Annotated in this window: 86 protein-coding genes and 1 tRNA gene (1 of these 87 running past the window's edge); 44 read left to right on the forward strand and 43 right to left on the reverse strand. The window is 47.0% G+C overall.

Features of this window, described 5'->3' with window-relative positions:
* The 5 genes from JWH17_RS05900 to JWH17_RS05920 form a co-directional block, all read right to left on the reverse strand.
* Window positions 1-1,078: IS1634 family transposase (locus JWH17_RS05900; RefSeq protein ID WP_205221664.1), on the reverse strand; the 1,078-nt coding region annotated here is incomplete at its 3' end.
* Between the two features lie 98 nt (window positions 1,079-1,176).
* Window positions 1,177-1,683 carry a PAS domain-containing protein gene (locus tag JWH17_RS05905; RefSeq protein WP_205221665.1) on the reverse strand — a complete coding sequence of 169 codons (507 nt, stop codon included), beginning with the start codon at window positions 1,681-1,683 and terminating at the stop codon, window positions 1,177-1,179.
* A 166-nt stretch (window positions 1,684-1,849) separates the two neighbouring features.
* Window positions 1,850-5,044, reverse strand: coding sequence for a hypothetical protein (locus JWH17_RS05910; RefSeq protein WP_205221666.1), 3,195 nt, complete (start codon window positions 5,042-5,044; stop codon window positions 1,850-1,852).
* 127 nt (window positions 5,045-5,171) lie between these two features.
* Window positions 5,172-6,014 (reverse strand): HDOD domain-containing protein, encoded by an 843-nt coding sequence (locus JWH17_RS05915; protein WP_205221667.1) that lies wholly within the window; start codon window positions 6,012-6,014, stop codon window positions 5,172-5,174.
* A 425-nt stretch (window positions 6,015-6,439) separates the two neighbouring features.
* Entirely contained in the window at window positions 6,440-7,066 is a 627-nt protein-coding gene (locus tag JWH17_RS05920; RefSeq protein ID WP_205221668.1) for a DUF6398 domain-containing protein, read from the reverse strand.
* Window positions 7,067-7,406: 340 nt separating this feature from the next.
* On the opposite strand from JWH17_RS05920, the gene JWH17_RS05925 reads away from it, so the two are divergent.
* A complete protein-coding gene (locus JWH17_RS05925; RefSeq protein ID WP_205221669.1) occupies window positions 7,407-7,766 on the forward strand; it encodes a translation initiation factor Sui1 in 360 nt (119 codons plus the stop codon).
* Between the two features lie 181 nt (window positions 7,767-7,947).
* Here the strand turns inward: JWH17_RS05925 and JWH17_RS05930 are convergent, their stop codons facing one another.
* Together JWH17_RS05930 and JWH17_RS05935 are read right to left on the reverse strand one after the other, a co-directional pair.
* Complete coding sequence (locus tag JWH17_RS05930) at window positions 7,948-8,598, reverse strand: PA14 domain-containing protein (protein WP_205221670.1); 651 nt, start codon at window positions 8,596-8,598, stop codon at window positions 7,948-7,950.
* Window positions 8,595-11,066 (reverse strand): helix-turn-helix domain-containing protein, encoded by a 2,472-nt coding sequence (locus tag JWH17_RS05935; RefSeq protein ID WP_205221671.1) that lies wholly within the window; start codon window positions 11,064-11,066, stop codon window positions 8,595-8,597. The genes JWH17_RS05930 and JWH17_RS05935 overlap by 4 nt, the downstream gene beginning before the upstream one ends.
* Window positions 11,067-11,768: 702 nt before the next feature.
* Between JWH17_RS05935 and purL the strand changes: the two genes are divergently transcribed.
* A complete protein-coding gene (gene purL / locus JWH17_RS05940; protein WP_205221672.1) occupies window positions 11,769-15,581 on the forward strand; it encodes a phosphoribosylformylglycinamidine synthase in 3,813 nt (1,270 codons plus the stop codon).
* A 223-nt stretch (window positions 15,582-15,804) separates the two neighbouring features.
* Here the strand turns inward: purL and JWH17_RS05945 are convergent, their stop codons facing one another.
* The 6 genes from JWH17_RS05945 to JWH17_RS05970 form a co-directional block, all read right to left on the reverse strand.
* Window positions 15,805-16,761 carry a PA2778 family cysteine peptidase gene (locus JWH17_RS05945; protein ID WP_205221673.1) on the reverse strand — a complete coding sequence of 319 codons (957 nt, stop codon included), beginning with the start codon at window positions 16,759-16,761 and terminating at the stop codon, window positions 15,805-15,807.
* Between the two features lie 66 nt (window positions 16,762-16,827).
* Window positions 16,828-17,205, reverse strand: a complete 378-nt coding sequence (locus JWH17_RS05950; protein ID WP_205221674.1) for a PA2779 family protein — start codon at window positions 17,203-17,205, stop codon at window positions 16,828-16,830.
* Between the two features lie 466 nt (window positions 17,206-17,671).
* Window positions 17,672-17,989 (reverse strand): cupin domain-containing protein, encoded by a 318-nt coding sequence (locus JWH17_RS05955; RefSeq protein WP_205221675.1) that lies wholly within the window; start codon window positions 17,987-17,989, stop codon window positions 17,672-17,674.
* Between the two features lie 51 nt (window positions 17,990-18,040).
* Complete coding sequence (locus tag JWH17_RS05960) at window positions 18,041-19,078, reverse strand: AI-2E family transporter (protein ID WP_205221676.1); 1,038 nt, start codon at window positions 19,076-19,078, stop codon at window positions 18,041-18,043.
* 63 nt (window positions 19,079-19,141) lie between these two features.
* Window positions 19,142-20,014 (reverse strand): DMT family transporter, encoded by an 873-nt coding sequence (locus tag JWH17_RS05965; RefSeq protein ID WP_205221677.1) that lies wholly within the window; start codon window positions 20,012-20,014, stop codon window positions 19,142-19,144.
* A 16-nt stretch (window positions 20,015-20,030) separates the two neighbouring features.
* Window positions 20,031-20,945: a DMT family transporter gene (locus JWH17_RS05970; protein WP_205221678.1), complete on the reverse strand. Its 915-nt coding sequence runs from the start codon at window positions 20,943-20,945 to the stop codon at window positions 20,031-20,033.
* A 191-nt stretch (window positions 20,946-21,136) separates the two neighbouring features.
* On the opposite strand from JWH17_RS05970, the gene JWH17_RS05975 reads away from it, so the two are divergent.
* The gene (locus JWH17_RS05975; RefSeq protein WP_205221679.1) at window positions 21,137-21,628 is read left to right on the forward strand and encodes a hypothetical protein; all 492 of its coding nucleotides are present in this window, start codon (window positions 21,137-21,139) and stop codon (window positions 21,626-21,628) included.
* 857 nt (window positions 21,629-22,485) lie between these two features.
* On the opposite strand, the gene speB is transcribed toward JWH17_RS05975, so the two are convergent.
* The 12 genes from speB to JWH17_RS24560 form a co-directional block, all read right to left on the reverse strand.
* Window positions 22,486-23,373, reverse strand: a complete 888-nt coding sequence (gene speB, locus JWH17_RS05980) for an agmatinase (RefSeq protein WP_205221680.1) — start codon at window positions 23,371-23,373, stop codon at window positions 22,486-22,488.
* Window positions 23,370-24,548 (reverse strand): carboxynorspermidine decarboxylase, encoded by a 1,179-nt coding sequence (nspC, locus tag JWH17_RS05985; protein ID WP_205221681.1) that lies wholly within the window; start codon window positions 24,546-24,548, stop codon window positions 23,370-23,372. Before nspC ends, speB begins: the two co-directional genes overlap by 4 nt.
* A gap of 8 nt (window positions 24,549-24,556) precedes the next feature.
* Window positions 24,557-25,774: a saccharopine dehydrogenase family protein gene (locus JWH17_RS05990; RefSeq protein WP_205221682.1), complete on the reverse strand. Its 1,218-nt coding sequence runs from the start codon at window positions 25,772-25,774 to the stop codon at window positions 24,557-24,559.
* Between the two features lie 34 nt (window positions 25,775-25,808).
* A complete protein-coding gene (speA, locus tag JWH17_RS05995) occupies window positions 25,809-27,749 on the reverse strand; it encodes a biosynthetic arginine decarboxylase (RefSeq protein ID WP_205221683.1) in 1,941 nt (646 codons plus the stop codon).
* Window positions 27,742-29,106, reverse strand: a complete 1,365-nt coding sequence (locus JWH17_RS06000) for an MFS transporter (protein ID WP_205221684.1) — start codon at window positions 29,104-29,106, stop codon at window positions 27,742-27,744. The genes speA and JWH17_RS06000 overlap by 8 nt, the downstream gene beginning before the upstream one ends.
* 395 nt (window positions 29,107-29,501) lie before the next feature.
* Window positions 29,502-29,732, reverse strand: a complete 231-nt coding sequence (locus JWH17_RS06005) for a hypothetical protein (protein WP_205221685.1) — start codon at window positions 29,730-29,732, stop codon at window positions 29,502-29,504.
* 246 nt (window positions 29,733-29,978) lie between these two features.
* The gene (locus JWH17_RS06010; protein WP_205221686.1) at window positions 29,979-31,379 is read right to left on the reverse strand and encodes a sigma-54 interaction domain-containing protein; all 1,401 of its coding nucleotides are present in this window, start codon (window positions 31,377-31,379) and stop codon (window positions 29,979-29,981) included.
* Window positions 31,380-32,161: 782 nt separating this feature from the next.
* Window positions 32,162-32,392 carry a hypothetical protein gene (locus tag JWH17_RS06015; protein WP_205221687.1) on the reverse strand — a complete coding sequence of 77 codons (231 nt, stop codon included), beginning with the start codon at window positions 32,390-32,392 and terminating at the stop codon, window positions 32,162-32,164.
* 679 nt (window positions 32,393-33,071) lie between these two features.
* Complete coding sequence (locus JWH17_RS06020) at window positions 33,072-33,716, reverse strand: potassium channel family protein (protein ID WP_205221688.1); 645 nt, start codon at window positions 33,714-33,716, stop codon at window positions 33,072-33,074.
* On the reverse strand, window positions 33,713-35,182 hold the full coding sequence (locus JWH17_RS06025) for a TrkH family potassium uptake protein (RefSeq protein ID WP_332468375.1): 1,470 nt from the start codon (window positions 35,180-35,182) through the stop codon (window positions 33,713-33,715). The genes JWH17_RS06020 and JWH17_RS06025 overlap by 4 nt, the downstream gene beginning before the upstream one ends.
* A gap of 456 nt (window positions 35,183-35,638) precedes the next feature.
* A complete protein-coding gene (gene extKL, locus JWH17_RS06035) occupies window positions 35,639-36,982 on the reverse strand; it encodes a multiheme c-type cytochrome (seleno)protein ExtKL (protein WP_269755818.1) in 1,344 nt (447 codons plus the stop codon).
* A 161-nt stretch (window positions 36,983-37,143) separates the two neighbouring features.
* On the reverse strand, window positions 37,144-37,341 hold the full coding sequence (locus JWH17_RS24560) for a CGGC domain-containing protein (RefSeq protein WP_205221692.1): 198 nt from the start codon (window positions 37,339-37,341) through the stop codon (window positions 37,144-37,146).
* 226 nt (window positions 37,342-37,567) lie between these two features.
* Here JWH17_RS24560 and JWH17_RS06045 point away from each other — a divergent pair, with 226 nt between their 5' ends.
* Complete coding sequence (locus JWH17_RS06045; protein WP_205221693.1) at window positions 37,568-38,452, forward strand: LysR family transcriptional regulator; 885 nt, start codon at window positions 37,568-37,570, stop codon at window positions 38,450-38,452.
* Window positions 38,453-38,659: 207 nt separating this feature from the next.
* Here JWH17_RS06045 and cydB read toward each other — a convergent pair whose 3' ends face one another.
* The 4 genes from cydB to JWH17_RS06065 are packed head-to-tail and all read right to left on the reverse strand — an operon-like array spanning window position 38,660 to window position 42,123.
* A complete protein-coding gene (cydB, locus tag JWH17_RS06050) occupies window positions 38,660-39,811 on the reverse strand; it encodes a cytochrome d ubiquinol oxidase subunit II (RefSeq protein WP_205221694.1) in 1,152 nt (383 codons plus the stop codon).
* Between the two features lies 1 nt (window position 39,812).
* Window positions 39,813-41,348: a cytochrome ubiquinol oxidase subunit I gene (locus tag JWH17_RS06055; protein ID WP_205221695.1), complete on the reverse strand. Its 1,536-nt coding sequence runs from the start codon at window positions 41,346-41,348 to the stop codon at window positions 39,813-39,815.
* Window positions 41,345-41,617: a DUF4492 domain-containing protein gene (locus JWH17_RS06060; protein ID WP_205221696.1), complete on the reverse strand. Its 273-nt coding sequence runs from the start codon at window positions 41,615-41,617 to the stop codon at window positions 41,345-41,347. The genes JWH17_RS06055 and JWH17_RS06060 overlap by 4 nt, the downstream gene beginning before the upstream one ends.
* Window positions 41,618-41,631: 14 nt before the next feature.
* The gene (locus JWH17_RS06065) at window positions 41,632-42,123 is read right to left on the reverse strand and encodes an RrF2 family transcriptional regulator (protein WP_205221697.1); all 492 of its coding nucleotides are present in this window, start codon (window positions 42,121-42,123) and stop codon (window positions 41,632-41,634) included.
* A gap of 329 nt (window positions 42,124-42,452) precedes the next feature.
* On the opposite strand from JWH17_RS06065, the gene JWH17_RS06070 reads away from it, so the two are divergent.
* Window positions 42,453-42,653, forward strand: a complete 201-nt coding sequence (locus JWH17_RS06070) for a hypothetical protein (RefSeq protein ID WP_205221698.1) — start codon at window positions 42,453-42,455, stop codon at window positions 42,651-42,653.
* 39 nt (window positions 42,654-42,692) lie between these two features.
* Here the strand turns inward: JWH17_RS06070 and JWH17_RS06075 are convergent, their stop codons facing one another.
* Window positions 42,693-45,590, reverse strand: a complete 2,898-nt coding sequence (locus JWH17_RS06075; RefSeq protein ID WP_205221699.1) for an AMP-binding protein — start codon at window positions 45,588-45,590, stop codon at window positions 42,693-42,695.
* A 289-nt stretch (window positions 45,591-45,879) separates the two neighbouring features.
* Between JWH17_RS06075 and nhaA the strand changes: the two genes are divergently transcribed.
* Window positions 45,880-47,205, forward strand: coding sequence for a Na+/H+ antiporter NhaA (nhaA, locus tag JWH17_RS06080; RefSeq protein ID WP_205221700.1), 1,326 nt, complete (start codon window positions 45,880-45,882; stop codon window positions 47,203-47,205).
* Between the two features lie 383 nt (window positions 47,206-47,588).
* Here the strand turns inward: nhaA and mepK are convergent, their stop codons facing one another.
* Both mepK and amrS read right to left on the reverse strand, forming a co-directional pair.
* A complete protein-coding gene (gene mepK / locus JWH17_RS06085) occupies window positions 47,589-48,107 on the reverse strand; it encodes a peptidoglycan L,D-endopeptidase MepK (protein WP_232370936.1) in 519 nt (172 codons plus the stop codon).
* Window positions 48,108-48,295: 188 nt separating this feature from the next.
* Window positions 48,296-49,306: an AmmeMemoRadiSam system radical SAM enzyme gene (gene amrS, locus JWH17_RS06090; protein ID WP_205221702.1), complete on the reverse strand. Its 1,011-nt coding sequence runs from the start codon at window positions 49,304-49,306 to the stop codon at window positions 48,296-48,298.
* A 260-nt stretch (window positions 49,307-49,566) separates the two neighbouring features.
* Here amrS and JWH17_RS06095 point away from each other — a divergent pair, with 260 nt between their 5' ends.
* The 3 genes from JWH17_RS06095 to JWH17_RS06105 are packed head-to-tail and all read left to right on the forward strand — an operon-like array spanning window position 49,567 to window position 51,881.
* Window positions 49,567-50,049, forward strand: a complete 483-nt coding sequence (locus JWH17_RS06095; protein WP_205221703.1) for a rubredoxin-like domain-containing protein — start codon at window positions 49,567-49,569, stop codon at window positions 50,047-50,049.
* Window positions 50,049-50,501 (forward strand): putative molybdenum carrier protein, encoded by a 453-nt coding sequence (locus JWH17_RS06100; RefSeq protein ID WP_205221704.1) that lies wholly within the window; start codon window positions 50,049-50,051, stop codon window positions 50,499-50,501. The genes JWH17_RS06095 and JWH17_RS06100 overlap by 1 nt, the downstream gene beginning before the upstream one ends.
* A gap of 42 nt (window positions 50,502-50,543) precedes the next feature.
* Window positions 50,544-51,881: a M48 family metalloprotease gene (locus JWH17_RS06105; protein WP_205221705.1), complete on the forward strand. Its 1,338-nt coding sequence runs from the start codon at window positions 50,544-50,546 to the stop codon at window positions 51,879-51,881.
* Window positions 51,882-51,944: 63 nt separating this feature from the next.
* Here the strand turns inward: JWH17_RS06105 and JWH17_RS06110 are convergent, their stop codons facing one another.
* Window positions 51,945-54,791 (reverse strand): PAS domain S-box protein, encoded by a 2,847-nt coding sequence (locus JWH17_RS06110; RefSeq protein WP_205221706.1) that lies wholly within the window; start codon window positions 54,789-54,791, stop codon window positions 51,945-51,947.
* 428 nt (window positions 54,792-55,219) lie between these two features.
* On the opposite strand from JWH17_RS06110, the gene recC reads away from it, so the two are divergent.
* From recC to JWH17_RS06130, 4 genes are all read left to right on the forward strand, one after another.
* A complete protein-coding gene (recC, locus tag JWH17_RS06115; RefSeq protein ID WP_205221707.1) occupies window positions 55,220-58,411 on the forward strand; it encodes an exodeoxyribonuclease V subunit gamma in 3,192 nt (1,063 codons plus the stop codon).
* Window positions 58,395-61,913 (forward strand): exodeoxyribonuclease V subunit beta, encoded by a 3,519-nt coding sequence (gene recB / locus JWH17_RS06120; protein WP_205221708.1) that lies wholly within the window; start codon window positions 58,395-58,397, stop codon window positions 61,911-61,913. The genes recC and recB overlap by 17 nt, the downstream gene beginning before the upstream one ends.
* Window positions 61,914-61,915: 2 nt before the next feature.
* Window positions 61,916-63,724 carry an exodeoxyribonuclease V subunit alpha gene (gene recD, locus JWH17_RS06125; RefSeq protein WP_205221709.1) on the forward strand — a complete coding sequence of 603 codons (1,809 nt, stop codon included), beginning with the start codon at window positions 61,916-61,918 and terminating at the stop codon, window positions 63,722-63,724.
* A 342-nt stretch (window positions 63,725-64,066) separates the two neighbouring features.
* Window positions 64,067-64,984, forward strand: coding sequence for a selenium metabolism-associated LysR family transcriptional regulator (locus JWH17_RS06130; protein ID WP_205221710.1), 918 nt, complete (start codon window positions 64,067-64,069; stop codon window positions 64,982-64,984).
* Window positions 64,985-65,110: 126 nt separating this feature from the next.
* Here the strand turns inward: JWH17_RS06130 and JWH17_RS06135 are convergent, their stop codons facing one another.
* Window positions 65,111-66,829: a methyl-accepting chemotaxis protein gene (locus JWH17_RS06135; protein ID WP_205221711.1), complete on the reverse strand. Its 1,719-nt coding sequence runs from the start codon at window positions 66,827-66,829 to the stop codon at window positions 65,111-65,113.
* A gap of 210 nt (window positions 66,830-67,039) precedes the next feature.
* On the opposite strand from JWH17_RS06135, the gene JWH17_RS06140 reads away from it, so the two are divergent.
* From JWH17_RS06140 to lipA, 10 genes are all read left to right on the forward strand, one after another.
* Entirely contained in the window at window positions 67,040-67,951 is a 912-nt protein-coding gene (locus JWH17_RS06140) for an ADP-ribosylglycohydrolase family protein (RefSeq protein WP_205221712.1), read from the forward strand.
* Window positions 67,952-68,539: 588 nt separating this feature from the next.
* Window positions 68,540-69,115, forward strand: coding sequence for a rubrerythrin (rbr, locus tag JWH17_RS06145; protein ID WP_205221713.1), 576 nt, complete (start codon window positions 68,540-68,542; stop codon window positions 69,113-69,115).
* 635 nt (window positions 69,116-69,750) lie between these two features.
* Window positions 69,751-70,251, forward strand: a complete 501-nt coding sequence (gene tpx, locus JWH17_RS06150; RefSeq protein ID WP_205221714.1) for a thiol peroxidase — start codon at window positions 69,751-69,753, stop codon at window positions 70,249-70,251.
* Between the two features lie 502 nt (window positions 70,252-70,753).
* Window positions 70,754-71,197 carry an Lrp/AsnC family transcriptional regulator gene (locus tag JWH17_RS06155; protein WP_205221715.1) on the forward strand — a complete coding sequence of 148 codons (444 nt, stop codon included), beginning with the start codon at window positions 70,754-70,756 and terminating at the stop codon, window positions 71,195-71,197.
* Between the two features lie 51 nt (window positions 71,198-71,248).
* Window positions 71,249-72,532 carry an aminomethyl transferase family protein gene (locus JWH17_RS06160; RefSeq protein ID WP_205221716.1) on the forward strand — a complete coding sequence of 428 codons (1,284 nt, stop codon included), beginning with the start codon at window positions 71,249-71,251 and terminating at the stop codon, window positions 72,530-72,532.
* Between the two features lie 112 nt (window positions 72,533-72,644).
* A complete protein-coding gene (gene gcvH, locus JWH17_RS06165) occupies window positions 72,645-73,040 on the forward strand; it encodes a glycine cleavage system protein GcvH (RefSeq protein ID WP_205221717.1) in 396 nt (131 codons plus the stop codon).
* A 5-nt stretch (window positions 73,041-73,045) separates the two neighbouring features.
* Window positions 73,046-74,380 (forward strand): aminomethyl-transferring glycine dehydrogenase subunit GcvPA, encoded by a 1,335-nt coding sequence (gene gcvPA, locus JWH17_RS06170; RefSeq protein WP_205221718.1) that lies wholly within the window; start codon window positions 73,046-73,048, stop codon window positions 74,378-74,380.
* Window positions 74,377-75,855, forward strand: coding sequence for an aminomethyl-transferring glycine dehydrogenase subunit GcvPB (gene gcvPB / locus JWH17_RS06175; protein WP_205221719.1), 1,479 nt, complete (start codon window positions 74,377-74,379; stop codon window positions 75,853-75,855). Before gcvPA ends, gcvPB begins: the two co-directional genes overlap by 4 nt.
* A gap of 8 nt (window positions 75,856-75,863) precedes the next feature.
* On the forward strand, window positions 75,864-76,541 hold the full coding sequence (gene lipB / locus JWH17_RS06180; protein WP_205221720.1) for a lipoyl(octanoyl) transferase LipB: 678 nt from the start codon (window positions 75,864-75,866) through the stop codon (window positions 76,539-76,541).
* 3 nt (window positions 76,542-76,544) lie between these two features.
* Window positions 76,545-77,435 (forward strand): lipoyl synthase, encoded by an 891-nt coding sequence (gene lipA / locus JWH17_RS06185; RefSeq protein WP_205221721.1) that lies wholly within the window; start codon window positions 76,545-76,547, stop codon window positions 77,433-77,435.
* A gap of 45 nt (window positions 77,436-77,480) precedes the next feature.
* On the opposite strand, the gene JWH17_RS06190 is transcribed toward lipA, so the two are convergent.
* Entirely contained in the window at window positions 77,481-79,952 is a 2,472-nt protein-coding gene (locus JWH17_RS06190; RefSeq protein ID WP_205221722.1) for a bifunctional aconitate hydratase 2/2-methylisocitrate dehydratase, read from the reverse strand.
* A 239-nt stretch (window positions 79,953-80,191) separates the two neighbouring features.
* On the opposite strand from JWH17_RS06190, the gene JWH17_RS06195 reads away from it, so the two are divergent.
* From JWH17_RS06195 to dsrP, 14 genes are all read left to right on the forward strand, one after another.
* Window positions 80,192-81,394 (forward strand): MFS transporter, encoded by a 1,203-nt coding sequence (locus JWH17_RS06195; protein WP_205221723.1) that lies wholly within the window; start codon window positions 80,192-80,194, stop codon window positions 81,392-81,394.
* A 275-nt stretch (window positions 81,395-81,669) separates the two neighbouring features.
* Window positions 81,670-83,754, forward strand: coding sequence for an elongation factor G (gene fusA / locus JWH17_RS06200; RefSeq protein ID WP_205221724.1), 2,085 nt, complete (start codon window positions 81,670-81,672; stop codon window positions 83,752-83,754).
* 57 nt (window positions 83,755-83,811) lie between these two features.
* Window positions 83,812-84,507, forward strand: coding sequence for a hypothetical protein (locus JWH17_RS06205; RefSeq protein WP_205221725.1), 696 nt, complete (start codon window positions 83,812-83,814; stop codon window positions 84,505-84,507).
* A gap of 52 nt (window positions 84,508-84,559) precedes the next feature.
* Window positions 84,560-85,327, forward strand: a complete 768-nt coding sequence (gene hisA / locus JWH17_RS06210) for a phosphoribosylformimino-5-aminoimidazole carboxamide ribotide isomerase (protein ID WP_205221726.1) — start codon at window positions 84,560-84,562, stop codon at window positions 85,325-85,327.
* A gap of 325 nt (window positions 85,328-85,652) precedes the next feature.
* Window positions 85,653-86,510: an HDOD domain-containing protein gene (locus tag JWH17_RS06215; RefSeq protein WP_205221727.1), complete on the forward strand. Its 858-nt coding sequence runs from the start codon at window positions 85,653-85,655 to the stop codon at window positions 86,508-86,510.
* A gap of 32 nt (window positions 86,511-86,542) precedes the next feature.
* Entirely contained in the window at window positions 86,543-87,466 is a 924-nt protein-coding gene (locus tag JWH17_RS06220; protein ID WP_205221728.1) for an MBL fold metallo-hydrolase, read from the forward strand.
* A gap of 137 nt (window positions 87,467-87,603) precedes the next feature.
* Window positions 87,604-88,227: a sulfurtransferase-like selenium metabolism protein YedF gene (gene yedF / locus JWH17_RS06225; RefSeq protein WP_205221729.1), complete on the forward strand. Its 624-nt coding sequence runs from the start codon at window positions 87,604-87,606 to the stop codon at window positions 88,225-88,227.
* Window positions 88,228-88,567: 340 nt separating this feature from the next.
* On the forward strand, window positions 88,568-90,679 hold the full coding sequence (locus JWH17_RS06230) for a carboxy terminal-processing peptidase (RefSeq protein WP_205221730.1): 2,112 nt from the start codon (window positions 88,568-88,570) through the stop codon (window positions 90,677-90,679).
* 216 nt (window positions 90,680-90,895) lie between these two features.
* Complete coding sequence (locus JWH17_RS06235; protein ID WP_205221731.1) at window positions 90,896-91,426, forward strand: RsbRD N-terminal domain-containing protein; 531 nt, start codon at window positions 90,896-90,898, stop codon at window positions 91,424-91,426.
* Window positions 91,427-91,549: 123 nt separating this feature from the next.
* A complete protein-coding gene (gene dsrM / locus JWH17_RS06240) occupies window positions 91,550-92,590 on the forward strand; it encodes a sulfate reduction electron transfer complex DsrMKJOP subunit DsrM (protein WP_205221732.1) in 1,041 nt (346 codons plus the stop codon).
* A gap of 33 nt (window positions 92,591-92,623) precedes the next feature.
* Window positions 92,624-94,252: a sulfate reduction electron transfer complex DsrMKJOP subunit DsrK gene (dsrK, locus tag JWH17_RS06245; RefSeq protein WP_205221733.1), complete on the forward strand. Its 1,629-nt coding sequence runs from the start codon at window positions 92,624-92,626 to the stop codon at window positions 94,250-94,252.
* A gap of 27 nt (window positions 94,253-94,279) precedes the next feature.
* Window positions 94,280-94,651 carry a sulfate reduction electron transfer complex DsrMKJOP subunit DsrJ gene (dsrJ, locus tag JWH17_RS06250; RefSeq protein ID WP_205221734.1) on the forward strand — a complete coding sequence of 124 codons (372 nt, stop codon included), beginning with the start codon at window positions 94,280-94,282 and terminating at the stop codon, window positions 94,649-94,651.
* A 23-nt stretch (window positions 94,652-94,674) separates the two neighbouring features.
* The gene (gene dsrO / locus JWH17_RS06255) at window positions 94,675-95,502 is read left to right on the forward strand and encodes a sulfate reduction electron transfer complex DsrMKJOP subunit DsrO (RefSeq protein WP_205221735.1); all 828 of its coding nucleotides are present in this window, start codon (window positions 94,675-94,677) and stop codon (window positions 95,500-95,502) included.
* Window positions 95,503-95,509: 7 nt separating this feature from the next.
* A complete protein-coding gene (gene dsrP, locus JWH17_RS06260) occupies window positions 95,510-96,682 on the forward strand; it encodes a sulfate reduction electron transfer complex DsrMKJOP subunit DsrP (RefSeq protein WP_205221736.1) in 1,173 nt (390 codons plus the stop codon).
* Between the two features lie 321 nt (window positions 96,683-97,003).
* Here the strand turns inward: dsrP and JWH17_RS06265 are convergent, their stop codons facing one another.
* Window positions 97,004-97,774: a prepilin peptidase gene (locus JWH17_RS06265; protein ID WP_232370937.1), complete on the reverse strand. Its 771-nt coding sequence runs from the start codon at window positions 97,772-97,774 to the stop codon at window positions 97,004-97,006.
* A 174-nt stretch (window positions 97,775-97,948) separates the two neighbouring features.
* Here JWH17_RS06265 and JWH17_RS06270 point away from each other — a divergent pair, with 174 nt between their 5' ends.
* Genes JWH17_RS06270 through aroA form a run of 5 tightly spaced genes read left to right on the forward strand, consistent with a single transcriptional unit; the run spans window position 97,949 to window position 102,530 of the window.
* On the forward strand, window positions 97,949-98,734 hold the full coding sequence (locus tag JWH17_RS06270; protein WP_205221738.1) for a dihydroorotate dehydrogenase electron transfer subunit: 786 nt from the start codon (window positions 97,949-97,951) through the stop codon (window positions 98,732-98,734).
* Window positions 98,722-99,669 (forward strand): dihydroorotate dehydrogenase, encoded by a 948-nt coding sequence (locus JWH17_RS06275; protein ID WP_205221739.1) that lies wholly within the window; start codon window positions 98,722-98,724, stop codon window positions 99,667-99,669. The genes JWH17_RS06270 and JWH17_RS06275 overlap by 13 nt, the downstream gene beginning before the upstream one ends.
* Complete coding sequence (aroD, locus tag JWH17_RS06280) at window positions 99,666-100,370, forward strand: type I 3-dehydroquinate dehydratase (RefSeq protein WP_205221740.1); 705 nt, start codon at window positions 99,666-99,668, stop codon at window positions 100,368-100,370. The genes JWH17_RS06275 and aroD overlap by 4 nt, the downstream gene beginning before the upstream one ends.
* Window positions 100,360-101,196: a shikimate dehydrogenase gene (locus JWH17_RS06285; RefSeq protein ID WP_205221741.1), complete on the forward strand. Its 837-nt coding sequence runs from the start codon at window positions 100,360-100,362 to the stop codon at window positions 101,194-101,196. Before aroD ends, JWH17_RS06285 begins: the two co-directional genes overlap by 11 nt.
* Window positions 101,197-101,252: 56 nt before the next feature.
* Window positions 101,253-102,530 carry a 3-phosphoshikimate 1-carboxyvinyltransferase gene (aroA, locus tag JWH17_RS06290; RefSeq protein WP_205221742.1) on the forward strand — a complete coding sequence of 426 codons (1,278 nt, stop codon included), beginning with the start codon at window positions 101,253-101,255 and terminating at the stop codon, window positions 102,528-102,530.
* A gap of 42 nt (window positions 102,531-102,572) precedes the next feature.
* Here aroA and JWH17_RS06295 read toward each other — a convergent pair whose 3' ends face one another.
* From JWH17_RS06295 to JWH17_RS06310, 4 genes are all read right to left on the reverse strand, one after another.
* Window positions 102,573-103,376: an SAM hydrolase/SAM-dependent halogenase family protein gene (locus JWH17_RS06295; RefSeq protein WP_205221743.1), complete on the reverse strand. Its 804-nt coding sequence runs from the start codon at window positions 103,374-103,376 to the stop codon at window positions 102,573-102,575.
* Between the two features lie 6 nt (window positions 103,377-103,382).
* The gene (gene mltA, locus JWH17_RS06300; protein ID WP_205221744.1) at window positions 103,383-104,555 is read right to left on the reverse strand and encodes a murein transglycosylase A; all 1,173 of its coding nucleotides are present in this window, start codon (window positions 104,553-104,555) and stop codon (window positions 103,383-103,385) included.
* Between the two features lie 361 nt (window positions 104,556-104,916).
* Window positions 104,917-105,873, reverse strand: a complete 957-nt coding sequence (locus JWH17_RS06305; RefSeq protein ID WP_205221745.1) for an acetyltransferase — start codon at window positions 105,871-105,873, stop codon at window positions 104,917-104,919.
* Window positions 105,874-105,902: 29 nt separating this feature from the next.
* Window positions 105,903-108,257 carry an LPS-assembly protein LptD gene (locus tag JWH17_RS06310; RefSeq protein WP_205221746.1) on the reverse strand — a complete coding sequence of 785 codons (2,355 nt, stop codon included), beginning with the start codon at window positions 108,255-108,257 and terminating at the stop codon, window positions 105,903-105,905.
* Window positions 108,258-109,465: 1,208 nt separating this feature from the next.
* On the opposite strand from JWH17_RS06310, the gene JWH17_RS06315 reads away from it, so the two are divergent.
* Window positions 109,466-111,787: an Rne/Rng family ribonuclease gene (locus JWH17_RS06315; protein WP_205221747.1), complete on the forward strand. Its 2,322-nt coding sequence runs from the start codon at window positions 109,466-109,468 to the stop codon at window positions 111,785-111,787.
* 99 nt (window positions 111,788-111,886) lie between these two features.
* A tRNA-Arg gene (locus JWH17_RS06320) sits at window positions 111,887-111,963 on the forward strand.
* Between the two features lie 29 nt (window positions 111,964-111,992).
* Here the strand turns inward: JWH17_RS06320 and JWH17_RS06325 are convergent.
* From JWH17_RS06325 to JWH17_RS06335, 3 genes are all read right to left on the reverse strand, one after another.
* Window positions 111,993-113,072: a tyrosine-type recombinase/integrase gene (locus JWH17_RS06325; RefSeq protein ID WP_205221748.1), complete on the reverse strand. Its 1,080-nt coding sequence runs from the start codon at window positions 113,070-113,072 to the stop codon at window positions 111,993-111,995.
* 323 nt (window positions 113,073-113,395) lie between these two features.
* Window positions 113,396-114,865, reverse strand: coding sequence for an AICE element replication initiation protein (locus JWH17_RS06330; protein WP_205221749.1), 1,470 nt, complete (start codon window positions 114,863-114,865; stop codon window positions 113,396-113,398).
* A 171-nt stretch (window positions 114,866-115,036) separates the two neighbouring features.
* Window positions 115,037-115,343 carry the 3' end of a hypothetical protein gene (locus JWH17_RS06335; RefSeq protein ID WP_205221750.1) on the reverse strand. It continues 1,040 nt past the right edge of the window, so only the last 307 of its 1,347 coding nucleotides appear in the window; its start codon lies off the right edge, out of view; the stop codon is at window positions 115,037-115,039.

Here is a 115,343-nt window from a genome sequence, read left to right on the forward strand (position 1 = left end):
TTCTGGCAAGGATGTAAAGTTCGTCGTTTTGGTTAAGAAGCTTTACTTTCACTTCTGAGCGCACCTGCTCCCAGGATTTATCCAGAAATGATTTTTCTAGCTTGCTTAACCTGCCTTTGGGGGTGCCGACAAGATAGGACACCGGTTGTTCGGAGTCTCTCATGTCAGCAAGAACGTTTTCGGTAGGAATCCCTCGGTCCATCACCCATGTTCTGTTTGCCTTGCCATATTGTTTTTCGATTGCCGCAAGGAAATCAGGCAATGTCGTTTTATCACTGGTGTTTCCATCCATGACTTCATAGGCCAGGGGAAAACCATCAGGTGTCACAATAAGGGCAATGACCACCTGAACACAATCTGGTCGCTTATCACGGCTGTACCCGAATTTTCTTTTTCCGCTCCCTGGCGGGTCGCACTCGAAATAAGTGCTGGTAAGGTCATACAGTAAAACATCGAATTTGATGTTGAACATTTCGTGCCAACGATTGGTGAGGAAGCTGAAAAAATCACGTTTGTGGTCAACAAGTTTATCCAGACATCGGTACAGCTTATCTTTTTGCACAAGCGCATCATCTTCTCCTAACAGATCGGCCATGGCGCTGTTGCGGAACCATTCACGGTGCAGGCGCCACTCACTGCCCGGAGATATAAGACGGTAGGTAACAAGAGTTTTTAAAACGTTGAGCCATTTTGTTCCTTTGCGGCTTACAGGTAGGCATTCAGACCAGAAAGAATCCAGCTGTAATTGATCCCATAACGAAATTCCCAGCCAGCAGCTTCCCCATTGCCTTGGCCTGTGCAGGGAAAGATCGCTCAAGCGAAGCTGAATTGTCTCACAGGCCAGTTCCGGGGCCTCACGATCATCGGGAAACAGAGCCAGTTGCGTGGCACGATTATGCTGATCGTCAAGGACATCTATAGCTTTACACCAGCCGACCTTTTGGCTGTCGTTGATCTCGCCAAGGTAAAGGACCTGCCGCTGACTGACTTTACCACTTGGCAATCTGCGATTTTCTACTATGGACCAATAGCGATGCTCTTTGCCATCCTTGAAACGTTTTTTTGCTCGTAAAAACATATCCTACTCTTGCCCAATATTATCAGCAAAGCAAGGGGGTAGGTCGGCACTACAAGCCTTTTTTGCATCCTGCTAACGCAACTTCAAGAGGTTACGCTTCAAAACAGGGCGAAAATAGTGAAATCGGAGGTCGAACTGCGAAAGTCGGGATAGCAGGGGGCAAGTTCGTTTTCCTCAAGTGAACGATTGGCAAGACCGGTGAGATTATAGTAAAAGGCAAGATAGTCGATCTTGTCTTCTGCCTGTTTAAGCTCAGTAATATCCTGGACAATACCGATGAGCAACGGTTCGGACTGTTGATCAGTATGAACAACCTCTCCCAGATTAAAAATAATCCGCTCACAACCATCCGGTAATACAATCCGATAATTTATACTGAAAGGCTGCTGCGTGGCACAGGCACTATCTAGTGTAAGCTTAACCCTGCTTCTCTCTTCATCTACTATACAATCAAAAAGCATCGCATAGGTACAAGGGTAACTGAGCCCAAAAATTTCCGGTGAAGGGCTGGTAAACTGAAAAGCCACTGAACCTATATTTTTTTCCCAATGGCCAAGGCGAGCAATGCCTTGGGCTTTAAACAGATTTTCCTGATTTTTTTTCAAATAGCTGTCAGGATGGATCGTTGACGAAAAGGTAAGCGCAGACTCCGTGGGGAGTTGGAGAACAATAACGCTGCTTTTTCAGGTTGTTAAAACCCGTTTATGCACGTTATTTTTCAAGTAGAGACCAGGGGACCCGGTTGTACAACTGAACCACTCCAATTTACATCTAAAAAACGAAATTATGACCCCATCTGCATTTGCTTTGTATTTGCCTGGGCTTTTTGCCTATTTTCTCCATATCCGAGAGGTATTCCTCAGACCTATCCAGATAAAAGGATAATGCTTTGGCAAAATTCTTACCGACCAGCCCGTCCACAAACACCTGGCTAATTTCTTTCTGTCGTTTCAGAATCAGTTGCGATCTATAGAAAATCAACCACTCCTCTGCAGACATAGTATCATAAATAATGCTCAACGCCTTGTGTGCTCGAGGCTGATACATCCAAAAATACATCAGGTCCAGCGCATTGACAATAATCAGCCTTTCCTGATCCCTTGCCTCGTAGCTCAGTGTCTGTATCATCATCTTTGGAGATTGCAGTATTTCCAGCACATCTTCTTCTGGAAACTGGAGGTCAAGCCGAGAAAACACGCTGAAAAGTTGCAGTATCTTTGTTTGATAAGCTGCAAGACGTGCTCGAATATTGGTCTGCCTGTCTGCCAAGCCTTCAATAACTGCCGCTACACAATCGGAAGCAAATTTAGAGATGATTGCAGCCCATTTCTGCAACGCTCCGGTCACATCCGGGACACCAGCTGCCTGAAGAAATATCGCGATACAGGTATTCAGCAAGACCGCAACTGGGATGGCTAAAATAGAGCGAAAAAAATTACCTATAGTGGCAGACTTGGGTAGCCCGCGCAGAGCATTGTGGCTGGAAATATAAATACCGTTAGCCAATCCCATCACCGCATAGAGCATAATGGGACTGGTCGCTGTGGTTATGCCAAACCCCTTATCAAGGAGCAGATTTTTGACAAGATAGTCGAGGAGCGGGACCGAAAAACCAGTGTAGAGCAGCGAGTCGGATATCCGACTCCAGCTGATAAGAGAATTCCAGGGAAGGAGAGGGGAGCGTCGCAGGCCACCTCCTCCGAGAACAGATTGTATGATATTGCGTGCCCCGGTGATACCAAACCAGATAAAAGCGCCAAAGTAAGCAAGCAGCCACCAGTCCTTGGTGAGGCTGAAGGTTAAAAAAGCAGGAATAAACCCAAGGAGCACTTTGAGGGTATTTTTTACGTTTGTATTTAAATATTTCCAGGGATTTTCCAGCCGCTCCTGCTTGGTGTTTGCTGCATTCAGCTCAAATTCATCCTCCGTTGTCCTGCCAAGGCCGCCAAGGGTAACAATATTCCCTGTCCGACCGGTGTGAACCTGAAACCCATCAAGCGTCCAATCGTCCCATTGTTGGCGATTTTTGCTGGTGAAAACCTGCAAGAGCCTGCTCAAACGAGTTTCTCTAGAAGCAAAGGAGTTACGGCTGTGCTTATTATGAGTTAACAGTGCACTGACGGGGATGTACCGCCGGTGTTGCCCTGCCACTGTAGCCATAGCCGCCTTCTTCCCCTTGGCTGGTAAGGTATCGATTACAACCAGCCCCATCCCGTATTGGTGTTCCCCTTGCCCTGTAGAGCCTGAACCGATTCGAGAGCCGAGTGTCCGCAGCTTATAATAGGAATGAAACTTTTCCAGATTGTAAAGAATATCGAGGAGCTCCTGCTTCCGCTGCTGCATCGAGTGAAGCTCTGGCGACTGCGTATCTGTTGCGGTCTTCTCTTCCTGAAAAATTTCCGCAGCTGCGTTCGCGCGTAACAATTCCTCTTCGTAATCCCAGATAATGCTACGTACCGCTCGCTTGAGCGCAATGACATTGTCGTCATTAAGTGCTCTTTGCAGTTCACCGGTGAGCTTATAGTAGTGCTCCGGACTTTTCAGATCAACCGCTTCCCCTTCGCTTTTACTCTGATCAGGAGGCTTACCCGACATCATGCCGTAGGTAGCATTTTTCAGATTATAGGCTTCAATATGGGTAATCATCCCAGCCCCGGCATAGAGCAATTCAAGGGTATCTTGCAGTGATAGATTGTTGATGTTTAATGTAAACTTTGAACTTGAATGCAATGATGCCAATTGGCTGAGCAGTGCATGGGGACCGAGTCGTAGTTGCTCAGGAAGATCCGGACAATCCTCTGGGTGTGCCGGGTCATGAATCGTCGGGTTACGTGAAGGAAGAAGATATTTATCGGTAATTGTCTGAACGTGGACCTCTCGAAATTTTTTGAGACGAGCCTTTAATCCTCTTTTTTCTTCTTCACCGAGATCTGGAGTGTTGAGCCTGTCTGATATTTCCACAAATGCCGGCTGTATCTGCTGCGCAAGCGTATTGTGGATAAATCGCGCCAGGTGCAACAACGACGGTTGCCCTGCCCCCACAAATGCCAGGAAATCTTCTTTTTTGCATGGCCTCAGTGACAATGACAGCTCAGCATTGAGATCATGCCGATGACGGGTGTTAAATGCTTCAAGAACCTCAAAAACATACTTTTGCTGATAAAGAGAGACTTGGCGCCCTTTTTCCATTAGCTGTTTTACGGCATCATCTTCAAGAAACTTCAACAGCGCACTGTTGTCCTGAAAGCCGTGGGGTTCCCACGTAAATCGAACATATTTGTCCCGAAACCGGGCAGACATCTCAATCCCAACCTGGACATTGAGGTCAAGGATTGCACTGGCCTCGATTAACTCCTCAACCACTTCAGAACGGACGTAGTTGTAATACACAACGGTGAGATAACGGATTCCTTTTATCCAGGCATCCATTACCAGATGGGTGGGTGATTTTCGCCCCTTGGTGTTGGCATCATGAACATGATCATCAAAAGCAAGCTGATTCCATTCTTCCGGCATTTCAAGGAGGTGGTACTTGGCGAGTTCAGCGCGAACTTTTCTTGGATTTCCCATTGAAACCATTCGGAAATCATGCGCCAATTTCAGCTGGTAGAGTTCATTGTTGTTGCTGCGCAGCAGTTCCTTCATTATTTGCAGCAGCACTCTGGCAGTGTTTTTATGGAAAAAGGTCGTAGAGGTGAGGGAAACTTCATCCCGGAGGGAGCGCAAGGCTATAAGACGATCACTTGCTTTCCCGGACTCGAATGAGCCGAGCAGGCCCGCAATGGCATAAGCAATGCGCAAACCTCTTGCAGCAGCCATTTCCTTTATTCCATGCGGATGCATGTGCTTGCCCAACAGTGAACGGAAAGCCTGCGATTGAGGGCCTCGTTCAAGCACATCTCTGACGATTTGCAGGAGTTGATAGTCGTTCTTATCAAAAAAAACTGCTGAAGGTCTCTTTTGCATAGTGAGCTGTACACATCCCCTGTTTATTGAACCGGGCAGTTCGGGTATTGATTGCACATTAAAAAGCAGCGCTTACATAAACATTTGCAATCGAAAAAAGACATTGTCAACTTTGCACGCAGTATGCTTATAAAAAAATGAGTTCCATTGCCACTCGAACATCTTTTTCAATCTCTTTATAAAGGTCTGAGCAGTCTTCGGCAGTTAATCCGGTGCGCTCCCATGCCGATGGATCGACACTCAACCCTGCCTCGTTAAACACCCCCTCCCCGTCTCCGGCCCTGGTCATCAGGAAACCAATGTGAACAAGAGCCGTTTCAAGTGGATACTGCTCTGCTTTGCCTGGATGGACATGTAGTTTGGTCGTTTCCTTAAGGCTTTCGGAAAGGTTCCATTGCTCCAGAAGGAGAGCACCCACTTGGGCGTAATCAAAACCAAGCAGCTCCTGCTCCATGTCGACAATAGTTTTTTCCGAATGTTTCAACTCCTGCGCCATCTTCCAATAAATATCAGGAATAGCCTGATAAATGAGGAGGTGCCCTATATCGCAGAGAAGTCCAGCCACAAACAGCCTTTCCTTGTCGCAGGATCCCTGTTGTCGGGCTAAGTGCCTGCAGGTAACAGCACAGTAAACACTGCGTCTCCAAAATTTCCCCACATCCATCACATCTTTAGAGATCCCTCTAAAGGCCTGCGCTATCGACGTCGCCAAGACGATATCATGCACCTGCTGTGAACCGAGCAAAATGATGGCACGACTAACAGTGTCCACCTGTTTATTAAGGCCATAGAGAGAGCTGTTGACAATACGCAGCAAGCGGAGCGTCATCGCAGGATCAAGGCTAATTACCGCCGCGACTTCCCCCATTGCATAATCCGGGTCGTCGAGAAGAGATTTCAGGCGCAAATAAACGTCAGGCAAAGAGAAAAGCTGTGCCGTTTTTATAACATCCTTCAATGCTGTATTCATTTTTCCCCCGTGACATTTCTTTACTGAAATTTCCCGCTTTTTTAGTAGCAGTAGTTTTCGATCAGACTCCGGCAAGGAAAGGTTGCTCGCAATATACTGATATTACCACACATTTTTTTCAACGTTTTTTTATCAAAACACAGCTCTTTCTCTACAAAACTAAAGGGTAACTCACGGGGTTAATAACTCTTTAATTTACTATACCTAAAACCCGCAACTGCTTACAGGAGTCTCCCTGTTTCCTGATATCCCAGATGCTGTCTGGGATTTGTCATCTGGTTGTAACAATTTCGCACAAGGTATCAGGATAATCTGAGGAGCAAGGGCTTATAAGACCCTACACAGCTTCTTGTTTATTCTTGAGATTCAAGGCACAGCTACTAATTTCGACGATTTAGCGCTTATGTAAACCAAACCAACGTGCATCACCAAAGCTTCAGTTGCCGTTCATTGATTTTTGCCTGTTTCTCTTCCTTCTTCTTTCGCTTCTTTTCCGCAATTTCACGGTTTATTTCGGCTCGCCGCTCTTTTCTGAGCCGCTCTTTGTCTTCCTGTTCCTGCTGCTTCCGGGCCATGAACTCTTCAATTTCCCGGGACTCCTCCTCGTCACCGATTTCTATAACAATTTCCCTGGAAACAGCATCGATCATTCTTTTAGGCAGCACAAACCCACCAGGTAACTCGACAAATGAACAGGTCTCTACTATCTCCTGGGTACAGCAATCCTTATCACCGATACTGATATTCAATGCTTTTTCAATGACAGTTGCCTTGTTCCCGGTCGTGGTCTTCTTGGTATTAAAAAAATCACAGATTATGTCTGATGTAAGGAAATCATCACTGGCCTTATCAAACAGGAAATTTGACCTGGCAATCACATACACGATGGCTGCGGCCCATATTTCTCTTTTGCCCCTGGTAATATCCAGCTTGCGGCTACGACCTAATTTATTGCATAACCTGAGAGCACACTCGGCTAATTCTTCGTTCAAGTACTCTGCACTGAACGACTCTACCAGGCCAATAATTTCCTTTAATTGTATCTTTTTCATAACGATTAACGGCTATTTTTTTCAAACTGGTTATTTTCTGCCTCTGCCAATGGTAAAATAAAGGTAATAACCAACACGATAGCACACTTACCATACAACGCCATTGACCAATGAGTTTTTTTACTCTCGCCTCAAAGGGGCTTACGACAGCGGAAGCGAGTAAATTTACTGAGAACCTCTAGCAACAGGTGGAGGTTGTGGTTTCAATATTGCTCATGCCGCGTAGCATTAGGTTATATCAGACTGCTTAAACTTGTCATAGATCGCAGGGCGTGTTTACTATTGCATCACGGTTACTATCTCCAAAAAAATATATTCGAACAAATCATCCTACCCCACCATGAAAAAAACAAAAAACTACGGATTGGTCTACTCCACCGACAAAGGGCGCATGTGCCCGCAATGCGGACATCCTGAAAAGCAATGCTGTTGCAGCAAGCAAAAAAGCTCACCGCCGGGCGACGGGCAAATTCGGGTGAGCAGGCAGACAAAGGGCCGCAAGGGTGCCGGAGTCAGCATCATCAGCGGTATTGCCTTGGATGATGCTGCTCTGAAAAAGCTGGCCAAACAACTCAAACAAAAATGCGGCTCCGGCGGCACTGCGAAAAACGGCATCATCGAAATCCAGGGAGACCACCGCCAGACACTGGTCGATGCGTTGAACAAACTCGGTTACAAGGCAAAACTGGCCGGCGGTTAAGCAAAGTACCCTACCTGCTCACGATCAGGCAGGAAAACAGGCTACGTAAGGTGGGATAAGCGTGGCACATCCACCAATGGCAGGCACCGGATTGAGCTGCATAGATGCATTGCACTTATCCACCCTGTCATAGCTATAAACCTGACACCGCCTGAACTAATGAGAAAACCGGGCTAAACAATTACATCCCTTTCTCAGGCGAACTGACATGCCCATATGCAGATGCAGGAATCGGCTCTACATCGGAGGAGCCAGGGGTTTTCCACAGTAACTGCAAGGTGGCGGTGCCTTTTCGTTGAAAATACTCAATCACCACCGGGTACCAACCGGGATGATTGATCAAAACCTGCGCCATCTCGGTCAATCGATCTGAGTGTTGTTTGGGATCGCTGAGCACCTGCACTCCGTCGAGTTGCATAATGATGCCATCGTTGGACATGGCCTGCAAGCTGTACTCCCCTGGCTCTGCAAACAACAGGTAGCCCTGCAAACGCATGCCGACTCCTTGTTTGGCACCGCTGGCAAAGACCTCTCCCCTGCCGAATGTATGATTAAGCTCAAGGATCGCTTCACCACGGAAAGAAGGATATTTTGCTGAAGACCCTTGCGGCAGTTTTTTCAGATCACGTTGAAAAAAATCCAGGTAATACAGAGGGAGCAGACCCGGCACGATTTTCTCTGCTACCTTTTGGTCGGGGGTTATGCCTGTGATCTTCACCAAGCTTTCTGCTGATGCTGCATTAGCAGCAAAACTGCTTTGAGTAAAAAACAGACACCAAACAATGAGCCAGATGCTCATCATGTTTTTTTTCTTGCATGCATCTACCATCATGTTTCCCCCTCTTCCACGGCATCCTGACTTTTCAAAAATGCCTGAACAATTTTAATTTCGCCATAGCTGACGTCATTGCCCAATGCTTCTTTCACTTCTCGAAACGTTCTCCCGCCTTCCAGCTGCAGTGCCTTTTCTATCTGCTCGCACTTATCCTCTGCAACCAATCTGTTGACCGCAATCTTTCCCTCTCCCACCCAAAAAGCCAGGTGCCCTTCTATGGTTGACCTAGTCAGGGAGCGTTTTTCGGCGATTTCCTTAATCGTTAACCCTTGCTCAAAAAGAGCCAGGGTCTGGTCTCTGGTCGTGCCCGACCGCTTCTCGGTTTTTATTGGCTCCGGCTTTGCAGGAAGAACAACCTCACTAATACCATGCTCCTTGCGATAGTCACTGATCAATGTGACCAGTTCTTCGCCGTATCGCTCTGCCAACTTGTTGCCAATCCCTTTGATTGCCTTCAAATCAGTGATGATAATCGGTAAGTGAACGGCAATCTGTACCAGGGTTTTTTGATGCAGAACCTGGTAGGCAGCTAATCCTTCTTCAGCTGCCTTCTGCGTCCGCCACTGCTTGAGTTTTTCGAACAACTCCGGATGTGCCACATCATTTTCCAAATAAAGCGATGCATCCTTCTGCTTTTTCCGGGGAGGAGCTTTTACAGCAGCCGTTGATATACTTCGCAGGTATTGCTGGGGAGAGAAACCATCCCGGCAGGACTGTACAGCCGCCAATTTTTCAGCCCCGATGCTGTCCAATTGTTTCAGGATCTTGGTTACGCTTTTCTGAATTTCCTTACTATCCGTCTCAATACTTACCTGCTGAAAAGGGGTAACAAGCAGGGTGACAAGTTTTTCGTCAAAATAGCCCGACGCTTTATTGAGTCTTTCCAGGATGACCGGATCCTGTTCAGGCAGGCAGCCTTCCTTAAAAAAGCCTTCCAACTGGCGTTGAAAATTATCGCCAACAGTACAGATTTCATCCCATATTGGCTGACACATTCCCAGCACGTCTTCCGCACCCTTCACGACAATGCTTGTTCGAAATTTACCTACCATACTGACAAAACGATGCAGTACGGAACGTAGAGGTCGAAAATTGAAACACTCCAACAGCAGCCGCTGTTGATACCTGTTTTTTTCAACTTCCAGCTGCTGTTGCGTAGGCTGCTCTTCCCTTGCCTGCCGGACAAAATGTAATACTGCAGCATCGGTCTGTATATTTTTGGCACCAAGGGGCGAGCTGAGAACCACACCTTCCAGGGTCCGACAACGGCTCAGCGCCACATAGACCTGGCCATGGGTAAAGGCGGCCTGAGCATCGATAATCGCTCTTTCAAAGGTAAGGCCCTGGCTCTTGTGGATGGTAATTGCCCAGGCAAGCCGCAGCGGATGCTGGCTGAAGGAGCCTTTCTTTTTTTCCCGGACCTCGCCCTCTTCCACATCCAGGGTATATTCGATATTTTCCCACACTGAAGGTTTAATAATAATCGGCTCCATATCGCCGGGGCACTGCACTGTTATTTCATCGTTATCCATCGCAACAATGCGACCGATCTTGCCGTTATAAAAACGTTTCTCAGGTGTTGGGTCGTTGCGGATAAACATCACCTGCGCATCCTTCTTTAAATCCAGGCTTGCAGCAGTGGGGAAGGAATGTTCTGGAAAATCCCCTTCGATTTCCGCAGTAAAAGAAGACGCTTTACCGGGTAATGTTTCCAGTCGAACTTCATTGATACGGTCAGCCTGTCGATTATGGGTACAGAGGGTAATATAGTCGTTGCCATCTGCTGTCTGGAAATCAGGCTGATACCGTTTATTCAACTCCTCCTGTGCTGCCGGATCGAGATTGTTGTCACGGACCTTATTCAGCAAATCAATAAAATGATCATCTGACTGGCGATATATTTTCTTCAATTCAATGGTGATAAATGCAGTGGAACGTAGGCTGTTACTGCTGAAAAAATAAGGTGATTCATAATATTGATCAAGAATGGTCCTATCGCTCTCCTTGACCACCGGAGCCAATTGCTGCAGATCGCCGATCGCCAGTAACTGTACCCCGCCAAATGGTGCTTCGTTACGACGGTAACGTCGCAATACAGAATCAACAGCATCCAGCATGTCAGCCCGCACCATGCTTATCTCATCGATAATCAACAGATCAAGACTCTTGATGATATTCTGTTTTTCTCGACTAAACCTATGCCTGCTGCTCTGGTTGTATCCTTCGCTGCCGGGCACGTACGGTCCAAAGGGGAGTTGAAAAAAAGAGTGAAGCGTGACCCCGCCGGCATTAATTGCCGCCACGCCTGTCGGTGCCGTAACGATCAGCCTTTTGGGGCAGGTTTGTTTAATATTTTTTAAAAAAGTCGTTTTACCTGTTCCAGCCTTACCGGTCAAAAAAAGGTTAGTCCCTGTAGACTGAACAAAGGCGTCGGCAAGCTCCAGCTCTAAATTACCACTTTTCATATTGTAAAATTATCTCCACTTGTACCACTATGGTTGTCAACCCGAATTTCTGATAAACATTTTATCATTTTTTGAAAAAAATAATAATTCCAGACTCAGCGTTCACTTTCCATGCATTGCGTGAGCCTTCGCCCCGGAAAGCCCCTTTCCCTTAAAGCCTACCCTACCAATATAACCTGTATTTTCACTTAACCATCTATGAGTGTGATGAACTTTTCACGGACTCATCACTTTTTAAACAGAAAAAATACTTTACTGCTCGGTTCACAATGAATAAATAGGGGATGAATCGTCAAAAAATCACATATTCCGATTAAGGAGTTGTCCGAAAACAAGTTGCACAGCTCCTAACCCGGAGTTCTCATCAATAAAGTTTTTCGCAGGGCAAGGCACAAGCCGCGCAGCAGGTAAGCGCAGACTCCGGTAGTAAACTACCGCAAGTGGTTTGTAACGTAGATCCTGCGGAAAAATCTATTGACCCGAAGGGTGAACTTTTTGATTGAAAACGAAAAACAGATTATTAATTGTTCAATTATTTTTTGAGAAATAATATCAAATAATTGAACTTGAAATCAAAAAGTTCATGAGAAATTCGGGCTAAGCAGGCACTGCCTACAATACACAACGTGCCGGACTTCACTTTACTCCATTTGCATTTAAACATAGTTAGTCGCTGACCGCGCTTGAAAAGGAAACCAGATCATGGGATCAGTCGTTACACAGCTTTACAGAAAAATAGATACCACCTTTGCCCACTGTTATAATGTGGAATCCACCCGGCCAATGTCAGATGACGAGTTGCACAAGCTACGCCTGATTCTCGCTGATGGCTTTCTCGTCAAAACAGTTTCCCTTGAGCCCGTGCTCAAAGGGGAGCGGGTTGTTGAAATCGGTCCCCGGCTTAACTTTGCTACTGCCTGGTCGTCAAATATGGTCTCCATATGTCAAGCGGTTGATCTTACCTGCGTTACCAGGGTCGAACGTTCCCGGCGATATGTGGTGCCCGAAGGAGAAGATCTGCAGCAATTTATTGATGCACACCATGACCGTATGACCGAGTGTGTTTATCCCGAGCCACTCAACACTTTTGAAACAGGCATCATGCCAGAGCCGGTGTATGAGATAGACCTGAAAAGTAAAGGCCCTGACGGACTGCTTGAAATACCAGGCATCTCCATGGATGAATGGGATCGTAACTTTTATTATGATTATTTTGTCACCAAGCATGACCGCAACCCGACCATTGTTGAAATAATGGACCTCAATAATGCCAACTCTGAGCATTCCCGGCACGGGTTTTTCAGGGGCAAACAAATTATTGACGGCGTTGAACAGGACAAGACACTCTTTGATATGGTCACCGACACCCTGGAAGCCAATCCCAAGGGCAGTATTATTGCGTTTAAGGATAACTCCAGTGTTATTACCGGTCATCCGGTTACAACGCTCCACCCACAGGTACCGGGAGAGCCATCACCCCTGACAGAGGTGAATGTTCGCTATCACCCGCTGCTCACCGCTGAAACCCATAATTTCCCCACCGGTGTGGCACCTTTTCCCGGCGCGGAAACCGGCACAGGAGGAAGGATTCGCGACGTTCAGGGGACAGGCAAAGGCGGCTTTGTCATGGCTGGAACTGCCGGCTACTGTGTAGCCAACCTCCATATCCCTGGCTACCCACTGGAGTGGGAACAGTCCTACCCCTGTCCGGACAACCTTGCCCCAGCCCTGGACATCGAAATAGAAGCCAGCAACGGGGCATCGGACTACGGAAATAAATTCGGAGAACCTCTCATCCAGGGATTCACCCGATCCTTTGACCTGCGGCTTGATGATGGTCAGCGCTGGGGTTTTCTGAAGCCGATCATGTTCACCGCCGGTGTTGGTCAGATCGATGACTGTCAGACAGAAAAAGATGAAGCCAGGCCGGGAATGCTGATCGTCCAGGTCGGCGGACCAGCCTACAGGGTCGGCTTTGGGGGCGGTGCGGCCTCGAGTATGCTCCAGGGAGAAAATGCCTCTGATCTGGATTTTGACGCTGTCCAGCGTGGTGATGCGGAAATGGAACAAAAGATGAACCGCGTGATCCGCGCCTGTAACGAGATGGGCGACAAAACCCTGATCGATGTTATTCACGATCAGGGAGCCGGCGGCCCGGCAAACGTGCTCAAGGAATTGGTTGAGCACTCCGGCGGCAAGGTCGATATTCGCAAAGTCCATGTTGGTGACCCCACCATGTCGGTGCTTGAAATCTATGTGGCCGAGTACCAGGAACGCACCGGTTTTTTGATCAGCCCGGAAAATATTGATCACTTTCAGCGGATTTGCGACCGGGAAAAGGTAGGTTGCGAAGTCCTGGGAGAAGTGACGGGAGATCTCCGCTTTGTTGTCCATGATTCACAAGACAACACGACCCCGGTGGACATTGAGCTCAACGAACTCCTGGGCAATATCCCACAAAAAGAGTTTACCGATTCCCGCTACCAGCCTGCGTTGCAGCCACTCACCTTTCCGGAATCACTCACGGTTCGCGATGCACTCCACAAGGTGCTCAGATTGGTATCCGTTGGTTCCAAGCGTTTTCTGACCAACAAGGTCGACCGTGCTGTTACCGGACTGATTGCCAGACAGCAGTGCTGCGGGCCTCTGCAGCTGCCTGTAAGTAATGTCGCGGTGGTTGCGCAAAGCCACTTTGGCCTGACCGGAATTGCCACTGCCATTGGCGAGCAGCCGATTAAGATGCTGGTTGATCCGGCTGCCGGAGCACGGATGGCGGTCGGTGAATCCTTAACCAACCTGGTGTGGGCACAGATCGATGACCCTGAGCAGATTAAATGCTCCGCCAACTGGATGTGGGCTCCCAAGCTTGAAGGAGAAGGTGCGGCCATGAATGATGCTGTCAAGGCCATGCGGGACGCCATGATAGCTGTCGGCATGGCGGTTGACGGCGGCAAGGACAGTCTTTCCATGGCAACCATGGTGGGTGACGAGATCGTTAAATCCCCGAGGGAACTGGTCATCTCTGCCTATGCTTCGATGAGCGATATCCGCCGAGTGATTACGCCGGACGTCAAACAGCCTGGAAGCACGTTGGTCCTGATTGATCTCTCCGGAAACCAGCAACGCCTTGGCGGCAGTTCGCTGGCCCAGGTCCTGGGTAGTGTTGGTAATGAAGTACCTGATATGGACGATCCGGCATTGGTCAAAAACGGGTTTGCGGCTATTCAGGAGTGCATTGACAAGGACCTCATTCTCTCCGGCCATGACCGGAGTGACGGCGGCTTGATTACCACAGTGCTGGAAATGGCCTTTGCCGGTAATTGCGGACTGCAGTTGGAACTGCCTGATACGACCTCGCCATTGGAACACCTTTTTAACGAAGAACTCGGTCTGGTGGTTGAATGCCCGGAGGCATCCCTGGCAAAGCTTATGGAGCTGTTAAACAAGAGAAATGTAGCGGCAACTGTCTTGGGGAAAACCACAGCAGACAAGACCATTACCATCTCTTGCAACAATGTAGCTGTCCTTGAGGAAAAAATGCAGCTGCTCCGGCAGTGGTGGGAGGAGACCAGTTATCAGTTGGAACGACTCCAGATTAATCCGGATTGTGCGGACCAGGAAAAAGAAAGCAGCTATGACCGAAAAGGTCCTGTCTATAACCTGCCCTTCTCCCCTGTTCCCACTCCTGATGCACTGCTCAGCAAGGCCAACAAACCCAAGGTGGCTATTCTCAGGGATGAGGGATCAAACTCTGACCGGGAGATGAGTTCCGCCTTCCATGCCGCAGGGTTTGAGCCGTGGGATATTTGCATGAATGATCTGCTTGAAGGTCGTGTCACGTTGGATGATTTTCGCGGCTTGGCAGCTGTCGGCGGTTTTTCCTATGCCGATGTGCCGGAAAGTGCCAAGGGATGGGCAGCAACCATTCTCTTTAACGAACAGATGAAGGAACAATTTCAGCAATTTTATGACCGCCCAGATACCTTTACCCTGGGGATCTGTAATGGTTGCCAGCTGTTTGCACTTCTGGGCTGGGTGCCCTTCCAGGGACTTGCCCCTGAAAATCAACCTCGTTTTATCCACAATACATCAGGCAGGTTTGAATCACGCTGGACAACGGTCAAGGTACTGCCAAGCAAGGCGATCATGCTCAAGGGCATGGAAGAGCTTGTCTTTGGTATTCATGTGGATCATGGTGAAGGGCGTCTCCACTTTCCGGACCAGCAGGTTCTGGACAACGTTAAACAAGACAACCTGATACCGGTGGTGTATGTCGATGATGCAGGGCAGGCAACCGAAGTGTATCCTTTCAATCCTAACGGGTCACCTGGTGGTTTTGGCGGCCTATGCTCCCCGGATGGCCGACACCTGGCAATGATGCCACACCCGGAACGAGTCTTTTTACCGTGGCAGGCCCATTGGCTGCCTGCGGAGATGAACGAGCTCCAGGTTTCTCCATGGCTACAGATGTTTCAAAATGCCTATGCCTGGTGCATGGAAGGCACCGACAAATAGAAAAACAAAGAGACTAAGGGCAGGCTGCTTGAAATGCCTGCCTTGCCTGTTCACTAAGGAGCTGTCCTGAAACAACTTGAACATCTCGAATCGCATCTTCAGGTCATCTTTGGCTGCTCTTCAATCACAAAGCCCTCAATGTAGCACAACTACACTAAGCCTGCGGCTTTGTTCAATTAGATCAACCAAATCTAACCTAAATATGAGCGCGATATCGTCCAACTTATTTACGGACAGCTCCAAGACGCTGCTGCAATTCGTTCCGGGTCGTGAGCAGCGTCTTCTCCCAAAACGGGCGCTGAGAAAGATCGGTGTGCTCTAGATACCTGTCCAACTCCTGCACACCTTGATCAACACGACCTGTTGCAGCAAGCGCCTCAGCCAGGTTGTTCATAGCGGCAGGGTTATCGTTATCACCCATGAGCAACTGCCGGTACAGTTTAATCGCCTCCAGGTAATGGTGCTGAGCCAACCGGACTGTTGCCAGACCAAAAAGGGCATCATCATAGGCAGGCCATCTGCTGAGCAGAGCCTGGTAACACTGAGCTGCAGGCTCGACTTTTCCGGCGCCCTCCAAACCGGCAGCTGCTGCCAGGTATTTTTCCCGATCAAGGGTCGCAGGCAATTGCCCCGGCTGCAACACCACCATGCCCCAGTACCCCGCCCTTTTCCATGTCCTTAAAAAGGTCGATTCGTTGATGAGCAACCGTTTTTCGTCAGCTGATCGGAGGATGAGCGTATGTTCCATGCCGCCAACCACCACGGCATAATGATACATTCTCAAACCTGCACGACCATAATCCTGCAGGACAAGAACAGGTCGCCCGGCTTCAAGCTCGGCAATAAGACCAGCTAACGTCCCCTGTATTACATAGGGCAGACGACCATACCCCCTTGTCGCTGCCATAAGCTCTGCCTGCAGGCTCCCCTTCCTTCCAGGCAGGTACACCTGGGAGGTAAGGGCATCGGGCGCCACGTCTATACGACTGGACTGAAGAACTGTGGCCAACGCAGCAGGGCCGCACTGGTATTTCTTTTGAGGGAAAAAAACGGTATCAACAAGCTCTATCGGCTTATTGAATAAAGGGGGGCCTATGCGAGAAGGATGGATCCCACATCCCGATACCACCAGGATGCAGATGAGACAAGCCCATTGCAACAGGCCCCGAAAAAGTATCATCTATATTTGTCACTATTCAGCAAAAATATTAAAACTATCACTCTACCTCAAACTGTAACTGGTTACCTATATTTTATTAAAAATATTGGTAACTCCAACCAGTTCCAGAATTAGCAGGACCAGAAAAACGGCACCGATAATCTCCAGCATACCACCGGCTGGAAGATCAGCAATATGCCGCTGTACCTGCAACAACTCTTCAGGAGTCATATGGGCAATCCTTGCGTCCACATCTGCCGGTTCCACACCCAGCTCAATGAACTGCGCACGAACGCTCTCCTGGTTCACGAATGCTTGAATCTGCTCACGTTCAGCACTATAGGACTGCCCGGCAAGGTAGCTCTCTGTGCCGATAATCTTTGCCTGGGCTGCAGGCAGCATGCTTGAACAGGTAATAAAAACGGCCAGGAAGGTATAAATAAAAAAGATGGTTGCTCTCTGCATATATGCTCCTTTTCCACTATTCCCTGCCTGGTGGAGAAATCATTTTCTTCCAGCCAGGGTAATTTTAGTAACAAACGCTCTCCACCCAATACGGGCAAATAGTCTCCAAATCTCAAGCGCATTACTATACATGGATGAGGCAAGGGAGCAAATATTTTCGTGCACTACAACTGAGGCTGCAACAAATGCCTGACGCCCAATAAGCAGCTTTATTACTCAGCCCGGATTTCTCATCAATAAAGTTTTTCGCAGGGCAAGGCACAAGCCGCGCAGCAGGTAAGCGCAGACTCCGATAGTAAACTACCGCAAGTGGTTTGTAACGTAGATCCTGCGGAAAAATCTATTGACCCGAAGGGGGATCTTTTTGATTGAAAACGAAAAACAGACTGTTAATTGCACAATTACTTTTTAGATAATAATATCAAACAATTGAGTTTAAAATCAAAAAGATCATGAGAAATTCTGGCTAGATTGGTGGTGCAATGGTAACCACTATACGCATATCAGTGATTGCCTTTACCCCGTGGGGTTCACTGATATCGCAAATCAACATATTTCCGGTTCTGGCCGGCATGGTCACATCACCATCAGCCAGAAATTCGCCTTCTCCTTCAATAACCATAATGCTGAGCTGCCCCTCAAGATCATGGGAGTGAATCGGAAAGAGTGCCCCTGCGACAAGATTAAAATTGAGAATCTTAAAGTGTTCCGAATCATGGAGCACTATGCTTTTCATGCCCATCGGGCTGAAGTCACGGGTGGTATCCAGATCGAGCTTTTTCATGGGAACGATCTCATGGTTGCATTGATGTAATTAAGTGCCATATGCAACAATTTATGCATTCTCATCGGAAGGTAAAGCAGCAAGTACCGCTGCGGCCTCACTATTGGAACCTAATAATAAGGCCAGACCCTTGGTGCTTTCATTGGCGGCCAAAGTAATTTTCAAGGCCATGGTCAGCGGCACGGACAGCAACATTCCAATGGGCCCAAGCACCCAGCCCCAGAATGCCATAGAGATAAAAATAACCAGGGTGGATAACCCGACCCCAGCACCCATAATGCGCGGCTCAAGCAGGTTACCAATCACCACATTGATAACCAGATACACGGAAGCTGTAGCCAGAGCCGGCCCGACACCGAGTTGTACCAAGGCGAGCAGGACCGGAGGTACAGCCGCAATAATGGATCCGATGGTCGGCACAAAATTAAGCAACAACGCAACCATGCCCCACATCACAGCAAAATCGACGCCAATGATCTGGAGGCTGACAGCGGCTAATATTCCAGTGCCAAGACTTGTCAAAGATTTAAGAAAGAGATAGCGGTTAACGCCTTTGCTGATGGCTCCATATTTTTCTAAAGCACCTTTACCGCCACCGGCAATGGCTTGAACCTTTGCCGGGATACCTGCTGCTTCCAACATGATGAACATGAAGGTGAGCAAAATCATAAAGGTATTTTTCATCATCCCGAGCAGATTGTTCAACATACCGCCGACAATCGCCATCAGTTTTCCAGGATTAAACTGGTCCATGATCATGTCATCGGTGATATCGATTCCAAACCCCTCCACCCAAACAATGCCCTCCCGGGCAATACTCTGCAGGCGGTCCTGATAATTGGGCAGTGCCTTGGAAAAATCTGCAAGCGATGAACCGATCAAGGTGGTCAGGCCCAGCTGGATGATGATCACCACCACAACAACCACAAATACCGACAGAGCGACAGGCACGTTTTTTTGTCGTAACCAAAAAAGAGGAGGACTACAGATGATGGCCAGAAAAATTGCCAGTAGAAAGGGAATTAAAAGCGATTTAGCCGACATGATGCCGGCGACAACAACCACAAAAGCTGCTAAATGAATGAGCATACGACCTCATTTTGTAAAAAATGAATGAACAAAACTCCTGCAGAATCTTTTCATCTCCTCCCACTATACCTTGCTTTGCTTCTGTCGACTACTAAGATAGGCCTGGATAATGCCGCTGAAGATGATCACAGCACAGCCTCCCATCTGCAGAGGAGAAAGTGTTTCGTTAAACAATACCCAACCAAAAATTACCACTGCCACAGGCTCTACATAGGCAAGGGTACCGAAAGTTGCCGCCGGCAGACGACTCAAGGCCATTACTGCGCAGAAAATAGCCAAAAAACCAGGGAGAAAGCCCGTGCCAATCATCCACAACCAATTAACGGGACTGATGGTAGGCGGATCCAACGCCAACAATGGCAACATAACTGCCGCTCCTGCCAGTAACTGGTAAAAGGTGCGCGTATAGACGTGGATATCCGTTTTGACAATTCTATTGAGTAAAATAAATGCCGCATAGGCAACCATGGAAACCAAACCGCATCCTATGCCAAGTAAGTGATCACTACCGCCTTGTATATCAATGGTGAACTCCATCATCATTGCAAACCCGAAAAGAGCGCTGCAGATAAGGAGCAGTCCACTCCAGCTTAATTTTTCCCCTAAAAACAGATGGGCAAAAAGAGAAGCTGCGACCGGAGCGAGATACACCAGCATGATCGCATTAGCCATGGTGGTAAAGTTCATGGCCTGGACATAGAAAATAATGAACCCGGCCAACATCCCGCCATTGATTAACACCAGCCAGGAGGGCCATTGGCGCAGACATTGTACACGACCGATACAGAGTAAAAAGAGCCCCATGAAACCTGCACCGAAAAAAAGCCTGCAAAATGTAACGGTTTCTGAAGAGAGACCGGTCAATTTGGAAAATATACCAATAGTGCCCATGAAAAGGGCGGAGAGAACGGCCGCAAGGATGCCCACTGTTTCCATTGCAATATACCTTTTATCAGCCCGGCAGAGCTGAAGTCTCTTTTTCCTGCTTAAACACTGTCCACAGCTGGGAAATCAGCATCCCGCCAAGCATGAGTATACAGCCGGTCAGTCCTCTGCCGGAAAGAAATTCATTGAGCAGCAACCACCCTCCCAAAGCGGCAAAAGGTGATTCCAGGCTCAAGATAATAGCGGCATTTGCGGGATGTGCTTTGCGTTGTACAACAACCTGCAGCGTATACCCTGCGCCCACAGAGATAACTCCGCCGTAAAATATTGGTACCCCTGCCTGAACAATGGAAGCAAGCGAAATGGTCTCTAGGGCGACAGCCACTCCAAGGCTCAGGAAACCGCAGACAAGAAACTGTACCATCGCCAACTTCACAGGCGAGGTTCGAGGAGAAAGATATCCCAACACCAGCACATGACATGCCCAGAACACAGCACCAATGGTTTCCAGAAGATCACCAAAGGCAATATGCAGGGTTCCCTGGATACTGAGCAGATAGAGCCCTGCCACCGCAAGCAAGGCACCGATCCAGGTTCCTGCGTTGGTCCGCTGTCCGAACAGGAGACCGATAATCGGAACAAAAACCACATACAAACCAGTAATAAACCCTGCTTTTCCGGCGGTTGTGTACTGGAGACCTACCTGCTGCAAGGTGGCTCCGGCAAATAAAAAGACACCGGCGATAAGCCCCGCCGTCCAGGCACTCATCTGCTGTTCCGTCAAAACCGGCTGCCTGCTTCTCCGCATTACAAGGGGCAACAGGCAACAAGCGCCAAGTATAAAGCGCAATCCATTAAAGGTATACGGGCCGACGTGGTCCATGCCCACGCGTTGAGCAACAAAGCCAAAGCCCCAAATCAGGGCGACCAGCAACAATAGCAGGTCTGCATACGGGCTGCTCTTTTCCCTAGGTTTAACCATTCTCTACTCTTTCAGCATTTTTTAATGAGTTACCGTTAATTAATGAGTTACCATGAATTCAAGGTAGCATTACGGCAGGTTCGGGTTTAATATATCAAAAAATATTTTTGGTCTCTTTTTGATAAGAGTTGAGACCCTATCTCTTTACGTATGAAAATGCAGTAAAAAATCAACTTCCTCGGAGTGTAACAATGATAAGGTTTATATCTACCCTTCTCCTGCCGACCATAGTGCTCCTCCTTTCCGGCTGTGGCGGAAAAGACGAAACTGCCTATTCAGGCAAAATCTATACTCCAACCGACAAAATTGCGACCGCTTTCCAGTATACGCAGGTTCCTCGTCCATGCAGGGTTTTTGCAGAAACCTTTGCCATGCTCCCTGCTAACCAGAGCGGCAAAGATATTCAAAATCTGGTTTTTAAGGAAGCCGGTGCAAAAGGAGCCGACCTGGTCCTCATTGGTCAAACCCGTAAGATGGAAGATGATGTGGAAAGCCAGTTTATTTATTACGGGCCGGAACAGGAATATCTCTGTGCGGAAAAATGGTGCGGCTGGAAATATGGGTACGATGAGTGGGAGGATCAGGGAGAGTGGGTTAATATCGGGCTCTCCGAATGGGGGAACAAAACCGTTTTCTTTGAAGATCCCCTTATGATGCAGGTCGCTTTTCTCCGCTGCCGATAACAGCCTACTTAGCGCGGGGCAGCATTTCCCGCGCGTCCAGTGCACCACAAGTGCCCTTTCAAGAAAACTGGACTTTATCGGGAACCGACCTCATAAAACCAGCAAGTTTCGATTCCAACGTGCAGTGCGTTACAGCAATAACTAGTTCAGATATACAGAATAGGATTCATTAACAGTTGCGTCCTGATTATAAGCCCGACAATAAATCATACTCTGAAGTTGAGCAATGCCTGATTAGTGGCCGAGCAAAACGCAATTGTTGATAAATCCTTGAGAACTGGACTGCGATAAGAGGGCAAGAACGTTTACGTTTGCGATGGGGATTGAATAAGGGGCGATGGAGACGGTGTAAGAAGAAAAATCAACCGTTTTTAGAATGATAAGCTGCATGCAAAACTACTGCCCCTTTTAGGCAATCTGGAAAGGAGGCAATATTTCCGATTTATTGTCGTCACCGCGAGGTTCCCTTTCTTTTGAGGGAAAATATGCCTCTAAAAGGGCGCACGTTCTCTGTGCAATTCGTATTAACTTTTCGAAAAACGTGAACCTATGGTGCCAGATACTCTCAGGAAGTATCTGAAAATGGTTCCGAAAACGCCTCAAGATAAACCATTTTTCCCTGTCCACATTCGGGGCCCCAAGAAAGGGCAACTCCCGTCAACCGTTGCATCATGTCCAGTACAGTTTCGGCTACCTGTTCAACATATACTGCATTGGGGGTTAGCAAGTGCCTGATTAAACTGACACATTCCTTCTCTCCATTTCTCCCTCGATCAGGCTGAGGGTGAAACGGGCGTTAAGAGAACCTTAGCAACTGAAGAGATGCGACTGATATTAAATCGTTTTCAGTTCCCAAGCTATTTTATATAGTACTTACTGTTGGTGCTGCTTAGGACGAGGTATCCCATCATGTTGTAGACAAGCTGGGCAACTGTGAACGAATAACCATGGAAACCTGGAATCGGGGAGTACTCAACGACATCGAAACCGATACATATTCTACTGTTCATAATCTGCTGTATCAGCCACATTGCCTGGTACCAGGTTAGGCCACCAGGAACGGGCGTACCTGTAGCCGGCATAAGTGAACTGTCCAACCCGTCGATGTCAAAAGTGATGAACACCTTTTTAGGAAAATCAACGGGAAGTGAAAGTTCATGGCCTTTTTTCCAGATATCCTCGCTATCCAGAAAAGGTATTGAATGAACGAGACGATATTCCTGTTCTTCGCTGGAGTAACTTCGAGTGCCGAGTTGATAGATGGGTATGTTTTGCTCATGGATTCGACGCATAACACAGGCATGGCTGTGGGGAGAGCCTTCGTAGGAATCTCGAAGGTCCGCGTGTGCATCAAACTGGATAACGCCGAAATCGTCAAAACGGTCCACAAGAGCTGAAATAACACCATGTGTGACAGTATGCTCCCCCCCTAGGACAACCGGAATTTTATCCACTTGCAGTGTCGCATCAACACACTTTCTTATACGATTCAATACGTCTTCCACAGGCCCACTGCAGTCCACGGGTGAAGTGGTGTGGAAACCATGTTCCGCAGGAATGCATCCCTTGGTGAGAAGTTCAAGCTGGCATGATGCTTCAAGGATTGCATCCGGTCCACCGGCTGTGCCTGCCCCATAGGAGACAGAACGTTCGAAAGGTACCGGTATGACATGGAAGAGTGCATTCTCCGGAGCAGATGGTGGAACATCCTCACCATGGAAATACAGAGGTTTGGACTTTTTCATGCTATGCGGCTCCGGTAATCATCATAAGTGAAACGGCGAATAAGGCGCAAGATGTTTTCCTTGCTGGAGCAGGTATAGATTGCGGGCAGTTCAACCCCGTTGAAGGTATTGTTCTTCACAAATGAGTAGAGAGCCATATCGGTGAGAACCAGCCGTTGCCCTGCATGAAGCGGCGTATCAAATGAATAGTCGCCGATAATATCACCGGCAAGACACGATATACCACCCAGGCGATAGGTGTGACCCAGCTCCTTCTCTTTTGCGCTGTTGACGATATGAGGACGGTATGGCATGGCAAGAACATCCGGCATGTGTGCCTCAGCTGAAGAGTCGAGAATCGCCATGTGCATGTCTTTATGGATAGTATCTATCACACTGGTAATGAAAACTCCGCTGTTGAGCACCACTGCTTCACCCGGCTCGAGATAGACGGAGATGTTGCCATATCTTTTGCGAAAGTCTGCAATGGTATTGCAAAGCAGTTCCAGATCATAGTCACTACGTGTAATGTGGTGCCCTCCGCCGAAATTGATCCAGCGCATCCTGTTTATATATTTGCCGAATCGTTTCTCAAAACTTGCAAGAACGCGGACAAGGACATCTGCATCCTGTTCGCACAGTGCATGAAAATGCAGGCCGGATATGCCCGTAAGGTCAACACCGTCCAGATCTTCAAGGTTTAAACCAAACCTAGACCCTGGCAGGCAAGGGTTATACAGATCCACTTCCACTTCTGCATGTCCGGGGTTGACGCGAAGGCCGACCTCTATAGGATGACTCGCTCTGGAGACAAGCTGTCTATGAGTACGCCACTGGCTGATGGAATTAAATATGATGTGATCCGAGTAGTGAACGACCCGCTCCATCTGGGCAGCAGTATAGGCTGGTGCGTAGGTATGAACCTCGCGGTTAAACTCCTCTCTTCCCAATTGAGCTTCGATCGGTCCACTTGCACAAACACCATGCAGGTATTCGCGAATAACCGGAAAAAGTGCCGGCAAAGCAAAGGCCTTCAGGGCAAGGAGAACCCTGGCTCCAGTCCGTTGTTGAACGTCAGCGAGAATGCGGCAGTTGCGCCGCACAGCATCCTCGCTGATGAGATAACATGGTGTTTCAACCTGTTTAATTATTTCTTGAGGAAAATCAAACAGCGTTTGTGAGTCAGAAATATTCATTGCTCAGATTAGTCAGGCAATTCGCCGTTGAAATCGACCGACTGCCAGGGCAAACCGTTTTTGTTCAGTTCGTCCATGAATGGATCGGGATCAAGTTGCTCCACATTGAACACGCCCTCACCCTGCCATATTTTTTTGAGCATCAGCATAGCGCCGATCATGGCTGGAACACCGGTAGTATACGATACCGCCTGGGAATGCACTTCGGCAAAGGCTTCTGCGTGGTCGCAAACATTGTAGGTATAACGTTGCTTTTTCTGCCCGTTCTTTTCCCCTTTGAACACACAGCCTATAACCGTCTTGCCTGTATAGTTGCTGCCAAGTGATCCAGGGTCTGGAAGCAGCGCCTTCAGGAAACGAATCGGAATGATTTTCCGCCCCTCAAATTCAACCTCGTCAATACGGGTCATCCCCACATTTTCAAGAACCTTCAGATGAGTAAGGTATGGCTGCCCGAAGGTCATCCAGAAACGGATGCGCTTGAGACCTTTGATGTGTTTGACCAGAGATTCCATCTCCTCATGATAAAGCAGGTAGCTTTCACGGGGACCTGCAACAGGGTAATCGAAGGTGAAATGTACACAGTCATCATCAAGAATTGGCGGGGTCTCAATCCATTCCCCCTCTTTCCAGTGCCGAACAACCTGGGTGACCTCTCGGATGTTGATTTCCGGGTTAAAATTGGTTGCAAAGGGATGACCGTGATCACCGGCATTGCAGTCAAGAATATCAATGGACTCTATGGTGTCGAACTCGTGCTTTTGAGCGTGGGCACAAAAAATGTTTGTAACGCCCGGATCAAACCCACAGCCGAGAAGAGCCATCAGCCCTTTCTCTTTGAATTTTTCCTTGTAGGCCCATTGCCAGCTGTATTCAAAATGAGCGGTATGTTCAGGTTCGTAGTTGGCAGTGTCAAGATAGTGGACGCCACATTCCAGGCAGGCATCCATTATAGTCAGGTCTTGATACGGCAGGGCAACGTTGATGATGAGTATAGGTTTAATTTTGCCGATAAGTTCTACCAGCTCTGGAACAGAATCGGCATCGACTTGTGCCGTATTTATCACAACTCCCGTTAACTGATTTACTTCCTCAGCAATAGCCTCACATTTAGCTACAGTTCGACTGGCAAGCCATATATCAGTGAAAATATCGCTGTGCATTGCACATTTTTTTGCTACTACATTGCCGACACCGCCGGCTCCAATGATAAGTATTCGGGACATGTTGTCCTCCTTTATAAAAAACGTATCTTTACCGCTAGATATCAGTGGTGCTTTGTTTCTCAAAATAGGTATACCCTCGCAATCCTTCTTCAAAGTTTGCCAGAATCGATTTTCGTTCATGAGGGGAGACTAATCCGTTCTGTATGGCATCTTCTGCCTGGGCTTTAAGCCTGGTCCTGATGGCACGAATATCATACCCTACATAAGAGAGCACATCGGCCACGGAGTCTCCCTCAAGCTCAAGGATGAATTTATAGCTGCCGTCATCGTTGACATGGATTGACACCACGTTGGTATCTCCGAAAAGGTTGTGCAGATCACCCAAGGTTTCCTGATATGCCCCAACGAGGAAAACGCCCATATAATACTCTTCATCAGGTTTAAGCGGGTGGAGCATAATATTGCTTTTTTTCTCGATGATACCGGGAAAGCTGTCTATCTTGCCATCACAGTCGCAGGTAATATCTGAGATAATGGCCTGCCGAGAGGGTTTTTCAAGATGGCGATGCAACGGCATTGTCGGCAAGATCTGGTCAATAGCCCATACATCAGGCAATGACTGAAAAAGGCTGAAGTTGCCATAGTAGATATCGTAGATTAACCGATTCATCGTCTGCACATCTTTAGGGATGTGTGTAAGCTCTCTCGAAAATTCGGATATTTTTATCAGGATATGCTGGACGAGATTTTCTGCCTGTGCCCTTTCACGGATGGTTATATGCCCGTGCTTAAAGAGCTGCCTGGCTTGGCTGCGGTAAAACAGGGCATCGTTGCAGCATTCTTGAATGTCCTTGGCCGAGACCATGTTGTAGGTGGTCATCAGGTTTTCGAGCAAGTCGCTGTCCACATCCGGTAATGTGGCTGGGATTGGATGCGGCTCAAATGAACTGACATCTAATATATTAAAAATAAGGACAGAGTAGTAGGCGACAATAGCCCTGCCCGATTCGGTGATGATAGTCGGGTGCGGTATGTCGTTTTTATCGAGTACGGTAATGATCGATTCGACAATATCGCTGCAATACTCCTCCAAAGAATAGTTGCGGCTCGAATGTGAATCTGTGTTAGAACCGTCGTAATCCACCGCAAGGCCACCGCCAAGATCAAGGTAGCCCATGGGGGCCCCTTCTTTCACCAGTTCTTCATAAAGTCTGCAGGCCTCCATGGCGCCGGCACGGATATCCCTAATGTTAGGAATCTGGGACCCGATGTGGTAGTGGAGGAGCTGCAGGCAGTCGAGCATCTCTTCTTGCTTGAGCCGATCTATGACATCGATAATGTGGCTCATGGTAAGACCGAAAACAGAGCTGTCTCCACCCGATTCCGCCCACTGGCCTTCTGCTTGTGTGGAAAGCTTGATGCGCAGGCCGAGTGTTGGGGTAATATTGTGGTATTTTGACCGCTCAATGATGAGGTCAACTTCTCCTGGGACTTCGATTACGAAAAACACCTGGTATCCCATTTTTACCGCAAACAAGCCGAGATCAATAAATTCTTCGTCTTTGTACCCATTGCAGATCAGGCAGGCGTTACGGTTTTTAAGCATGGAGATGGCAGCGATGAGCTCAGGTTTGCTGCCGGCTTCTAGACCGTGGTTGAAATTTTCCCCGAATTGACCAATCGCCTCAATGACCTGTTCCTGTTGGTTCACCTTGATTGGAAACACGCCCTTATAGACGCCGCGATAGTCATTTTCCCGAATAACCTTGCGAAAGGTTTCGTGAAGAAGCTTGATTTGGCTTCCGAGAATATTCTCGATTCGAAGCAGCACCGGCATGGACAGACCTCGCATTTCGATCTCTTGGGCGATCTCATACAAACTAATGCTTGGTCCGTTGTCGGCCCCACCCGGGGTGACCACAACATCTCCAGCTTCGTTGATTGAAAAATAATTGGCTCCCCACTTATCTATGCAGTAGTGCTTGGAAGCCTCTTGTGTTGACCAGCTCTTTGAGTGGAGAGTGTGGTTATTCATCTTGCAGTTCCTTGCTACTGTGAGAATTCTCTTCGGCGCCAGAGGAGTTATCATACTGGTTTTCAAGATCATTTACCAGTTCTTCGAAGCTAAATTGTATAGCTTCAGGATCCTCATCTGCTGCTGCTTCAATTTCAGATAGTTTGACATCAGGGTTTAATGATGCACTCAATGGACTGGCTGCCATTACGATAAATTCACCCTGTTCCTCCGGCTGAACATCTACCCTTTGGGTTGAACGCCAGAGTGCAAAAATTGCGACCGTGCTTAACATCACACCCAGACTTCCATAAAAAGCCTGCGGGCCAAATATCTCCATAAAAAAGGCGGTAACAGGAGAGCCTATTGTAGCTCCCAACGCACTCAACAGCACTAGAGTCCCACTGGCGGCAACCATTTGGGTAGGTGTCAGGTAATCATTGGTGTAAACGCAGCATAGGGAATACAAAGGCATGGCCAATCCTCCAACAGTGGCAATAATTACATAGAGCAAAATGCCTCCTCCTGTAAAAGTCATAGCGACAAAGGATACTGCAGCTCCCCCCGTACAACTGAAAATAATTACCTTGATTGGTCCACAATGATCCGAAAGCCAGCCCAGTGGGTACTGGAAAAAGAATCCGCCAAAAATGAGTGTACCCATAAAAAGAGAAACATCCTTTACTGACAAACCAATGTCGGTGGCATACACAGCCCCCATACCAAAAAAGGTACCTATCGTCATTCCTGTGATAAACATGCCAAATGCCCCAAGCGGCGAGACCTGGTAAAGTTTTAAAATACCGACATGTTCAAGAATGCCGAATTGGGGCACACGTGCCGTCGATAACAGAATCGGAATCACAGCTAAACTGATCAGAAATGAGACCAGAACGAATAACTCAAAACCGGAAGGATGGAAAAGGTTTAATAACATTTGCCCACCTGCCATCCCACCAAGGGAGACGAGCATGTAGAAACTTAGCAATTTTCCTCGTGTTCCATTCTCGGCTGCTTCGTTAATCCAACTTTCTGTAACTATATAAGTGCCGGAATAGGCAAACCCTGTAACGAGACGCATTGTCCACCATATCCAGGGATCAACAAAAACGGCCTGTACAAGGATTGAAGTGGATGCAAGTGATGCCAGAGCAGCAAACGTGCGAATATGACCAACCTGGCCAATGAATTTGGGTACTATATTGCATCCAGCAATAAGGCCAAGGAAATAGCCGGACATTACAAAACCAGTAATGGTTGTCCCAAAACCCTCCAAAGAAGCACGCACCCCTAGAAGGGTTGCCTGTAATCCATTTCCCAGCATGATTAGTCCCATGCCTAAAAACAGTGCCCAGCAGTTGGAAATAACACTCAGCATTTAATATTCTTACCCTTTGAAGGCGTTGTTGGTGTTTTTGTTGAGGCGGTCATTAGTTATGAAATTTAGTTATGAAATTAAATTTGAGTGATTACCGGATTCAAACTACCTAAGCCTGAATGATATCAGCATCCTTTCGAGGTGCGATGCTCCTCATCATTTCAAAGAAGAAATCAAATGCTCTACTGCCAGGCCTGACGTATACCCAATCGGTGTTGTGTCAGTAGCTATATTCTGTGGTGAATTGTAGTACTTGAAAGTTATTGCGGAATAATAGAAAAAGAGCAAGAAGCCGGAAGTAATTATAACCAGCTCATTGCCCTCTTTGATTTATTTACGTGTCTGTCTGACACTTAGTCGCTTTTTGAAGCAATCGAGGAAACACCTGTCATCGTTTAATAATCGTCAAAATGCATCTCCTCACAATAATCGTCTGTGTTGTACCTGTCTTCAATCATATCAAATCGTATGGGATCTATAGAGGAAATTGTATATTCCGTACCACACTCATAGCAGACGATTTCATCACCTACGTCGAAATAGTATTCAACTGGAATGTAATCTAAGCAGATCTGACATTTACCAAATCTCCCCCTGTCGCCCTGGCGTTCATTAAATTTCCCCATGCTATCCTCACATATTTGTTAACAGCGAACAACAAAGCTAATGCGGAGATGTATTTTCAAAGACTGTGCCTAACATTGAGTTTTCTTGTAATCGCTTGTAAATAATAGAGAAATTAAACTCCCAGAGTAAAACGACGAGGCAAGTGGATTGACGCAATAATTCCGATTAGTGGAGTAAAATGCAGAGAACAACCTGTAACATTTTGTTTTTTAAACAAATTATATTCTTTTTCCGAATTAAAATTTTTATTCCGATTTTTTAAAGTCCTCCTTTTTCAAGCCGTGTATTTTCATTTTATTGTACAATGCCCGTGGGGTTAATCCTGCAAGTTGTGCAGCCTCACCTATCCGTCCATCTTTGAAGTCAAGAAGCTCGACCAAATACTTTCTTTCTGCGGACTGTGATAGCAGTTTTTTGTACGATTTCAGGGTAGTCCCTGGGCGGAATGCATTATCAGTTAAGTTGGTTACATCAACTGAAGTGTCAGCAATGGGAATGCCTGGTATTTGAATGAGTTCTGCCTCTATCGTATGCTCAACAGTCAGCATTACGGCTCGTTCAATCACATTTTGCAGTTCTCTCACATTGCCGAACCATGGGACGGATAGGAGCAGGTTCATGGCCCTATTATCTAATCCTGTAACGTAGTCCCGTCCGTTTCTCTTCTTTTTATTTACAAAGTGCTGGACAAGGATTGGTATATCCTCCGGTCTGTCTCTCAGCGGTGGAATATGAATTTGAAAAACAGAGAGGCGGTAATAGAGGTCTGAACGAAGACTGCCTGAATGCAAAAGTTCTGTTGGATCAGTATTGGTTGCAGCAATAACCCTGAAATCGGTACAAATATCAACATTACTGCCTAGTCTTTGCAAGCTCCGTTCTTGAAGCACACGTAAGAGGCGGATTTGCATAGCCTGTGACATAGCTTCTACTTCGTCGAGGAATAAAGTACCTCCGGCAGCGTGCTCGATTTTACCGACACGACGGCCTGTCGCTCCGGTAAAAGCACCTTTTTCATATCCAAAAAGTTCTGATTCAAGGAGTGAGTCAGGTAGTGCTCCGCAATTAACCGCCATAAATGGGCCGGATTTCCTGCGCGATTCATTGTGGAAAATATTTGCCAACAACTCTTTGCCTGTACCGGTTTCACCAATTAAAAATACCGGAGATTCAGTTGGAGCAACATCTTTCACGAGGTCGACCAAATTCTCCATTAATGGACTTTTAGTTACAATTGTTTCAAGACCTGGTTGCTGGTGGATGTATCCGGCGAGATATCGTTCCTTGTTTTGTTCCTTTTTATTATTCATCAACTCAAGGAATAACGTTTTACATTCCATCAGATTATTTTTGCTCAGAAAATGAGTCTTCCCCGGCCAACGTGATGGTTGGTCTTGTAAATTGTCATGCTCACCCACCACTATTATTTGTGGCACAGAGTGGGCCGTGGCTAGTTCTTCAATAGACAGTTCGTGAAGATCTTGATGGATAGCGTCAATGATCCATGCATCAAATATCCGAGAGAATGCGGTAGAATAAAACTCATTGGCGGAGTTTATATTAAGAAGTCTGCAGTCGCTTGAAGTAAACACACGTTGTAGTTTTTCCAGAATATCAGTTAAACCAAATACCAGTATATTATGCATGGCAGTTGAACCTTAATTAAGTGAGAAGGACTTTTTCGGATACAATCGTTTTATTTTTCGCTATTCACTCGCAATTTCCCAGATACAAGTAAGTAGGTTTAAATTGACATGAATGTAACTGAAAACACCACTTTTATTGCACGGTTGCATAAAGCTGGCCAGGCAGCTTAGAGCAACAGAGAAAAAGATACTTAGGAAAATCTGTTCCATTGAGTATCAATGGGATAAAGATACCAATCTTTATCGTCTATCACATCCTATTATCTTATCCGATTCCCCACAATGCTCAGCCGCTTTTTTTATGAGCTTCCGGTAGGGAGGCCCGCACATAGGGGAACATGGGTATCATTTGCGCAGATCAACTCTTCGATTAAACTGATAGCATACAACAACGAGATATCGGGGAGTCTATCGGAATTAAACCAGCAGTGACAGGTCTTTTGCGTTTGGTGCGGAAGGAACGAGCATCTCTGAATTTACAACCGATAGTTCATTAAAGTGATGCTATGGGGCAAAGGGGATACGCGGCGAAGCGATCTCTGAGTATTTAATTGTGAAAAACACGTCCGGTACTGATGCACGAAACCACTCAGTCCATGTCGTAGCTTTGTGGACAAAAATAATTTATTCGGTGCAATCGGTGGCAATGCAAGGAACAAACGTAGAATGAAAATAAAGCAGTCATTTTTACTGAACTACATAAAATGAAAAGACCGAATGAACACGTCCGGTCTTTTTTATAAATAATTGCTACATGGGATGTAATACGCTGCTGTTGATGATCAATAATCATCAAAGTGCATTTCGCCGAAGTAGTCATCTTGTTCGTAATAATCTCCGGACATTTCCATTTTGACAGGGCTTTTGGATATGAGCGTATACTCTGTTCCACATTCATAGCAGATGATTTCATCACCTTTGTTGAAATAGTATTCAACTGGAATGTTGTTTAGGCAAATTTGACACTTGGCAAATCTTTCGGCATCCACAGTGTGGTGTTTCTTCTTAGTCATAATCTCTTCTCCTCATTTTATTATAATCTCAACCCTGAGTTGGTTGTGAAAATGGACAATCAAGGAGTGTGCCAAATAAGAATAAAACCTATAACACTTTGTAATATTGATAAAAAATCATTTTTCTTCGTTGGTTAGAGGGTATTTCTGCTGGAAGAAGGGCTTCCGAATTTAAAACAAAGAAAAGAAGGTTTGAATGGTAACTTACTGCAATTAAAAGAAATGTAAATTTTTCCGATTTGTGTTTATTTTTCCGATTTTTTAAATATAAAAAGGATTTTTCCGGCTCAAGCGCATTTTTGCCTTGACGGCCTGTTGGTTAAAAATTTACAGGGAACTTTTTTAGCAAAATAACTCGTTTTTTTACGATGAAAACCTCTTTACTCTCTTGGGAGTGCTAATAATCTTAACACAAATGCGAGTTGCGACTGATTCCCGTTGTCACACTCCAGTATAATTAGCTGACATCGCTGATATTATCTTGAATTATATTTTTCGACAATAACTTTGATAGTCATGGCATACAGGTGAAATATGGACTTTTAGAAATCAGATATAACAGAAAAAAGGTCATATCAAAGCCGGCGCTTAGCCGGTTAAGAGATTTACGAATAAGGTCTACCTAGCCCTGAGAACTGAAAGGCTGCCTCCTCAAAATTAAACTCTCTGGAAATTCAGTTTATGACTGCCAGCGTTCCTGTAAAACAAGCATGTTTTTGCTGTGGGTTAAAATCACAATCTCGTCATTTACACGAAATTTTGTATCATTATCGGCATGTGAAAATTCTCCATCACGATAATAGCAAATGACTCTTGCATCGAAAGGCAGGTGTAAATCTTTGACCGCAACAGCCTCTTCTTGTTTGGCTACAAAGGAAAATAGTCGAGCCTCTCCCTTGACAACCCTTGATAGTTCAACGCTTTCACCTACATCAACCATGTCCGCTAGATAACGGCTTATCGTCAGCAATGGAATGATGGTATCTTTGAGGCCAAGTTCATGACAGATACTCTCATATTGTTGATCACCAATGCTCGTAACGACGCGATTGAAACCAAGTGAACGTCCGACTAGGCTTGCGATAACGTTCACTTGGTCGCTGTTGGTCAGGCAAAACAAAAAGTCTGTTTGAGCTGGATTCACCTCGCTCAGAAGGTTTGGGTGGCTGCCATCACCATGCAGAAAGCTACAGTCCATATCTTTGGATAATTCATCTATTTTTAACTTGTTTCGCTCAACAATGATAACTTCGTGCCCTTTTTTTATGAGCACCCTAGCTGTTCCAATGCTAACTTTTCCGGCTCCAATAAATACTATTCTCATAGGCCCTCTATTCTTCTTCCAAACCAAGTACGTGGATACAGCAATACTAACCAGGCAATGATTTCAAGCCTCCCCAACAGCATGTCAACGCATAAAACCCATTTAAGCAGGGTGGGCAAGGCTGCACTCGTGATTCCTGTGGATAAGCCTACCGTCCCTAGTGCCGATGCCACCTCAAATAAAGAATCTATCGGATTGTACCCCATTGCTACAAAAGGGAGCCATGAAAAGGCTAAAATAGCGATGAACAATAAAATGAGTATCAAAGCTGTATGGATTTCTTCATCATGCAATTGATGGTTGGCGATCCTGTGTTCAATAACTGCATGTTTCGGCAGACAGGTCCGAAGGAGAAGCACGTGTACGAAGTTCATGGCTATCAGTAGCCGCAGAATTTTGAATCCGCCTGCAGTTGATTCCACACCACCACCCACTAGCATTGAAAAAGTAAGCAAAAGCTTTGACGTCACATCAAGCTCAGCAGGTGAGATTGAAGAAAATCCTGATGTTGTCTGTGCAGAAAAAGCAAGTAAAGGAGCATGGTGAAGTATTTGTGACCACGTCATGCTCCCATTTACTCTCATAGATGCACTCACAAATAACGACATCACCAAAGAAGCTACCAAGATAGCTTTGAGTTGAAATAATCCCACGTTATCGCGATGTTTTTTAGAGAACAATCGATAGTAAAAAGTCAACGGGACTGCAGCGCATATACACACTAATGTTATCCACACTTGTACCGGCCAATTGAAGTTTTCTAAACTTTTGGTATCTGGAGCAAAGCCTCCGGTCGAAACTGCCGAGAAAGAATAAAGGAGGGCGTCGAACAAATTAATTCCAACCAACAAGGATCCGAAGACGGCTACAACTGTGAGAATGCTATAAACTTTAAAAACTCGCCGGGCGTGTGCTCGTGTACCTCCGACTAAATCATCCTTTTCTGTTCCTGTGGCTGCTAAACTTTTTGTTACCAAACCAGGTTGCATAATGAACGCTAGAGAAAGTACGACGATACCAAGTCCACCATACCATTGCATCCAAGCACGTGTGAAAAGGAAGGTCATCGGTGCATCAACGAGCGTAGTCTTCGTGCTCAACCCTGTTGTCGTGACACCTGAGACAGCTTCAAAAAATGCGTCCAGAAAACTTAACTCAGAGCTCATCATAGGGTAGGCCATAACAAGCGGCGTGAAAAAAAACATGAGGACTACTAAAACCAACCCCTCATTGACTTGCATATTGGCAGGGGGTTTCATCCGAGCTGTCCCAATCCATAGACCAGTAAGACAGCATATTACAATAGTATATCTCAGAGCGGCAAGACTCTCCCCGGATATCAAAGACACAAGCAAAGGTGCTAATGTCAATATGGCAAGAATAAGGTTCATTTGACCGAAATACTTAAAGACTACATAAAGCCGTACGGCGTACCTGAGCCCGCTTGCTTGGTTGGCCAAAATCAAATCCTTTTATTTTATAAATGGGGAGAGCACCTATTCTGCACCTCTGAATACATTATACGGCAGTACGGTGTATTCGATAAAGTTTTTTGTTCAGTCGATGGTGTGTTGGTAATTTTTTCTTTATGGTCATTAAACCGGACGGCCGACGTATAATACTTGAAAATTTGCAGTCTTTTGGGATGTTGAAAATTTGGGTAGAAAATCTTCATTCCAAAATAATTCCAGAGCACCAATGAAGTGTCATTGAAAAATCGGCACTGCTGGAGCTAAATACTTTTCATTTTTGCATAAGCCACAATAGCTTGATCGTCATTCTCATTTAATGTGGCCCTGGTATCATTATTACTGCCTCTGCGGGTAATCGTTATTCCTCGCCCAAAAAAAAGCCCGCATGGGGTGACCATACGGGCTTAAGCAACTTAGACAAAGGTAATGGCTCGAATTACATACTCGAGACTACCTCCATATCCATTCTGTCTTCAAATCCAGCACCTTGGTTTCTTCAAAAAAAGTGACCTCATTGCCATCGAATTCGCCAAACGGCAGATACGACAAAACCACGGAAACCGTTATTTCATCATCGAGTAATTCCCTACGGGTGGAAGTACCTGCCACTTTATCTTCATAGGGAAATGTGATTTCAAACGTTTCGTGAACACGTGCCAATGGTGGAATACTTGTTTCTCTGAGAATACCGCTTTTTTCGTAAGGTCCTCTACCCATCTCCTTCCCGCGCCCGAGGCGTCCAGGAAAGGGCATATAAAATTTCTGTTTATTATAAATTACCGTATCATCCTTTGTTTTCGCAGTCACATCCAGGACCAGCCTATTTGGAGTAGGTCAGCCATCCGGTATACCGTGACCGGTTTTGTTGTAAATTTCAACGTTGATGATACCAATCGGCAGCACCCCTTCCTGCTTGTTTTTTCGCCAGAATAATGACTGTCCGTCCACGTTCACATCTACGGCCATGGCAATCATGTCTTCATCCCGATATGCCTGCATATCATGACCAAGACCGGATTCATCCATGTGGCACTCCTGACAGGTTTTGCTGCCGCCATGTGCTATATAGGCAAAAAGGTAACTGCCATATGCCGTTGCGCACTGGGAAGGGTGATCCAGTTCGAAATTGGGTCCCTGCCCATGGCACTGCCCACAAAAAATGGCTTCACCCAATGCCGGCGCTACTGCCATTTTGGGATACTCTTCATCTTCATGGTCTCCCTCGGTGGCACCATAGACGGTATCCGGTTGCGGATACCCATCGGCATACTTGTGAATAAGCGCCAGCTTATTGTGGCACACCATGCAGCCGATGTTCAAACTGGCTATGGTCTCTTCCAACTCCTCAGCTCGATCATAATTTCCGACTTTATATGCCTTTTGCCAGGCGCGGATGGTTGCCACAATTTCGCGGGCGACATCATCGGTGGCTTCGTCCAATTGAGGCAAATGGCACTTCATACACATCATCAGGCTTTCGACGGTGATATCTTCGTCTTTCTTTACCCCGGAATAGGGAAACAGCTTTAACCCCTTTTCAATGGCGGTGATGATCGTCGGTGCGGTGCGAGGCGTGCCCAAAATAGACATGGCATGAAGTGACTCCGACCATTGATCATGGGCATCTTCATGACATTCAAGACACCTGCTCGAATCATATCGCTCTGCAAGCTCAGCAATTGTCTTTGCCTTGGGCCGCGGTTCAGGCTTTGGCCCTCCAGCACCCACGGCACTGGTTACTGCCAACAAACAGGCAGTAATGCAGGCAATAAGGACTGCCCAGATAGTGTTCATTTTTCCTCCTTCACTCAATGGTTATCTCCAGTGTAACTTTACCAAACCGGCCAAGTTACGTTGTTCACTTCTTGTCCCCTTCACACGGCACGCAACCTCGCAGACCCTTTTCAGCACTGTTTGTTGTTAATGGGTATAGTCAAGTATCTCTCTGTCTGTTCTTATTTTTGCGGCAACAGCATCTTTGATTTGTTCAAATTGGGACAGGCCATACCAATCGGATTGCCTTTTGAAATACATGGTACAAAAGCTATATTTTCCGTACCTCTATCAACAATCAGCTGAGCCCTTGAGACAGCTCTTTTCCCCGGACATATACCTTCAACTTGCTGACAACGGATGACACCTACTGCTTCCATCCGCCTCTTCTTTCTTCTCTTTCACCGCGCACTCAACACGTTAGCATTTTTACAGATCCATCAGGACTCGTATGGTATTTAAAAGACAGCCTCATTGCAGGGATAGTCCAAACCACCCGAATTGACTTCTTAAATACAAGTCTGGTATGTAGTAATCGATCGTTAATTACGTGTCCAGCGAATCAAATTAGTAGTTATTATCGAAATATTCGATAGGAGAATCAAGGTGGAATTACGACAACTCAAGACCTTTCTGGTGGTAGCGGACTTATTAAGTTTCAGTCAGGCTGCCGACACGCTTAATTACGCACAATCAACTGTTTCTTCACGAATCAGAACCCTGGAGGAAGAACTCGGCGTTCCACTTTTCGACCGTCTGGGAAAAAGAGTAGCACTGACCGAAGCAGGAAGAATAATGGTTCGGTACGCAAAAAAATTAACAGACATGGAGGCGGAAACCTTTGCAGAGGTAGCGGGCTGGGAAGAACCGGAAGGTTCCATCTCTGTGCGGATTCCACAGAGCCTTGGAAATTATATCCTGCCACAAGTACTTAGCCGTTTCCAACAACAGTATCCAAGGGTCAACCTGGACATCAACAGTTGCGCCTTTTCCTCTTTGAAACGTGAATTACGGTCCGGCATCACAGATGTGGCCTTTCTCCTCATAGATGCCATTCACGAAGCTGACCTTAAAAGTGAGGTTTTGGGATTTACACACCTGCTCTTCGTTTGTTCCAATCACTGTGCGTTAACCAAAAAGGCGCATGTCAGCCTGAAAGATTTGGAAAATGAAACATTCCTTCTGCCGAAATACGATTGTCAATACAATACGATCTTTCTGCAAACACTGGATGAACTGAAGGTAAAGCCCGCTGCCACCATTGAGCTCAACTCCCTTCAAACAATCAAATCATGTGTGGAGCAACAGGTCGGAGTGACCATTCTGCCGGAGATAGCTGTTAAAGAGGAACTGGAGCAGGGACGTTTTGCTTCTTTTCAAGTAGGAAAAGAGACTATAGAGACAGCCATTTTAATGATTCAGCATAAAAATAAATGGCTCTCACAGTCCATGGAAGCATTTATCAGGGAAGTAAAAGCTTGTTTCCCATAATTCAGCAAACAAGGAGAGATGTCGAAAAAAAATAAGAAGACAAAAAAAAAGCCGTTCCTTAAATGGAACGGCTTTTCTTATGATAAGCAAAAATACTTAGAATAAATTCAGTTTTTTCAAAAATCGAATTGCCAAGTTAAAAGAGGCAACGATCACCACTACCCATGTGATCAAAAGAAATGTATTCATATACTTAACCTCCTATGGCTAGTAAGCAGCTCTATCGCCGGTGTCTTCAATTTTCATTTTCTTCCTATCCATTGCCCACCACACATAGATGATGTAGGCCAGGACAAAGGGAATAGTCAGGGCCACATACGTCATGACTTTTAAAGTATAAGGACTGGAAGAGGCATTATAGATAGTCAGGCTGGACTGCAAATCAAATTTTGATGGATAAAAAGCCGTATTATTATATGCGGGCAAGAGCAAAACAGTCAGCCCCACCAGCACCGTACCCAGACCGCCAAACCATATGCCGGCGGTACTTTTTGTTTTTGCGGTCCGCAGCGCCCCTAAGATAACCAGTACCAGACCACCTAACAGTAGCCCAAGCAGCCAGGGGTTAGCGAGCAAATTATGGAAGTATTTAAATTTCACATACTCAATGGTTCCCTGCTCATCAACGATACCAAAACCTTTCATCACCAGCAACGAGACGACAACGTAGAGGCAAAATGGCAAGGACAAGGTAAAATTCGTCCAACAGGCCTTTCTCAGCCTTTGTTCCATATCCGGTACTGCGGAGAGATCGATGTTGTTTACCAGATACATTGCCCCCAGGGTTCGTGCGTTAAAGACCAGGAAGAGGCCTAATGCGATGTTGAAGACACTGGAAAGAGAAAAACTAAGTGCAGCCTCCAGACCTCGCAACGGATGCATCCAGGTCACAAAGTTATACCCGCTGAGTTGAAAATTGGACCCGGTGAAAAAGGTGCCGACAGCAGCCCCTATGAGAAGGATTCCCACAGATCCGTTGATGAACAAAAAGAATTCATAGACCTTGCTCCCATATATGTTACGCGGTTTGGTACGGAATTCATAACTGACAGCCTGAATAATGAAGGTGAAAAGAATCAGTATCCAAACCCAATAGGCCCCGCCAAAGGAGGTTGAATAAAACTTTGGGAAAGAGGCAAACAGGGCACCACCAAAAAGAACCAAAGTGGTAAAGGTTAATTCCCACTTTCGACCAAGGGAATTAATAACCAGGCCCTTTTCGGTCTCTGTTTTTGCCACCTGCCATAACAGGCTCTGTCCACCTTGGACAAAGGTGAGAAAAAGAAAAAGCGAACCCACCACCGAACAGATCAGCCACCAAAGATGCTGCATGGTTGCATAGTCAAGATTTTCAATCATGTTAGTCCTCCTCCGGCCCGATGCTGACCTGTTTTGCCATAATGCTGATTTCCGCTAACAATAACAATGTAAACAAAATCAAAAACATATAAAAAGTCGTCTGTACCGTGCCTGTGGTCAGGTTGGTTCGTGCTACAGTTACCGGCAGCAAGCCCTGTATTGCCCAGGGCTGACGACCAACTTCAGCCACAACCCACCCAGCCTGAGAAGCAACCAAGCCCAGGATATAAAGCACTGTTCCTCCACCCAGCAACAGTTTCTTGTTCTCCAGGGTTCCTTTAAGGCTGAAATAGAGGTAAGCAAAAAACACCAGTGGAAAAAGAGACCCCAGGGCAACCATTATATGAAAGGCATTAAAGGACAACGCTACCGGAGGCACAGTGTCTTCAGGCTTTTCCAGAAAACCGTAGCCTAAAAATTCTTTGTGTTCATTAAAGGTTGCCAAGTGTATATCTGCTGTTGCCTGATCGCCACTCTTGAGCGCCTGTTTGTAGGCATCGAGATTAGAAATAGCAACCTTCCCCCTTTCCATTTTCTGGGCTGCGCCGACAATGTTGTATTCTTCATTACCGTAAACCAGATCTTTTATACCAGGGACAAAGGAACCAAACGAACGGTTGGCCATGAGAGACAGCAAACCCGGTATGCGGAATTCAAACTCAAAGGGCTCCTCCTCATTATCAACCCGCTTGTCCCGGTTAACAATCCCAAGAGCAACCAAGCCGGCACTATTTTCTCCATCCCAGAGACCTTCAAAAGCAGCAAGCTTCATCGGCTGTACTTCAGCTATCTGATAGGCTGACTCGTCGCCATTAAATACAACAAATATTGAGGCAACAAGGCCAAAAACAGACGCGACCACGATGGATCGTTTGGCCATAATGACGTGGCGGCCACGCAGCAGGAACCAGGAAGAGATGGAGAGAATAAATAGGGCTGCAACCAGCATGGAAGAACTGGTTGTATGGGTAAACTTGGACACGGCATAAGGAGAAAAGGCAACCTCGAAAAAATTCTGCATTTCAAATCGTGCAGTGTCAGGATTGAATGCCTGTCCAACAGGGTATTGCATCCAGGCGTTGGCAACAAGAATCCATACTGCTGACATGTTAGAACCCACAGCAACCATCCAGGTGGAAAACAGGTGAAATTTCTTAGATACCCTGTTCCAGCCAAAAAACATGACTGCGAAAAATGTTGCTTCCAGAAAAAAGGCAATAATCCCTTCGATGGCCAAAGGAGCACCGAAAATATCGCCCACCATCCAGGAGTAATTTGACCAGTTGGTCCCGAACTCAAACTCCATGATGATACCGGTTGCAACACCGATGGCAAAGTTCACGCCAAAGAGCTTCATCCAGAACTTAGTCAGCCGTTTCCACTCCTCACTGCCTGTTTTCACATAAATAGTGTGATAAAACGCAACGAGCCATGAAAGCCCAAGAGTCAACGGCACAAAAAGCCAATGATACATAGCTGTTAGAGCAAACTGTGCCCTGGCCCAGTTAACCATGGTCAGGTCAAAGTTTTCGATCATAACTGGTCTCCTTTTTCCAAAGTGTTTGTTACTTGAACCGACTGTGTGATTTGATCAATCACATAATCAGCTCTGTCTTTATCGGTTGTAAAATTAGTTGCTAGAAAATCGGGGAAGAAAAAAAGTTTCAAGACCCCAAATATGATCAGCAGTTTTATAAAAATAATTTTCCAAAGTGTCTTCCCCAAAGTCATCTGGCGAAAGCCATCCAGATAAAAACGGTAAATTCGTATGGGAAGAGACGGCTGTTTCACAATAATTTGCTCCATGGCTCCTCTTTCATTTAAACGCTGTTAGCTTCGGGAATATTCTCAGGATCACCATCAGTACCTTCCAAACCAGGGCAGGGGCCACGAGAGGGTGCAATACAAGACTCTTCTCTGACCAACTGCTCCAGGCTTACCTCGCTTAAGGTAGTGCGTAACTGATCCCTTGCCTTCATCCATACCTGATGAACAGCACAACTGTAGCTGACTCTACAAGTAGATGGTCTTGCAATGCAATCGTTAAGATAGATTTCTCCTATCATGATTTCAACAACTTCGAGCAGACTTATTGCAGCCGGCTCTTTGAGCAAAACAAACCCACCTTTTGCCCCCTGTCGGATTTCAATAAGACCTGCCCTGGCTAAGTCCTGGGCAATTTTTGCTAAAAAATGTCCGGGGATCTCTGCACGTTGGGCAATTTCCTGACGGCTGGTCAACAGACCTTTACCACGTTTTGCCAGATAAACCATGCACCGGATCGCATATTCAGCTGCTCTTGTCAATCGCATAAACAAAACCAAAAAGATATATAAGATAGATAAAGTCCGATATAGAAAATCACGCCTGTTCTGTCAACAATTAAATCAAGAACAATTCTTCTTCTCAGAAGCAAGGAGAGGTGGTATGTAAAGATATGCTAGGGTAGCTTCAAGTAGATGAAGAAACAGGTATGGCCTTTTCAACCACTATCAATGGTGCATAAACAACGTATCATAGGTGCAACGGATGAATCAGGCGCGAGCATTCGACACCCAAATCGGAGCTGCTGCTAAGTAGAAGCCTGACGCCTGCACCGGCATTGATGTCATAGCCATGACACACACGACAGGAAAAAATAATGACAACCACGATAAACAATGAACGATACTCAAGGGTGGTAAGGGAATACAAAAAACGTTTCGGTGAGTTGCCGCCAATGCTTTTCAATGCAGGGCCGGCTCTTGACCTTTGCCTGGACCTAATGGAGCAGGCGATTCAGGGAAAACGAGGCAAGGTAACCGACTCAGATTTCGGGTATCCTCCTGGAGCGGACGTGTAAAGCTTTCAAAACGGATATTCAATTGCGACCTTAATGCCTTTATTCCTTTTCCGGCCTTGCAATATCCATTTGCGCCAATGAACTAAACTCACCTGCCAGATCAGGTTCACCGACCTGGCTTAAAATTTTTCCTCGAACAGCGTTGCGCAAGCTAAGCGCAGCCTGCCAATCATCGCCCGTGGGCATGATCTTTGGAGAAAAGATCACTCGTACCGGCCCACGGCGTGGGAACCAGGAGTCGCAGCGTAGTTTATTGCGCGTTCCGCGAATGGTAATCGGAACAATACCTGTTTTATTTTCCACTGCAGCCACAAAGACGCCCATCTGAAAGGGAAGCAGACCGGACATGCGCTGCAACGTACCTTCAGCAAAAAACAAAATCCGCTGACCACTCCCAACCTGCTGAGAAATCCTCTTCGAATCCTCTTTGCCCTGTTCCGCATCAAACCTCTTTACAAAAATAGTTCCCAAATTGGTGAGTGGTCTTCGCAGCCATCTGTTTTCCCCCAACTCAGCTTTCGCGACAAAACTGCACCTCACCGGCATTGAGGCTGTCAGGATCAAGGCATCCATGTAACTCATGTGATTGGCAACCAGCAGTACATGCTCCTGCTTTTCGATATGCGCCCTCCCCTTGATATCGATTCTCGTTCCACTTAACCAGGCAAGCAGACGGGCACACCGATGGGCAAGAAGCCAGCTTTTGTCGGCAGATCTGATCATTGAAAGACCTGCAGTAAGAGGCACCACCAGCACTGCTAAAAGCAGCCAGCAGTATGCTGCATACCCATAGCTGCCGACCTTGCGGTACAACTGCCGGAGAACCGGCAGCACACTCACCAGCGACATATGTATAATTTGCAACCATACAGGTCGTTGTTTTTGGCCGATAATCCCTTTTTCATATAACTCCCTGGTGGCTGCACGGCGCACTTTTCCGCTGGATGTTTTGAGCACAGAGCCTGGCGAGGCAATTATGACATCATCGGGAGGCATACCGAGCAAGTTTACCCCGATACTGGTGATTTTCTCTCGCAATGCGGCCTGTCTATCTGGAGCAACTACCCTGGATTCAGCAAGAACCACCACCTTTTCAGTGCCGTCTTGCCTGTCGTGACTGCCAAAAACGGCAACACACCCCTTTCGAATACCATCAATATCTCCCACGGCCTCTTCGTACTCATGGGGATATACATTCCTACCGCCTCGAATGATAATGTCTTTGACCCGGCTGGTAATATACACATCGCCATCAGCAATATAGGCAAGATCGCCTGAATCAAGCCACTCATCAACAAAAAGCTCTTTGGTCTGTTTAGGATTACGCAGGTAGCCGCTTGTTGCAGAAGGCCCTTTAAAGTGAAGTCTTCCCTGCTGCCGGTCAGGGAGCTCTCGGCCGTCCGAATCAACAATTCTTACCTGATGCCCAGGTAAAGGCTGACCACATGCAACAAACTCAAGCGAGCTCTCCTGTTCTCCTGTCGGTGTCGCTTGTCCTGTACGTAAAAAAAGGTCACGCTTGATAACGTCCACCAAGGGCCCCCTGTTAAGAGGCGGAAAGGCCAACCCCACCGAGGATTCAGCCAGACCGTAAACCGGCGCATAACATTCTTTGCGAAATCCATATGCTGTAAAACGATTGATAAAACGAGTGATGGTCTGACTGCTAATCGATTCTGCACCATTAAAGGCAAGTCGCCAGGAACTCAAGTCCAGCCCTTCCAACGCAGCATCGTCTATGCGACGACAACAGACTTCGTAGCCGAAATTGGGAGAAGCGGAAAGAGTGCCTCGATATTTATGGATAGCCCAGAGCCATCGCTCGGGTCGAGCTAGAAAAGAAAGAGGCGGCATTACCACCAGCCTGCATCCAAAATAGAGGCTCCCCAGCCAGGCTCCAATCAACCCCATATCATGATACAATGGCAACCAGGAAACAAAGACGTCCTTTGACCCGGCCTTGGTCACCTGCCCCATGGCCCGAATATTGGCCAGCAGATTGGCATGGGTCAGAATAACGCCCTTTGGGTCGCCAGTACTCCCCGAGGTATATTGGAGAAACGCTATATCCCCTTCGTGACAAGGGATAGGGACAAAAGATTGCCTGTTTTCGCAAAGGTCTTCGACAGTGACGACTGCCCGTAGAGAGTCGATCTGAGTCTGAAGCAGCCTGCCTATCAAGCGAACCTGATCAATGGTTATCAGCACTCTTGCCTGGGCATTGTCCAATATTTTTGTGTGCCGACGAAGATGCTCCTCTATCTGCGACGGCCTGGTTGGTGGATAAAGAGGAACCGGGACACAACCAATGAGCAATACCGCCATAAAACTATAAAAGTACGCAGTACTTGTCGGCAGCATAATTGCAACCGTATCGCCCTGCTCCAAACCATATTGCTGAAGCCCACCTGCTACTTCTTGGGCACCCTTGTATAATTCAGCAAAACTTATATTTTTTTCGCCATTATTAAAATCATCAAGGGTAATATGGACGGTGTCGGAAAGGAACTCTGCGTGATGGGTTATTACTTCATTTAAAGTGAGCGGTTCATAGCGTGTGAGATCCACATCAGCCACCGGTTCAGTAACAACCCGCTCGTCAGGCGCTCTTTGTGTCCTCGCTCCTCTGCTTTTCTCCAGCGCACGAAGGATATCCCTGGGAGTCTCAGCGGTCGTCAACACTCTCTCTGCAAGGTGTACTTCCAGTTTTTTCTCCAACCTAACCAACAGTTCTATCCTGCCGAGACTGTCTAACCCCAGATCCTTATCAAGCAAACTATCCAACGACACGTGGGGCTGGACATGGAGCTCCGGATGAAGTTCTTTGATCAGTTTTTTAATTTCAGCAAAAACAAGCTGTCTTTTTTCTCCGTTCTTCATAGGCAAGCCGTACATTTGCATGGATTGAAAAGAGCCTGACTCCTCACTCAATGGCATAACTACTCAATATCTTGGGTACTATTCAGCTAAAATATAAAAGCTGTCAATCTAACCCGAACTGTAACTGTCTTAAAAAGAGTATACTAGATCAAAACTGAGGATAGGCACTTTTTCTTCTCTGCTTGATCAGTTCTTTCCTGCATCATCCAGCCCATCCCGCTTCAATCCTGCCTGCCGTCCAAACAAATATGCCCCTTGTTTTCAACAACAAAGCAAACTATACTTGCCATTTACAACATACTATCGAAATTCGCCGCTAGCCCGTACATTCACCAAGGAAGAGATAATGCCGCAGGAAATTACCCCTTCACAAACGTTGTTTGACAGATTCCTTCATTCCCAATCTTCAGGTTCCATCGCGCTGCTCCTGGCGACCATCATTGCGGTGGGATGGGCAAATTCGCCTTGGGCAGAGGTCTACCACACCCTTAGCCACCTGGATATAGGCACCCATTTTGCCGGTAAGCAGTACCATCTGACCCTCGATCATTGGATCAAGGATGGACTGATGGCTATCTTTTTCTTTGTCGTGGGATTAGAGATAAAAAGAGAAGTACTCATCGGGGAACTTTCTTCCTTTCGCAAGGCCATATTACCGGTGGCAGCAGCCTGTGGCGGTGCGGTCTTGCCGGCTCTGCTCTACTACGCATTCAACCAAAGCGGTCCCACCTCTGCTGGATGGGGGATTCCCATGGCAACCGATATTGCCTTTGCACTGGGTGTACTCGCTCTATTCGGCAATCGTGTCCCTATAAGCCTCAAGGTCTTCCTGACCGCCCTGGCCATTGTGGATGACTTGATGGCTGTGCTGGTTATTGCCTTTTTTTATACTGATTCCATTTCCATCGCCGCCCTGGTCTTGGCAATAGCGCTTTTGTTCCTGCTCTCCTACACCATTCGCATGGGGGTGAGAAGACCTGGGATCCATTTACTCCTGATTATCTCCATATGGCTCTGTGTATTTCTCTCTGGAATCCATGCTACCATCGCCGGCGTCATGATTGCCATGGCCTATCCGGTAAAAGCCAGCATTGATCCGCAGCATTTTTATGATGTAATAAAAAAGCGCATTGCGAAACTGGAGACAACGAAACTCACTCGAGCGAGTATGGTGGATGACAAGCAGCAACTCCAAGCCATCAATCAGATCTATCTGGCGGCCGAAGACATGATCCCGGCAGGTATCTACCTGGAACAAAACCTGCATAATGTGCAGGCATTTTTAATTCTCCCTCTTTTTGCTCTCTTTGCAGCAGGGGTTACCATTGATGTAGAAACATTCCAGGGCTTTCCAAGCTCTGTCAGTCTTGGCATTATCCTCGGTTTAATCCTCGGGAAACAGATAGGTATTTTCGGTTTCAGCTTTCTGGTAATCAAAAGCGGCTTGGCTGAACTTTCCGGAGGTATTACGTGGACCCAACTCTGGGGGGCCTCGCTCCTCAGCGGAATTGGCTTTACCATGTCCATTTTTATCAGTGAATTGGCCTTTGTTGATGAGACAATCATTGCCGATGCAAAAATCGCTATCTTCATAGCATCTATTCTTGCGGCGGCGGCAGGCTATATTGTCCTGCATAAGGCGCTGCCTACTGCCAAGGCAAACAATTCCTAACCCGAATTTCTTATGAGTTTTTTGATTTTCGACTTAAATTTTTGATATTTATAGAAAATACGGTAGCGCTAAAAAAACAGACTGTTTTTTCGTCGATAATCAAAAAACTCACCCTCCGGGTCAGCGGATTTTTCCGCAGACTCTTTGTTGCAGGCCATTTGCGGTAGCTTACTATCGGAGTCTACGCTTCCTGCTGCGTGTCCTTACCTGCTGCGTGTCCTGCGCCTCGATCTGCGAAAAACTTCACTGATGAGAAATCCGGGTTAAATACGTTGTCTGGTATTGTTTTTTTACACTTGAGAAAAAACGAGAAGGGGTGGAGGAACACACGTCCCCCTTTTTAGTTGATCAGGCAAAAACTGTTATATCCTGTAAAAAGGATTTTACCAGGTCCTGAAACGACCGGTATCGATATGGACGAAATCTGACTTAGGATAATAGCCGACACCACCACATTGCATGGCAATGGCGCATTGTTGAACATAACGTGTCGGAGCCTCTGAAAATCGAATATCTATTGCCCGCCCTTCCATATGCAGGCTTCTTTTGGCAACGCCGGAACTGTTTTGCCTCAACTTCTTGTTGGTTACAGGGGAGCGAAACCCGGAGATGACCTCAAACGTCCCCTTATACCCCATATCCTGCTGTATATCCCACAACACGTCCAGCAGTCTTCTATCAATGGTATGCACTTCACCAGTACGAAAATCGCGAAGATAATGGTTTATCTGACCAAGAGCAACAGGATCGTACATTCCATGATGGAAATAAGTGACACCAAGGGACTGCCTGGTATGGGTATGATAAAAAGAGAGCGTCTTCTTCTCGAGCCTTTTTGCTCCAGCCACTACAGGATTAGTTCCAGCTGCCAACGCAAGGCCCAGCTTAACTGTTTTTTTCATCAACTGTCTTCTTGAAGAAGTCTTTTCGCTAAAAAATGTCGCTCTCATTCCCTCAGGTTTGCTCTAATGACTTTATGTTATGATTCCATAACGATACGAATTATTTAACCAAATAATTCAAGCCAGTAAAATGCAACCTTTGAAAAAAGTCAAGAAGAATATTTAAAAAAACATGCAATTGCAATAAGTTACCTCCAAACGCCTCTTATTTCAGCCTGACACGCTTCACATTTCCCATCAATTAATTGCTTCTTTTGCAACAAAAAACCATTTCTCTCGATTATCTTTGCTCCACACTCCGGACAAAAAGTATCTTCACCTTCTCCCGGAATATTACCCTGATAAACATGGTGAAGCCCGGCTTCTTTTCCGATACGATACGCCTTACGCAACAGTTCCGGAGAAGTGCGAGGTCTGTCCATCATTTTGTAGGTAGGGTAAAAAGCACTCACATGCCATGGTAAAGCTGGGTCGATTTGATAAATGAAGGCGGCAATTTCCTTTAACTCCTCGTCCGAATCATTTAATCCTGGAATAATCAGGGTCGTCACCTCCACCCACACACCAAGTTCATGGAAAAGAAGAACATTATCAAGAACCGGCTGTAAACGTGCCTTGCATACTTTTTTATAAAAAGAATCAGTAAATGCTTTAATATCAATATTTATAGCATCAAGGAACGGAGCAATATCTCTGGCAGCCTCAGGGGTCATATACCCATTGCTGACATAGACGTTACAAATTTTTTTCTGCCTGGCGAGTTCAGCACACCGCCTACTATATTCAAAGAAGACAGTAGGTTCCACATAGGTATAGCTAATACTTGTGCATCCCTTTTGCTCGGCTAAGGCAACCACCTCCTCAGGCGTGGTTTGCTTACCGATAATTTCCTGGTCGTGCATATGAGGGTACTGAGAGATTTCGAAATTCTGACAATGAAGACAACGAAAATTGCATCCCACCGTGGAAATGGAATAGGTGCGGCTACCGGGTAAAAAATGAAACAAAGGCTTTTTTTCTATTGGGTCAATATGCTCAGCCACCAATAAACCATACACAAGACTGAACAGTCGTCCTTCCCTATTTTCCCTTACCCCGCAAAGACCTCTATGTCCTGGTTGAATGGTACAGCGATGACAGCAAAGCGAGCAGGTAACTGTATCGGATTTTCCTTGAGTATAGAACATCGCTTCATGCATGACTCACGACAGTGTTTCCCGGTTGACGGACAAACACTCCTCCCGTTATAATAGGTTGGATGTAAGCAAAGGAGGCAGCATCAACCGACTCATACATTTCAATGCCTCTCCTCTGCACGATACTGTATACTTCCTAAGTATTGTATCACATCATAGAGTCTGCAAAATATTTTTTTCCCTGGCTCACTAGAGAAGAGTACCGACAGCCTGGGCCTCACTACTCCAGTAACTCTACAAATCTGCGCACATTCATTAAAAATATGGAAGAACAACTCCTCAATCTTTATGCCCAGCTAATAAAAGAAGCAACCCGGCTGGAAGTTTATACAATAAGGGCTGAAAAGGATCAAAGACCGGAACTGGCCCAGATGTATAAAGCTCTTACTCTGTCTCACAGGGCACAGGCCCGTAGAATCCTGCTTCAGGTCCGAGGCTTTATCAGCCACAGTGATGAAAATCTTTCTCTGGTTATAGATGAGGAACTACCTGGATTCTTGACAAAATATGAAAGGTGCCATCAACTGGCAGTAGAAGCAAACAACAAGGCGGTTGCGACCGGTTGCGACCATGCATTGCGGATCACTCAAATTAACCTGCAGCTCGCAAAGCGTGCCCAGGAAGAGAGACAACTTCCAGACACCTTCTTTATCTGTGATTTTTGTGGTTTTATAGCCTCTGCCAAACTACCCGAAGCCTGCCCGATCTGTACAGCTGCAGCACGCCGGTTCAAAAAGGTTTGCTGATGAGAATTGTTTCCGGTGGACAATCGGGTGCCGATCTGGCAGCCCTTGATGCAGCCATTTCCCGAGGCGTTGAACATGGAGGCTGGCTCCCCAAGGGCCGAAAAACGGAAAACGGCCCCCTCCCTTCCAAATACAATCTCAAAGAGCTCAGTACCGGTCAATACCGCGTGCGAACCGAAAAAAATGTCATAGACAGCGATGGAACCCTGATATGCTCTTTTGGGCCCCTCAGTGGAGGGTCTGCTCTCACCGAAGCTCTTACCATCAAACATCATCGTCCCTGCCTGCATATCGATTTTGACCTCTTCCCCGGCAATAAATCGGTCCTTGCCGTTGAACGATGGCTGCAGGACAACCACATCCGGACACTGAATGTTGCAGGGCCTCGCGCTTCAAATGATTCACGCATATATAACGCGGTTTTCACCCTGATTCAGGAAATAAGATGGTAAAAAAAAACCTCCGCTGATTCCTTAACCGCTGGAGAAAAGATTATGTCCATTGCAAAAAAAATACTAACACGACGACAACTCCTCCGTTTCCTCGGCACAGGTACAGCCTCTTATCTTTCACTGCCTCTGCTTTCGGGATGTGCTGTCGATCCTGTCACAGGAAAAAATCAGTTTATGATCATGAGTGAAAGCGAAGAGATCAGCCTGGACAAAAAACAATCTCCCCTTCAATTTTCCACAGACTACGGCCCCCTGCAAGACCAGCAGCTCAACCAGTACATCACCCGCATTGGGCAGGAACTTGCGAGCAGGTCACATCGGCCACACATGCCGTTTACCTTTCGCGGCGTCAACGCTTCCTATATTAATGCTTATGCCTTTCCCGGCGGTTCCATTGCCGTTACCCGCGGCATCCTGGTCGAACTGGAAAATGAAGCTGAACTGGCAGCCCTTCTTGGTCATGAGATCGGTCATGTCTGCGCCAGGCACACTGCTGAACAGTCGGGAAAGGGGATGCTTGCCTCTCTATTGCTCACCGGTGCGTCAGTGGCTACCAGTGCTGCTGGGTATGGAGGTGCTGCCGATCTTGTGCAAAGCTTTGGTCAGCTTGGGGCAGGAGCTCTCCTTGCCCATTACAGCAGGGATAATGAACGAGAAGCCGATGCCCTTGGAATGGAATATATGACCAGAACCGGATATAACCCTTCCGGCATGATTGGCCTGATGGAGATACTCTTACAAAACAACAAGCACAAGCCAAGTGCGGTCGAGGTCATGTTCAGTACTCATCCCATGAGTGACGAACGCCTTGCATGGGCCAAGAAGGCTGCAGAAGAAAAATATAGTCAACTACACGCTGCCCCTGTGCATAGAGAACGATTCATGGACATGACCGCCTCTTTACGCAAAAACAAGGCGGCCATATCTCTTATGCAGAAAGGGGCCACCGACATGGCCAAAGGAAAATACGATTCTGCGGAACAGAAACTGCAGAAGGTACTGCAACAAGTGCCCGATGACTACGCAGCTTTAGTTATGATGGGTAAATGTCAATTTGCTCTTAAAAACACCAAAAAAGCGGCACACTATTCGCAGAGGGCAGCACAGATATATCCACAGGAAGCACAAGCTCATCTGATTATCGGGGTCAGTGAAATAGTCAACCAACGTTATGACCAAGCGTATCACCATCTCTCGACGTTTGACAATCTTCTGCCGGGCAATCCGGAGATAACTTTTTTTCAAGGGGTGGCAAAGGAGGGTATGGGATCCAGACAGGACGCGGCCAAATACTACATGGGATATATCCAGCGCATCAAACAGGGGGAAAAAGCACAATACGCCTATAATCGTTTAAAAACTTGGGGTTACACCAAGTAGACACAGAGAGACAAAGCCCCCTGTCTTCCCTTGTCCCTGTTTGTCCAGAAGGTGACCTGTTGCTCAAGAGGAGACAGAACTCTCCAGTGCGGAGCGAACCGAAGATGCAAGTTCCTGAAGATCCACGGGCTTCATCATAAGGGCGCATGCCCCCGCACCTATGGCAGCATCTAAGTTTAATTTATCAGAATAACCTGTACAGAGAATCACTGGCAGCTCAGGTCTTATTTCTGCTATCTTTTCAGTTAATTCAAGTCCTGTCATCACCGGCATTGTATGATCAGTGATGACCAAATCTACGCTGCAATCTTTATCCTGCAACAGGGACAGAACTTCTTTAGGATTGCTGGTTGTAGTGACGCTATATCCAAAATGATTAAGTATCATCTTGAAGGTTTCCCTGATATCTTTCTCGTCATCAATAACAAGAACATGCTCGGTACCGCTCGGCAAAGGTGCTTCACTGATCAACAGCTCCCCACTTCCGCTTTGGCCTGCAAGCGGCAAGTAGATACTGAAAGTCGTCCCTTTATCAACAACTGACTCTACCTGGACATCGCCTCCCAGGTCCTGGACAATACCAAGTACAACGCTCAATCCCATTCCAGTGCCTTCACCAGGTTCCTTTGTTGTGAAGAACGGATTAAAAATGCGCTGTAATGTTGCGTCCTCCATCCCAACCCCAGTGTCCTGGACAGTCAGACAGAGACAGGTATCGCCGAAACCGACGTCAAGATCACCACACTTGTCGCTTGAGGCCTGTTCCAGAATAATCGTCAATGTCCCCCCCTTTTCCCGCATAGAGTAAAAAGCGTTACTACATAGATTCATCATGATTTGTTGCAGCTGGACAGGTGCCGCCATGACCTTGCTGTCCTGATCAAGGATATGTCTTTCAATAGCAATGGTTGATGGAATGGAGGCACGGATAAGACGTAGACTCTCCTTGATCACCGGAGCAACGGTGACAGCTATCTTTTCCATGGTTGACTGTCTACTGAAAGTAAGGATCTGGTGCACAAGATCGGCAGCCCGTTTCCCTCCCTGACGAATATGGACCAGGTGATCATAGAGCTCGGAACTTTTTTCACTTTGCAAGAGTGCCATGTCGGTAAAGCCGATTATAGCACCCAGGATATTATTAAAATCATGGGCAATCCCACCGGCAAAGGTGCCGATTGCTTCCATTTTCTGTGCTTGCCGGAGACGGGATTCAATTTCGACCTCGTTGGTAATATCGCGCTGTACAGTTACCCAGTGAGTGACTCGCCCTACATGATTACGAACCGGTGAGACAGACGAAGCAACAATAAAGACTGTACTGTTCTTCCTTTTATTGATGATCCTTCCCCGCCATGTTTCCCCCCTGCTGACAACTTCCCCAATATGCTCAAACAGATGTTTGTCATTGTCACTGGAACACATCAGAAAGTATTCACTTCCCAAAGCCTCTTCCCGGCTGTAACCGGTCATTTTCCCAAAAGCCCCATTGACATACTCAATAATGCCTTCAGTGTCGGTGATCATCACTATCTCACTGACCTGTTCAACAGCTGTTGCCAGGCGACGCTGTGTTTCCTCTACTTTGAGCTCCTCAGTTATATCCTGAAGGATAACAATAGCGCACCGTTCACTGCCCAGAGTAAAAGGAGTTATTGAAACCTTGGCATCACGATTGGTTTTTCCAGTAGTCGTGACGGTGACAGAAGCGATTTCCCCGGCATTTCCAGGCTGTCGGTTCCTCAATTTATCAGCGATCTTTCCCTGATCATCCTGATGAATGAACTCTAAAAAAGGAGCATTGTAGAGTGTTTGCCGGGAATCGACTTCTATCATGTGGGATGCTGCTTTGTTGGCATACGTTACCGTACCCTTCCCATTAACAAGTAAAACGCCCATGGGAGCATGATCAAGCAAAATCACCAACTGCTCTTCGACCTCCCTTTGTTTTTTTTCCTCCCTTCTTCCGGCTATTACCAGGGTCAAGCCCATGCTGAGACAACCGACGGCTATGGTTGTAATGACGGTCACGATCAACCATTGTTTGCGAAAGGCAGCCATTGTATACAGGACTTCATTTTCCGGCGCGACAATCAAAATAGACCAAAAATTACCACCCGGTAAATTCACCGGCAGATACACTCCGTGGCGGTGAAGATCGCGCCTCTGCTCGGTGACAATAAAATCCTCGGTCAAGGTAAAAAAGCCTTTCTGCCCCCCTTCCATCTTTGCGTGCAGCTGCTGTAGTTCATTATGACGATAGCTGTTTATCGGCGTACCGACTAATTCCGGTTGTGGAGCATGGAGTGTTATACCATTGCGGCTAAACAGCATGACATAAGCCGCACGATCAAGCTTCACCGGATCAATGTATCTTTTGGCGACCTCTTTAAAAGAAATGAGAAAGGAAATATTCCCAAAATACATATCCGCTCTAAAAACAGGTTGCGTCATGACGACACAGCATTCTTTCTGATGAGCATCAATCGGTTCACTGACAGCCAGAGCTTTCTCCAACAGAACCTGTTTCAGAACCTGCTTATCTATCCCACTCCATGGGCTGTTCTCCCTTCCCGTGGTAGCAAAGACAACGTCCCCATTTTCATCACTACGAAAGACTGCCAAAAGCCGTGACTTATGAATAGCATAAAAATCTTCCATCAATAATTTTCCGCTGCTATCCAGTTCAAGAATAGAGTCTTGCTCGGCCAGGTACTCAAGTGCATGTTGGTAAGTGGAAAAATACCCTTGAACACCTTTAACGGCCTGGTCCAGCAACAAGGTTTGCTGTTCATGGAAGGTTTTTATCGTTTTGTTCCTCACGGAAAGATATGGTAGGTAAAACAATCCTGCCAAAGTAAGGGTCGCTGCCAGGGAAAGCAGCACATATGAGTAAGGAAATCGGCGCATGTAAATTAGCTGTTAATGAATAGCACTAGCTCATATTTCTCATCAGTTAAGGCGACACCGGATTCAAGTTTTCCGGCTGTAAATAGCCAAGCATAAAATCCGTTAATAGTCTATATTTATTACCAAAAACTCAGAACATGAAGCAGAATTAACGGATTAAAGGTGAACATTCTGCAGCTTTGCCGTTCCAATATGAAGAAATTGTGTACAATTGAGTCAATTAATACAATGTCCACGAGAAATCAGGGGTACATCGTGAGTTATTAAAATTATAGCAAAATGATATCTATTTCCAAAATTTATTTGCCCGATTATCATAGGACTGAACTATTGATGGATATCTAAAAGCCCATCACACTCGTTCACATACAAAACATTATTTTTATCCCTTCGGCATAATCGGGATCATTTTTACAGGTGAAACCCTCTTGTTTCTATACCAATCCAACAAGCTGAAAACACTAGTCCGGCAATTGAGCGATATCCTCTCATCCAACCCCTCTTCTCCTCTGGATACTGATATCATTGTTGTTCAGCACCATGGAATGGCACAATGGATTTCGCTACAACTCGCTGCAATCAACGGCATCGCAGCTCATCTTGAATTTCCGCTTCCCGGTCGTTTCCTGGGCGACATGCTCAACACATTTACCGGAACGACTGCAGATCTGTCAGGCTTTGAGCAACCGGTACTTTTATGGCGTATCTTTGACGCACTACCTCAACTGGCCACCCAAGACCAATTCAAGGAAGTACACCAATATATCCAAGGTAACACCCAGGCGATCAAATGTTATCAGCTGGCTGAAGCCATAAGTGATATTTTTGATAAATACCAGGTTTACCGTCCTGATATTATTTCACAATGGGATCAGGACAATGATCAATCCTGGCAAGCTGAGCTGTGGCGGCATGTAAGCCAGGGTGTCGTTCACAAGGCCGAGCTTTTCACCACCTTTCTCTCCCAGCACGGGAAAAAATCTTTCTGTCCCCCGGATCTCCCCCGCCGCTGCTTTCTGTTCGGCTTAAACTCCCTGCCGCCGGTCTACCTTGAGCTCCTGGTGCAAATGAGTACATGCTCTGAAATCCATCTTTTTCACCTCAGTCCCTGCCAGGAATACTGGGGAGACCTGCAATCAGAGAAAGAACAGGCTCGACAGAATAAAAAACGCGGCCACCCCCTCCAGGAGCAGCAAGATCTATATATCACAACCGGTAACCCTCTGCTTTCTTCATGGGGGGCGGTGGGCCGTGATTTCCTGCAACACTTACTGGAGTATGATATTGATGTAACTGATAAATACTGTAAAAACGCCGAACCGTCCATACTTGGCACCGTCCAGAACCAATTACTTACTCTTGAAGACGGCACGGATCCTCTTTATCAACAGTTGCACCCCTTCAACCACGACCACTCTCTTCAGTTTCACATCTGCCACTCGCCGTTAAGGGAGGTCCAGGTACTCCACAACCGTCTTCTTGATCTCTTTCAAGACAACCCTGAACTTACAGCAAGCGATATTCTCGTTACAGCGCCTGATATTGAAAAATATGCCGATGCCATACGCGGAGTGTTTAACAGCGCTGCTCCTGATAGGCGCATCCCCTTCTCCATTGCTGACAGCCCGCTGAGTAAAGAAGCGGTCACCGTTCAAGCTTTTTTAGACCTCCTTGCCCTGTTCAAGGGGCGATGCACAGCACCGGAGGTCATGGCTTTACTGGAGACGGATCCGCTGCTGGCACGTTTTGCATTACAACGAACCGACCTGCCGAAAATACGACAATGGGTCGACGAAGTCCGAATACGATGGGGGATTGACCACCAACACCGATGCAGCTTTGAAGGCGCTGCTTTTGATGAAAACAGTTGGCAATTCGGTCTGCAAAAACTCCTGCTTGGGTACTTCATGGTTGGCGATGATGCACATTTTCAAGGATTATACCCCTACCCAACCATGAGTGAAAGCTATGCCGAACTGCTGGGCGGGTTTGCATCTTTTATCTCTCAACTGCAGAACTGGCTCCCCAGATTACATAGAGCCGGAAACGCAGAACAATGGTCCCAGCTCCTGCTAGAGCTACTTCACACTTTTTTTGACCAGGAACGTGACCCGGTCGGTTTTACCATCGTATCAGAAGCCATTCTTCAATTTAGTCAAGATACTCACAATGCCGCACTGGATAGCCTGCTTGATCCTGACATTGTCATGCTCCATTTTAACAGGCAACTGCAACAGCCGGCATCCGGCCGGGTCTTCCTCACCGGGAGAGTCACTTTCTGCAACATGGTTCCCATGCGGGCTGTACCATTTCCAGTCATCTGTCTCTTGGGGATGAATGACGCTGCCTTTCCCCGTGTACAGCAGACATTCTCCTTTGACCTTACCGTCACAGAACCAAGACTGGGGGACCGGGATCGGCGGAAAGATGATCGCTATTTGTTCCTGGAAATACTACTCTCTGCCGAAAATACGCTTTATATTTCATGGACCGGGAGAGACCAGCGGGACAATGCGGAATCTCCTCCCTCAGCGGTTGTCTGTGAGCTACTGGATTATCTGGACAGCTCTTTTCCTCAAGAGCCAACACCGCCAAGCCAACAGGTAACCACTGTCCACCCGTTGCAACCTTTTAGCCCTAAATCCTTTGCCCAGGTAAAAAACCTACTCTCCAGTTACGCGCCTGAATGGCTCCCTTCTGTTCGTAAAAAGCCTGCCGGCCCCTTTGTGAAGGAGCTCAAGTTCGCTTCCGACTCAGTTAAGCACACGGTTGAAGCCCAGGAGCTTATCACTTTCTGGAAACACCCGGTCCGCTTTTTCCTTGAAAACCAGTTGGGAATTCGCCCAGAAGGGAGTTTAGTCAGCCTGGAGGAGGCAGAACCATTTTCCCTGGACGCTCTTGAGCAATTTTTCCTGCGGCAGGAGACGGTACAATCACTTATCAGCAACCAGCAAATAGATGCCATTGAACATCGCCTGCATACATCCGGCATCCTTCCCCAGGCAGGATTCGGGATTACCCTCATGGATGAAATGCGACAGAGCTCTTCTCTGCTGGCCACAAAAATAGGCGACCTAACCCTTGAGCAGTGTACTCCGATCGAAATTGACGCGTCGATTGGCCCGTGGCAGCTGAAAGGGTGGTTGCACAATCTGTACGGTACAGGAAGGGTTACCTGGCGTAGTGCGCATGTGAAAAGTGCAACCCTTTTAGAGATGTGGATTAATCACCTACTCCTTAACCTGGCTGCGCCACCAGGGGTTCCACCACGCTCCGTCCATTGTTCCAAGGAGCAGACGATGGTTTTTATGCCGGTTGCAGATCCGCAACAGCACCTCCACCAGCTCCTTACCCTCTTTTTTGCAGGAGCAACCCGACCGCTTCACTTCTTCCCGGAATCAAGTTTAGCCGCGGCAAAGGCAAAGCCAGGCAAACAAACGAAAGATGCTCTCCAAAAATGGCAGGGAAACTATTGGGTCCGGGGTGAGCGTGAACATCCTGCCTATCAATTGGTGTTCGGTACAGAGAGTATTGATCCGCTAGACCATGAATTTATCCAACTCAGCGAACTGTTTATGCCGCTGCTGGAACATATTGAGCCAGATGATGCAGCCACTTGACCCCTACCGCATGCCGCTCTCCGGCATCCGCCTGCTGGAAGCCAGTGCCGGAACAGGCAAGACCTTCACCCTGACGTTGCTTTACCTGCGCCTTATTGTTGAGCAGGGGATGTCTGTAGATGAAATATTGGTGGTGACCTTTACCCGTGCAGCAACCGATGAATTACGTACCCGGATCCGCTCCCGGCTCAGGGATGCCCTGGATTATTTCACCCATGGCAGACTGCAAGATCAACAAACTGCCGTATTTCTCAAGAATTTTCGACATGATACAGCATCACAAAGACTACGTGACGCGCTGGTCAGAATGGACGAGGCAGCCATATTCACCATTCACAGTTTCTGCCAGCGCATCCTGCTGGACAACGCCTTTGAGACAGGAGCACCATTCTCCCCAGAGTTCCTTGAAACAGAACAGCCTGTTCAACTCCAGATTATGGAAGATTTCTGGAGGAACCAATTTTATAGCGCAACCAGGGAAATGGCCGACTGGGTCAATCAAAACTGGTCCAGTCCCGGAGAATTGCTGGCAGAGCTGAAAAATTCATTGTCCCTCCCCCAGGCAGTGGTCATACCGCAAGTAACAGACGCAGAACTGACTGCGCTGGCAGCTGACAGCCAAACCCTGTGGAAGACTCTTTGTCGTCTGTGGTCTTCAAGTCAGGAAGAGGTTAGCCTCATCCTGGAGCAGGATCCCTGCCTGAAACGCAGCGAAAAGACCTATCGCCATGACAAGGTCGTGGAAATCATGGAGACCATGGAGGAACTGGCTCAAAACCAAATCCTTCCCTACCACTTGCCAAAACATCTTGCCCTGTTACAGCAGGCTAGCATTACACAACATATCAAGAAAAAATGTGAAAGCCCTCCTGCACACCTTTTTTTCAGCACGTTTGAAGAATTTTATCTCATCCATCACCAATATATACACAGCCTCAGGATCGCAATCATCCAAAAGGCCCGGGCATATCTCTTCACCGAACTTGCATCTCGAAAGGCTGAGCAATCCTGGCTTTTCTTTGATGATTTACTAACCTATCTCGCCAGGGCTCTGGAAAAGTCGGTTTCAGGCCCCTTGCTCGCCGCACGGATTGCGCAGATTTTTCCAGTGGCACTTGTCGATGAATTTCAAGACACGGATCCTCTCCAGTACAGCATTTTCAGCCATATTTACCAGGGCGATGCACCAGGTTCTCTGTTTATGATCGGTGATCCGAAGCAGGCTATCTATTCTTTCCGTGGAGCAGATATTTTTACCTATATCCATGCCCGGCGGCAAACACCCCCTGATTGCCGTTATACAATGGGAGTGAACTATCGTTCCTCAGCATCCATGATACGAGCGGTTAATACGTTGTTTCAACAACCAGACAGTTTTCTTTTTGAACCCGATATATCTTTTCATCCTGTCAGTCCGGCACCGAATGCGAAAGAGCAATCGCTTCTCCTCAACGGGAAACCAGCACTTCCCCTGACAGCACTCATACTCTCCAGCCAGTATCTGATTACCAGCTCACGCAGCAAATCCATCAACAAAGAAACGGCAGCACAAGCTTCAGCAGCCTACTGTGCCGACGAAATACTCCAGCTACTGGAGGCTGCAGGCAGAGGACGCGCATGTATTGAAACCACCCCGTTAACAGCGGGCGACATAGCTGTCTTGGTACGAACACATAACGAAGCAAAACTAATGCAGCAGGCACTCAATCGGCGAGGCATAACCAGTGTCTATTACAGTCGTGAGTCTGTTTTTTCCACAGCAGAGGCTGGCCAGCTCTACACACTCCTGACTGCCCTGCTTGACCTGACCGATACCGGAACCATATGTGCGGCCCTTGCTTCAGATTGTTTCGGATGTGACGGTAACACTCTTGCTGCACTGCGCACTCATCCCGATCAATGGGATCAGTACCTCAATCGACTCCAGCAGTATACGCAACTCTGGCAGGATCAGGGAGTGATGCCCATGCTGCAGCAATTATTTGCCACCGAGAAAGTGGTACACCGGCTGAGTGCGCTGCATGGCGGTGATCGAAAGTTAACCAATTATCTACACCTCATGGAACTGCTCCAGCAATCACCTGCCGGGAATCACGGCAGAGCGAGCCTGGTTCGTTGGTTTGCCAATCAAATAAACAAGCCCGAACAGGAGGCGGAAAACCAGCAGATCCGTCTTGAAAACGATGAAAACCTGGTAAGGATAGTCACCATTCATAAATCAAAAGGGCTGGAATACCCCATCGTATTTCTACCCTTTCTCTGGTCCGGTAGAGCTGCCAACAGCACCGGACCGCTCATTTTTCATGATCGGTCCACTTTTGATGCGGTGATTGATCTGGACAGTAGCAGCAAAGAGAACCAGCAGCTTGCGCAGCAGGAACAACAGGCAGAGGCAATGCGACTGCTGTATGTGGCACTGACCAGGGCACGCTGCTGCTGTTATTTTTGCTGGGGAACCATATCTTCCATGGAGACGTCTGCTCTTGCAGCCCTTGTTCATCCGGACTCCGGCGGCACACTCCTCAGCGAAGAAGCGATACTGCAGCAGTTGGAACAATTAAATATCCAAGAAAAGCTGATCGCAATAAAGCAATCGCCTCCTTCATTTCCAGATCATATTTTAGCGGCAGATGAGACCGTGGAACAGCTGCAGGTCGCACCATTTGAGGCCCGTATCCAATCCGGATGGCACATGACCAGTTATTCTCAGCTGACCGCAGACAATACAACTTTCAGCACTGCTTCTTCCGGTCACAAGTTACCGCCAATACCGATCGAACAGGAACCATTTCAAGACGCCTTTTCTTTTCCCCGAGGAGCAACTGCGGGAACATGTCTCCATACAATTTTTGAAAAAATCGATTTTACAGCCTCTCCTTCGACCTGGACAGAAACCATCACCAATGCAATCACTCAGGCAGGGATCGACAACCAGTGGCTGCCTTTCATTGAAAGATGGTACGCAGCCCTTCTCTCTGTGCAATTACCAGAGGCGTGCTCTCTGCAAGAGATAACGGCAAGTGAGAAAATTAACGAACTTTCTTTCCTGTTCCCACTGGCTCAAGTCGATGTAGCTGGGTTTAATCACCTCTTGTCGCAATGGAATTTTTCACCACTTTCTACCCAGCTTCATGAAATAAAAGGTATGATGAAGGGGTTTATTGACCTGGTTTTTATCCACAATAATCGTTTTTATATCGCAGACTATAAATCCAACTATCTTGGCTCCGCTGCATCCGACTACACTGCAGATATGCTCGAGCTCGCCATGGCCGAACACCGCTACGACATTCAATACCTCATTTACAGCCTTGCTCTGCATCGTTTCCTGGCAAGCCGAGTCAAAGGGTACACTTTTGACAGCCATTTCGGCGGCATCTATTACCTGTTTCTTCGAGGGATGCACCCTGATTACCAACAAAATAACGGTATCTTTTTCACCAAGCCGGCTCCAGAACTGATCTATCGTCTTGATGAATATTTCCGAGGAAAAATCGCCTGATCATGGACAAAATCCTGTACCAGCTGCAACACAACGGCACCTTTCGCGCAATCGATGTCCAGGCCGGACTTTTTTTACATCGACTCAGTGGCAAGGATACCCGAACTGTTCTCCCCCTTGCCACAGCCTTTGCCAGCAAGGCCGTTGCCGAAGGGCATGTCTGCCTGCCACTCAACCAGTTAACCCAATCAATCAATCGGTTGAAGCTCTTCCCTCAAACAACTCCAGCCAAAATCAAAGCAGCGCTGATGGCCACTGCAGTTGTCGGTACACCAGAGGCAGCAGCACCACTGATCCTGGATGGACATGGCAATCTGTACCTCCACCGCTATCTCTTGTATGAAAATACCATTACCCATCATCTGCAGCAGCGCTGTCATCTTGTTGACCAGATTGACCTGAACAAAGCACAGCAGACCATCCAAACACTTTTCCCCGCCACCCAACCGAATACAGCCCCTGACTGGCAGTGCGCTGCAGTAGCGCTTAGCCTGATCAAGCACCTGCTTGTAGTATCAGGAGGACCAGGCACAGGCAAAACATACACCGCAGCACGTATACTGGCCGCACAGGCAGCTCTGCATCCAGGCTCCACCCGGATAAGCCTGGCAGCACCAACCGGAAAAGCTGCAGCCAGATTGAAGGAATCACTCCTGCAGGCGAAAAAAAGTCTTCCTCAGCATCTTGCGGTAAACTTTCCAGAAGAAGCACTTACCCTGCACAGACTGCTCAAATACCATCATCACTCTGGCAGGTTTCGGCATAATAAACATAATCAGCTCCACCTGGATCTGCTGCTCATTGACGAGGCATCGATGATCGACATCCCCCTTATGGCAGCTGTACTTGATGCCCTTCCGCCTACCTGCAGACTAATCCTCTTCGGCGACAAGGATCAATTGGCTTCAGTGGAGGCAGGCAACCTGTTTGCCGATATATGTGGTCCGAAAACGCCCGCCTGGTCGGAAGAAATCAAACAACTCCTGGTGGCGATAACCGGTCAAAACCACAAGGCATCGTCCATGGCCACGCCCATGGACGACTGTCTGGTCCAGCTGCAGCAAAGTCATCGTTTCGATGCTTCCTCAGGAATCGGTACACTTGCATCCGCTATCAACAGACAGAATACAACCATAATCGATAGATGCTGTACCGCAGAGTATGGCGACCTGGACATACAGCTTGTTGAGCAGCAAGACTCAGATACTCAGGCTCCACATCTGCAACAGTTTGTCCTCCGTCACTTTTCCCCTCTGTTCACAGCAAAGACACCAGAGGATGCCCTGGCCCACTTTAATCACGCCCGAATTCTTTGTGCTCTCCATAAGGGAAAACAAGGGGTTGAGACGCTCAATTACGAGGTAGAATCGATTTTATATCAGCACAAATGTATTACGCCTGAGGGAGGCGATTATGCAGGCCGCCCGGTCATGATCCTCAAAAATGACTACGCCCTGGGGCTTTTCAATGGAGATACAGGTATACTCTGGCCGGATTCGACAGGCGAACTGTACGGCTGGTTTCCGCAGCCGGATGGAACATTACGTAATTTTTCGCGCTTACGGCTACCGCAACATCAAACAGGGTATGCCATTACTATTCATAAATCCCAAGGTTCTGAGTTTGACAATGTGCTGCTGGTGCTTCCAAACGTTGACACTCCACTCTTGACCAAAGAGATGCTCTATACCGGGATAACGCGCGCACGAAAAAGCCTCACCATCCAAACAAACCTGGAGCTCCTGAAAGTCGCTGTTCTTCGTCCTGCCATTCGTTTTTCAGGCCTGCACAAAAAACTACATCACCCCTGACTCTTCTTTTTCTTTTAACCCAAATTTCTCATGAGCATCTTGTCATTTTCAGAAAAAACTATTAATTTCAAACTGATGCTTTTAAAAACGAATCAGATATAAAATTAATCAAACTACTCACCAAAGGTCGGTCCAGGCGGTACCATCTTCTTCAGTATTTTGACAGTAAAAGGTAAACGTAGACTCCGGTGGCCCACTATGATTTACTACTAAAAACATTGAACCCGGCACCGCCTGAACTGATAAAAAATCCGGGTAGCATTGGTTTTTACTTCCAATTCGTCGTACTTTTATTTGCACTCATCACTTTCCATCAACCTCCTCTTCGCCGGTCAACAGAATATGGACATCAGAAAACTCGAAGTATTTTGCAAAGTCGTTGAGTATAAGAGTTTTACCAAGGCATCCCAATGGGCAATGATCTCCCAGCCCACTGTCAGCGAACATATTCGAAACCTTGAGGAACAATTGGGACAAAAACTCTTTGACCGGCTTGGCAGGCATGTCGAAGCAACACCAGTTGGTCAGTTATTTTACTCCTATGCACTGAAAATTATTCGCCTCCAGCAAGCATCATTAGAGGCCATCGAAGAGTTCAGCGGTCATCTCAAAGGACGCATCATTATTGGGGCCAGCACAATCCCCGGGACCTACATTCTTCCCTGCTCTCTTGCTGCTTTTCTCGCAACCTACAGTGAGGTGAAAGTGGATATCAATATTGCCAACTCAAAAAGCATTGCGCAAAAAGTTATCGAAGGCACGTATGATATAGGCATTATCGGCGCTGCCTGGAACGATAAAGCCCTTGACTGGCATGCACTCTATATGGACGAGCTGCTCATCATCGTCCCGGCCAATTCTCCACTTGCCCAGAAGAAAAACGTCCCAGTTGCAGAAATACTGCAGCATCCTTTTATTCACCGTGAACAAGGATCCGGGACCCGCAAAGTGGTGGCCAAGATTTTAGAAAATAAAGGGCTCAAGGAAAAAAATGTTTTCGAAATCGCGACTATCGGCTCAACGGCTGCTGTCAAAGAGGCTGTTAAGGCAGGGCTTGGCATATCCATTCTCTCCAAAAAAGCAGTAGCCGAAGAAATCAAGAATGGAACCCTTGTCGGGCTGACGCTTGATAACGAGCCCATGGAACGTCCCTTTTACCTGATTCAAAGAAAAAACAGAGAACTCACTCCCATAGCAGCGGCTTTCACTACCTTTTTAATAAAAAAATTACCCAAACAATCAAGTCGCCTAAAAGAGTAAAAGAAGCCTGACAACCTTTATCAGATTGCCAGGCATGTCATTGCAAACCCTATCACCCAACATATCAATCCGGATTTCTCCAGGTTAAATGGCAATGATACCCAATGCCCGCCCTTAATAAAAGGATCAGACCTTAAACTCGCTGATCATGGAGCGTAGTTCACTTGCCAGTTGCCCCAGGCGCGCTGCACGACGGTTCATCTCATTGCTTTGCTGCGCAACTTCACCGGAGTTGCTGCTTACCGTCTGAATATCCTTGGCCACCTCATCTGCAACCACAGAACTCTGACCAACATTTTCCGTGACCTCCTGAATGCCAAGGGTTGCCTGAGAAATATTTTCGGCAATTTCTACCGTTGTCTGGTTCTGTTCTTCAACAGCACTGACAATCACCTGGACCGTTTCATTAACTTCGTTAATAACGCTGGTGATTTGTCCAATTTGGCCGATGGTTTCCGATGTAGAGGTTTGAATATTATTTATCTGATTTCGAATTTCTTCGGTTGCTATAGCCGTTTGATGAGCCAGGTCTTTAATCTCATTGGCTACCACAGCAAATCCTTTGCCGGCCTCTCCTGCACGTGCAGCTTCTATGGTTGCATTAAGAGCGAGCAAGTTGGTTTGTTCCGATATCTCTGTGATGGTCTCCGTCACCTTGCCGATTGTTGAAGCTGCTCCCCCAAGCTCATTCACCTTGGCAGAGGCCGACTCGGCTTCCTTCACCGCAATGGTAGTAATCCGTTGCGCATTTTCTGTATTTTTTACAATATCGGCAAGTGTACGTGCCATCCCTTCTGTTGCTTCTGCTACAAGGCTGATATTGGTAGAGGCTTCTTCGGTTGCGGCTGCTACGGAATTCATATTTGCACTCATCTCTTCTGCCGCAGCGGCAACGCTCATGGAGCGCGATTTCATCTCATCGCTACCGCTTGATAAATCATCTGCAGCGTGATTGAGTTCCGACGAATTCTCTTCAAGATGATCTGCCGACTGTGAGATACCCTGCATTACCCCCTGCAGTTCTTTTTTCATCTCACCCAGTTCCCGGTTAATGGTGCCGAATTCATCCTTACTCATCACCTGCATGGAACCTGTCAAATCTTTACCTACCACTTTACTGATTTCACTGGAGGTTGATCGTAACGGTTTAAGTACGTGGCGATCAAGCAATAACCATGTTACCAGGGAACAAAAGAGAATAATCCCCAAAGTCCAGATTATGATAGAAACAGTCGTGCTTCTTACCTCCTTATTAACAGCATCCAAAGAACTGATAATTTCGAAAGCTCCATGAATTTCACCGACCTTCCACCCTTCCAAAGTACCTCCGGTGGGATCTTTGCTCCCCTTCGGGTCTCCATGGCAGAACAAACATTCCTTGGTGAGTTTAATCGGTTTGAAATAACGGATTTCATTGTCAGTGATAATGATCTTGTCTTTGAGATTTTTTGCCTTGATCTCTTCGAGGATAGCCAGTTCATAAGGAGTTGGCTCATTGTTTGAATTTCGGGGACTCACTTTGGGGACCCGAAAGGTATAGCCTGACTTTTCAGCATTAACCGCTGCTGCTTGGATAGCGGTCACCACCGGGACAGCCTGGATCACCTTGTTCGGTGGAATCTCTGCAAAAGGTTTGATGACGCCCATGTCGAGTTTTTTCGACATTTCGTTTCTCGTCGCCTCGGCCATAAGTACAATGGCCTTACTTTTGTCGACAACAGTACGTTCTGCACTGGATCGAATATCGGCTGTCCGTTGTGCAGCAAGGACTACAGCAATAAGTATGGGACCGGTAAGGGCCAGAACCAACATTTTCCACTTGATAGAGAGATCACGGAATTTCACAGGATTATCCTTAGCAAAAATATTGAAAAAAAATGGAACTGTTAGTTGAAGTAAATCACTTACACCAACCACAGGTCAAAAATAAAACGCTTCTTTCAAGAATACTCTTCCCCGTCATCCTCATATTTGACAATTCTTTAGAGCAGTCCTATTTGTTTCTCCATAGATCATATCTAATGACTGACACCGCATATGCCCATGGAGAACATTATGAATGAAAAAGCTGCTTCAATGGTACTGGCCTCTTTTACCGCTGACTCTCTTGCCCTGGGAGCTCACTGGATATATGATACCAATGAAATCACCAGCCAGTTCGGTTTGGTAGATAAGCTCATCGCTCCGCTGCCCACTTCTTATCACCAGCACAAGCAGCAAGGCGATTTTACCCATTACGGTGACCAGGCATTTACATTGCTCACCTCTCTTTCCCAACACAACGGATTTGACCTGCAGGCATTTTCTACTCTTTGGCAGCAGCTCTTTGCCGATTACAATGGTTATATAGATACGGCTACAAAAACCACCCTGGCAAATCTGCAAAAAAATGGTGTTCCTGAGTCATGTGGCTCCTCTTCCACGGATCTTGGCGGGGCAGCAAGGATCGCCCCCCTTGTTTTCTGGTATCAAAACGACCAAGAACATCTGGTAGAGGCAGCTACCCAGCAAACAAGTATGACCCACAATCATCCGGCAACTATTAGCGGTGCTGTTTTCATTGCCCGGTCGGCGTATAACATTCTTCACGGCTTATCGCCTGTGGCAGCCATGGAAGAAGCGCTTAACGAGGGAGTAAATGACCTTGATCTTGACAACCGTATTCGGTCCGCTCTGGATACCCAAGGGAAGGAAACGGAAAAAGTTATAAAGGATTTCGGCCAAGCCTGTACAATCGCCTCTGCCCTTCCCGGCGCAGTGCATCTCGTAGTAAAATATGAAAACGATCTACAGGCGGCACTTATCGCCAATGTCATGGCAGGAGGGGATTCTGCCGCACGTGGACTTACAGCAGGGATGCTCTTGGGCGCCTACTTGGGGAGTCAGGCCATCCCGAACGAATGGCTAACAGGTTTGAATAAACACCAACAGCTCTTATCGCTACTCAAGCAGGAAAAGAGGGGTTAACAGCCCTTTCTCCAACAGGCAAAAAATGATGCAAATAGGTTGAGGTATCCCCGCTTATCCACTATCTTAGTTTCGGCTTATATAATAAAATAGGGTGGCTTTTTATGCGTGGGGGGAAGTTTTATTTCAGCAGTCTGCGCATCTTGTTTCGTTGTTCAAAAAGGGCTGCTCATTACTATATTTTTCAACTCTTTTTCTCTATACCCATGAAGAATATCCAACACCTAATGACATGGTTTTGAAAAAAACGGCAGAACCGGTGGGCTGAAAGTGATCTACCAGCGTATGGAGCCCTCCGAAAACCACGCCCATTTTGCAGGTTCCGGTGATTAACATTGCCATTTCCAATGTGACACCATAAGAAGAGAGGAATACCGATTTTTTACCGGCAGACACTGAATGCCATGCACCTTCCGGACAATCGGAAAAACATTGGTCAGACTCATCGACAAAATCCAGCTATTCATGAGAACTGTTCGGTGGTCGTTCATATAAACAATCTAACAGCAAGGATCAGTTCTTGTTCAAACCACCTTGCTAAACACACTAGTAATCTTATTGCACTGCCCAACAACTAAGGAGAAAAACATGACAAAACTCAAAGGAACACAAACTGAAAAAAACATTCTCACTGCCTTTTGCGGCGAATCACAGGCAAGAAACCGTTATACCTACTTTGCTTCCGTGGCCAAAAAAGAAGGTTATGTTCAAATTTCATCTATTTTCGAAGAAACCGCCAACCAGGAAAAAGAACATGCCAAACGGCTGTTTAAACTCCTTGAGGGCGGAGAGGTCGAAATTAATGCGGCCTTCCCTGCTGGGGTAATCGGTACAACTGCAGAAAACCTGACTGAAGCGGCCCAAGGGGAGAACTACGAGCATACTGTTATGTATCCCGAATTCGCGGCAACGGCTAAAGAGGAGGGTTTCCCCGATATCGCATCCATTTTTATGGCAATTGCCGTTGCCGAAAAGCAGCATGAAAAAAGATACCAGGACCTGAGAGCCAATATAGACAATGGTATCGTCTTTTCACGGCAGGAAAAGGTCACCTGGCGCTGCCGCAACTGTGGATACCTTCATACCGGCAACGATGCTCCAGAGGTTTGTCCGGCCTGTGATCACCCACAGGCTCACTTTGAGCTGCTCGGAGAAAACTGGTAGTTTGTAAAAATACTATCTTTTGGTGGGTCTTTAACCCGGATTTCTCATCAATAAAGTTTTTCACAGGGTAAGGCACAAGCCGCGCAGCAGGTAAGGTAGACTCCGATGGTAAACTACCGCAAGTGGCTTGTAACGTAAATCCTGCGGAAAAATCTATTGACCCAAAGGGGGAACTTTTTGATTAAAAACAAAAAACACACTGTTAATAGTACAAATTGTATTTTATTTAACAATATCAATTAATTGAGCTTGAAACCAAAAAGTTCATGAGAAATTTGGGTTACCGCTGATCTCCGTCCAGGAGATCAGCGTGTGGTTATAAAACAAATAGCTTCGCCTTCATCTCTACCTGTCACTGTTCAGCAACGTTAAGCAAGGTGACTTTCATAGTCACCCTTTTCAGGGTTTGATCATATTTTACATTACATAGCGATGAGTTTTCTTTGCTCATAATTTTAAGGCGTTATCTTTTTTTAAAAAAATTACGCCAACACTTTACAGCTTAAAGAGAATGATTACTCTATGCAACAAATTATGATTCTCAACAAGAACATACTACTGTATACATCAGCAGTATATTGAGAACGTTTTTCTTGCTTTTTCATTTCATATAAACACAATCAAGGAGACCTATCATGGCCCAGATCACCTTACAGGGTAACGCTATTGAAACCGTCGGCAACCTTCCCGCACAGGGGGCTGCAGCACCGGCCTTTACTCTTGTAAAAACAGACCTGTCGGACGTTTCTCTCAGCGATTTCAGTGGCAAAAAGGTAGTACTCAACATCTTTCCAAGCATCGACACATCCGTCTGTGCCGCTTCTGTAAGACGCTTCAACGAGATTGCTTCTCAAAACGACAATACTGTTGTTCTCTGCGTATCTGCCGACCTTCCTTTTGCTCACCAAAGATTCTGTGAGGTTGACGGACTTGATAATGTCGTACCTGTTTCTGTTTTTCGTTCACCTGCTTTTGGCAACGATTACGGTGTTACCATTACAACCGGTCCCATTGCAGGTCTGCTCTCGCGGGCTGTTGTTGTAGTCGACGAAAAAGGCGATGTAGCATACTCGGAGCAAGTAGCTGAGATTACAGAAGAACCAAATTATGACGCTGCCCTTGCAGCACTTGGTTAATCAATACCGACCTTCCCTTTCCGGTCGGCCCGACAAGGGCCGACCGGAACGAGGCAAGTTGCCCTTTTTTGCAGGAACACTTTCTCATTCCTGCTCCCCCATCCCTTCCTCAGCTAGAGACCTCTTTCCAAGCACCTACAACCTGCAGACTGAGTAAATTTGTCATTCTCCCCGAACGTCGTTACCGATGACGAATTCTTTGCATATCCTATAGATAAAACAGGCCTGATCGCAAGTAACAGCCCTACCCCGAATCTCTCACGACCCTTTTCACTTTAAACCCAAATAATTGATATTATTTATTAAAAAGCAATCCTACAATTAACGGTCTGTTTTTCATTTTCAATCAAAAAGTTCCCCCCTTCGGACTACCTGTGCCCCTAAACTGTCATAGCACGGCCCCCAACCATCGAAATACTCATTTTTTGACATCTTCATTGACATATTCAGCAGTATTTCTTACTTATTATGCATTATAAAACTGTTTACTCAACCATTTTTCATGAAAATAGATCCGATCAATATAGCCATCATCAATCACCTGAAAGATGGCCGGGTGCCCTATAAAACCATTGCTGACAAACTCTCCCTTGCCGAAGGTACCGTACGAACACGCATCAGGAAACTCATTGAGGAAGGAATTCTGTCGATCAACGGTCTGGTCAATCCAGAGGCCCTTCCGGACCAACAGGTTGTGATGGTGGGGGTACAGGTAAAAGACATGGATCTGGTCAAAAAAGGAGAAGAATTCAGCAAGCTTAAGGGTGTCATCTCTGTCTGCGTTGTTACGGGTCGGTTTGACCTGATAGTAACCGTCATGCTAAGAAATGACTTCGGCCTCCTTGAATTTTTTACCGAGGAAGTTGCCACCATAAAAAACGTACGGTCTGTTGAGACTTTTGTTGTCTACAAGAGCTTTAATCTCAAAGTACCCTTACCCGGCTGAGCTACCCTTTGGATAGAACTGTTTGCCACCATTAATCATAAGGAGCTGCAAATGAAAACAACACCTCTTCACAGCTGGCACTGTTCTCAAGGTGCAAACATGGGAGAATTCGGCTCCTATGAGATGCCTCTCTGGTATCCTGCCGGGGCTAAAGCTGAACACCTTGCCGTAATCAATACTGCCGGGTTATTTGATACCAGCCACATGGCAGTCCTGACCATTAACGGTAAAGATGGAAGGACCCTCATCCAGCGTTGCTTTACCAAAGACATTGATGCCTGTATCGGCCAAAATAAAACACCTCTGGTCGCCGGCAGATGCGTCTATGGCATTTTTCTTAACCAGGAAGGCGGAGTAATTGATGATGCCATCGTCTATCAGTTCACCGACAACGACTACATGCTGGTTGTCAATGCAGCCATGGGGAAAACCATACAAACGCACCTTGCCGACCACGTGCTTCCAGATGAACAGGTAAATGTTCATGACCTTACCGACCAAGTAGGCAAGATGGATATCCAAGGACCTGCTTCCGGTCGAATCCTTGCCAAAATTATAAAAGACCCGGCAGTGTTGTTTGATAAAATGATCTACTTTTCCTTTAAAGGTTCCTTTGACCAAAACAAACTACCCTTCCTCCAGGCCGAACTACTCGACAACACCCCGCTCATGGTATCAAGAACAGGGTATACGGGTGAATTTGGCTTTGAACTCTTTGTTGCGCCACAACACATTACATCACTGTGGCAACAACTTCTTGAGGCCGGCAAAGAAGAAGGACTTATCCCTTGTGGTTTGGCTGCAAGAGATTCCCTCAGGTCAGGCGCAGGTCTACCGCTCTCCCATCAAGATATCGGCGACTGGCCCTTTGCCGATAATCCGTGGTTGTTCACTCTGCCTCGTGATCCGGATAGCAACAGCTTTACTAAAAATTTCGTGGGAAGAGAAATGCTGGAAAGCATGGCTTCATCCACTTGGACCCTTCCCTTTGCAGGGTATGATCTGAGAAAAATTCCGCTGGGCGAAAAAAGTAAAGTCACAGACCTTGATGGCAACATCCTCGGCATCCCCTTGACCTGTACAACCGACATGGCCATTGACCGTGTTAACCACGCGATCATCAGTCTGGCAAGCAGCGAAGAAGAGGGCAAACCTGAAAATTTTCAACCAAAAGGCCTCTGTTGCGGATTTGTTAAAATCAACACCAAGCTCGATGCCGGCACCCAGGTAATCTTGACAGACGGTAAGCGTAAGCTAAAGGTAGAGATAAGGGAGGATATTCGACCCGGTCGCACTGCACGCAGACCGGTGACCAAAATGATTCCTTCATTATAACGCTGTTTTTATCTACAATATTAGTACATTCATCAAACTAAGCCCTGTTTTACCCAGACAGGAACAACCGGCCTTGCTTCACCCTAATTAATACTGCCTGGAGGTAAACCCTATGAAAGAATTAAACGAATTAAATTTACCCGAGAACCTCGGTTATACAGAAGATCACGAATGGGCCCAAAAGACAGGGGAAACCATTAAAATCGGCGTAAGTGATTATGCCCAGGATCAGCTTGGAGACATTGTCTTTGCAGAACTTCCTACTGTCGGCGACACCTTCAACAAAGGTGATGAATTCGGCACGTTGGAGTCGGTGAAAGCTGTCTCCGAACTCTATATCCCCATGAGCGGAGAGGTTATTGCCATCAATGAGGAGCTGGACGATTCCCCCGAACTCGTTAATGAAGATCCTTACAATAGCTGGATGATCGAAATTAAACCAAGCACTCCAGAGGAATACGACCAACTGCTTTCTGCCTCTGCTTACATGGACCTTCTCAAAGGATAAGCACCATGCGATACCTCCCTCACACCCAGGAAGACATAACAGCAATGCTGCAGGTGACAGGCAACAAGAGTCTGGAGGATCTCTTTTCCGGCATCCCCGACTCCTGCCGCATGACCAATGAATGGCAGCTCCCCGAACCGAAAACGGAGTGGGAGTTGAACGATCATATGCAGGCAATTGCGCAAACCATGAAGGTTGACCAAAACTTCAAGGTCCTGATCGGAGCGGGTAGCAACCATCACCACATCCCGGAAACGGTCAAAGCCCTGATGAGTCGATCTGAGTTCTTGACTGCCTACACCCCTTATCAGCCGGAGATGGCCCAGGGAACACTGCAGGGTATCTTCGAGTACCAGACCCTTACCGCTCGCCTGTTGGGTATGGATGTTGTCAACGCCTCCATGTATGATGGCGCTTCCGCTTTTGCCGAGGCACTTTTAATGGGACTGAGGATAGGCAAAAAGAAAACCAAAGTAGCTGTTTCTGCAGCCATCCACCCGCACTACAGAGCAACCGCAGCGGCCTACCTGCACCCCACAGAATTTGAGTTGATCGAACTGCCTTACCTGGAAGACGGTCGTACTGATCTCAGTGGGCTTTCCGGCCTGCAAGATGTTGCAGCGGTTGCGCTCCAGTCCCCCAATTTTTTTGGCGTGATAGAGGATCTTGCCGGCGCTGCCCAGGCAATCCATGAGCAGCAGGCTCTGTTCATTACCTGTTTTTCGGAACCACTGGCGTATGGCCTGCTCAAAAACCCAGGAAAATGCGGGGCGGATATTGTCTGTGGTGAGGGGCAGAGCTTCGGCCTCGCCCGTTCCTTTGGCGGTCCGGGGCTGGGAATGTTCGGTTGCAGGCAACCCTTTACCAGGAACCTTCCCGGTCGCCTTGTAGGCGAAACTAAGGACCTGGACGGCAAGCGTGGTTATGTATTGACCCTGGCAACCAGGGAACAGCATATACGCAGGGAAAAGGCAACTTCCAATATTTGTTCCAACCAGGGCATTTGTGCTATGACCGCCGGTATGTATATGGCTTCGCTTGGCGGCACCGGCCTGCGTGAACTGTCCCGCCTCAACTATGATAAAGCCCAGTACTTGAAAAATGCTCTCATTGCTCGAGGCGCGCGCCTTTTTTTTGAAGCCCCGATTTTTAATGAATTTGTCGTTGAATTTCCTCACGACTTTCAACCCGCCCATCAACGTTTGCTTGAGCAAGGCATTGTCGCCGGTTTGGAACTTAGCAAGCTGTATCCAGAGCTTAAGGGACGATATCTCTTCGGAATAACAGAAACCACGTCCCGACAGGACATGGACAGAGTAGCAGACGAGGTGCAATCATGAAAAATGGCGTAGGAACCAGCGGCCTGATCCTGGACGAGCCACTGCTCTGGGAAAAAGGAAAAAAAGGCAGAAAAGGCATGTCCATTCCCCACAGTGATGTACCGCAAGCGCCTTTAGACGAGGAGCTGACAGGTACACCCGTAGATTTTCCCGACCTGAGTGAAGTTGATGTGGTACGGCATTACACCCGCCTCTCTCAATGGAATTTCGGAGTGGACAGCGGCATGTACCCACTGGGCTCATGCACGATGAAGTACAATCCAAAAATCAATGAAAAGCAAGCTGCCACACCACAACTTGCAGCAGCACACCCCATGCTTGACGACCAATACTCCCAAGGTGTTCTGCAAATCATGTATGAACTGCAAAACTATCTTGCCGACATAACCGGCCTGGACGCGGTCTCTCTTCAACCAGCTGCCGGTGCCCACGGTGAGCTGACAGGGATGTTGATTTTCAACGCCTATCACCAAAGCCACGATTCCAAACGAACCAAGATTCTCATCCCGGACACGGCTCACGGAACCAATCCTGCCTCTGCAGCACTTTGCGGCTACCGAGCCATTGCTCTCAAATCTAACGAAAACGGCATGCTGGATGCGGCTGATGTCCGTGAACTGATGGATGAAGAAACAGCCGGCATCATGCTGACCAACCCCAACACCCTGGGGCTGTTTGAAGGCCAAGTCAGGCAAATTGCCGACATCGTCCATGCCAAAGGCGGCCTTGTCTATGGTGATGGTGCTAACATGAATGCCGTCCTTGGGGTGGCAGACATGAAAAAGTGCGGGGTCGATGTCCTCCATCTCAATCTGCACAAAACTTTTTCCACACCCCATGGCGGAGGTGGCCCAGGAGCAGGCCCTGTGTGCGTCACCAAAGAACTGGAGCCCTTCTTACCAGTTCCCCGTGCCTGGAAAGACGGTGATATTTACCGCTTGGAACAAGACCGTAAAGATTCCATAGGAAGGGTACATGGTTTTCATGGCAATTTCGGAGTGCTGGTCCGCGCCTACAGCTACATCCTTTCCATGGGGGCGGAAGGATTACGTAAGGCCAGCCAGTTAGCAGTACTCAATGCCAATTATATCCGGGAGCAGCTCAAGGACACCTTCCACCTGCCGTATCCACAACCATGCATGCATGAATGTGTTTTCAGTGACCAACTCCAGAAAGACTATAAGGTAACGACGCTGGACATGGCCAAAAGACTCATCGATTACGGTTTTCATCCGCCGACAATTTATTTCCCTCTGATTGTCCATGGGGCGATAATGATCGAACCGACAGAGACTGAATGCAAAGAGGATATCGATCAATTCATTGCCACCATGAAGGAAATCGCCAGGGAAGCCAAAGAGGAACCAGACAAGCTGCGTAACGCCCCTCAAATCAGCAAGGTCAGGCGTCTGGATGAGGTACAAGCTGCCCGCTGTCCATGTCTTACCGGGCCAACCCTCCCTGCCGAACAATAAGGACGGTGATGCACTCTGCCTGGGTTGAGCTTGGCCTGATCGACTACCAGCAGGCGTACGCCCTCCAGACCAGGCTGGTCACGCTGTGCAGAGGACAAGCCGAGAAGGGCTATTTCCTCATACTGGAGCACCCATCGGTCTTTACGCTAGGCAAAAGAGGCGGTAAGCAACACCTTGGAGTCAGCAACGATTTCCTCAACCGGCAGGGTATCGACCTGGTCCATATCGAGCGTGGTGGTGACATCACCTATCACGCTCCGGGCCAACTTGTTCTCTACCCCATTTTCAGCTTACGCGACAAACGTATTTCGGTCAGCGAGTATGTTTCCCTGCTTGAAGAAGTGATGTTACGCAGTGCTGAGGATGCAGGCGTGAGTGCTTGCCGAAATGAACGGAACCATGGCATATGGGTCGACGATCGAAAAATGGGCAGCATCGGCATTGCCATTCGTCACGGCGTGACCTTCCATGGACTTGCCCTTAATGTGAACCTTGATCTGGAACCATTTTCCTGGATAAATCCGTGCGGTCTGACTGACACGAAAATGACCTCCTTGGCACAAGAAACAGGCACCCCCCTTGACCTGAAAACGGTGAAATTCCACCTCAAAAAACACCTTGCCACCTTGCTTGATCTTCAGTTTGAGGATACCCCCCTGACAGAACTGGTGGCAACCAACGCATAAGAAATGGAAGAAATAAAAAAAAGCGGGAAACCACCTTGGCTCAGGCGAAAACTGCCTTCAGGACCAAACTACGAAAAAATACGGCAACTGGTAAAGAAAAACCACCTGGCAACTGTCTGCCAGGAAGCCATGTGTCCCAATCAGTTTGAATGCTATGGCAAGGGAACAGCTACCTTCATGATTCTAGGCGATCATTGCACCAGAAATTGCAGGTTCTGTGCCGTCCAGCACGGTGCGCTGGGACCTCCTGAAAAAGATGAACCCACAAGAGTTGCCCAGGCTGTAAAAACCATGAAGCTACGCTATGCTGTGATCACCTCCGTGACCAGGGATGATATGCCTGACGGAGGTGCCCACCACTTTGCACAGACAATAGAAGCGATACGTGAATTGAGCCCGGATACGCTGATCGAAGTCCTTATCCCGGACCTGCAAGGTAACTGGGATGCTTTGGATGCCATTATCGAAGCCAAACCTGACGTACTTAACCATAACCTGGAAACCATCAAGCGCCTCTACCCAACCGTACGTCCACAGGCAGTCTATCACCGATCACTGGAACTGCTCCGAAAGGTGAAGGAAAAGCAGGTGACCATGATAACAAAATCGGGCATGATGGTCGGCCTTGGCGAAACTATAGAGGAACTGCAAACAGCCTTTACCGATCTTGCAGATGCTCGTTGCGACATCCTCACCCTGGGCCAGTACCTCCAACCGTCAAAAGATCACCTTGCTGTTGAACACTACCTGTCACCGGAAAAATTTGAACTGTTAAAACAACAGGCCCTGCATTTAGGATTTGCAGGCGTTGCAGCAGCCCCTTTTGTGCGTAGTTCCTATCAAGCGGAAGAACTCTACACTCTAGCCGCCAAAAAACCGGCTGCAGCTTCCTGAGCAAGCTGCAGTGCGCTTAGCAAAAAGGGACCACCACCAACCCGACTAGTCCACCAATCCTTTTTTCTTTAAAAAAGCAAAATACGCATCAACAGTCGGCAAGACACCTGTCAGTGCACTGATTGCCGTCACCTCCGCAGATCCAAGAAATACTTGAGCGCCATCACCCAATCTATTATTAAAATTACGGGTTGAAGTAGAGACAACCGTTGCCCCGGGCTTTACCCTTGCCTGGTTGCCCATGCACAGGCTGCAGCCTGGAATTTCAATCCTTGCCCCGACCTGTGCATACACATTCAGTCCGCCTTCCACCTGCAACTGATCCCGATCCATGCGGGTTGCCGGGGCTACCCAGGTCCTGCCGGCAGCATACGGTTCTCCGGCAAAAAGCTTGGTCGCAGTCCGGTGATGACCAAGATGTGTCATACAGGATCCGATAAAAGCCTCGTCAACAGCAGTTCCTGCCACTTCCTCAAGTTGGCGGACATCGTCTGGGTCATTGGGACAGGCAAGCAGGGGCTGGGTAATCTGTTCCAGGTCAATTTCAAGTACAGTTTTATATTCAGCATGCTTGTCGCGGGTTAAAAGATCCGGCTCTTCCAACCACCCTTCCAGCACTGCAATCCGACGTTCAATGGCTTCCTGCGATTGGTAACCGTCATTCACCAGCTGCTTCAAAAGCGCCACGTTCTCCTTAACATTCTTGACTACCGCCTCAAGAGGCATTGCCAGGGTACAGGCCGCGGCGCTCCTTTCTGCCGAGGCATCGGCCAGCTCAAATGCTTCCTCTACACTTAAATCATCAACGCCTTCAATCTCCAGAATCGTGCCCGCAAAGATATTCTTCTTTCCCTTTTTATCCACAGTCAACAATCCTTGCTGGATTGCTTGATACGGGATGGCATTGACCATATCGCGCACGGATATCCCCGGCAGTCTCTTACCGTGGAAGCGCACCAGCACAGACTCCGGCATTTCAAGGGGCATAAAACCAAGCGCCGCGGCAAAGGCAACCAGACCTGAACCGGCGGGAAAAGAGATACCCAAAGGGAATCGGGTATGGGAGTCGCCACCAGTGCCCACAGTATCGGGGACAAGCATCTTATTCAGCCAGCTATGGATCACACCATCACCTGGTTTAAGAGCCAGGCCCCCGCATTCAATGGTAGTCTCCGTCATCACTTGCCACCGTTCCACATCAGAGGCTTTGGGATAGGCAGCTGTATGACAGAAAGACTGCATGAACAAATCGGCTTTAAATTTCAAACAGGCTAATTCAGCTATTTCCTGCATGGTCATCGGACCGGTTGTATCCTGGGAACCCACTGTTGTCATAGCAGGTTCACAGACAGTTCCGGGAAGAACGCCCTCACAGCCGCATGCACGACCAATCATTTTTTGCCCCAGCGTATACCCCTGGCCTGGAACCGGTTGAGGATTTTCAACTTCCTTAAACAAAACAGGGGGGGTAACACCGAGCGCCTCACAGGCTGAGAGCATCAAATTACGGCCAATGATGAGATTCAAGCGACCTCCGGCGCGGTACTCATCAAGCAGGGTAGCTGGTGCGTCTTTCATAGCAACAACCTGCCCACCACTTGTCTGCATGGACCAGCTCTGCAGATTAATCACCACTTCATCTCCGGTCTTGAGCCCGGTGACATCACACTCAACCGGCAACATTCCTGCATCACGTGCGGTGGCGTAAAAAATTGGGGCAATGGCTCCGCCAAGGATGACACCACCGCTTTTTTTATTGGGGAGAAAAGGGATTGCCTCACCAATGTGCCAGGCCATGGAATTAATGGCCGACTTTCTGGAAGATCCAGTCCCAACCACATCGCCTGCAAAGCAGACCCGCTTTCCTTGAGCTCGAAACGACTGGATGGTTTCCACGCCGTCGGCAAATCTGGTTTTACCAAAATACGTCGCGTGCAAAGGGATATCAGCCCGTGACTGTGCCTGGTTGCCTGGTGAAAAATCATCTGTATTGATTTCTCCATCAACTTTATAGACGGTCAAGACGATTTTTCTGGGTAACTCGGGACGGCAGGTAAACCACTCCGCCGCAGCCCATGACTGTAAAAGCTCCCGGGCATGACTATTCTCTTTTGCAAGCGTTATTATTTCCTGCAAAGCATCATAAATTTTAATCAGCCCCCGTAAGGCAACGGCGGCCTTCGCACTCGTGTCATCAGCTTTAAGCAACCTGATGAGCGCAGCAACATTGTACCCCCCTTCCATGGAGGCCAACATCTCAATGGCAGCATCAGCTGACAGGTGACTGACAACAACCTCTCCCCGGACAACTCGCTCAAGCCAAGCAGCTTTGATCTCTGCTGCTTTACTGACGCCCGGCTCTACTCTTTGGGCAAGCAGCTCAAGGAGATAAAGACTTTCACCATGCTCCTCCATCAAAAGCTCTGTGACTGCCGCGACCTGCTCAGGTCTCAGAGGAAGCGGCGGCAACCCTTTTTGCAGCCGTCCTTCTTCAGCTATTTTATAACTTTCAAGCATTGATTGCTCACCTGTGTTGAATTTTTTCTTACGCACTACCCTTTCGTTGTACTCACTATCTATTAGAGATACCTTCTATTAGCGTTTTTTTCCATACCCCAGACTCCGAAAACAGATGCCTGACATTGCGTAGCCTCAACTTTTCGCACTGCAGCACACTATTTTTATTGCCCTTTTTCCTCATAGATATACGGTGAGCAAGAACTATTTTTCAACACCCCTTCACCCACAGGTTGACTATGCGCTCCCAAGACCAAAATCAAGAGATCTTAAACCAGCCGTTTCAGCTGGCAAAGGTACTCACCATTTCTGTTTGTCATTTTATCCATGATGCGTACTCCAGTTTCCTGGCTCCGCTCCTCCCTCTGTTAATTGAAAAACTCTCCATGTCGCTCACGCAGGCGGGCTTTCTCACAACCGTCACCCAAATACCTGCCCTTATGAACCCTTATCTCGGTATTCTGGCAGATAAGGTGTGCGTCCGTTATTTTATAATAGTTGCCCCCGGGCTGACGGCAATCACAATGAGCCTCATTGGCGTTGCCCCCGGATACGCAAGTCTGGTCGTCCTTTTATTTATAGCAGGCATCAGCGCCGCCCTTTTTCATGTTCCCGCGCCTGTCCTTATTTACCGTTTTGCCGGACAACGCAAAGGCCTTGGCATGAGTTTTTATATGACCGGAGGCGAACTGGCGCGTACGGTCGGGCCACTGGTAGCTATTGGTGCCGTTTCCCTGGTGGGGCTTGAACATATCTCCCCCCTTATGACCATCGGCATCGCGGCCTCATTGCTGCTTTACTTCCGACTCCGCAACATGCCCCTGCCGCCTCGTGCCGCGACCTCTCCCCCATCCATGAAAAGGGCATGGAAAGAATCACGTCATATCCTGAAGCCGCTTTCCGGCATTCTTATTTTTCGCGGCTTCATGCATGCTTCCGGGGCGACCTTTCTGCCAACCTTTGTCAATCAAGACACAGGCAACCTGTGGCTGGCTGGAATCAGCCTCACCGTTTATGAGGCTGCAGGAGTTATTGGCGCCCTCACCATCGGTCCGCTGAGTGATACATTCGGCCGCCGCAACATGTTGCTCTTTTCCCTGCTGTCAGCTCCACCGTTATTATTTTTGTTTATTATAATAACGCCCATCTGGCTCAAGTTCCTTACCCTTTTCGGATTGGGGTTCACCCTCCTCTCCACAACTCCGGTAATGTTAGCTATGGTTCAGGAACATGCGCATCAAAACCCGGCCACTGCCAACGGTTTTTTTATGATGATTTCCTTTTTATCACGTTCAGCAGTAGTTGTGGCGGTTGGCGCAATTGCAGACTTTATCGGCCTTGGCCAGACCTTTCTTCTCAGTGCGGGCCTGGGCCTAGGCGCCATTCCCTTCATCCTGACCCTGCCTCGCAAAGGCACGCAAGAGCCTAAATTGTCAATCTAGCGTTAAAAATAACATTTTACATTATTCTCTTTACAAACTTTTTTTTTACCACTATATTGAGCGATTTTTCTTGCAAAATACAACCAGAGTAACAACGGGCTTATTTATACCAACAGAGCCAGGTGTTACTTTTCAGGGTTTTCTCCTAACCCTGCAGACCTTTTTTAGGCGAACGAAACAAGGAGTTGCAGGCCCACTGTGACTCCTTTTTTATTTAACTGTTAATTTCATCAGAATGATCTGGCGGCCTGCAAGCAGCAACCGAGGACGGCGTAATGAAAAAAGATTTAAGCAAGGTACGTAACATAGGCATCAGTGCCCATATTGACTCAGGAAAAACCACCCTGACCGAGCGTGTACTGTTTTATACCCAGCGAATCCATGCTATTCATGAAGTACGTGGCAAGGATGGCGTCGGCGCCACCATGGACTCCATGGAGCTGGAAAAAGAGCGCGGTATCACCATTCAGTCTGCAGCTACTTACTGCAACTGGAAAGACCATGATATCAACATCATCGACACCCCTGGTCACGTTGATTTTACCATTGAGGTGGAAAGAGCCTTGCGGGTGCTTGACGGCGCAGTCCTCATTCTCTGTTCAGTTGGTGGCGTACAGTCTCAATCCATCACAGTCAACCGCCAGATGACCCGCTATAAAGTTCCACGCATTGCTTTTATCAACAAATGCGACCGTACCGGGGCAAATCCGTTCAGGGTTACCGGCCAGCTCCGAGACAAACTCGATTTAAACGCTGTCATGATGCAGTTGCCCATCGGTTTGGAAAACGATATGGAAGGGATAATCGACCTGGTAACCATGAAAGCCGTTTATTTTGACGGTGACCAGGGAGAAAATATTCGCATCGAAGAAATCCCTGACAACCTGAGAGATGATGCCGAAGAAAAACGTGAGGAACTGCTCGATGCGGTTTCCATGTTTTCCGATGACCTCATGGAAGCCATGCTTGAAGAGGAAGCGATCCCGGAAGAGATGATCCATGAAGCCATCCGCAAGGGCACACTGGCTCTTGAACTTACTCCGGTCCTTATCGGATCCGCCTACAAGAACAAAGGAGTGCAGCTACTCCTGGATGCAGTTAACGGATACCTTCCTTGTCCAACCGACATTGAGAACATCGCCCTTGATCTCGATAATGGAGAAGAGGAAATCGCGGTATCCAACGACCCTGATGACAAAATGGTAGCCTTGGCGTTCAAACTCGAAGATGGACGCTATGGGCAGCTCACCTATATTCGTACCTACCAGGGAACAATCAACAAAGGCGACACCATGATCAACAGCCGTACGGGCAAGAAGGTCAAAATCGGCCGCCTGGTACGTATGCACGCCGACGAGATGGAAGAGATCGAAAGCGCTGGTTCCGGTGACATTATTGCCCTGTTTGGTGTTGATTGCGCATCCGGCGACACCTTCTGCAGCGGTGGGCTCAATTGGTCGATGAGCTCCATGCACGTGCCTGCTCCAGTTATCTCTTTGGCAATCAATCCAGTGGACAATAAGGCTCAGGTCAACATGTCCAAAGCGCTTAACCGGTTCACAAAAGAAGACCCGACCTTTAAAACCTTCGTCGACCACGAAACCAACGAAACCATTATTTCCGGTATGGGCGAGCTTCATCTCGAGGTCTACATCGAACGTATGAAGCGTGAATACAAGGCTGAAGTAGAAGTAGGCGCTCCACAGGTAGCCTACCGGGAAACCATTCTCCAAAAAGCAGAATTCGACTACACCCACAAAAAACAAACCGGTGGTTCCGGTCAATTTGGTCGAGTTGCAGGATACCTCGAGCCTATCGAAGAAAGCGACTACGAATTCGTTGATAATATTGTCGGTGGTGTCATTCCTAGAGAATTTATCACCTCCTGTGATAAGGGCTTTCAAAAATCCCTCGCTAAGGGTACATTAACAGGGTCCCCGATCACTGGAATCAGAGCCGTTATAAATGACGGTAGTTTTCATGCTGTCGACTCTTCTGATGTTGCCTTCCAGATGGCTTCCATTGGCGGTTTCAAGCAGGGTTATGCAAAGGCTAACCCGGTTATCATGGAGCCTATCATGAAGGTGGCGGTTGAAGGTCCCTCAGAATTTCAGGGTGCAGTTATGGGTAGCCTTAACCAGCGCCGGGGTGTGATCATCGGTACTTTTGAGGAAGGGAACTACACTGTGGTCGAAGCAGAGATTCCGCTCTCTGAAATGTTCGGCTACTCAACCACTCTACGCTCTCTGACCCAGGGTAAGGCAGAATTCACAATGGAATTCTCGACCTATAAGCAGGTACCCAAGAGCATCAGTGATGACTTAATTAAAGCATTTCAAGAACAGAAAAAAGATTCGTAACCTTGATGGGTACTGTGATCTAATCATGCAATACTATAACCTTGGTGAGGTAAAATAATGGGATACGAACAACTGGCAAACCAAAATCCGCTGCATTCGCTCAGCATGGGCGAGGAACGAAATCAATTGGGCCTGGTAATGGCCCGTGCAGGCCTGGGCAAGACAGCACTTCTGGTCCAAATAGCACTGGATGCCATACTGCGTGGGGAAAATGTCCTCCATGTAAGTATCGGCGAAACTATCGACAAGACACGTCTCTGGTATGACGACATTTTAAAAGTTATCATCGAAGAGCAAAAGTTCGACAACGCGAGCGAACTCATTGAAATGGTCGCCAAAAACCGGATGATCATGACCTTCAACGAATCTGCATTCAGTAGACCCAAGCTCGAAGAGCGTGTCAACGATCTGGTTCTGCAAAATATTTTCAAACCAAACTGCCTGGTTATTGACGGCTTTGACTTTGTCAACACCGAACGACAGGTGCTCGAAGATATTAAGGACTTGTCTGAAAACATGAATCTGCAGGCATGGTTTTCCGCAATCAGCCATCGTAACGATGATCGTTTTTCACCCACGGGAGTACCTGCTCCATGTCATGAAATAGACGACATGTTCGACACCATCATTCTCCTCAAACCGGAGCCGGATGCAACTATATTGCTGGAAATTATCCGCAACAGCGGTGAAGTGGTTGAAACGGGTAAAGGATTACGCCTTGACCCAACAACCATGATGGTTAAAAAACTTTAATTTCCCTTCAAAGGCTGCCTTTCCAGGCAGCCTTTTTTCATATCCTTATCCGATGCGTTTTCGACCCTGTATCGACCTGCACCAAGGCAAGGTCAAACAAATTATCGGCTCCACGCTCAGTGATGGAGACAATGCCTCACTGACTGTCAATTTTGCATCCCCGCATCCACCCTCTTATTATGCCTCAATGTACCGACAAGACGGACTGGAAGGCGGACATGTTATCATGTTGGGCCCAGGCAGTGAATCGGCAGCAAAGGAAGCACTGCAAACCTGGTCTGGCGGTCTACAGATCGGCGGCGGTATTAATAGTGACAATGCCGGTCAATGGCTCGATTACGGTGCATCACACATCATTATCACCTCTTGGGTTTTCCATAACGGGATACTGGACCAAGAACGACTCGAGTTGCTCATTAAAAAAGTCGGCCGCAAGCGACTTGTCCTTGACCTCAGCTGCCGTTGGCTCAATGATGGTTATTACGTTGTAACTGATCGATGGCAGAACTATACAACTCTAAAAATTAGTCCTCAAATCCTGGAAAAATTGGCAGGATATTGTGACGAGTTCCTCATCCACGCTGTAGATGTGGAGGGAAAGAGTATGGGCATTGACAGAAGGCTGGTAGAAATCCTTGCCCAAAGCACTCCCGTTCCAACTACCTATGCAGGTGGTATTGCCACCATGGATGATATCAACCTGATTCGCTCAGCAGGGAAAGGCAGGATTGATGTAACAGTTGGGTCCGCATTGGACATCTTCGGCGGCACGGGAATAGGTTACAGAGAGCTTGTAAACCTTTTCAAACATGACAAATAGCGACCAAAGCACCTCTTCCGACCAAACTCTCAAGGAAATAAAACTCCTTGTCCCGGACCACCTCTACCGTGCCTTCCAGCGATGCGTGTGGATACTTGTTAACCAAACAGGACGCAGTCAAATCGAAATCATGGAAGAAGTAATTCATGATTTTTTGATCAAGCACGAATGTTGACGATTTCCCTTAAAACGCGTACTCTGCTTGACCAGGCATAACAGGTCACTTATTATAACAGTGTGTTTTAACTATCACTGGTTCCAGAAGAAAAACTGTTCCCCGAACACTAACGGTACCATTTACCCCTTTTCCATACATTGCACGCCCATGAATGACCGGGACAACAAACTAAAAAAAATACGCAATTTTGTCGACAAAATGCCAAGCCTGTCGACTACGGTGAGCAAAGTTCTGGAAATATGCAGTCGTCCAGACACTGCCCCCAATGACTTGAATAAAGTTATTTCATTGGATCCGGTCCTGACCGGGCAAGTTTTGAAGCTGATTAACTCGGCCTATTATTCACTGATGAATAAAGTTACGTCCCTCACCCGAGCCATTATTATGCTCGGTCTGAATACGGTAAAGAACCTCGCCTTATCAACAGCAATTATACGCAGTGTCGATCAAGCAAAAAAAACCAAATCACTGCCCATAAAACATTTCTGGGCTCACTCCATCGGGGTCGGAGTTCTTGCCAAAATGCTCGCAGCTGAGCGTGATGTCCCTTTGGGTGAGCGTGAGGAATACTTTGTTGCCGGCCTACTCCATGATCTGGGCAAAATCCCCTTTGGCGATGAATACAGCGAAGTCATCACCCAAACGCGCCGGCAACAGCGTACACTGGTACATGTTGAGAAAGAATTAATGGAGATCGACCATCAGGAAACCGGCGCCATGATCGCTGAAAAATGGAAATTAAACGAAGCTTTGAGCGATTCGATCTCTTATCACCACGCTCCACTGAATGCGGCTCCTGAAAATCAGGCTTTGGTTGCGACCATTGCCCTTGCAGATTTTTATGTCTGCTTGTTTGACATCGGTAATGCCGGCAACCGTTTTCCTGATCCGGAACAACTGCCGATCTTGCTGGAGCTAACCGGGCTTGATTGGCAAACCATTGCCAGCCTGTCGGAAAGCGTAGAACAGGAGATAAGCAAGGCGGAAATCTTTCTTCAGGTCTAAATGTACTTGAACTCTATTGATTGGGACACTACATGATTAAGGTAAAATTTTGGGGAGTCCGAGGCTCTATCCCCTGCCCAGGGCAAAGCACGATGAAATACGGAGGCAACACAGCCTGCATCGAACTTCGTTTTCCAGAAGTTAATCGCCATATCATCATCGATGCAGGATCTGGTATCCGTGAACTCGCCGGTTATATGCTGCAGCACGATCTTCCCAATGGCCCCATATCAACAGACATCTACCTCTCCCACACCCATTGGGACCACATAATGGGGTTCCCTTTTTTCGTCCCCCTTTATATCCCAGGTTCTTCGATTAAGGTTTACGGTCCTGTTACCTACGAAGATGAACCACTGGAAGCAGTGGTGGGCGGACAGATGAAATACCGCTATTTCCCCGTCAACATGGGTGAGCTTGCTGGTAACATCGAATACCTTCGTCTCAAGGAAGACCCCAATATAGACCTAGGCGACGGCATCACTCTTGCCACAACCATTATCAATCACCCCATCACTGCCTTAGGTTATCGATTCACTTACAAAGGTGCCGTTTTTTGCACCGCCTATGACACCGAGCCATTTCGAAATCTGTTCATCTCAGACCCAGATGATCCGAACTATGATGAGCTCATGGCTCATGAAGGTGAGCTTGCCGCCCAGGAGCAAAACAAAGTTCTGGAAGACTTTTTTTCCGGTGCAGACCTTCTTGTGCACGATGCGCAGTATACAAGAAAAGAATACGAAAACGGCAAAGTTGGCTGGGGCCACACCCCTATTGAAGACGCAATTGCTGCTGCAAAAAGAGCAGGTGTAAAAAAACTCGCTCTTTTCCATCATGACCCTGAACGAAGTGACACAGACCTCGACCACATGGCGGAACTTTACTGTACAGGTGAAAATTCGGAAAAAATGGACCTTTTCTTTGCCAAGGAAGGGCAGGAAATTATCCTCTAATATTGTACCACAATCAGTAATGATTATTGTAGCAGTAATTAGAGAGCAATTACCCACGCAGATTTTACATTTATTTACTATTGATGGACTCGTAAAAAGTCCATCACTCTTTACCAATTACTACTCTACAAAGCCACATGGAACCCATATCTCTTGACTGCATAGGACTTCCCTGCCCCAAACCGGTTCTCAAAACCAAAGAGGCACTTGAACAAGGACACACTCTCATCAGTGTCACTGTTGACAATGAGGCTTCAAAAAACAATGTTACCCGTTTTGGCAGGAACCAGGGGTGTGATGTCTCAGAGACCGTAATGGCAGACGGAAACTACCAGGTGCTTATCCAAAGCGATGGTTCCATCCAGGAATCGATTACAGTTGACAATGATGCTTATCAGTGCGATCTCCCTCACCAAGGTAAAGATTCACTTATTTACGTCATTGCTGCAGATACCATGGGCCGCGGAAGCGATGAACTCGGTTGGGCTCTGCTCCAGACCTTTATCCAAACAATTAAGGAAGTGACCCCTCCGCCAAGCAAAATTCTCTTTTATAACAGTGGAGTGAAACTTGTAGTAGAAGAGTCCGGCGCAATTGAAGCGCTAAAAGAGCTGCAGAACAATGGGGTAGAGATACTGGTCTGTGGAACCTGCCTTGATTTTTATGAACTCAAGTCAGCAATCAAGATCGGTCAGATATCAAATATGTATGATATCATGGACACAATGGTTGGCGCATCAAAGGTTGTCAGCCCGCTATAAATTGATGGACTCGTAGAAAGTCGATCACACACTAAAGATGGCCAAGTACAAACGTTCGATATACAAGGCGCAGCGTTTTTTTCGAGGCTTTGACTATGCATATGGTATGTCAAAGCCTCGGGAAAAACCTGCAACACCGTAGATCGGACTTTTTACGACGCCATCATAAATTAACAAGTAAGATAGATGTGACTTACAATGCTCCTTTACCTTGAGGAACCAAAGGCGAATATAGGTCCTCCCCTCATAATGTGGATTGTTGTCCCTTAAAAGCATCAATCAGGATTTATCTCATCATCACAACAGCACTACTCTCCTTCTTCTTTGCCAGAGGACAACTATGCGACGACTAACGCTCATCCTTTTCTTATTCTATACCACTCTTATTCCCATATCCTCTTGGGCCAAAGTTTTTCCGGCTGAGTTTAATACAGGGCGTAATCAGCTTATAGCCTACATATTAAGCCATCAACTGCCGGCCCAACATTTTTCCCACGAGCCTTTTGACGACTCCCTTTCAAGAGCGGCCTTTGATCTGTTTATCAGGCAACTTGATCCCCGCAAACGCTTTCTTCTCCAATCCGATATTGACCAGCTCAATGCCTTTGCAGACCACATTGATGATGAACTCAAGAGAGGCCGTATAATACTGGCAGACGCAGGGGCGGAACTACTCAATGACCGAATTCGTCAGGTACAAAAGTATATTGACCCTCTGATTGAACAGGGGTTTGAATTTTCCCAAGAGGAATTCCTGGAAGGGGATCCCAAAAAAATAGCTTATGCTCAAGACGCAGAGGCACTTAAGCAACGGTGGCATAAAATCCTCAAGATGCAAATTTTGGGGACTTATTTTGATGAGCTAGACGAACTCAAGAAAAAAAATCAGGAAAAGCAGATCGACAATAATTCATCACAGTTCAGTGAACGTATAGCTGCTGCAACAGAAAAAGTGCGCAAACGGGTTCACCGCTCATTGGACCGATTACTCAAACAAACCCGTCAGGACCATTACAACAGATACTTTGACACTGTGGCCCGGGCGTTTGATCCACATACGACATACATGCCACCAACATCCAAGGAAGACTTCAATATTCACATGAGCGGCTCTCTGGAAGGCATCGGCGCCCTGCTCCGGGAAGAAGACGGCATGATAAAAGTTGTCCGAATTATCCCCGGAAGTGCTGCCGAGCGACAAGGTCAGCTTGAAGGAGAAGATATCATTCTTGCTGTTTCTGAGACGAATGGGGAACCAGTTGAAATTACCGACATGCGCATCAGGGATGCGGTGAGCTACATCCGTGGCCCAAAAGGTACGGAAGTAAAACTGACCGTTCAAAAGCCCGATGGAGCCAGGATGGTTATTCCCATCACCAGGGATGTTGTTCAGATCGAGGAGACCTACGTTAAATCAACTACCCTTAAAACTAACGAAAATAAAAAAATTGGGTATCTTCGTATCCCAAGTTTTTACCGGGATTTTGCAGCCAATGGAAATGGTGAGAACGGACGAAACGCAACAGCTGATACAGAAAAAGAACTCACCAAGCTTATGCAGGAAAACATCCAGGGTCTCATTCTTGATCTCCGCAACAACGGCGGAGGAGCTCTTTCTGATGCAGTACTCATATCAGGCCTTTTTCTCCCTGGCGGGCCGGTAGTGCAGGTAAAGAATTCACAGGGAATGATCAGGGTTCTGGAGGATGAAGACCCGCGCGTTACGTATTCCGGTCCTTTGATTGTACTTGTTAATCAGTTCAGTGCTTCAGCTTCCGAGATTCTCGCTGCCGCTCTCCAGGATTATGGAAGGGCTTTGGTCATAGGTGGCAAACATACCCATGGTAAAGGTACAGTGCAGGCATTGCTGGACATGAATAGAAACCTGCCACTTCTCCAACTCAAAAAATACGAAGACCTGGGCGCACTCAAGTTAACAATTCAAAAATTTTATCGTATAAACGGTGGTTCCACTCAATTCAAAGGGGTTGAGCCGGACCTGGTCGTTCCTTCTCTATTGGACAACCTAGAGAGCGGTGAACAGTATATGGAAAACTCTCTACCCTGGGACCAGGTGGAAAATGTTGGTTTCGACACCTGGCAGGGACCAAGATTTGACATAACAGCTGCTAAAGAGCAGGGCCGCCAATGGATCAAAACCAACAAACAATTTCAACAGATAAAAGAAGAAGCTGAACGAACCAAAAAACGTATGGAAAAAACCCAACTCGCCATTGACCTGGAAGGAATGAAACAGGAAAGGGAGGAGGTGGCCATGGCGCGTGAAAAAGCGAAAAAAGCCGGTTTGCTCAACGAAGAAACAGACGACGAAAATCATAAAAAGGAAATCCCGCTTGGCAAAGAACTCGAAGATGACCCTTTTGTGCAGGTCTCTCTTTTTCTACTGGGAGATAAAGGCGGCACAAACCAGGTCATAACTCAGATCCAATGATTTTTACCTTGAAATCGCCTGATAATCATGATAGAGCATGTCCTGCATGAATCATCATTCATTTTTCTGCGCAAAGTTTATGCTCTAGAGTGAGTTATCAGGTTGATAACAAAGGCCCGCTTCCAGACAGCTCCATAATCGCCTCACAAATTGCATTGACTTTTCGCTAATTTCCTGTTGCTTCTTTGCCAGGACTCACGCTTTTTAGCTAAAACGATGGAATTAAAAGAGGCCCTCGAAGGTCACAAAAAAGAAATAGTATCACTGTGGATTGAAAGAACCCTTAATAGCTACAAATCCCCAGGTTTTTTCAAAAAAGAAAGTGATTCTTTTGCCAATCCGGTTGGTGTGAATATCAAGGATGCCTTGAGTACAATTTTTGATTTACTCTTAGCAAATGCAGAGCATCCTGATTACGCCGACCCTCTTGACCGGATAATCAGAATTCGCGCAGTACAAACATTTACTCCTGCCCAGGCAGTAGCACCTTTATTAGAACTCAAATGGGTTATTAAACAGGTGTTTTCTACCAAAAAAGATGCTGAGCCACTGCTGAGTGAGCTTGACACTCTGGATTGCGATGTTGACCGCATAGCCCTTATGGGATTCAATCTATACATGGAGTGCCGGGAACAAATTTATCGTTGCCGGATTAATGAGATTAAAAGCGGAAGCCACGTCATTACCGACTCAGGCTGTCCTTCCAAATTGTTGCAGGATAAACCGACAACATTGGAAAGCAATTAAAGTATTACACCTTACTAGTGTGACCTGCCAGATGGCCACAGCGATGTCACCTGTGACCGTTCAGTCTGGCTTTCGTAATAACTTATTTAAGTTATTTTAACTTGAAATGCGAAGGAGTGATCGATGAAGTACGCCTTCCCGTTCGCGGCAGTAGTTGCCTTGGTGCTGATAGCGCTCATTGGTGTACAGATACCAGGAATGCAATACTTTTTCGGTGTTGTAATCCCCTATCTGGCCATGGCGCTGTTCCTCGGAGGATTTTGTTACAGGATATTCTACTGGGCAAAATCACCTGTTCCCTTTAAAATTCCAACTACCTGCGGCCAGGGATACTCCCTGCCCTGGATCAAGCAGGATAAGCTGGAAGCGCCCAACAACACCTCTCAGGTGGTGGCAAGGATGTTTCTGGAAATTTTCCTTTTCCGCTCCTTGTGGCGTAACACAAAAGCCACTGTGTATGATGGGCCGAAGCTGACCTATGAATCAAGCAAGTGGTTATGGCTCTTCGGTATCCTCTTCCACTATAGCTTTTTGGTGGTTGTTATTCGCCATATGCGAATGTTTATGGAGCCAGTTCCTTTCCTCGTATCATTTGTGGAAGTTGGGGATTCCTTGTTACAGATTGGCGCACCAACCATGTACATGACAGACGTTACATTGGTACTGGGCCTCCTCTTTCTGTTTGGCAGACGATTGGTCAATCCGCATGTCCGCTACATCTCACTGGCTAACGATTACTTCCCTCTTTTTCTGCTTCTCGGGGTTGCTACCACCGGTATCATGATGCGCTTCTTTTTACGCACCGATGTAGACATCAATGCCATTAAAGAGCTGGCAGTGGGTCTGGTTACCTTTCAACCAACCATTACAGCAAAAATCAGCGCGATTTTTTATGCACACCTCTTTCTGGTATGTGCACTGCTCGCCTACTTTCCATTTAGCAAACTGATGCATATGGGTGGTGTTTTCATGAGCCCTACCAGGAACATGGCAAACGATTCTCGCATGGTCCGTCACATTAATCCTTGGAATCCTGACATCAAGCCACACTCTTATGCTGGTTATGAAGATGAATTCAGGGAAGACATGATCGAACAGGGTATCCCTGTCGAGAAAGGATTACCGCCAAAACCTGAGGCTGAAACCAAGGAAGAGGCCGAGTAAGCTCGACAAAACCAAGAGTAAAAGGATAACGCAATGGCAGTAGTAAAGGTAGATAAGTTGGCACGAAGCGTTGCCGAGGGACCCTCTCTGATGACTGGCGCCTTTCCAACCAAAGACTGGATGGAAGTGCCGGCGGTTTTTAAACCCGGCAACTACGCTTACCCCACAAAGCCAGAAAAATTAGAATATCTTGACAGTCAGCAGGGTATCAGCTTACCCAATGCAAGGGACTGGAATCCTGAAGAAGACGACTGGAAACTTCCAGAAAACTGGAAGGACATTATCATCCAGGGAATCGCTGATAGACTGGATAAGTTCCGCAGTCTAAAAATTTTCATGGATTGCTGTGTTCGCTGTGGTGCATGTGCAGATAAATGTCACTTTTTTCTGGGAACAGGCGACCCCAAAAACATGCCGGTACTGCGGGCAGAATTGCTTCGCTCTGTTTATCGACAGAACTTTACCTTAGCAGGTAAGATTCTTGGTAAACTCGCCGGTGGCCGAGAAATGACAGTAGGTATAGTTAAAGAGTGGTTCATGTACGCTTACCAGTGTACTGAATGTCGTCGATGCTCTGTATTTTGCCCATACGGGATTGATACAGCAGAAATCACGATGATGTTGCGTGAATTACTGCATCTGCTCGGAATTGGCATCAACTGGGCCATGGAGCCAGTAGCCAACTCCAACAGGACCGGTAACCACATGGGGCTGACCCCCCAGGCGTTCAAGGGCAATGTGGATTTTCTTTGCGAAGATATCGAGAATCTCACAGGTGTAAAAGTTAACCCCACCTTTAACCGTAAAGGTGCGGAGGTACTTTTTATTACCCCTTCAGCAGACGTTTTTGCTGAACCGGGTATTTTTACCTGCATGGGATATTTGATTCTCTTTGAAGCCATCGGACTTGACTACACGTGGTCGACCTATGCCTCTGAGGGTGGAAACTTTGGTCTGTTTACCAGCAATGAAGTCATGAAAAAATTAAACGCCAAAATGTATGCTGAAGCTGAGCGTCTTGGTGTTAAGTGGATTCTTGGTGGTGAATGTGGTCACATGTGGCGTGTTGTCCATCAGTATATGGAGACCATGAACGGCCCAGCTGACTTCTTGGAAATACCGAAGTCACCCATGACCGGTACGGTCTTTGAGAACGCTGCTTCCACCAAGATGGTCCATATTTCAGAATTCACGGCAGACCTTATCAAGCATGGCAAACTCAATCTTGATAAAAGCCGTAATGCCCATGTAAAAGCAACTTTCCATGATTCCTGTAACCCTGCCCGGGCGATGGGGCTGCTTGATGAGCCACGCTATATCATGGATCATGTGTGTGATTGGGTGGAGATGCCTGAAAATACCATTCGTGAAAAAACGTATTGTTGTGGATCTGGAACTGCTCTCAACACTGATGAGATCATGGAACTCAGGATGCGTTCAGGACTGCCACGAGCCAATGCCGTCAAATACGTACGTGACAAGCACGATGTCAATACACTTGCCTGTGTTTGTGCAATTGACAGGGCTACGCTCACCACACTGTGTGATTACTGGGTACCGCCTGTTCAGGTTGCCGGTATTAGCGAACTTGTTGGTAATGCACTGGTATTGGAAGGTGAACAGCGACAGGAACTCGACGAAGGTCTCAGGACTTTGGTCTAACCCCCCGGTTGAAATGGAGGAATAACAATGTACGACAGTGGTAAAATCATTCCGGGGCTGATCATTTTCGTCCTGTTTATCACGATCCCCATCTGGTACAACCATGGCGATGCCGGCAATGCACCAAAGCCGGAGTTGCCAAAAGATGCAAAAAGTTGCGTCCTTTCTGCAGAAGATATGCGCTCCGGCCATATGCAGCTGCTGAATGAATGGCGAGATGAGGTATTGCGAGACGGAGATAGGGGCACCATTACTATTGATGGTAAACAATATCAGAAGAGCTTGATGCTGACATGCATGGAGTGTCATACCAGTAAGAAAAAATTCTGTGACACCTGTCATGACTATGCTTCTGTTAAGCCATATTGCTGGGACTGCCACATAGCTCCGGTTGAGTGAACGGCAAAGGAGGAGATATACTGATGGATAAAAAAAGAAGAGATTTCCTCAAGGTTGCCGGGATTTCAACACTGGCAGGCCTTGGTGGAACAGCGGTTGTCGATAAAATTGTTGCAGGTGCAAGCCCGGCAGTTGCCAACGCTTCTACTGCTGCACATGCAGAAAAAGACACGGCACATGCCAAAGCACCAGTTGCTGCAACCGGCAAACGATACGGGATGGTCATAGATGTCCGTAAGTTCCAAAATGATCCTTCACTGGGTGAAAAAGCTGAAAGAGCCTGTATAGAGGCTCATAACATCCCAGAATTTCCAGAGAAGAAGGATGAAATCAAATGGATCTGGATGACCAATTATGAGAACTGTTTTCCTGAAAAGAGCCAATTGTACAAGGACGAGACCACCGAGTCACACCAGGTGCCGGTCTTCTGTAACCATTGTGATGACCCACCATGCGTAAGGGCTTGTCCGACCAAGGCTACTTTCAAAAACAAAGATGGTGTGGTCATCATGGACTTTCACCGTTGCATTGGCTGTCGATTCTGTATGGCTGCTTGTCCCTACGGCATGAGAAGTTTTAATTGGCGTAACCCAAGACCTTTTATCAAAGAAACTAATAAGCAATTTCCTACCCGTATGCGCGGTGTGGTTGAAAAATGCAACTTTTGCGCCGAAAGAATCGGTGTAGGAGAACAGCCAGCCTGTGTTGAAGCCTGTGGTGAAAGTAAGGCCATGGTGTTTGGTGATCTGAACGATCCGCATTCAGAGGTAAGGAAAATACTGAAGGAGAACTATACCATTCAGCGAAAACCCTCGCTGGGTACCCATCCATCCGTCTTTTACATAGTATGAGGTTGCCATGTTTGAAAAAGCACTAAAAGGAAACAATTACTACTGGATGTGGCTTGCCTTCCTCGGGTTTTTTATTGGTATTGCCGTCATCTGCTACCTGCGACAGTATTTTTACGGTCTTGGCCTTACCGGCATGAGCCGTGATGTCTCATGGGGACTTTATATTTCGCAGTTCACCTTCCTGGTTGGTGTTGCCGCCGGGGGTGTTATGCTTGTATTGCCGTATTATATTCATAACTACAAGGTATTTGGAAGAATCACTATTCTTGGAGAGTTCCTTGCAATAGCATCCTTGCTGATGTGCCTTATGTTTATTATGGCTGACCTTGGCCAGCCTTTGCGCGGATTGAATGTCCTCTTGTACCCCACGCCTAACTCCATGCTTTTTTGGGATATGTGCGTGCTCTGGGGATACCTGATCCTCAATGCACTTTGTGGCTGGGTGATCTTGACCGCAGAACGTAAACAGGTAAAACCACCAAAGTGGATTTATTTCTTTGTCTACCTGTCTATCCCTTTTGCTATCTCGATCCACACGGTTACAGCGATGCTGTACTGTGGTCTTCCAGGAAGGCATTTCTGGCTTTCAGCCATTATTGCACCTCGCTTCCTGGCATCAGCATTTGCTGCAGGACCAGCACTGATTGTAGTACTGGCCCTAATATTGAAGCGTGTGGCCAATTTTGATGCCGGCAAAGAAGCTATTAACAAAATGGTGACTATCATCATTTATGCAGCGCTAGCCAACATGTTCTTTGTCGGCCTTGAATTTTTTGTCGGCTTTTATTCCAATATTCCTGGTCACAAACATACACTGACTTACCTGTTCTTCGGTCTTGAACATCATGGTCATGTATATAACAATTTAGTTCCGTACATGTGGGCGTTTGTTGCCTTGTTCCTGCTTGGGATCGGACTCATCAGCCATCCATATACACGCAAGCAAAGTGAGCTCTGGCTTGGCGTTGGCTGTGCCTCTATCTTCTTTTCTTTCTGGCTTGATAAAGGTATTGGATTCGTACTGGGTGGCTTTGTACCAACCCCACTGGAAGAAATTGTTGAGTATTATCCGACTGCCAATGAGCTGTTCATTACCATCGGTATATGGGCAACAGGATTTTTCATCTTGACGGTCCTGTATAAAATCGCCATTGGCGTAGAGCATGAAATAGAAGCTTGATTCGCCTGATTTCTGTTTCATTTCTAGTTAAAAAAGCCCTTGGCTCGTAAAGAGCCAGGGGCTTTTTTTATTCAACAACAATTCCCTCATTTCATCTGTACCAGGCTCTGAGTTACCGTCCACCAGGTCGCTACTGTTTAACCCCAATGCCCTGTTTTTTGCCATCAACCCTATTAACGTAATCCTCTTTGGTGATTGCACACCAATGGTAGCCATCGAAATCAGCGTGAATGTACTGTTCTTATCCTTCAACGTACTTGGATTCCTGACAAAAACAGGGTCTCGACGAGTGATTTCAGCTCTCCTAAAACGGCCTACCTTTTAGCGGGCCATTATTTCAATATACTGCTGCCACCAATACATTATTTGCGGTTTAAAAAATAGATATGATAATCCACCAAGAGAGAGAAAAGGGCCAAAGGGTATCTTAAGCCGTGTACTTTCTTTCTTACTGATCATCGTTGCAATGCCTACGATGCTTCCTGTCAGTGAGCTGAAAAAAACTACATAGAGCAAAGATGGCCAGCCAAGAAACGCCCCGATCATTGCCAATAGCTTGATATCCCCGCCGCCCATACCATCCCTGCGGGTGATGGCATAATAACAAAAAGCGATAAGATAAAGTACCCCGCCACCAGCAAGAATGCCGATAATTGACTCCTGCCAGGTAAGGTACGTACAAAAAAATGAACCAACACCACCAGCAACAATACCTGGAAGACTGATCACATCAGGAATAATTTGGTGATGAATGTCGATAAATATGATAACCAATAGACAAGCAATAAAGAAAAAATAATACAAAAAATCAAAACTCAGTGCAAATCGTACGTACAGAGCTGCCGACAATAAAGCCATGCAGACTTCCACCACCGGATATTGTAATGATATGGACGTTTTGCAACTCCTGCACTTCCCCCTGATTAAACAATAACTAATAATTGGAATATTATCATACCACCTGAGAGCTGTTTTACAGACTGGGCAGTGTGAACCGGGGAAAACGATGGAGGCTCCCTCTTCAGGTAAACGAAGGATCACCACATTGAGAAAAGAGCCGACGACAGCTCCAAATAGTATGACTACGAACATGACTACAAACTCCATTAAACACACCCCCATATTTGTCGCATAAACTGCAATCGCTCACAGAAAACTTTATTACTGAAATACCATTACTTACTTGGCATTGTATCCCTATTGGTGGTTGCCATGGAAGGTAAAAAAATCTATTTTTATTAATCCGTACAATCCTACTTCTGCATAATGACTTCCATACAGGAAAATTCGCGCATCAAATCAGCCGAACAAATCACGGAAGATATCTTTCGCCTGACGCTACACGCTCCTATGATAGTGTCCCTGGCTAAGCCCGGCCAATTTGTAATGGTCAAAACTTCTTCTAACCTTGATCCCCTTCTTCGGCGTCCTTTTTCCATCCATGACGTCTCAGCTGATGGAGATCTTTTATTGCTCTATAAAACCATCGGCAAAGGAACCACATTGCTCAGTGCCCTTACTCAAGGAATGAGCGTTGACCTTATTGGCCCGTTGGGTAATTGTTTTACCTATTCGGGTAACCACGATGTGTGCCTCATCGGCGGTGGTATGGGTATTGCGCCATTACTTTTTTGGGCAAGGCATTTGAGTTCAGGCGTAACTAAACCGGGTACACATCGCGTGTTACTTGGAGCACGGCATCGCAGAGAACTCCAACCAGTAGCCACTGCATTTCAATCTCTTGGATATAACGTTGACCTCGCTACAGACGACGGTAGCTTAGGTCACCATGGTTTTGTCAGCCAACTCCTCCCCCCGATATTACCTTCAGTCCAAGGGGTATATGTGTGTGGTCCGACCCCACTAATGCAGGAAGTGGCCAACCAATGCCACGAGATTGACATCCCATGTCAGGCTTCCATGGAAACCCATATGGCCTGCGGTCTTGGCGCATGTCTTGGTTGTACCATACACGGAAGTGACGGCACATATAAGCATGTGTGCAAACATGGTCCGATCTTTGATGCTAAGGAGGTATTATGGACCATCTAAACAACCAATCACCGGTGGATCTTGCTGTTAATATCGGCGGCATACAATTAGCAAATCCTGTTATGACAGCATCCGGTACATTTGGTTACGGCCGCGAATTTGCTCAATTTGTTAATCTCGATGCCATTGGCGGTATTGTGGTCAAAGGCATTTCCATTGAACCCAGAGCAGGAAATCCGCCCCAGCGTATAGTTGAAACCCCCTGCGGCATGTTGAACGCGATTGGACTTGAAAATGTCGGCCTGGAACGCTTTATTGCGCAAAAACTTCCTTATTTACGTTCCATCAAATGTCGGGTTGTTGTTAATATTCTAGGCGATTCTGTGGAAGAATATGCCTATCTTGCCGAAAAACTCTCCGAGCATGCAGGCATAGATGGGCTTGAAGTCAATATATCCTGCCCCAATGTTAAAAAAGGTGGTGTCGCCTTTGGGACCAATCCGGCAATGGCTCAGGCAGTCACCGAGGCAGTAAAGAAACACTCTACCCTGCCCGTTATTGTCAAACTCTCTCCAAATGTCACTGATATCGCTGCTATGGCAAAAGCCGTGGAAGCCGGAGGTGCGGACGCAATTTCACTTATCAACACCCTCATTGGCATGGCCATAGATATTGACAAACGACGTCCTCGTCTTGCCAATATTATCGGTGGGCTGTCAGGGCCTGCAATCAAACCCATAGCCCTGCGCATGGTCTGGCAAGTAGCCAATGCCGTTTCTATTCCGGTTATCGGTATTGGTGGGATAGGTACAACCGAAGATGCACTTGAATTTCTCATTGCCGGAGCCACTGCAGTGCAAATAGGGACTGCCAACTTCTATGACCCTGGTGCTGCCGACACCATCATATCCGGCCTTACGACCTATCTTGAGCAACATAATGAAACCTCGCTCATCAATCTCATTGGTTCACTGGATACTGGTGTGTTATCATGAAGCAAGGACGAGGACTTATATGCGCTGCCACTGCAGCTCAACATCCTTCGGATCTCACCACCCTTATAGAACCTGTGAGAGATAAGGTAGATGTGGTCGAAATAAGACTGGATTTAATGGCACAACCCGAAGTAGCAAACTGCATCACCTGTCTGCCTGACATCCCCCTGCTCTTTACCAATCGACCTCTTTGGGAAGGAGGCAAGTATAGTGGCACTGAAAAGGATAGAATCACAGTGTTGCAAGATGCAATCGCAGCAGATGTGGCCTACATAGATATTGAACTCGACACCGACACAAAACTGCGCAACGAAGTTATTCTAGCCGCTAAGGACCGTCAAACAGCTGTTATCGTCTCAAACCACAACTTTACGGAAACACCAACAACTCAAGTCCTTGAAGATACCCTTCAGCACATGATGGACAGCGGGGCTGATATTGGCAAAATTGTCACCACAGCCCAAGAACCGGCAGATGTAATTCGTGTCCTTTCTTTGTTGCAACTCTCCCAGGCAAACCAATTTCAACTCTCAGCCTTCTGTATGGGTGCCGTGGGTAGGATCAGTAGATTGGCAACCCTTTATCTGGGTGGCTGCATGAGCTATGTTGCTGTTGACGATCTCTCTGCTACCGCCCCTGGTCAGTTCACAACAGAGCAGTTCCATTCCCTCATTCACCTTTTTGAAAACAATGAACATTAATGGAAAAACCCGGCTTTTTGCAATAATAGGCAACCCTGTCAGCCATTCCTTAAGCCCTGCAATGCACAACGCTGCGTTTGCCGAGCTCGGTATAAATGCAGCGTATGTACCTATAAAGGCAGACAACATAGAGCAAACTGTTGCCGGACTCCGTACACTTGGCTTTGTTGGCGCTTCCGTTACCGTCCCTTTTAAGGAAACAGTTATGGGTTGCCTGGATAACATTGACCCGACAGCGGCAAAAATTGGTGCTGTTAATACACTTGCTTTTCGCCAGACTGACCAAGAAAAGATTTGTATATGTAATGGTTACAATACGGATTGGATAGGCTCCAACAGCGCGCTTGCACAAGTTATCGATCTAAAGGGCGCTACAGCTCTGGTAATCGGTGCAGGAGGAGCGGCAAAGGCTGTTGTTTTTGGGCTGCTTACTGCCGGGGCCAAGGTAACCATAGCAAACCGTACCCAGGAGAAAGCAGAAGGCTTAGCCTTGGAATTGGGATGTGATTCTATACCGTTTGAGAACATAGCTACAACTTCTGCGGATATCCTTATTAACACGACCACAGTGGGTATGGCTCCACACAGTGGCCGAAGTCCGGTTGCCAGTGAGCTTTTGCCCAATTATCAGGTTGTCATGGATATTGTTTACGCTCCTTTGCAGACAACATTGCTCAAACAAGCCATTGCTTGCGGCTGCAAAGTTATAGACGGGCTTGATATGCTCCTTTACCAAGGCGTTGAACAATTCCGTATCTGGACAGGCGTACAACCACCTCCCAGCGTCATGCGCAAAGCTCTGCTTAAGGCCATTGATAAGCTCTAGGGGCTTATAAACTAACCAAGAGTTGTCACCCATTAAACAAAAAGACATCTATTCCTATGATTGAAATCAAACCGCTGCAAGAGATCAATGCTGTTGTTTCCGTACCCGGATCAAAGAGCTTAACCCAACGTTCGCTCATCGCTGCAGCTCTTGCCGAGGGAACATCCACCCTCCATGGTCCACTTTCCAGTGAAGACACCTCGTATACCATTGCTGCTCTGCGTGCCATGGGCGTAGCGGTTAATGATCAAAACCCTGATAAATGGACAATTGAAGGCCAGGGAGGCTTGATTGCTCAACCTGAGGAAACCATTTTTCTTGGCAACAACGGTACCGCTACCCGGTTTCTCACATCAGTCGCCTCGCTGGGCAAAGGTCTTTTTCAGATTACCGGCAGCCGGCGCATGACAGAACGGCCAATTCTCCCATTGATGAAGGCCCTGCAAGGTTGGCAGGTTGACATTCAAAGCGATATGAACAACGGATGTCCCCCTCTTACAATTCGTGCTGCTGGTCTTGGTGGCGGCAAAACAATTTTACCGGAAGGTAAATCCAGTCAATACCTCTCCTCCCTGCTCCTCGTAGCACCCTACGCACAAAAGCCTGCCGAGCTTGAGGTACTAGGTGAGGTTCTATCCCAACCTTACGTAGAAATGACTCTGGCGGTGATGGCTGATTTTGGAATTCGGGTTGAAGCAGCGCCAACGCTCAACTATTTTCGAATTCCACAGGGCCGGTACCAAGGAAAAAATTATCTGATTGAAGGTGATGCCTCCAGCGCATCCTACTTCTGGGCGGCAGCAGCTATCAGCTGCGGCACGGTTACAGTGGCAAATGTTCCAGTCCCCTCTCTCCAAGGTGACACCAACCTGGTGCCGCTTTTGGCCAGAATGGGATGTGAGGTATCACAAAAAGATGGTGGAGTGACTGTCAGCGGGCCGGAAACGCTGGAGGCCATTGAGGTGGACATGGGAGACATGCCCGATGTTGCTCCAACCCTGGCTGTTGTCGCAGCCTTTGCCCAAGGGACAACTACTATCAACAATATCGCTCATCTCCGCATTAAAGAGTGCGACCGCATATCGGCAGTAGTCTCCGAACTACGCAAGCTTGGCGTAGATATTGAGGAAGAACCGTCACGAATGCGAATCCACGGGAAAAGCGGCAACAACGGCTATCATGGTGCTACGTTGGAAACCTATGAAGATCATCGAATGGCGATGTGTTTTGCTGTGGCAGGCTTGCGCATTCCTGGGGTAAAGATCACTGGCGAATCATGCGTTGCCAAATCATTTCCGGATTTCTGGGAACGATTTGAACTGCTCAGAGGGTAGTCTCTCCGCTGCCACACACCATTAGTAACAGACAAAAGAAAATCAGGGGACAAAACGGGGAAGTACAGTCACTGCATCGTGGAGTTTGCACCGCAATTTTTGGGCAGCATTGCCACGGTTGGCGGCCACTTCCAAAAATCCGTCACTATCGATAACCACACAGAGACTACCAGGGTTACAATCAGAATAGGTCCTGAGCAGGGGACCTATCTGTTCTCCCCCAAGTTGGACCAGTATAGTGTCGGGAGGGTCAGCCCACCCCTGCAGATCCGCATAGCGAATCGACAGACGAATATTACCAAAATGATCAATTCGGACCACCTCTCCGATCACTTGGTCATCTGTCCGCTGCATCTTCAGACAAGGTAAGCGAACACAATCTGCTGGATGAACTGCCTCGCCTGCAGTAATAAACGGCTCTCCCTTAGCAAGATCTGCTGCCAGTGGAGCCATGATATCACGTCCATGAAATGTTGCACTACTCTCAGCATCACTTGCGGTTACCTGCTTGATATCATGAAGCGCCCCTTTTTCGATTAATGCTGAAAACACCCCATTGTCCGGTGCAATAAAATAATAATCGTTGCTCCGTGCGACAAGAATGGCCCGGTGACTGCCAACACCCGGATCAACCACTGTCAGATGAACGGTACCCACTGGAAAATGATGGTAACAGGTGAACAGTGTCAATGCTGCCCCTTGAATATCATGCCGGCCAATGGCATGGGTGATATCAATAATTTTTGCTCCTTGCCATCGCTTGAGTAATGCACCTTTTAGCTGTCCCACATAAGGATCACTAATGCCAAAGTCAGTTATGAGCGTAACAATCCCTGATGGTTCCATTAATGATCAGCCCTCTTCGTCTTTGAGCAACAGTACATATAGTGCACCATCTTCTTTCATCCTTCCTGCAGCCAGCCCTGCCTCTGCACCGCTCCCCCAAAACAAATCAACTCTTCCAGGCCCACGAATAGCAGAACCGGAGTCCTGAATAGTGACAAACCGCTGCAAATCATTCCACTGCACGATATGCTGGTCACGAACCACTGGTTTTCTGGATTGAAGAAAGACCAATGCGCCGGGCGGAAAGCAGGTTTTATCTGCAGCAATTGACCGACCTGGAGTCAACACCTGCCCGATACTGCCAACCGCCCCTTGGGTATTTCCCCAATCAAAAAAAATAAAAGATTCATTGTGGTGCAGGATCAAATCGCGCTGTTCCGGATTTTTGTCGATGTAGGAGCGAATCGAGTCAAGACCGGCCTCTTCCAACGTCAGCATGCCACTTTCAACCATATATTTACCAATACTGCTGTAAGGCCTGCCATTTCGCATGGCGTAATGTACTCCGCGTATGGAACCGTCTGGAAGGGAGATCAATCCTGAGCCTTGAATATGAAGGACAAAGGCATCAAGGGGATTTTTGAGCCAAATCAGTTCTTGCCCTTTGAGCAGGTTGTCACGTTCTATTTCCCCCCTTGTCCAATACGGCACAAAGTGGTCCTGGTCCATCCTGCCGACAGTTTGCTTTTTCCGGCCTTGCTCGACATGCCGTATTACCAGATCTGCCGGCACCTTGTACAAGGGATAGGCAAAGACTGGTGTGCGCTTGAGACTACCGGAAAATAATGGTTGATAATAACCAGTTACGAGCATGGATCGATCGGGATTAAATCCAGCGATGCCCCTTGCTTGATACACGTTGAAATGACGAGCTATCAGCTCATTCAATCTTGTTGGAGATGGCTTGTCAGTTAAAATTTTTTGAAAAAACTCTACTGCACGGGTGATATCTGCAGCCGTACATCTCCTGTTATCGATGGTATAAACAGCTGAAGGGGGAAGGCGTCGCAGATAAACAAGACTTTTTGTAAGAGCAGCATCAAGGTCTTGATAGGCAAGGTCATCTGTAAAAAAGGGGTAATCAGATTTGCTAATCTCAGAGAGTGGCTTTTGGCCACATCCAAAAGGGAGCGAAAAAAGAAGCAAAAAAATGAGTACAAAAGATACAGTCGGTTTCATTATTGCCTCAATAAATGCGGTCACACCATATCGTGGCGGTTAAATTTTCCAACTCACTCATGTCATCAAAAAAAAGCATCTTACCGCATGTTGATAGAAATAAGTGAAGTTTTAATACGATGATAGCATAAAGGATTTTGCTTTCCGGCACTGGAACAGCAGTCCGACGGAAAAGGAGAAAGGCCCTGCTGCATAGCAACAGTTTTATCTTGTAAGAAAAAGCAACAGCAACGGGGAAACAGAAAAGCACCGGTGTCCACCATGTCCATTTACCCCAGGTTGCGACAACTCTTGTCCTGACGGATTCTCAAGGGGTGCTCTTTATTGTTTGCAATTCGCCTCCCTCAACAAACATGCTGTTTCAAAAATGCTGAATAAAAACGGAAAGAAAATGATCCATCTGGTCCTCTGGCAGGCTATTAATCCCAGCTGCGGCGGCTCTTCCACCACCTGTGGGAAAGAGACGGCAGAGTGTGTCCGCACCTGTCCGGTTGACAAGAGGCGCTCGGACACTTACCCGATAACTGCCGTCATCGTTGACAAGCAGGGTTGCATGTGCCTTTTCCGGTGCCTGTCGAGCAAGCTGATTGGAAAAGACGCCCACAATTCGTCGGGCCCAGGCAGCATTGGGCAGCTGGTAGACTCTTCCTGTCTGAGCGTCCTGCAGTGGCCCTAAATTTTGTGCATATTCCATATCCTGGGCATACCCTTCTTGCAATGAGGCCAAGGTAGTAGACTGCCGGTAAAAATCAAATGGATCGCGGTAGGCATGAACCTCAAGAAAAAGCTCGGCTGGTGGAATATGTAGATCCTCAAGAGTAATGCCGTAGCCGTTATAATTCAGCAGATGGCCAATTTCGCGCAACTGGGTCACCTGTTGCTCACTCAAACGCAGTTGAGTGGCCTTTTCCTGTGCCACTTCATCAAGATTATCACCAAAGGCACCGGCAATGGCCCATAATGCAAACCTACCTTGCAGAAGGGAATCCGCAATAAGGGAGGTGCAGGTCTCGGGGTGGGGGTCAATATGTGTTGTAAGCTGAGGAGAGAATGGCAGGTCGCCACTGAAGTGATGATCTATATACGTTATCTGATTATTTTGTTGAAGAAGCCGTTCTACTGCGTTTCTGTTTCTATCAAAGGAGATGTCCAACACCGTCACCTGAGCATTTTCCACAGTAAGAATCTGCTGCAGGAGAAGCACATCTCGCTTCACGCCTGTAATAAGTCGCGCTTGCGGCTGAGGCGTGGCAAGTCTAAGTTGATGCAAAGCGCAAATACCATCTGCATCGCCGTTAAAGACATCAATATATTTCATAAACTGAGAAGAAAAACAAAAGGGATCATTTAAAACCCAGGCAGATCAAGCCCTAAAGGATTACCGATGTTTGCCAGCCTAAACATGAGCATATAGGTCTGATCACCGTCCGCACGGTTAGTTAAAAATTCAACAGACCAGCATGCCGGTTGATAGAGGAGGCGAAAGTTCTCCTCAATGGTCGATTCGTCCTCGATGGAGCGTTCAATTCCATAGCCCACTGCAAAGTTGTACGGCAGAACCACCCAGGCATCAAGACTGATTGAATTAGTATCTTCAGTATCATCGTACTTATAGTCAGCTGACAGATAATCCCCCCGGTTGCTTTTCAGATCCACTTCAACGGTATGGGCATATGCACCTTCCCCGTAAACGCCGATCTCTGACTTATATTTGAGCCGTACCTCCTCCCACGGATAATACCCCATCTCAAGATTGATGGCGGTCAACGGCGTATCTGTCTCGTCGCTGGTAAAATCATATCCCTGATAGATTTTAAAATATCCATAGTCACGGTCATATTTACTTCCATCACGGTCCCCATAAATATCAAAGAAGTTATTGATCCCGTAATAGATGATATTTTGATCAGCTATACTGTCTACACTATCCAGATAGGGGAGGTCATCCTGGTCATCGTCTGAAACATAGTCATAGGACACATAGGGGCGAAAGGTATGACTCCAGGCATAAACATTGCCTATATCAACATTGAAATCACCAATCATGGTTGTCCCAATCTCAGCACCTGCATCGAAAAGTAATCGATTCTCAGTATCTCCATCTGCAAACCCATCAGGGTTGATGTCTTCATCACTCTCATCCCCCCCTAATTGTACGGCATAGAAGGTATCTCTTACCCCGACATTAACGGTTGTCTCCAGATAACGACTAAGCGGAACAGCCATGTTCAGCTTTGGGTGGACATCAAATCGATGGGCTCCGACCCCTTCTTCACGATAATAGTTGACATAATCAGCATCCCAGGAAAAATCGATCCCGCTGTTATCATACACAGATAAAAGTCCGGTATAAGACAGTGAAGGGAGTTTCCACAATCGCGACGGACTACTATCGCCCAAATCATCAATTGCCAGAAATTCACCCTGCAATGAAGATCCATTGTCAAAGGAACGAAGGATCTCTAAAGAATTTTCTCGATAGAGTGATGTTTTATTCTGAAAACCACGACCAAAAACATCAAGAAATCGATTTTGGGTGGTTGTGAAGCCGGTCATACCGGTATTAAACTCTGTTAAATAATCTTCATCAGAGACAATGTCCAAATCTAAACGGGTAGTCCACAGACCAATGTCCTGGTCAGCCTTTCCTCGTATCCAATAACGATCTTTATTGGTGTGCGTATACCCAGTCTCTTCATAATATTCTGTCTGCGACGGATCGCTTAAATCATCAGACAGGTAGTTGGCCATCAATGCGCCTTTATCGTTCTGATCTACAACATAGCGAAATTCGCCACCAAGCATCATTCCCCTTTCAGCCAAATATTGAGGATAAAGGGTGATATCACTGTTGGGGGACAGATTTATAAAAAACGGCAGTTCAACACCAAAGCCATCCCGGTCAGAAGTAGAAATAGAAGGGAACAGAAAGCCTGTCTGTCGTTTACGTTTGGCCGGCAATATCATGTAGGGCGTATATAGTATGGGTACACCTTTGACCCTGAAAGTAGCATGCTTTAAAAAAGCATACCCACCATCAGTGATTTCCGCATCAGCAGCGGCAAAACTCCACGGTGGGGTTTCGCCATCTTTGAGCTTACAGGTGATGATCCATCCGTCTTCTATGTGGTAGGTCAAGTCGCCGGTCTTTTCAACCACTCGTCCCTCAAGGTGCATGTCTTTATACTGGCGCAGGACAGTAGCGTTTTCAAAAGTACCGGTTTCATCTTCCAGGTCTACCACCCCTGATTCGGCACTTAATTGATCCGGTCCAACATCTATGAGCAGATTCCCGCGAGCCTTAACCCGACCAAGATCGGCATCATAGACCATCCAGTCTGCCTTTATAGTGGTCAGCACCTTGGTTGTGGTCACGTCTTTATCAGCATCTTCTTTATCAGGAGTGTCCTGATCGCCATCAACGGGGGCTTTTTCGTCAGCACTCTTACCTAAAAGATCACTCCAGTCACTTTTATCTTTTTCCTTTTTCTTGCGGGTAACTGATTCCTTTTTTTCAAGCACCACGTTACCTTCGGCGATCACACTTGGTGGATCTTCATAACGAGTTAATTTATCTGCAGTTATCTCCCATTCTTGGGCATCAACCGATTCTGCATGACCAATCGCAGGCAATTGACTACATGGAAGAATAAGAATGAAAAAAAGGCTGATGATCGGGGACTGAAAAGTGAATTGTTTCACCTCGATCTACTCCTAGGCGTTAAATTGAGAATTAAAAGCTAGAACAACGACTTGTTCACACCCCAAGGTGCAACAGAAAATATGACTCCCGATTCATTTCATAACGAAATATTGCAAGACGCGCCCAGTGCTCAAATTAGGCAAAAAGATAGCATGGAAATCTGTTCGAATGTACGCGTACGGCCAAATTGTGTCAAGTTAAAAGTCATAGATTTGCCTTGCACAGCCATTGAATTTAGTTTAAGAAACGGCTGGTTGGAAGAGGAGAGCCTTCGGGGTTTATCTAATTCACCAGGGGGGTGAAAAAAATACCTTTAAAAAAGAGTAACAAGGCTCCTGACGGGTATCGGCGCAGTTCCAGGCAATATACTGTGAGCGCGTCCTTTATGCACAATACTTTCACGATGACCTACGCAGTGTTGCTTGCCCTCTATTACTTGCAGAATTGCACAGGCTCTTCCTCCGTCTCCTGCCCAACGACCCCTTTTCATGCATAATAGGCATGATCCAGTAAATACATATTGGCAGAATACCGCTATTGGGGCACAATACGGAAAAAGAATACACTGGAAAGAACTGTTTTTTTGTAAACTTAAGCGTTCTTCTCCATCATTGATTAAATAAATGCGCCTTTCCTTCCCTCACACTACGACAAACATAGACTTTTTCGAAGGAAAAGCGCAAGAGGTCACTCAAAACGACATCTCTTAATGCATATCCAGGGATGAGGAGAGAGAACGCATACCTCCTTTTGCCAGGGAAACATTGATAACTGCAAAGTGGCCTAAACCGGCATTGAACTAAGCTGTAATCAAAAAAACAGACACAACTTCGGAACCATAGCCGGCTAGTGGTAATGGTTCTGAAGAAATTGTAAGGATGACAAAAACGGCGACGATACATATGCGCCGATTTAAATGAGGCCTTTGTGAAAAAAGGTCCCTAAAAATTGAGCAACTTCCTGAACTACTCGCCAGGGAAAGTGCACCTGAACACACCTTAATCGGAAAAACAATTATTTACAGAAAGCACTGTTGGTCACCACGTCACCAACATACTTTTTCCAAGACAAAGTGTATTCCTTGCCCTGACCATTACGAGCAGTTAAGTATCTGTGGATACTTTCCATGGTAAAAGAACACTTTACTTCGAAATGACACAACGTATCCAGGGAAATGTTGCTTGTTAAATCAAGCCCAGGATCAAGAATGACAGACGACGAAAATAAAACCCCTCAAGAACCCAAACCCACTATCAGAAAAGCTACCACCGGGGCATGGTGGAAAAGCGTCAGCGCCACCCCCCGGAAAAAAACCACTCCGGAAAAAAAAGTTCCATCCTCCCCTCCAGCTCCCCTCTCACTACCGGTAGAGCAGGAAGGAGAGCAACAAGAAGCATTTACGGTTCCAGATAATGCTGAGCCGGACATATTCACCCCTGCTCCTGCCGCACCGGCTATAGAAACAGCAACCAAAGCAGAGGCAACAAAAGAACGTAGCGCCGATAGTATTGAGACAACCGATTCCGGTGTGCAAACCAGCGAACAGCCTTCTCCTCCACCAGCAATAGAGGCGGAAAAAAACGTAGAAGAAACAAAAAAACAAGCTGTTGTTGACAATAAGGTAGCTGATTCCGATATCAGTATCACCGAGCCGACATCCATTTCACCAACTATAGAAGAAGAAAACAGCCAACAAGAAACGAAAGACCCCATTGCTGAAGACAAGCAGAGTGTTGATCCCGGCACAACAAATACCCAGCTGAGTTCTGCCGACCAAACTCTAAAGGCAGAAAAAAAGAATGACCAAACAAAAGATCCCATCGCTGATGATAGCGATATCTTAGAGTTTGATGTCATAACCACTGAAACAGAACTATCGGTTGCCCTAGAGGAAAAAGCTGAAAAAACCAGCCCCCGTAAACCAAGCCGTAGCAAACAGGGAAGGGGCAGAAAGGAAAAAAGAGTAGAAAAAGAGCAAAGTATCCCGCCAGAGCCTACTGTTTCCGCGAAACTGCTCATCAATGCCGAAGAGCCTGAAGAGTGTCGGATTGCGCTTATTGAAGAAGGTCGCCTTGAGTCCTATCATGTAACAACCGTTTCCCGTGAGCGAACAAAAAACAATATCTACAAGGGAACCATCGTTTCCATTGAGCCCAATCTCCAAGTCGCTTTTGTGGATATAGGAACAGGCCGAAACGGATTTCTTCCCTTCAGTGAAATTCATCCTGAATATTTCAGGCAGGATGTGAGCGAGCAAAATCGCAGGCTTATTGCCCAACATCAGTGGAAAAAACTGAAAATTGAGGATGTTGTCAAAAAAGGTCAGGAAGTTCTTGTCCAGGTAGTTAAAGAGGTGACGGGTAATAAAGGAGCCAATATAACCACGTACTTGTCACTTCCAGGTCGTTTTCTGGTTCTCATGCCCGGCAGTGACAGCGCAGGTATCTCCCGTAAAATAACCGGTGAGGAGCGACGCTCCAACCTGCGGCAAATAATGAGTAGTTTCACGATACCGGAGGGGGTAGGCTATATCATCCGAACTGCAAGTGTCGATATTACCAAAATAGGGTTGCAAAAAGACCTCCGCTTCCTACTGCTGCAATGGGAAGATATCAAACGCCTAGGACAGACAAAAAATGCCCCTGCATTAATCTATGAAGACGAAGACACGGTTACCCGTTTCCTTCGCGATCATTTCAGCCCTGCAATCAAAGAAATTACAGTCGATACTGATCAGTCGTACGAACGTGTTACAAATTTCGTCAAACTGCTCCCGGTCAAGCAGAAAGATGTAAAAATAAAAATGCACCGTGGGGCCAAGCCCATATTCAATCAGTTAAACATCGAAGAACAGATTGAATCTATTTTCAAACCGCAGGTTGCGTTGCCATCCGGCGGATCCATTGTCATTGATCCTACTGAAGCGCTGGTTGCCATTGACGTCAATTCGGGTCGTACTTCCAAAAATGCCGATTTCGAAGAAACCATCTTTCTCGCCAATATGGAGGCAGCTGCGGAGTTGGCACGCCAACTTCGGCTGCGCGACCTTGGCGGCCTTATCGTGGTCGATTTCATTGACATGCGAAATAAGAAACATATCCGTGAGGTTGAGAAACAGGTCAGAACCAGCATGAAGCGTGACAAGGCCAAGGTGGATACCAGCAAAATATCCAGATTCGGCCTTATGCAGATATCGCGTCAAAAAATGGGCGCACCTGTTGAGAAGGCAAGTTATAAAACCTGCCCCCATTGTCAGGGCCGAGGAGTAGTTCGTTCGGTAGAGACGCAGGCATTATACTATTTAAGAAGGATACAAACAGGCATCAGCCGCAAAAAAGTCGATAAAGTGGAATGTAGACTGCCGCTGGAAGTTGCCCAGTACCTGCTCAATAAAAAGAGAAACGAACTCTGTGAGTTGGAACTCAAACATAGTGCACTCATCGACATTTTACCTATTGTTGAGATGCGACCCAACGACAACCAAATAGATTTTGTCAAAAATAAACAAAATGTCGACAACGAAAACTAACATGGCCGATATTCTTTTCTATAAAAGACAAAAAGGCATGCTCACTAAAGAAAAAACTTGCACCTCATCCAAAACCAGGGTATATCCTCCTTCACTTATGCGCCAGTAGCTCAGCTGGATAGAGTGCCGGACTACGAATCCGTAGGTCGGGAGTTCGAATCTTCCCTGGCGCGCCAGTAATCCCAAGGGGTTAAGTCATTTTGGCTTAACCCCTTGTTTTTTGCGTGTGAGAAAAAGTGTGAGACTTTTTTCTCGCAGCCTCATAATCGCGCACCGCCTGTTTCTCTAATTCAGAAAAACTGTGCAGATATATTTCTGTCGTCCTTCTATTCTCGTGGCCTAAAATTTTTTGTATTGCTCCGATAGGCACATTTACACTGTCCATCAATGACGCCCCAGCGTGTCGAAGAGCGTGATACCTGAAGTAAGGCACCCCTGCCTTCTCGCAAAGATTCCGCATCAGATATTTTCTGTCCTTGTATGGTCCTTCAGCCCAGTCATTTGTCTTGGTGCTGAAGTATCTGTGCCAGAACACCCACGGGCGGTCACCTGCACGCCTCTGATAACGAGCTGACAAAATTTCATACACCTTGTCCGTCATCCAGATACGTCTTGGGGTCAAGTGCCCTCCTTTCTTCTTCCGTGTATAAAGCGTGATGTATCTATCGTTAAGATCAATATCATCCCATACCAACCGGTTAATCTCACTAACACGTCCCATTGTCTCGCGTATAGTCCAGAGATAATCTTGCGTGTCCTGGTCTGCAACAGCGATTACTTTGTCGATATGCTCTACAGGGGGGATGTATTTTATACGTTTCTCAACCGGTAAAAACGATATATCAGCTACTGGGTTATGCGATATAAGGCCTTTCTTTAGCCCGAAGTTAAAAGTGGCCTTTAGGTAACGGATTTCCTTATTGGCCACGTAATGCGAGACTTTACTGCGCTCAAGGACGAACTGTTCAACCATCCTGGCCGTAATCTCACTACAGGCATACGATTGCCACTCTTTAGCCCATCTCCTGGCCATATAAAGGTATTCTTTGTAATGCCGTTCGGAATTGTAGGCTTTCACGTAATCCAGCCTTTCATTTACCAGCTCAAAGAAGTCCGTGTCTGTCGGCAGTTCCATTATTGGAGCTGGATTTAGTATTATTTCCCTCCTTTGTGCTTCGGCTCGTTGAGCCTCCTTTTTGGTTTTGAATCCTGCTTCTGTGTAGCGGATTCCTTTCAGGGTGAAGTCGTACCTCCACCGTTTGTTTCTGTTTGAATATACGCTCATAAAGGTCTCCTTTTGATGGAAAAAACAGAGAACCTCCGAGCTTCACACCGCCAAGCTCCTTCCAGTTTTTATACACCCACGATGTACTTTTCTGGAAAAAGCTGGCTACCTCATCAGGAGTCATTATCTCCGGTGTGGATTGTTTGTCAAGGTTTGTGCCCGCCATCAAGCGTCTCTCTGTTGTCCATTCACTCTTGAATTTCTTGCCTCTACTATTGGATGGCCTACAAAGTTTGTAGGTTTTGAAAAAAAGTGACGTAGCAGCAAAAAAAGTGTGCAGGTGGGGGTATAATCCCCCACGTCTGGCCTAATAATATTGATAGCTACTGCTGGTAATTATCAGGATTAACAGGATAAATTGGCAGGGCAGAGGTGATGGTGATACTCCTGGTGCCGGATTTGGCGAAAGTAAGCAGCACACCCTTTTCACGTAGAAATGTCACAGCGCGTTTTAATTTACGTGAAAGGACGTTGGCTTGTTTAGGCCAGAGGTTTAAGCGTCTAACCTCGTCACTGGTATAACCATTGAGGGTTTGAAGCAGTTGGGTCGCGGTACCAGTCCATTGAGGAAACTGTGCCACCATGGCAATCACAGCAGATGCAACTGGATCTGCTTCGATAGCTTCATCTATGATTTCTGCCCGATTGCGCTCGTAGGCTGCAAGAAAACTATTTGGAGGTATTGGCAATGCTGGCTCTGCAGCAACCACCCATTTGGCAAAATCAGCCATTCTTGGGAGAGAAGTCGGGGTGGGATTGTTTTCATTCTGGAGAGCAGTAGAAAGCGCTGTGCAAAGCCCACCCAGTATATCAGGGTGAGCCTCAGCAAATGCTTTTTGAAGTTCCTCCTCTGTACGACGCAAATTTTGGGGAATAGGTACCGTATTGATGAAGATTGTCCTGTCGCATAAATCCTGCCTACCATTTAACCCTGTAATACCGTTGAGGATAATGGGACGCATAATGTTGAAGCAGGTTTCCTCATCGTCAGTGAATAAGGTCCGCTTGCTGAAACCGCCCCCAGTAGCCATCCGACAGAGAATATCCGATGCCGAATGGCTAATTGAAGAAATATTATCAAAGGCTAGTACCTGGCTCCGGAGAGCGGAAATGAGAAGATTTTCCTCACCGCTGGGCATACTTGTGATTACAGGCAAAGAGGGGTCAAAAATGTTCTTCAAAAGTCTGCAAACACTACTCTTGCCGGAACCTTGTTCCCCCTGGATGCACAACACCGGATAAGGGCCATTCGGTTTTAACGCCATCAACAACCAGGCAAATATCAGATACAGGTGGTCTTGGCTCTCCAGGTTAAGGAAACCGGCTAATCGTCCTAGTTGTCCATCTTTCTTAGGATTAGGCAAGGACTGCATTTTAGCAGGCCGTGTAAAATAGACCGGAGATTGTGAAGCGTGAATAATTTCCCAACCATTTTTAGAGATTTTCACCTGCTCGTTGGCCGAGTTTGCAAGGTCAAGGTAAATGTCACCTTCGTGTTGGGCGATACGGATATTTGCTTCCCGCTCGACACCTTCAAGTGCCTCAAGCTCAAGTAGGATTATTATGCTTTTAATGTGATTTTGTTGGGGGATTTTTCCTTTGAGGCTATACAGCGCTTTGGTGACGAACTGTCGGAATTTTTTACTGTGAAGAGTTACTATTTCAGGCGTGCTGCCACCATTGATACAGGCATAGGCAACGTCAATAGAGTTGTGGAATACTTCTATCTGGGACTTGAGGAATTCAACTGCTGGATCTTTTGGGGTGTCGTTTTGAGTTGTTTCAGGTGTCATAACAGAGTCTCCTGTGGTGGAAGAAGTTACAGGGAGAACCAGTCTCTCCCCTCTGTTATGAGATGGCCTACAAAGTTTGTAGGTTTTTTGATGAGTGGTGAAATATTTTACCGAATGGCTTACGATAAAAATTATATTTTATAATTTCATATAGTTAATGGTGTAAAAAAATCATATATGCCATTTGATATTTGTGTCTATGGACCTATAGGAAATTCGATTTGCATAGTGATTTATTGATTTTCTGAAATGAACAGCAACGTCCAAGTAATCTTCCTTTGCCATCCACTTAATCGTATCTTTTATTGCCTTGCCAATTTTATTCTGAACCTTTCTGTACTCTCCACGCACCTTTTTCACTTTGCCGTTACCATGGTGTGACTCTTCAAAATAATATATATGCTCTTCAAGCTGTTCTCTTAAAATTTTCTGGCGGTCAAAGTCACCTTCTTCTATGGCATCGCTCAATTTATTCTTA

It is taken from the genome of Desulfogranum marinum, from assembly GCF_016918565.1.
GTDB lineage: Bacteria > Desulfobacterota > Desulfobulbia > Desulfobulbales > Desulfobulbaceae > Desulfogranum > Desulfogranum marinum.

Excerpts from the sequence above, each read along its gene's own strand:
- JWH17_RS05910 (WP_205221666.1), bottom strand. The coding sequence starts at position 5,044 with ATGCAAAAGAGACCTTCAGCAGTTTTTTTTGATAAGAACGACTATCAA.
- JWH17_RS05915 (WP_205221667.1), bottom strand. The coding sequence starts at position 6,014 with ATGAATACAGCATTGAAGGATGTTATAAAAACGGCACAGCTTTTCTCT.
- JWH17_RS05920 (WP_205221668.1), bottom strand. The coding sequence starts at position 7,066 with ATGAAAAAGATACAATTAAAGGAAATTATTGGCCTGGTAGAGTCGTTC.
- JWH17_RS05925 (WP_205221669.1), top strand. The coding sequence starts at position 7,407 with ATGAAAAAAACAAAAAACTACGGATTGGTCTACTCCACCGACAAAGGG.
- JWH17_RS05930 (WP_205221670.1), bottom strand. The coding sequence starts at position 8,598 with ATGATGGTAGATGCATGCAAGAAAAAAAACATGATGAGCATCTGGCTC.
- JWH17_RS05935 (WP_205221671.1), bottom strand. The coding sequence starts at position 11,066 with ATGAAAAGTGGTAATTTAGAGCTGGAGCTTGCCGACGCCTTTGTTCAG.
- purL (WP_205221672.1), top strand. The coding sequence starts at position 11,769 with ATGGGATCAGTCGTTACACAGCTTTACAGAAAAATAGATACCACCTTT.
- JWH17_RS05945 (WP_205221673.1), bottom strand. The coding sequence starts at position 16,761 with ATGATACTTTTTCGGGGCCTGTTGCAATGGGCTTGTCTCATCTGCATC.
- JWH17_RS05950 (WP_205221674.1), bottom strand. The coding sequence starts at position 17,205 with ATGCAGAGAGCAACCATCTTTTTTATTTATACCTTCCTGGCCGTTTTT.
- JWH17_RS05955 (WP_205221675.1), bottom strand. The coding sequence starts at position 17,989 with ATGAAAAAGCTCGATCTGGATACCACCCGTGACTTCAGCCCGATGGGC.
- JWH17_RS05960 (WP_205221676.1), bottom strand. The coding sequence starts at position 19,078 with ATGCTCATTCATTTAGCAGCTTTTGTGGTTGTTGTCGCCGGCATCATG.
- JWH17_RS05965 (WP_205221677.1), bottom strand. The coding sequence starts at position 20,014 with ATGGAAACAGTGGGCATCCTTGCGGCCGTTCTCTCCGCCCTTTTCATG.
- JWH17_RS05970 (WP_205221678.1), bottom strand. The coding sequence starts at position 20,945 with ATGGTTAAACCTAGGGAAAAGAGCAGCCCGTATGCAGACCTGCTATTG.
- JWH17_RS05975 (WP_205221679.1), top strand. The coding sequence starts at position 21,137 with ATGATAAGGTTTATATCTACCCTTCTCCTGCCGACCATAGTGCTCCTC.
- speB (WP_205221680.1), bottom strand. The coding sequence starts at position 23,373 with ATGAAAAAGTCCAAACCTCTGTATTTCCATGGTGAGGATGTTCCACCA.
- nspC (WP_205221681.1), bottom strand. The coding sequence starts at position 24,548 with ATGAATATTTCTGACTCACAAACGCTGTTTGATTTTCCTCAAGAAATA.
- JWH17_RS05990 (WP_205221682.1), bottom strand. The coding sequence starts at position 25,774 with ATGTCCCGAATACTTATCATTGGAGCCGGCGGTGTCGGCAATGTAGTA.
- speA (WP_205221683.1), bottom strand. The coding sequence starts at position 27,749 with ATGAATAACCACACTCTCCACTCAAAGAGCTGGTCAACACAAGAGGCT.
- JWH17_RS06000 (WP_205221684.1), bottom strand. The coding sequence starts at position 29,106 with ATGCTGAGTGTTATTTCCAACTGCTGGGCACTGTTTTTAGGCATGGGA.
- JWH17_RS06005 (WP_205221685.1), bottom strand. The coding sequence starts at position 29,732 with ATGGGGAAATTTAATGAACGCCAGGGCGACAGGGGGAGATTTGGTAAA.
- JWH17_RS06010 (WP_205221686.1), bottom strand. The coding sequence starts at position 31,379 with ATGCATAATATACTGGTATTTGGTTTAACTGATATTCTGGAAAAACTA.
- JWH17_RS06015 (WP_205221687.1), bottom strand. The coding sequence starts at position 32,392 with ATGACTAAGAAGAAACACCACACTGTGGATGCCGAAAGATTTGCCAAG.
- JWH17_RS06020 (WP_205221688.1), bottom strand. The coding sequence starts at position 33,716 with ATGAGAATAGTATTTATTGGAGCCGGAAAAGTTAGCATTGGAACAGCT.
- JWH17_RS24560 (WP_205221692.1), bottom strand. The coding sequence starts at position 37,341 with ATGGAAGCAGTAGGTGTCATCCGTTGTCAGCAAGTTGAAGGTATATGT.
- cydB (WP_205221694.1), bottom strand. The coding sequence starts at position 39,811 with ATGATTGAAAATCTTGACTATGCAACCATGCAGCATCTTTGGTGGCTG.
- JWH17_RS06055 (WP_205221695.1), bottom strand. The coding sequence starts at position 41,348 with ATGATCGAAAACTTTGACCTGACCATGGTTAACTGGGCCAGGGCACAG.
- JWH17_RS06060 (WP_205221696.1), bottom strand. The coding sequence starts at position 41,617 with ATGGAGCAAATTATTGTGAAACAGCCGTCTCTTCCCATACGAATTTAC.
- JWH17_RS06065 (WP_205221697.1), bottom strand. The coding sequence starts at position 42,123 with ATGCGATTGACAAGAGCAGCTGAATATGCGATCCGGTGCATGGTTTAT.
- JWH17_RS06070 (WP_205221698.1), top strand. The coding sequence starts at position 42,453 with ATGACAACCACGATAAACAATGAACGATACTCAAGGGTGGTAAGGGAA.
- JWH17_RS06075 (WP_205221699.1), bottom strand. The coding sequence starts at position 45,590 with ATGCCATTGAGTGAGGAGTCAGGCTCTTTTCAATCCATGCAAATGTAC.
- nhaA (WP_205221700.1), top strand. The coding sequence starts at position 45,880 with ATGCCGCAGGAAATTACCCCTTCACAAACGTTGTTTGACAGATTCCTT.
- mepK (WP_232370936.1), bottom strand. The coding sequence starts at position 48,107 with ATGAAAAAAACAGTTAAGCTGGGCCTTGCGTTGGCAGCTGGAACTAAT.
- amrS (WP_205221702.1), bottom strand. The coding sequence starts at position 49,306 with ATGCATGAAGCGATGTTCTATACTCAAGGAAAATCCGATACAGTTACC.
- JWH17_RS06095 (WP_205221703.1), top strand. The coding sequence starts at position 49,567 with ATGGAAGAACAACTCCTCAATCTTTATGCCCAGCTAATAAAAGAAGCA.
- JWH17_RS06100 (WP_205221704.1), top strand. The coding sequence starts at position 50,049 with ATGAGAATTGTTTCCGGTGGACAATCGGGTGCCGATCTGGCAGCCCTT.
- JWH17_RS06105 (WP_205221705.1), top strand. The coding sequence starts at position 50,544 with ATGTCCATTGCAAAAAAAATACTAACACGACGACAACTCCTCCGTTTC.
- JWH17_RS06110 (WP_205221706.1), bottom strand. The coding sequence starts at position 54,791 with ATGCGCCGATTTCCTTACTCATATGTGCTGCTTTCCCTGGCAGCGACC.
- recB (WP_205221708.1), top strand. The coding sequence starts at position 58,395 with ATGATGCAGCCACTTGACCCCTACCGCATGCCGCTCTCCGGCATCCGC.
- recD (WP_205221709.1), top strand. The coding sequence starts at position 61,916 with ATGGACAAAATCCTGTACCAGCTGCAACACAACGGCACCTTTCGCGCA.
- JWH17_RS06130 (WP_205221710.1), top strand. The coding sequence starts at position 64,067 with ATGGACATCAGAAAACTCGAAGTATTTTGCAAAGTCGTTGAGTATAAG.
- JWH17_RS06140 (WP_205221712.1), top strand. The coding sequence starts at position 67,040 with ATGAATGAAAAAGCTGCTTCAATGGTACTGGCCTCTTTTACCGCTGAC.
- rbr (WP_205221713.1), top strand. The coding sequence starts at position 68,540 with ATGACAAAACTCAAAGGAACACAAACTGAAAAAAACATTCTCACTGCC.
- tpx (WP_205221714.1), top strand. The coding sequence starts at position 69,751 with ATGGCCCAGATCACCTTACAGGGTAACGCTATTGAAACCGTCGGCAAC.
- JWH17_RS06155 (WP_205221715.1), top strand. The coding sequence starts at position 70,754 with ATGAAAATAGATCCGATCAATATAGCCATCATCAATCACCTGAAAGAT.
- JWH17_RS06160 (WP_205221716.1), top strand. The coding sequence starts at position 71,249 with ATGAAAACAACACCTCTTCACAGCTGGCACTGTTCTCAAGGTGCAAAC.
- gcvH (WP_205221717.1), top strand. The coding sequence starts at position 72,645 with ATGAAAGAATTAAACGAATTAAATTTACCCGAGAACCTCGGTTATACA.
- gcvPA (WP_205221718.1), top strand. The coding sequence starts at position 73,046 with ATGCGATACCTCCCTCACACCCAGGAAGACATAACAGCAATGCTGCAG.
- gcvPB (WP_205221719.1), top strand. The coding sequence starts at position 74,377 with ATGAAAAATGGCGTAGGAACCAGCGGCCTGATCCTGGACGAGCCACTG.
- lipB (WP_205221720.1), top strand. The coding sequence starts at position 75,864 with ATGCACTCTGCCTGGGTTGAGCTTGGCCTGATCGACTACCAGCAGGCG.
- lipA (WP_205221721.1), top strand. The coding sequence starts at position 76,545 with ATGGAAGAAATAAAAAAAAGCGGGAAACCACCTTGGCTCAGGCGAAAA.
- JWH17_RS06190 (WP_205221722.1), bottom strand. The coding sequence starts at position 79,952 with ATGCTTGAAAGTTATAAAATAGCTGAAGAAGGACGGCTGCAAAAAGGG.
- JWH17_RS06195 (WP_205221723.1), top strand. The coding sequence starts at position 80,192 with ATGCGCTCCCAAGACCAAAATCAAGAGATCTTAAACCAGCCGTTTCAG.
- fusA (WP_205221724.1), top strand. The coding sequence starts at position 81,670 with ATGAAAAAAGATTTAAGCAAGGTACGTAACATAGGCATCAGTGCCCAT.
- JWH17_RS06205 (WP_205221725.1), top strand. The coding sequence starts at position 83,812 with ATGGGATACGAACAACTGGCAAACCAAAATCCGCTGCATTCGCTCAGC.
- hisA (WP_205221726.1), top strand. The coding sequence starts at position 84,560 with ATGCGTTTTCGACCCTGTATCGACCTGCACCAAGGCAAGGTCAAACAA.
- JWH17_RS06215 (WP_205221727.1), top strand. The coding sequence starts at position 85,653 with ATGAATGACCGGGACAACAAACTAAAAAAAATACGCAATTTTGTCGAC.
- JWH17_RS06220 (WP_205221728.1), top strand. The coding sequence starts at position 86,543 with ATGATTAAGGTAAAATTTTGGGGAGTCCGAGGCTCTATCCCCTGCCCA.
- yedF (WP_205221729.1), top strand. The coding sequence starts at position 87,604 with ATGGAACCCATATCTCTTGACTGCATAGGACTTCCCTGCCCCAAACCG.
- JWH17_RS06230 (WP_205221730.1), top strand. The coding sequence starts at position 88,568 with ATGCGACGACTAACGCTCATCCTTTTCTTATTCTATACCACTCTTATT.
- JWH17_RS06235 (WP_205221731.1), top strand. The coding sequence starts at position 90,896 with ATGGAATTAAAAGAGGCCCTCGAAGGTCACAAAAAAGAAATAGTATCA.
- dsrM (WP_205221732.1), top strand. The coding sequence starts at position 91,550 with ATGAAGTACGCCTTCCCGTTCGCGGCAGTAGTTGCCTTGGTGCTGATA.
- dsrK (WP_205221733.1), top strand. The coding sequence starts at position 92,624 with ATGGCAGTAGTAAAGGTAGATAAGTTGGCACGAAGCGTTGCCGAGGGA.
- dsrJ (WP_205221734.1), top strand. The coding sequence starts at position 94,280 with ATGTACGACAGTGGTAAAATCATTCCGGGGCTGATCATTTTCGTCCTG.
- dsrO (WP_205221735.1), top strand. The coding sequence starts at position 94,675 with ATGGATAAAAAAAGAAGAGATTTCCTCAAGGTTGCCGGGATTTCAACA.
- dsrP (WP_205221736.1), top strand. The coding sequence starts at position 95,510 with ATGTTTGAAAAAGCACTAAAAGGAAACAATTACTACTGGATGTGGCTT.
- JWH17_RS06265 (WP_232370937.1), bottom strand. The coding sequence starts at position 97,774 with ATGTTCGTAGTCATACTATTTGGAGCTGTCGTCGGCTCTTTTCTCAAT.
- JWH17_RS06270 (WP_205221738.1), top strand. The coding sequence starts at position 97,949 with ATGACTTCCATACAGGAAAATTCGCGCATCAAATCAGCCGAACAAATC.
- JWH17_RS06275 (WP_205221739.1), top strand. The coding sequence starts at position 98,722 with ATGGACCATCTAAACAACCAATCACCGGTGGATCTTGCTGTTAATATC.
- aroD (WP_205221740.1), top strand. The coding sequence starts at position 99,666 with ATGAAGCAAGGACGAGGACTTATATGCGCTGCCACTGCAGCTCAACAT.
- JWH17_RS06285 (WP_205221741.1), top strand. The coding sequence starts at position 100,360 with ATGAACATTAATGGAAAAACCCGGCTTTTTGCAATAATAGGCAACCCT.
- aroA (WP_205221742.1), top strand. The coding sequence starts at position 101,253 with ATGATTGAAATCAAACCGCTGCAAGAGATCAATGCTGTTGTTTCCGTA.
- JWH17_RS06295 (WP_205221743.1), bottom strand. The coding sequence starts at position 103,376 with ATGGAACCATCAGGGATTGTTACGCTCATAACTGACTTTGGCATTAGT.
- mltA (WP_205221744.1), bottom strand. The coding sequence starts at position 104,555 with ATGAAACCGACTGTATCTTTTGTACTCATTTTTTTGCTTCTTTTTTCG.
- JWH17_RS06305 (WP_205221745.1), bottom strand. The coding sequence starts at position 105,873 with ATGAAATATATTGATGTCTTTAACGGCGATGCAGATGGTATTTGCGCT.
- JWH17_RS06315 (WP_205221747.1), top strand. The coding sequence starts at position 109,466 with ATGACAGACGACGAAAATAAAACCCCTCAAGAACCCAAACCCACTATC.
- JWH17_RS06325 (WP_205221748.1), bottom strand. The coding sequence starts at position 113,072 with ATGAGCGTATATTCAAACAGAAACAAACGGTGGAGGTACGACTTCACC.
- JWH17_RS06330 (WP_205221749.1), bottom strand. The coding sequence starts at position 114,865 with ATGACACCTGAAACAACTCAAAACGACACCCCAAAAGATCCAGCAGTT.